Source organism: Mesorhizobium sp. M0239, from assembly GCF_040321815.1.
In the GTDB taxonomy this organism is placed as follows: Bacteria; Pseudomonadota; Alphaproteobacteria; order Rhizobiales; family Rhizobiaceae; genus Mesorhizobium.
Map to the genome: position 1 here is coordinate 1 of NZ_JAMYSG010000027.1, position 93,730 is coordinate 93,730.

The 93,730-nt window shown below is 63.2% G+C and carries 82 protein-coding genes; 37 read left to right on the plus strand and 45 right to left on the minus strand.

What is annotated here, in order from left to right; translation table 11 throughout:
• Positions 1-82 precede the first annotated feature (82 nt).
• The 6 genes from NKI99_RS25185 to NKI99_RS25210 form a co-directional block, all read right to left on the minus strand.
• Positions 83-622 carry a hypothetical protein gene (locus NKI99_RS25185; protein ID WP_352612460.1) on the minus strand — a complete coding sequence of 180 codons (540 nt, stop codon included), beginning with the start codon at positions 620-622 and terminating at the stop codon, positions 83-85.
• Positions 615-3,500, minus strand: a complete 2,886-nt coding sequence (locus NKI99_RS25190; protein ID WP_352439778.1) for a sarcosine oxidase subunit alpha family protein — start codon at positions 3,498-3,500, stop codon at positions 615-617. Before NKI99_RS25190 ends, NKI99_RS25185 begins: the two co-directional genes overlap by 8 nt.
• Positions 3,497-3,763 carry a sarcosine oxidase subunit delta gene (locus NKI99_RS25195; RefSeq protein WP_023811548.1) on the minus strand — a complete coding sequence of 89 codons (267 nt, stop codon included), beginning with the start codon at positions 3,761-3,763 and terminating at the stop codon, positions 3,497-3,499. Before NKI99_RS25195 ends, NKI99_RS25190 begins: the two co-directional genes overlap by 4 nt.
• Positions 3,764-3,771: 8 nt before the next feature.
• Positions 3,772-5,025: a sarcosine oxidase subunit beta gene (locus tag NKI99_RS25200; RefSeq protein ID WP_352439777.1), complete on the minus strand. Its 1,254-nt coding sequence runs from the start codon at positions 5,023-5,025 to the stop codon at positions 3,772-3,774.
• Positions 5,026-5,107: 82 nt separating this feature from the next.
• Positions 5,108-7,519, minus strand: a complete 2,412-nt coding sequence (locus tag NKI99_RS25205) for a GcvT family protein (RefSeq protein ID WP_352612462.1) — start codon at positions 7,517-7,519, stop codon at positions 5,108-5,110.
• Positions 7,520-7,733: 214 nt separating this feature from the next.
• Positions 7,734-8,393 (minus strand): TetR/AcrR family transcriptional regulator, encoded by a 660-nt coding sequence (locus NKI99_RS25210; RefSeq protein ID WP_164779967.1) that lies wholly within the window; start codon positions 8,391-8,393, stop codon positions 7,734-7,736.
• Positions 8,394-8,661: 268 nt separating this feature from the next.
• Between NKI99_RS25210 and NKI99_RS25215 the strand changes: the two genes are divergently transcribed.
• The 3 genes from NKI99_RS25215 (at position 8,662) to NKI99_RS25225 (ending at position 11,978) form a co-directional block, all read left to right on the plus strand.
• Positions 8,662-10,101: an aldehyde dehydrogenase family protein gene (locus tag NKI99_RS25215; RefSeq protein ID WP_023811552.1), complete on the plus strand. Its 1,440-nt coding sequence runs from the start codon at positions 8,662-8,664 to the stop codon at positions 10,099-10,101.
• Between the two features lie 91 nt (positions 10,102-10,192).
• Positions 10,193-10,768: a DUF1349 domain-containing protein gene (locus NKI99_RS25220; RefSeq protein ID WP_023811553.1), complete on the plus strand. Its 576-nt coding sequence runs from the start codon at positions 10,193-10,195 to the stop codon at positions 10,766-10,768.
• A gap of 235 nt (positions 10,769-11,003) precedes the next feature.
• Positions 11,004-11,978 carry a hypothetical protein gene (locus NKI99_RS25225; protein WP_352439775.1) on the plus strand — a complete coding sequence of 325 codons (975 nt, stop codon included), beginning with the start codon at positions 11,004-11,006 and terminating at the stop codon, positions 11,976-11,978.
• Positions 11,979-12,078: 100 nt separating this feature from the next.
• On the opposite strand, the gene NKI99_RS25230 is transcribed toward NKI99_RS25225, so the two are convergent.
• From NKI99_RS25230 to NKI99_RS25250, 5 genes are all read right to left on the minus strand, one after another.
• Positions 12,079-13,254 (minus strand): glycosyltransferase family 4 protein, encoded by a 1,176-nt coding sequence (locus NKI99_RS25230; protein WP_352612517.1) that lies wholly within the window; start codon positions 13,252-13,254, stop codon positions 12,079-12,081.
• A gap of 225 nt (positions 13,255-13,479) precedes the next feature.
• The gene (locus NKI99_RS25235; RefSeq protein ID WP_352439773.1) at positions 13,480-15,012 is read right to left on the minus strand and encodes a mercuric reductase; all 1,533 of its coding nucleotides are present in this window, start codon (positions 15,010-15,012) and stop codon (positions 13,480-13,482) included.
• Positions 15,002-16,351, minus strand: coding sequence for a glucoamylase family protein (locus tag NKI99_RS25240; protein ID WP_128302893.1), 1,350 nt, complete (start codon positions 16,349-16,351; stop codon positions 15,002-15,004). The genes NKI99_RS25235 and NKI99_RS25240 overlap by 11 nt, the downstream gene beginning before the upstream one ends.
• A 211-nt stretch (positions 16,352-16,562) precedes the next feature.
• Entirely contained in the window at positions 16,563-17,315 is a 753-nt protein-coding gene (locus NKI99_RS25245; protein WP_352612464.1) for an SDR family NAD(P)-dependent oxidoreductase, read from the minus strand.
• A gap of 134 nt (positions 17,316-17,449) precedes the next feature.
• Positions 17,450-18,259, minus strand: a complete 810-nt coding sequence (locus tag NKI99_RS25250; protein WP_352612466.1) for an IclR family transcriptional regulator — start codon at positions 18,257-18,259, stop codon at positions 17,450-17,452.
• Between the two features lie 184 nt (positions 18,260-18,443).
• Between NKI99_RS25250 and NKI99_RS25255 the strand changes: the two genes are divergently transcribed.
• Genes NKI99_RS25255 through NKI99_RS25275 form a run of 5 tightly spaced genes read left to right on the plus strand, consistent with a single transcriptional unit; the run spans position 18,444 to position 23,718 of the window.
• Complete coding sequence (locus tag NKI99_RS25255; RefSeq protein ID WP_128302838.1) at positions 18,444-19,457, plus strand: ABC transporter permease; 1,014 nt, start codon at positions 18,444-18,446, stop codon at positions 19,455-19,457.
• On the plus strand, positions 19,457-20,299 hold the full coding sequence (locus tag NKI99_RS25260; protein ID WP_502895274.1) for an ABC transporter permease: 843 nt from the start codon (positions 19,457-19,459) through the stop codon (positions 20,297-20,299). Before NKI99_RS25255 ends, NKI99_RS25260 begins: the two co-directional genes overlap by 1 nt.
• A gap of 3 nt (positions 20,300-20,302) precedes the next feature.
• Positions 20,303-21,379, plus strand: coding sequence for an ABC transporter ATP-binding protein (locus tag NKI99_RS25265; RefSeq protein ID WP_352551177.1), 1,077 nt, complete (start codon positions 20,303-20,305; stop codon positions 21,377-21,379).
• Complete coding sequence (locus tag NKI99_RS25270; protein ID WP_352612468.1) at positions 21,376-22,407, plus strand: ABC transporter ATP-binding protein; 1,032 nt, start codon at positions 21,376-21,378, stop codon at positions 22,405-22,407. Before NKI99_RS25265 ends, NKI99_RS25270 begins: the two co-directional genes overlap by 4 nt.
• A gap of 39 nt (positions 22,408-22,446) precedes the next feature.
• A complete protein-coding gene (locus NKI99_RS25275) occupies positions 22,447-23,718 on the plus strand; it encodes a CaiB/BaiF CoA transferase family protein (protein WP_352612470.1) in 1,272 nt (423 codons plus the stop codon).
• A gap of 170 nt (positions 23,719-23,888) precedes the next feature.
• Here the strand turns inward: NKI99_RS25275 and NKI99_RS25280 are convergent, their stop codons facing one another.
• Complete coding sequence (locus NKI99_RS25280; RefSeq protein ID WP_352612519.1) at positions 23,889-24,527, minus strand: class II aldolase/adducin family protein; 639 nt, start codon at positions 24,525-24,527, stop codon at positions 23,889-23,891.
• Positions 24,527-25,903 (minus strand): 3-oxo-tetronate kinase, encoded by a 1,377-nt coding sequence (otnK, locus tag NKI99_RS25285; RefSeq protein WP_352612472.1) that lies wholly within the window; start codon positions 25,901-25,903, stop codon positions 24,527-24,529. The genes NKI99_RS25280 and otnK overlap by 1 nt, the downstream gene beginning before the upstream one ends.
• A gap of 131 nt (positions 25,904-26,034) precedes the next feature.
• Between otnK and NKI99_RS25290 the strand changes: the two genes are divergently transcribed.
• Complete coding sequence (locus NKI99_RS25290) at positions 26,035-26,772, plus strand: GntR family transcriptional regulator (RefSeq protein WP_127289852.1); 738 nt, start codon at positions 26,035-26,037, stop codon at positions 26,770-26,772.
• Between the two features lie 33 nt (positions 26,773-26,805).
• Here NKI99_RS25290 and NKI99_RS25295 read toward each other — a convergent pair whose 3' ends face one another.
• From NKI99_RS25295 to NKI99_RS25305, 3 genes are all read right to left on the minus strand, one after another.
• Complete coding sequence (locus NKI99_RS25295) at positions 26,806-28,035, minus strand: aminotransferase class III-fold pyridoxal phosphate-dependent enzyme (protein WP_352612473.1); 1,230 nt, start codon at positions 28,033-28,035, stop codon at positions 26,806-26,808.
• Between the two features lie 118 nt (positions 28,036-28,153).
• On the minus strand, positions 28,154-29,716 hold the full coding sequence (locus NKI99_RS25300; protein ID WP_164892841.1) for an ABC transporter substrate-binding protein: 1,563 nt from the start codon (positions 29,714-29,716) through the stop codon (positions 28,154-28,156).
• A gap of 84 nt (positions 29,717-29,800) precedes the next feature.
• The gene (locus tag NKI99_RS25305; RefSeq protein ID WP_352612475.1) at positions 29,801-31,975 is read right to left on the minus strand and encodes an alpha-ketoacid dehydrogenase subunit alpha/beta; all 2,175 of its coding nucleotides are present in this window, start codon (positions 31,973-31,975) and stop codon (positions 29,801-29,803) included.
• Between the two features lie 276 nt (positions 31,976-32,251).
• Here NKI99_RS25305 and NKI99_RS25310 point away from each other — a divergent pair, with 276 nt between their 5' ends.
• A complete protein-coding gene (locus NKI99_RS25310; RefSeq protein ID WP_023811572.1) occupies positions 32,252-32,533 on the plus strand; it encodes a type II toxin-antitoxin system ParD family antitoxin in 282 nt (93 codons plus the stop codon).
• 20 nt (positions 32,534-32,553) lie between these two features.
• Positions 32,554-32,829: a type II toxin-antitoxin system RelE/ParE family toxin gene (locus NKI99_RS25315; protein ID WP_348625591.1), complete on the plus strand. Its 276-nt coding sequence runs from the start codon at positions 32,554-32,556 to the stop codon at positions 32,827-32,829.
• Between the two features lie 49 nt (positions 32,830-32,878).
• On the opposite strand, the gene NKI99_RS25320 is transcribed toward NKI99_RS25315, so the two are convergent.
• Positions 32,879-33,655 carry a helix-turn-helix transcriptional regulator gene (locus tag NKI99_RS25320; protein WP_352612477.1) on the minus strand — a complete coding sequence of 259 codons (777 nt, stop codon included), beginning with the start codon at positions 33,653-33,655 and terminating at the stop codon, positions 32,879-32,881.
• Between the two features lie 112 nt (positions 33,656-33,767).
• On the opposite strand from NKI99_RS25320, the gene NKI99_RS25325 reads away from it, so the two are divergent.
• From NKI99_RS25325 to NKI99_RS25345, 5 genes are all read left to right on the plus strand, one after another.
• Positions 33,768-35,927 carry a hydantoinase/oxoprolinase family protein gene (locus NKI99_RS25325; RefSeq protein ID WP_352612479.1) on the plus strand — a complete coding sequence of 720 codons (2,160 nt, stop codon included), beginning with the start codon at positions 33,768-33,770 and terminating at the stop codon, positions 35,925-35,927.
• Positions 35,928-35,940: 13 nt separating this feature from the next.
• Positions 35,941-38,145, plus strand: coding sequence for a hydantoinase B/oxoprolinase family protein (locus tag NKI99_RS25330; protein WP_352612481.1), 2,205 nt, complete (start codon positions 35,941-35,943; stop codon positions 38,143-38,145).
• A complete protein-coding gene (locus NKI99_RS25335) occupies positions 38,142-38,636 on the plus strand; it encodes an acetone carboxylase subunit gamma (RefSeq protein ID WP_352551160.1) in 495 nt (164 codons plus the stop codon). The genes NKI99_RS25330 and NKI99_RS25335 overlap by 4 nt, the downstream gene beginning before the upstream one ends.
• Positions 38,637-38,693: 57 nt before the next feature.
• On the plus strand, positions 38,694-39,521 hold the full coding sequence (locus NKI99_RS25340) for an SDR family NAD(P)-dependent oxidoreductase (RefSeq protein WP_352612483.1): 828 nt from the start codon (positions 38,694-38,696) through the stop codon (positions 39,519-39,521).
• Between the two features lie 201 nt (positions 39,522-39,722).
• Entirely contained in the window at positions 39,723-41,036 is a 1,314-nt protein-coding gene (locus tag NKI99_RS25345; protein WP_352612485.1) for an O-antigen ligase family protein, read from the plus strand.
• A gap of 356 nt (positions 41,037-41,392) precedes the next feature.
• On the opposite strand, the gene NKI99_RS25350 is transcribed toward NKI99_RS25345, so the two are convergent.
• Positions 41,393-42,658 (minus strand): polysaccharide biosynthesis/export family protein, encoded by a 1,266-nt coding sequence (locus tag NKI99_RS25350; protein ID WP_164892842.1) that lies wholly within the window; start codon positions 42,656-42,658, stop codon positions 41,393-41,395.
• A 100-nt stretch (positions 42,659-42,758) separates the two neighbouring features.
• The gene (locus NKI99_RS25355) at positions 42,759-43,436 is read right to left on the minus strand and encodes a sugar transferase (protein ID WP_023811581.1); all 678 of its coding nucleotides are present in this window, start codon (positions 43,434-43,436) and stop codon (positions 42,759-42,761) included.
• Positions 43,437-44,037: 601 nt separating this feature from the next.
• Here NKI99_RS25355 and NKI99_RS25360 point away from each other — a divergent pair.
• Positions 44,038-44,313 carry an exopolysaccharide production repressor protein gene (locus NKI99_RS25360; protein WP_023811582.1) on the plus strand — a complete coding sequence of 92 codons (276 nt, stop codon included), beginning with the start codon at positions 44,038-44,040 and terminating at the stop codon, positions 44,311-44,313.
• Between the two features lie 97 nt (positions 44,314-44,410).
• Here the strand turns inward: NKI99_RS25360 and NKI99_RS25365 are convergent, their stop codons facing one another.
• From NKI99_RS25365 to NKI99_RS25390, 6 genes are all read right to left on the minus strand, one after another.
• Positions 44,411-46,252 carry an ABC transporter ATP-binding protein gene (locus NKI99_RS25365; RefSeq protein WP_352612486.1) on the minus strand — a complete coding sequence of 614 codons (1,842 nt, stop codon included), beginning with the start codon at positions 46,250-46,252 and terminating at the stop codon, positions 44,411-44,413.
• Positions 46,253-46,260: 8 nt separating this feature from the next.
• Positions 46,261-47,247, minus strand: a complete 987-nt coding sequence (locus NKI99_RS25370) for a phosphoenolpyruvate carboxykinase (ATP) (protein ID WP_023811584.1) — start codon at positions 47,245-47,247, stop codon at positions 46,261-46,263.
• Positions 47,244-49,166 (minus strand): lasso peptide isopeptide bond-forming cyclase, encoded by a 1,923-nt coding sequence (locus NKI99_RS25375; protein WP_352612488.1) that lies wholly within the window; start codon positions 49,164-49,166, stop codon positions 47,244-47,246. The genes NKI99_RS25370 and NKI99_RS25375 overlap by 4 nt, the downstream gene beginning before the upstream one ends.
• Positions 49,163-49,756, minus strand: a complete 594-nt coding sequence (locus tag NKI99_RS25380) for a lasso peptide biosynthesis B2 protein (protein ID WP_352612490.1) — start codon at positions 49,754-49,756, stop codon at positions 49,163-49,165. The genes NKI99_RS25375 and NKI99_RS25380 overlap by 4 nt, the downstream gene beginning before the upstream one ends.
• Positions 49,740-50,054, minus strand: coding sequence for a PqqD family protein (locus NKI99_RS25385; RefSeq protein WP_023811587.1), 315 nt, complete (start codon positions 50,052-50,054; stop codon positions 49,740-49,742). The genes NKI99_RS25380 and NKI99_RS25385 overlap by 17 nt, the downstream gene beginning before the upstream one ends.
• A 137-nt stretch (positions 50,055-50,191) precedes the next feature.
• The gene (locus tag NKI99_RS25390) at positions 50,192-50,344 is read right to left on the minus strand and encodes a lasso peptide (RefSeq protein ID WP_013891488.1); all 153 of its coding nucleotides are present in this window, start codon (positions 50,342-50,344) and stop codon (positions 50,192-50,194) included.
• 512 nt (positions 50,345-50,856) lie between these two features.
• On the opposite strand from NKI99_RS25390, the gene NKI99_RS25395 reads away from it, so the two are divergent.
• The 8 genes from NKI99_RS25395 to NKI99_RS25430 all read left to right on the plus strand — a co-directional run bounded on the left by NKI99_RS25395 (position 50,857) and on the right by NKI99_RS25430 (position 59,341).
• Positions 50,857-51,987 (plus strand): nucleotidyltransferase family protein, encoded by a 1,131-nt coding sequence (locus NKI99_RS25395; protein WP_352612492.1) that lies wholly within the window; start codon positions 50,857-50,859, stop codon positions 51,985-51,987.
• Positions 51,988-52,082: 95 nt separating this feature from the next.
• A complete protein-coding gene (locus NKI99_RS25400; RefSeq protein ID WP_023811589.1) occupies positions 52,083-53,105 on the plus strand; it encodes a glycosyltransferase family 2 protein in 1,023 nt (340 codons plus the stop codon).
• A gap of 282 nt (positions 53,106-53,387) precedes the next feature.
• Complete coding sequence (locus NKI99_RS25405) at positions 53,388-53,783, plus strand: single stranded DNA-binding domain-containing protein (protein WP_023811590.1); 396 nt, start codon at positions 53,388-53,390, stop codon at positions 53,781-53,783.
• Between the two features lie 148 nt (positions 53,784-53,931).
• Positions 53,932-54,789, plus strand: coding sequence for an endo-1,3-1,4-beta-glycanase ExoK (gene exoK, locus NKI99_RS25410; RefSeq protein WP_127289886.1), 858 nt, complete (start codon positions 53,932-53,934; stop codon positions 54,787-54,789).
• 67 nt (positions 54,790-54,856) lie between these two features.
• Positions 54,857-56,188, plus strand: coding sequence for a UDP-glucose dehydrogenase family protein (locus tag NKI99_RS25415; RefSeq protein WP_127267657.1), 1,332 nt, complete (start codon positions 54,857-54,859; stop codon positions 56,186-56,188).
• Positions 56,189-56,280: 92 nt separating this feature from the next.
• Complete coding sequence (locus tag NKI99_RS25420) at positions 56,281-57,723, plus strand: GMC oxidoreductase (RefSeq protein WP_352612494.1); 1,443 nt, start codon at positions 56,281-56,283, stop codon at positions 57,721-57,723.
• Positions 57,724-57,736: 13 nt separating this feature from the next.
• On the plus strand, positions 57,737-58,186 hold the full coding sequence (locus NKI99_RS25425; RefSeq protein WP_023811594.1) for a hypothetical protein: 450 nt from the start codon (positions 57,737-57,739) through the stop codon (positions 58,184-58,186).
• Positions 58,187-58,261: 75 nt separating this feature from the next.
• On the plus strand, positions 58,262-59,341 hold the full coding sequence (locus NKI99_RS25430; RefSeq protein ID WP_023811595.1) for a glycosyltransferase: 1,080 nt from the start codon (positions 58,262-58,264) through the stop codon (positions 59,339-59,341).
• A gap of 143 nt (positions 59,342-59,484) precedes the next feature.
• Here the strand turns inward: NKI99_RS25430 and NKI99_RS25435 are convergent, their stop codons facing one another.
• Both NKI99_RS25435 and NKI99_RS25440 read right to left on the minus strand, forming a co-directional pair.
• Positions 59,485-60,507 carry a phosphoribosyltransferase family protein gene (locus tag NKI99_RS25435; RefSeq protein ID WP_023811596.1) on the minus strand — a complete coding sequence of 341 codons (1,023 nt, stop codon included), beginning with the start codon at positions 60,505-60,507 and terminating at the stop codon, positions 59,485-59,487.
• Positions 60,508-60,559: 52 nt separating this feature from the next.
• A complete protein-coding gene (locus NKI99_RS25440) occupies positions 60,560-62,056 on the minus strand; it encodes a lipopolysaccharide biosynthesis protein (protein WP_352612495.1) in 1,497 nt (498 codons plus the stop codon).
• Positions 62,057-62,240: 184 nt separating this feature from the next.
• On the opposite strand from NKI99_RS25440, the gene NKI99_RS25445 reads away from it, so the two are divergent.
• The 6 genes from NKI99_RS25445 to NKI99_RS25470 all read left to right on the plus strand — a co-directional run bounded on the left by NKI99_RS25445 (position 62,241) and on the right by NKI99_RS25470 (position 69,941).
• On the plus strand, positions 62,241-63,413 hold the full coding sequence (locus NKI99_RS25445; RefSeq protein WP_352551141.1) for a glycosyltransferase: 1,173 nt from the start codon (positions 62,241-62,243) through the stop codon (positions 63,411-63,413).
• A 40-nt stretch (positions 63,414-63,453) separates the two neighbouring features.
• A complete protein-coding gene (locus NKI99_RS25450; protein WP_128302867.1) occupies positions 63,454-64,449 on the plus strand; it encodes a glycosyltransferase family 2 protein in 996 nt (331 codons plus the stop codon).
• Positions 64,449-65,399, plus strand: coding sequence for a glycosyltransferase family 2 protein (locus NKI99_RS25455; RefSeq protein ID WP_128302868.1), 951 nt, complete (start codon positions 64,449-64,451; stop codon positions 65,397-65,399). Before NKI99_RS25450 ends, NKI99_RS25455 begins: the two co-directional genes overlap by 1 nt.
• Positions 65,389-66,357 (plus strand): glycosyltransferase family 2 protein, encoded by a 969-nt coding sequence (locus tag NKI99_RS25460; protein WP_128302869.1) that lies wholly within the window; start codon positions 65,389-65,391, stop codon positions 66,355-66,357. Before NKI99_RS25455 ends, NKI99_RS25460 begins: the two co-directional genes overlap by 11 nt.
• A 74-nt stretch (positions 66,358-66,431) precedes the next feature.
• Complete coding sequence (locus tag NKI99_RS25465) at positions 66,432-67,328, plus strand: UTP--glucose-1-phosphate uridylyltransferase (RefSeq protein ID WP_013528099.1); 897 nt, start codon at positions 66,432-66,434, stop codon at positions 67,326-67,328.
• 225 nt (positions 67,329-67,553) lie between these two features.
• Positions 67,554-69,941, plus strand: a complete 2,388-nt coding sequence (locus NKI99_RS25470; RefSeq protein WP_023811602.1) for a polysaccharide biosynthesis tyrosine autokinase — start codon at positions 67,554-67,556, stop codon at positions 69,939-69,941.
• A gap of 74 nt (positions 69,942-70,015) precedes the next feature.
• Here the strand turns inward: NKI99_RS25470 and NKI99_RS25475 are convergent, their stop codons facing one another.
• The 3 genes from NKI99_RS25475 to NKI99_RS25485 form a co-directional block, all read right to left on the minus strand.
• Positions 70,016-70,774 carry a metallophosphoesterase family protein gene (locus tag NKI99_RS25475; RefSeq protein ID WP_023811603.1) on the minus strand — a complete coding sequence of 253 codons (759 nt, stop codon included), beginning with the start codon at positions 70,772-70,774 and terminating at the stop codon, positions 70,016-70,018.
• Between the two features lie 236 nt (positions 70,775-71,010).
• Complete coding sequence (locus tag NKI99_RS25480) at positions 71,011-72,093, minus strand: acyltransferase family protein (protein WP_023811604.1); 1,083 nt, start codon at positions 72,091-72,093, stop codon at positions 71,011-71,013.
• Positions 72,094-72,208: 115 nt separating this feature from the next.
• A complete protein-coding gene (locus NKI99_RS25485; RefSeq protein ID WP_023811605.1) occupies positions 72,209-74,116 on the minus strand; it encodes a propionyl-CoA synthetase in 1,908 nt (635 codons plus the stop codon).
• A gap of 209 nt (positions 74,117-74,325) precedes the next feature.
• Here NKI99_RS25485 and NKI99_RS25490 point away from each other — a divergent pair, with 209 nt between their 5' ends.
• The 4 genes from NKI99_RS25490 to NKI99_RS25505 all read left to right on the plus strand — a co-directional run bounded on the left by NKI99_RS25490 (position 74,326) and on the right by NKI99_RS25505 (position 77,255).
• The gene (locus NKI99_RS25490) at positions 74,326-75,108 is read left to right on the plus strand and encodes a DUF2259 domain-containing protein (RefSeq protein WP_352612497.1); all 783 of its coding nucleotides are present in this window, start codon (positions 74,326-74,328) and stop codon (positions 75,106-75,108) included.
• 244 nt (positions 75,109-75,352) lie between these two features.
• Positions 75,353-75,838: a PqqD family protein gene (locus tag NKI99_RS25495; RefSeq protein WP_352612498.1), complete on the plus strand. Its 486-nt coding sequence runs from the start codon at positions 75,353-75,355 to the stop codon at positions 75,836-75,838.
• Positions 75,838-76,272 (plus strand): lasso peptide biosynthesis B2 protein, encoded by a 435-nt coding sequence (locus NKI99_RS25500; protein WP_023811607.1) that lies wholly within the window; start codon positions 75,838-75,840, stop codon positions 76,270-76,272. The genes NKI99_RS25495 and NKI99_RS25500 overlap by 1 nt, the downstream gene beginning before the upstream one ends.
• Positions 76,269-77,255 carry a phosphoenolpyruvate carboxykinase (ATP) gene (locus tag NKI99_RS25505; RefSeq protein ID WP_352612500.1) on the plus strand — a complete coding sequence of 329 codons (987 nt, stop codon included), beginning with the start codon at positions 76,269-76,271 and terminating at the stop codon, positions 77,253-77,255. Before NKI99_RS25500 ends, NKI99_RS25505 begins: the two co-directional genes overlap by 4 nt.
• 8 nt (positions 77,256-77,263) lie before the next feature.
• On the opposite strand, the gene NKI99_RS25510 is transcribed toward NKI99_RS25505, so the two are convergent.
• The 15 genes from NKI99_RS25510 to NKI99_RS25580 form a co-directional block, all read right to left on the minus strand.
• Positions 77,264-78,283 carry a nucleotidyltransferase family protein gene (locus tag NKI99_RS25510; RefSeq protein WP_352612502.1) on the minus strand — a complete coding sequence of 340 codons (1,020 nt, stop codon included), beginning with the start codon at positions 78,281-78,283 and terminating at the stop codon, positions 77,264-77,266.
• Between the two features lie 63 nt (positions 78,284-78,346).
• Positions 78,347-79,333 carry a dihydroxyacetone kinase subunit DhaK gene (dhaK, locus tag NKI99_RS25515; RefSeq protein ID WP_352612504.1) on the minus strand — a complete coding sequence of 329 codons (987 nt, stop codon included), beginning with the start codon at positions 79,331-79,333 and terminating at the stop codon, positions 78,347-78,349.
• Between the two features lie 146 nt (positions 79,334-79,479).
• On the minus strand, positions 79,480-79,902 hold the full coding sequence (locus tag NKI99_RS25520) for a hypothetical protein (RefSeq protein ID WP_352612506.1): 423 nt from the start codon (positions 79,900-79,902) through the stop codon (positions 79,480-79,482).
• Positions 79,903-79,913: 11 nt separating this feature from the next.
• Positions 79,914-81,500 carry a phosphoenolpyruvate--protein phosphotransferase gene (gene ptsP / locus NKI99_RS25525; RefSeq protein WP_352612507.1) on the minus strand — a complete coding sequence of 529 codons (1,587 nt, stop codon included), beginning with the start codon at positions 81,498-81,500 and terminating at the stop codon, positions 79,914-79,916.
• Positions 81,484-81,786, minus strand: a complete 303-nt coding sequence (locus NKI99_RS25530; RefSeq protein ID WP_023811613.1) for an HPr family phosphocarrier protein — start codon at positions 81,784-81,786, stop codon at positions 81,484-81,486. Before NKI99_RS25530 ends, ptsP begins: the two co-directional genes overlap by 17 nt.
• 21 nt (positions 81,787-81,807) lie before the next feature.
• The gene (gene dhaM / locus NKI99_RS25535; RefSeq protein WP_013528085.1) at positions 81,808-82,197 is read right to left on the minus strand and encodes a dihydroxyacetone kinase phosphoryl donor subunit DhaM; all 390 of its coding nucleotides are present in this window, start codon (positions 82,195-82,197) and stop codon (positions 81,808-81,810) included.
• On the minus strand, positions 82,194-82,796 hold the full coding sequence (gene dhaL / locus NKI99_RS25540) for a dihydroxyacetone kinase subunit DhaL (RefSeq protein WP_023811614.1): 603 nt from the start codon (positions 82,794-82,796) through the stop codon (positions 82,194-82,196). Before dhaL ends, dhaM begins: the two co-directional genes overlap by 4 nt.
• Before the next feature lie 72 nt (positions 82,797-82,868).
• On the minus strand, positions 82,869-84,512 hold the full coding sequence (locus NKI99_RS25545; RefSeq protein WP_352612509.1) for a dihydroxyacetone kinase subunit DhaK: 1,644 nt from the start codon (positions 84,510-84,512) through the stop codon (positions 82,869-82,871).
• 55 nt (positions 84,513-84,567) lie between these two features.
• Positions 84,568-85,581 (minus strand): ABC transporter ATP-binding protein, encoded by a 1,014-nt coding sequence (locus tag NKI99_RS25550; protein WP_352612511.1) that lies wholly within the window; start codon positions 85,579-85,581, stop codon positions 84,568-84,570.
• Positions 85,574-86,686, minus strand: a complete 1,113-nt coding sequence (locus NKI99_RS25555; protein WP_352612513.1) for an ABC transporter ATP-binding protein — start codon at positions 86,684-86,686, stop codon at positions 85,574-85,576. The genes NKI99_RS25550 and NKI99_RS25555 overlap by 8 nt, the downstream gene beginning before the upstream one ends.
• Before the next feature lie 2 nt (positions 86,687-86,688).
• Positions 86,689-86,895: a hypothetical protein gene (locus NKI99_RS25560; RefSeq protein WP_031213400.1), complete on the minus strand. Its 207-nt coding sequence runs from the start codon at positions 86,893-86,895 to the stop codon at positions 86,689-86,691.
• Complete coding sequence (locus tag NKI99_RS25565; protein ID WP_023811619.1) at positions 86,892-87,842, minus strand: carbohydrate ABC transporter permease; 951 nt, start codon at positions 87,840-87,842, stop codon at positions 86,892-86,894. Before NKI99_RS25565 ends, NKI99_RS25560 begins: the two co-directional genes overlap by 4 nt.
• Entirely contained in the window at positions 87,839-88,786 is a 948-nt protein-coding gene (locus NKI99_RS25570) for a carbohydrate ABC transporter permease (protein WP_023811620.1), read from the minus strand. The genes NKI99_RS25565 and NKI99_RS25570 overlap by 4 nt, the downstream gene beginning before the upstream one ends.
• Positions 88,787-88,898: 112 nt before the next feature.
• Entirely contained in the window at positions 88,899-90,230 is a 1,332-nt protein-coding gene (locus NKI99_RS25575; protein ID WP_023811621.1) for an ABC transporter substrate-binding protein, read from the minus strand.
• 277 nt (positions 90,231-90,507) lie between these two features.
• On the minus strand, positions 90,508-91,197 hold the full coding sequence (locus tag NKI99_RS25580) for a PIG-L deacetylase family protein (RefSeq protein WP_023811622.1): 690 nt from the start codon (positions 91,195-91,197) through the stop codon (positions 90,508-90,510).
• A gap of 28 nt (positions 91,198-91,225) precedes the next feature.
• Here NKI99_RS25580 and NKI99_RS25585 point away from each other — a divergent pair, with 28 nt between their 5' ends.
• A complete protein-coding gene (locus NKI99_RS25585) occupies positions 91,226-92,116 on the plus strand; it encodes a DMT family transporter (protein WP_023811623.1) in 891 nt (296 codons plus the stop codon).
• A 47-nt stretch (positions 92,117-92,163) separates the two neighbouring features.
• Positions 92,164-93,730, plus strand: a 1,567-nt coding sequence (gene hrpB, locus NKI99_RS25590; RefSeq protein WP_352612515.1) for an ATP-dependent helicase HrpB, incomplete at its 3' end; no start/stop codon positions are given.

Below are 93,730 nucleotides of genomic sequence, written 5' to 3' on the forward strand. Positions count from 1 at the left end.
CTGGCCTCCAATCCAGCCAGCATCTTGAATCACAAACATCCGGCTTTGGGAATCCTACGATTCTCTCAAAATAGGAATCGCTCTAATCGGCTGATCCGGCGGCGATGTTGCCGACGGCAATTTCCATCCATGCCCAGAGATAGGCGGCAAGACCGCGATCGACATGGATGCGCAGCTTGCCGTCATGGCAATAGACGACGGCGCTGATGCCGGCGAAGGAAAGCGCTGCACTGGCACTTGGCTGGCTAGGATCGAGCGTCGTCCCCCGTGCGATAAAGGCGTCGAGGGCCGTTCCTTCGATTTCGAACACCTGTAAGCCGGCGCTGATCGCCGTCACCGCGAACCCGTCTGCATGCCAGCCCGTGGCGATGACGAAGGGGCTGTTCGACACGACGAGCAACCGGTCGCGCGCCAGCCGCGCCGCATAGCGGTCGCCTTGTGCGGGGCCAAAAGCGCCTACGCCAGTTCCGTCGACACCGGAAGCCCGTGCCCACGCGTCGAGGTTGCCGCTGACCAGCAACTGGTTGAGGCCGAGGGCTGCTCGTATCGCAAGGCCCGGCGTGGCGATAACCGCGCCCTGCCAGTCCGGTGCAACGGACCATTTTTCCGCGAGATCACGCATGCAGCCGGTCTCCTGCCGGGTCGAAGGCGCAAGGGGCGGTAATCGTCGCCTTGCTGATCTTGCCGAGGTGCTGGATGTCGATCGTCTCGCCGTGCCGCGTCGCGCCGCGCTCGATCAGCCCAAGCGCAACCGGGCGGCCGAGCGTTGGGCTGTGGTAGCTCGAGGTGACAAAGCCCTGGCTGCGCAATCTGCCGTCGATCCGTTTGATGCCGTGCGCTCCGGTAGGCAGCGGCGCTTCGCCTTGCGGCACCGCTAGCCCGACAAGCTGCATGCGGTTTCCGCGCGAAGCCTCCTCTGTGAACAGCGAGCGGCGGCCGACGAACTCGGTCTGGCGCTTGGCGCGCGGACCGTCGACGCCGAGATCATGCGGCAACGTGGTGCCGTCAGTGTCCTTGCCAATGACGATAAAGCCTTTCTCTGCCCGCAGGATCATCAGCGCCTCGAGTCCGATGACGACGGCCTCGAGCGCCTGGCCGGCTTGGCGCAGATGCGCCCATAGCGGCTCGGCGCGATCCGCCCGGATCGAGATCTCGTAGCTCCGATCCCCGGTGAAGCTGACTCGGGCGATGCGGACTTCGTCGCCGGCATAGGTGCCATGACCGATTGCCATATGCGGCAGGTCGGCATCGCCGAGCGAAAGACCGAGATCCAGCGCTCCGAGCAGTTTTCGGGCGTTCGGTCCTGAAACTGTCAACGTTGCCATGTCCGATGTGGCGTTGTGAATATAGACCGCGCTACGCCCAAAACGGTCCTGACGCCATTCCTCCAGCCGGGCGTGCACGGCAGCGACATGCGAGGACGAGCCCGAGACGACGAAGCGATGCTCGTCCAGCCGCACCAGAACGCCGTCGTCGAAGACCACGCCGTTCTCCGACAGCATGAAGCCGTAGCGGCAGCGGCCGGGCTTCAGCGTCGACATGGTGTTGTAGTACAGAAAATCCACGAATGCCGCCGCCTGCGGCCCGATCACCTCGATCTTGCCGAGCGTCGAACCATCGAACAGCGCCACGGATTGACGGGCGCGCCGTGCCTCGTCCGCGATCGAACGCTCCGCATCTGCGTAGCCACCATAGTGGGCCGGGCGCAGCCAGCCGCCATATTCCTGAAAGACGGCGCCATTGGCGCGGTGGACATTTTCGAGCGGCAGCCGGCGCACCGGTGCCATCAATTCGCCGACGCGCGTGCCGGCAAAGCTTGCCAGCGGCACCGGGGTGAATGGCGGACGATAGGTGGTGGTGCCGACCTCCGGCACCGTACGCCCGGTGATACCGGCCATCAGCGCCAGGCCGGGCAGGTTGGAGGTCTTGCCCTGGTCGGTCGCCATGCCGAGCGTGGTGTAGCGCTTCAGATGTTCGACCGAGACGAAGTTTTCGCGCGCTGCCAACTCGACGTCCTTCACGGTCACGTCGTTTTGATAGTCGATCCAGATGCGTCCCTTCGAGCCCGGCATCGGCCATGCGGCGACTATGCCGTCCGTCGCCTCCGGTCCGGTGCTCCGCGGTAGGGGAGCCTTCGTCTGGCCGAGCGATGCAACGGCGGTGCTGGCACCAGCAAACACCTCCGACAAGGAAACCGCGCCGGCAGCCGCACCTGCCACCGCGATGTTATCAACCGGATCGCCCGGCAGAAAGGCCGCGCGCGCCTCGCTCCAGGCGAGCTTGCCCTTGGCTTGGCCGAAGAGATGGATGGTCGGCGTCCAGCCGCCCGAGATCAGGACGCAATCGGCATCGAACCTCGTGCCGTCGTCGAGCGTTACGCCGTCGACGCGCAGCCTGCCGCTGGCGGATATGAGAGAACGCCCTTTGGCCAGCCGGACATTGGCCGGCGCGGCAGGCGTGCCGTCGCGCCGGATGTCGACAAGCCTGACTTCGGCGCCGGCCTCGGCAAGCGCCCCCGCCACCTCATAGGCGCTGTCATTGCTGGTGGCGACGACGATGCGGCGGCCGACCAGCACAGCGTGGCGCCGGAGATAGGCGAGCGCCGCATCCGCCGATAGGATGCCCGGCAGGTCGTTGTTGGCGAAGGGCAGCGGCCGCTCGATGGCGCCGGCCGCCAGCACGATCTGGCGCGGCCTGACCCGCCACAGCGTATCCGGCCGGCCGTCGAGATGACGCTGGTTCAGCCCGACCAGATTGTGGTCGTAAATGCCGAAGGCGATGGTCGAAGGCAGGATGAGGTGACCGCCAGCGGCAAGCTCGGCAATCGTCTCCTTGACCCATACGGCCGCCGGCTTGCCGTCGATCTCCGCGGCACGATGGCCGAGCGATCCGCCGGGGCTATGCTGGTCGTCGACCAGTGTGACGGTCAGGCCAGCACCAGACGCCAGCCTTGCCGCCGCCAGCCCTGCGGGTCCCGCGCCTACAACCAGCACATCGCAATGATGGTTGATCTGGTCCGCCGTGCCCGGCGAGATCCAGTCGGCGTCGACTGTGCCCAATCCCGCCATGGCGCGGATGCGCGGCTCGAACCTGTGCCAGTCCGGCCACATGAAAGTCTTGTAGTAGAACGCCGCCGGTATGAAGCGCGCGAAACGGTCGAGAAAGGCGTTGCGGTCGGCCAGCGCGCTGGGCGTGGCGTTGACGCTTTTCGCCACCAGCCCGTCGCGCGCCGGCTCGGTCGTGGCGCGCGTGTTGGGCTTCGCTGGCACGCTGCCGCCGAGATCGACCAGCGCGTTCGGCTCCTCGACGCCGGCACCCCAGATGCCGCGCGGCCGGTGATATTTGAAGCTGCGGCCGACGACCGCGACGTCGCCGGCCAGCAGCGCCGAGGCGATGGTGTCGCCGGCAAAGCCATGCACGGTGGCGCCGTCGAAGCTGAAGCGGATCGGGCGCGAGCGGTCGATGGCGCTGCCGCCGGCGGCAAGACGCGAGGCGGTCACGCGGCATGCTCCCCGTCGAGAGCGGCCGAAGACAGCACCTTGTGGGTGATGGTGTCCCGCCCCATGACGAAGAACTCGCCGCAAATCATGTGAACCCAGATCTCGCGCGCCGTGCCTTTCGGATTGCCGCGCAGATAGAGGTACTCAGCCCAGCGATCGATCGGCACGTCGGCACCGTCAGGCCTGATGTTGCCGGCATCGCCGCCATAGTGGAATTCGGTCTCGTCACGCGGGCCGCAAAATGGGCAAGGGAACAACTGCATGATTGCCTCTAATGCGCGATGCCGGAGCCGGCCGCTTCGTCGATCAGCCGCCCGCTGGCGAAGCGATCGAGGTCGAAGGGGCGGCTGATGTCGTTGTGCTTGCCGGTCGCCAGCAACTGCGCCAGCAGCGTGCCGCCGGCGGGGATAGCCTTGAAGCCGCCCGTGCCCCAGCCGCAATTGAGGAACAGGCCGGGCAGCGGTGATTCGCCTATGATCGGCGAGGAGTCCGGCACGACATCGACGATCCCGGCCCATTGCCGCATCAGCTTGAGCTGGCCGAAGATCGGGAACATTTCCAAAAGACCGGCAATCACCTCCTCCAGCGTCGGCAGATTGCCGCGCTGCGCATAGGAAGGGATGCGGTCAAGGCCGCCGCCGATGACGATCTCGCCCTTGTCCGACTGGCTGACATAGACGCCGCAGCCGGGCGACAGCACCACCGTGTCGAGGATCGGCTTGACCGGCTCGGACACGCAGGCTTGCAGCGCATAGGAATTGATCGGCAGCCGGAAGCCGGCCTTTGCCGCCAGCACCGAAGAATGCCCGGCTACCGCCATGCCGATGCGGTCGGCACGGATCGCGCCACGCGAAGTCTGGACGCCGCGACAGCGGCCGCCTTCGATGATGAAATCAGTGATCTCGCAGTTCTGGATGATATCGACGCCGAGCCGGCTCGCCGCCCGCGCGTAGCCCCAGGCGACGGCGTCATGGCGCGCCGTGCCGGCCTTGCCTTGCCAGATGCCGCCGAACACCGGAAAGCGCGCGTCCGGCGAAAAATTGTAGATCGGCGCCACCCGGCGCACATCCTCGGGAGAAAACAATTCGGCATCGATACCGTTGATCTGCATAGCGTTGACGGTGCGCGCCCCGATCTCCATCTCCGCGGTCGAGTGGCACAGATTGACCATGCCGCGCTGCGACAGCATGACATTGTAGTTCAGGTCCTTGCCCAGCCCTTCGTAAAGGCGGTGCGCCAGCCCGTAGAGCTCAACGCTTTCCGGGTAATAGTAGTTGGAGCGCACCACGGTGGTGTTGCGGCCGGTGTTGCCGCCGCCGATCCAGCCCTTTTCCAGCACAGCGACCCTGGTGATGTTGTGGTTCTTTGCCAGGTAATAGGCCGTCGCCAGCCCATGGCCGCCGCCGCCGATGACGATCGCGTCGTAGGCTGGCTTCGGCTCGGGCGAGCGCCAGGCCGGCTTCCAGCCGGTCTGGCCGGCCAGGCCCTCCTTGAACAGCGACAATGCGGAATAGCGTCTGGTCATGGCGTGCCGGACAGATCTGATTTTCTGAAGGGAACGTGGATCATTGCATGGTCTTTTGCACGGATGCCGCCGGTTCGATCGGTCATGCCCGCATCGCCTTGCCCAGTGGATCGTATGGCGACGAAGCGATGACGCGCGCACCTCTTTCGACGCCGACGATGTGGGTTGTCAACTGCGTATCGATCTCGGCCGCCTCGCGCTCGACCAGCGCCATGGCGAGGCTCTTGCCGACCGTATGGCCATAGCCGCCGGAGGTGACGAAGCCGGCAAGCCTGCCTCTGTTCCAGACCGGCTCGTAGCCACTGGCATCGGCATCCGCCGCGTCGATTTCGAGCGTCACCAGCGTGCGCCTCGATGAAGCCTTCTGCTCTTTCAGGGCCGCCTCCCGCCCGATGAAATCGCCCTTGTCGAAGGCGATCCAGCGGTCCATCCCGGTCTCATCAGGCGTATAGTCCTGCGTGAACTCGCGCGACCAGATGCCAAAGCTCTTTTCGAGGCGCAGCGAATTGACCGCGCCGAAGCCGTATTCGGTGACGCCCAGATCGCTGCCTGCGGCAAGCAGCGCACGGCGCAGGCCCGCGTGCTCATTGGCCTGGCAATGGATCTCGTAGCCGAGCTCGCCGATGACCGACAGCCGACCGACCTTGGCCCGCACCAGGCCGACATCCAATGTCTTGCAGGCGAGGAAGCCGAAAGCCTCGTGCGAGACATCCTGGTGTGTCAGCCGCTCGAGCAGCATTCGCGCATTGGGTCCGGCGAGCGAGAAACCAACAATGGCGTCCGAAATGTCGCGGACGGTGACGCCTTCGCTCATATGCTGCTCGAACCAGCGCATATGCCACTGGCGCAGATAGTAGGATCCCATGATCCACCAGGAGCCATCGCCCCAGTTGAAGACGGTGAGGTCGCCCTTGAGTTTGCCGTTTTCGCCCAGCATCGGCGCGAGCTTGGCGCGTCCCGGCCTGGGCAGCGCACAGGCAAGCAGCCGGTCCAGCCAAGCCTCGGCCCGCGGACCGGTGATCTCGTAGCGCGAGAAAGCTGATATATCGAGCAGGCCGACACCTTCGCGCACTTTGCGGCATTCCTGTGCGACAATGTCGAAGGCGTTGGAGCGCTTCAGCGTCGGTGTCTCGACGAAGCCTTGCGGCGCGAAATAGAGCGGCACTTCCATGCCCCATGAATTGCCCCAGCGCGCGCCGGCGGCATCCATCGCGTCATGCGCGCCGGCTGTCTTCAAGGGCCGTCCCGCCGGCAGCTGTTCGTTGGGATAGCTCATGACGAAGCGGCGCGAATAGAACTGCCCGGTGGTCTGCCTGATGTATTCGCGGTTGGAGGCGAAGTCGCCATAGCGGGCGATGTCCATGCCGTAGACGTCGGCTTCCGGCTCGCCATGGATCATCCATTCGGCCAGCGACTTGCCGACGCCGCCGCCTTGCAGGAAACCGGCCATGACGCCGCACGCCACCCAGTAATTGGGCACGCCGCGCACCGGGCCGACCAGCGGATTGCCGTCCGGTGAGAAGGTGAAGGCGCCGTTTACCCAGCGCTTGATGCCGGCTGTCTCCAGGCAGGGATAACGGCTGAAGCCGAGCGCCAGCTCGTCGGCGATGCGGTCGGTATTTTCCTGGATCAGTTCGATGCCGTAGTCCCAGGGCGCCCCGTCCATGTTCCAGTGTTTGTGGTTGACCTCATAGATCCCAAGCAGAAGGCCTTTCTGCTCCTGGCGCATGTAGGTGAAGCCTTCGAGATCGACGATCAGCGGCAATTCCATGTCCAGCGCCTGGATTTCGGGCAATGCCTCGGTGACGAAATAATGGTGTTCCATCGGCGATACCGGCAGGTCGATGCCGGCCATCCTGCCGACCTGCTTGGCCCACAGTCCGCCGGCATTGACGACGTGCTCGGCAATCACCGTGCCCTTCTCGGTGACCACGTCCCAACCGCCATCGGCGCGGCGGTTCAGTTCCAGCACCCGGTTGTGCTCGATGATGTCGGCGCCGCGCAGCCTGGCTGCCTTGGCATAGGCGTGCACGACGCCTGAGGGATCGATATGGCCCTCGCGCGCGGCAAAGAGGCCTCCCAGCATGCCGTCGGTGTTGAGGATCGGGCAGCGCTGCTTGATCTCATCGACACCGACCAGGTGGACATCCTCGATGCCCATGGTCTGGAAGATGCGGTAGGAGGCCTTGAGCCATTCCCAGCGCTCGGGCGCCGAGGCGACCGAGATGCCGCCGGTCATGTGCATGCCGATGCTCTGGCCCGATTCCTTCTCGACCTCGGAGAGCAGGTCGATCGTATAGGCCTGCAGGGCGGCGATGTTGGGATCGGCGTTCAGCGCATGGAATCCGCCGGCCGCATGCCAGCTCGATCCCGCTGTCAGTACCTCGCGTTCGATAAGCGCGACGTCGCTCCAGCCGAACTTCGCCAGGTGATAGAGCACCGAGGCTCCAACCACGCCGCCGCCGATGACGATCGCCCTGTATTGGGATTTCATCCTGTCGCACTCCACCCAGTCAGTGTGGCGTACCCTATCGGTATTGTACATATGTGTCCAGAGCTTGGCGGAGGACGGAATGAACGGTCCATGATGTCGCTTTGCGCCGATGCGGCAGAGGGGCGCCTCCGCTGCTATCGGCAGCAAACGTGCTTGCTATTTGGGCCGATGCGCGCCCGCGAAGTCGCCAGCCGCGGGGGCCGAACGGGCCGTACTATCGGTTGCGCGAAAGCGTTTTCTCGACATAGCGCGAGAAGTCTTCGACATCCTCCGCCGGAGGCTCCTGGCCGGTGAAGCTGCGCAGATAACCGGCGACGTGAGGCAGGCGGCTGCTCATCGGCTCGTTGAGCTCAAGCGAGTAATAGCCGATCTGCATGAAATACAGCACACGGGCTCGCACGAACGCGTCTTCTTCCTCATAGCCGTGGCGCATGAACATGTCGCGGATGGCGTTGACGCGCTCCTCGTCGGCCTCGTCGAGCGCGCGCCTGATGGCGGGCGAGCGGCGGGCCCAGGCCCTGATCGCGAAATCCAGCTGCGGATCGAACAGTTTTTCGTCCACCCAGCATTCGAAAATGCTCATCACCCCGCGGATGACGGTCGCGGAAGGCCGCCTGGCCCGTTCGACGATGAACCTGGTGTTGGTCTGCCGCCAGTAATCCAGCAATTGATCGAGCAGATCCTGTCGGCTCTTGAAATACCAGTAGAAGCTGGAACGCGACACATCGAGCTTCTGTCCAAGCGTCAGCACGCGGACGCGTTCGACCCCGTCAGAGATCAACGTTTCAAGCGCAAGCTTCAGCCAGTCTTCGCGAGTGGCCTTGATATTGCCGGTGGCGCCGGCGCGCTGAATCGTCGTTTCGAGAGCTGCCATCGACACGACGCATGACACGCTGCCTCAGGCAAATCAAGGCTATGGACATCTGTGTACAGACCAAATCGGCCCCAAGCCGAACGATGCATCGTGGCTGTTGGCTGCATCGAGGCTCGATGGGGCATTGTCGTCGCCCGCCATCCGCGCGGCGCAAGCGGGGATTTTTGTCGCGGCTGCTGGTTCACTGTTTGCTTTCCCGCGAGGCAATTGTCTGGCAAATACCAGTTCAGACAGATGCCCGCGCGGCCAACAAGCAGGAACATACGATATGACGCTGTTTCGAAAGAACCTCATCGATGGCGAGTGGGTCGGCGACGCCGGTTCGCGCAACATCAACCCCTCGGATACCGGTGACATCGTCGGCGATTATGCCTCGGCGGGTGTCGAACAGGCCAAGCAGGCGATCGCCGCGGCCAAGGCAGCGTTCCCGGCTTGGTCCCGCTCCGGTCCGCTGGCGCGTCACGCGGTGCTGAAAAAGGCCTCCGACGAGATTTTGGCGCGCAAGGACGAGATTGGCCGCAACCTGGCGCGTGAGGAAGGCAAGACGCTGGCCGAAGGCATCGGCGAGACCATTCGCGCCGCCCAGATTTTCGATTTCTTTGCCGGCGAAACGTTGCGTTTGACCGGAGAGGTCGTGCCGAGCGTGCGACCGGGCGTCGGCGTCGAGATGACGCGCGAGGCGGTCGGCGTGGTCGGCATCATCACGCCATGGAATTTTCCGATCGCCATTCCGGCCTGGAAGATCGCCCCGGCATTAACCCACGGCAACACCGTCGTCTTCAAGCCGGCGGAGCTGGTTCCCGAGAGCGCCTGGACCATTGTCGACATCCTGCATCGCGCCGGCCTGCCGAAGGGCGTGCTCAATCTCGTCATGGGCAAGGGTTCGGTGGTCGGTCAGGCGATGCTCGACAGTCCCGACGTCAACGCCATCAGCTTCACCGGCTCGGTCGGTACCGGCAAGCGCGTTGCCGCGGCAAGCATCGAACACATGCGCAAGTTCCAGCTTGAAATGGGCGGCAAGAACCCACTGGTCGTGCTCGACGATGCCGATCTTGCGATCGCCGTCGATTGCGCGCTCAATGGCGCCTTCTTCTCGACCGGCCAGCGCTGCACCGCGTCGTCCAGGCTGATCGTGACCGAGGCCATCCATGACCGTTTCGTCGATGCCCTCAAGGATCGCATGAGCAAACTGGTCATCGGCGATGCGCTCGACGCGCAGACCCAGATCGGTCCTGTCGTCGACGCGACGCAGCTGAAGCAGGACGAGGACTATATCGCCATCGGCGTCAGGGAAGGTGCCACGCTCGCCTTCGGCGGCGAGCGGCTCGACCGCAAGACGCCAGGCTTCTATCTGCAGCCGGCATTGCTGACCGAGGCCACCAATGCCATGCGCAGTTCGCGCGAGGAGATTTTCGGACCTGTCGCCAGCGTCATTCGCGTCAAGGACTATGACGAGGCGCTTTCCGTCGCCAACGACACGCCCTTCGGCTTGACCTCCGGCATCTGCACCTCGAGCCTCAAGCATGCCACGCACTTCAAGCGCAATTCGGAGGCCGGAATGGTGATGGTCAACCTGCCGACGGCGGGTGTCGATTTCCATGTTCCCTTCGGCGGCCGCAAGGGTTCGAGCTATGGGCCGCGCGAGCAGGGCCACTATGCGGCGGAGTTCTACACCACGGTGAAGACGGCCTATACGTTCGCAGGCTGATCGGCCGTCGACCGATCAGCCTGACTGATCGGTCACTGCCGATCATGCCGGCAACACCGCCATGCACATCTGGATTGGACGGCGCGAAAGGATGACAGTGCAAGATCTGATCTGGCTTAACCCGCCGCCGCACCATTCTATCGACGGCGACAGCGTTCGTGTGCGCACCGGTAAGGAGACCGATTTCTGGCGCGAGACCTTCTACGGTTTCTGGCGCGACAACGGCCACTTCCTGCACCGGCCGGTCGAAGGCGATTTCAGCGCCGAAGTCACGGTCAAAGGCGACTACGAAGTCCTCTATGATCAGGCCGGGCTGATGGTCCGGCTCAGCGAAACGCACTGGATCAAGGCCGGTATCGAGTACACCGACGGCCTTGCCTATTTCTCCGTTGTCGTCACCAACGACACGTCAGACTGGTCGCTGGTCGCCATTCATGCCGATCCGAACGGCGTCAGGATCCGGTTGACCCGTCACGCCGAGGCGATCCGCGTCCAGTACCTCGATGCTTCCGACGGCCACTGGAAGCCTGTGCGGCTTGCCTATTTCCCGACCTCGAAGACGGTCGATATCGGCATGATGTGCTGTTCGCCGCAACGCGAGGGCTTTGAGGTAACGTTCTCCGATTTCTCCCTCGGTCCGCCGATATCGCGGGAATTGCACGATTGAGATGTGCGGTCTTGCGCTGAACCGCAAGCACTTCGACCTTTGCCGCGATCAAGTCTGTAGACCGCCGCGTGCCTCCGTCCGTGCCGGGAGTTGGTCGCGGCACTGCAGCCGGCGAGATCGTCAGCCAGTTGCGACGCCGCCAGACGGCTCGAAATTTTTAGCCCGGGTTCGGCTCAAGGCGAATATGCCAGGCAGTACGTTGCAACGCTATTGCCATCCGCGCTAGGAGTTGCCGATGGGCAGGTTTCGAAGGGCTGTCAAAAGAGTCGTCTATTCCAGGGCGCTAAGGTTTCTTGACGTTCCGCCCGTGCTGTGGTCGCAGGGCATCGGGCATTTCTGCGATTTCGCCGGGCCGCGCTGGTATCGCAACGCGCCAACTGCATCGACGCAGAGCGAGGCATTTTTCCGCCAACATTACAGCGGCGCGCATGGCATCGTCTGGCTGCGCCTGAGCACCTTGTCCAGGGATGCGCAAACCTGCGACCTCGACACGTTCGTGAGGATCGTGCTGCCGACGATCACGGCACCGTTCACGCTGCTGACGACCGACGGAGATGCTTCGGTGCCGTCGGATCTGGCGAAGGACACCGTCGACCAACTTCTCGCCAACCCTTTCCTGGTCTCTTGGTACAGCCAGAATTGTGACGGCACTCACCCCAGAGTGAAGCCTTTCCCGATCGGGCTCGATCTTCACACGCCTCGGTCCCTTGCCACGCCGGCAGGGCTTGTGAAGCAACTGGAAATCATACGCGCCCGGCAGGATCATGTGGACCGCCGCCCGCCCAGGCTGTTCTCTGATTTCAGCATCAGCAATGGCTCGAGGCAGCGCCGGGAACTGCTTGATGCCCTGGGCGGATGTCCGCATGTCGATTTCCTGACGAAACGGGTCTCCCAGCGCTCGATCTGGCAACTATACTCGCAATACCCGCTCGTGCTGTCCACCGAAGGCAATGGCCTGGACTGCCATAGGACATGGGAGCTGTTTTATCTCGGCTGCATCGTCGTCACCAGGACCTCGCCGCTCGACCCGCTCTACCAGGGCCTGCCTGTCATTATCGTCGACGACTGGCATGAGGTGAGGGACCCCGATGCGCCGAGACGCTGGATAGAGCAGGTCGCGCATCTGACCGACCGGGGCCATGTTTGGGGACGCTTGCATCCGCAAACCTATCTCGGCCCCATTCGGCAAGAGCTTCAGCACGCATCCTGATAGGGCAGACCACGAAATTCCGGCTGGACGTGGTGCGAAGCGGGGCTCCTGCAAGCGATGTGGAACGATGTGGCTCCTCCATATCTGGTGGAGGGACGGATCATGTGCCAGCCTCGTCCAGCCCCAGCCCGCCGCGGACAGCATTGCGGATGGCTTCTGGGCCGAACCTTGCCCAAACCGCTTGATGCGCGCGGATGCGCTGCCGTGCCCTGCGGTCGGCATCCAGGCAGAGTCCGACAGCCATTCCGGCAAGCCCTTCATCGGTATCCGACAGCAGCAGCTCCTCCCCGTCGACCAGATCCAGGCCCTCGGCCGCCAGAGGCGTGGCGATCACCGGCACGCCCCACGCCATCGCCTCCAAAATCTTGATGCGGGTGCCGCCGCCTGCCGCAAGCGGGATGATGGTGAGATGCGCTCTCGAAAGAAGCGGCGCCATGTCTTCGGGGTCTTCGACAAGCTCCACGCCCCGCAATCCTGCCAGCGCTTGCACGGCCGTTGCCGGGTTGCGCCCAGCGAGAATCAATGTCGCGGTCGGCAAGGCCAGTCGGATGCGCGTAAGTATGGAGCCGGCTAATCTCTGGACGGCGTCGACGTTTGGCGGATAGCCGAGATGGCCGACGAACAGGATCACCGGAAAGCTTTCGCCGGATCCGGGCTCGGCGGGCAGCGTTTCGGGGCTGTGCCCGGCGTGCGGAATTCCGTTTGGAACGACGTCGATCGGCAACTTATGCCGGGAAAGCGCCATCAACCGCTCTCGATCCTGGCTCGAGCAGACCCAGACCCGGTCGACAAGGGCAATCGCTTTTCTCTCGAGACGCCGGATGCCAAGGCCCGCGCTGATCGTCGCCACCGCAGGCCGCTTCACATCGACGTGCCGCAACTGCCCCGCCAAGTCGGACTCGACGTTGTGCATGTCGAGGATGAGATGTTTCGTCAATGCCCGCAAAGGCCGCAGCAGCTTGAACAGGCCGATGCCCTCGATCAGCACCGTATCGGGGCGGAAGTCCCGAACCAGTGCCTCCAGCCGCGTCAAGGCGACGCGCGAGATGCGACGCTCCGCCCTTATGCGCCACCACCCGATCGAAGCGGAGCGGGCCTCTCCCTTGATCGACAAGGCTTCGGTGCGGATCGACGGATCGGTTGTTTCCGTCGCCTGCGGCAGCACAGACACCAGGCAGACCGGGCCGAATTGCGCAGCAGACTCAGCATTGCGGTAGTTCCGCAAATCCGCGCCGGAGATCGGCGGAAAGGCCGGATCGTGGGACACAACCAGCACACGTCGCCCGGCTTTCGCCGCGGAGGCAGCGTCGAGCGGTTGTGCGTCCGCGGGTTTCAAAGCGGACGCTCTGGGCTTTGCGCCGGAGGCTTCATTCCAGACGACATGCGCGACGGCCCCAAAACCACAACAATCGGCTTCGACTTGTTCAGCCGAACGCCGCTTTCGTCAAGCGCCGCATCGTCGCTGAATGTCAGATGCACCAGTTGCGCGCCCTGCCGAATGTCACCATCGCCTGGACCACGCCAACCAGCGGCCCGCCAGATGCTTCCATGATGAGGTGAGCCTTGTCCGCCGATAGGCGTCACCGGCCATCTTGATGCCTTGCGCCTGCGTCGGGAATGGATGGATGACGTCGGCCAGCGCCCGCAGTCCCATGTCCGATTTGATCGCCAGCGACACCGCATTGATCATCTCGCCGGCATGGCTGGCGACGACCGTGGCGCCCAGGATGCGGTCGGACCCCTCCCTGACGTGGATTTTGACAAAACCCTCCTCCTCGCCGTCCATCACCGCACGGGCGACATCGTGCATCAGCACCGTATAGGTCTTGACCGGAATGCCGCTCTGGCGCGCCTCCGCCGGATAGAGGCCGACATGGGCGATCTCCGGATCGGTATAGGTGCACCACGGAATGACCAGTTCGCTCAGTTTCCTGCGTCCGAGAAACAGGGCATTGCGCACGACCATGCGGGCTGTCGCCTCGGCGGTGTGGGTGAATTTGTAGGCGAGGCAGACATCGCCCGCCGCATAGATGCGCGGATTTGTGGTGCGGAGACAGTCGTCTACCTTGATACCGTCGGCATCATATGCCACCCCGGCGTTTTCTAGGTCGAGGCCGTCGACATTGGGCGATCGGCCGATGCCGGTGATGATCTCGTCGACGGAAATCGTCGTCGTGACGTCGTCGCACACCAGGTCGGCGAGCTTCTTGCCGCCTTCCGTCCGCACCGCCACCACCTCGGTGTTGAGGCGAACTTCGACACCTTCGCGCGCCAGCGCGTCCGAAAGAATTTGGGCGGCATCGCGTTCCTCACCGGGCAGGAACATCGGTTCGCGCTGCGCCTGGATGACCTTCGCGCCCAGCAGGCAGAAGGCCTGCGCCGCTTCGCAACCGAGTGGTCCGCCGCCGATGACCAGAAGCCGCTTCGGGCACTCCGTGAGATCGAACATGGTCTCGTTGCTGAGATAGCCGGCGTCGGCAAGCCCCGAGATCGTCGGCAGCCTCGGGCGCGCGCCTGTCGCGATCAGCGCCTTTCTGAAACGCAAGGTTTGTCCGGCGACCGTGACAGCGTCCCTTCCGGAAAACCGCGCTTCACCGAAATAAAGGTCGATGCCTTCGGCAATCAGGCTATCGGCGGCATCGGCGCGGCTGATCCGCTGCCGGATCTGCCGCATCCGCGTCATGGCGCGCTGAAAGTTGACGTGAAGACGGTCCGGCATGTCGCCGCCGAAATTCTCGGCGTCGCGCATGTCGGCATAAAGCCTTGCGGTGCGGATGATCGACTTCGACGGGATGCAGCCGACATTGACGCAAGTTCCGCCGATCAGGTTGCGCTCGATGAGCGCGACCTTTGCGCCGAGGCCGGCCGCTTCGTAGGCGGCGGTCAGTCCAGCCGGTCCGGCACCGATGACGACGAGGTTGTAGGGACCGTCCGGCTGCGGGTTCTTCCGGTGCGGCGGATGGGCGCCCTTGATCAGCTCAATGTCGTTGTGATCGACAGGAAAGGCGGCAGCCCTGGTCCGGTCACGCGACATCGCCGCCACCCGACGCCGGGCTTGCCGGCTGAGACAGCCAGCCGCCATTGAATCCGGCCTTGCGCAAGCCGTTGCGGATGTGTTGATTTGACCGCATCAGTCTCCAGATCAACCCTGACCGATGGTTCTCGATCATCATCACCACGATGCCTTGATCCAGCCCATAGTGGCCTTCCGACACCCAGCCGTGCCTCCCGAATTTACGTCGGTTCGCCAATGTCGGATTGAAACCGCTCGGCAGTCGGAAATTGTCGATCACCTCGGGGTAGCGATCACCGAGATGGCGCAACGCCGCCAGGCAGATCTCCGGGGCGAAAGGCAGTGATGCCGGATAGGACCAAGGCGCGATCGTCCCGTCATCGGGACCGAACGGCGCGCCGCGCGCGGCATAGCCGGAAAACCGCCGGCGCTGTCGCTCCACGCTGGTGCGAAAACCGCCTGGCCCGTCGCCCGCCGAAAGACCCCAAAGGTTCTCGTCGTAGCCGCCATAGCCGTAAGGGTTGTGGCGTGCATAGTCGCGATGCAGATAGGTCGAGCGGCGGCTGTTTTCGAAATAGTCCGAGTTCTTCTCGCGCATGAAGGCGTCGCGGATGCCGGCGAAATCGATCCAGGCATGCGAGAACTGGTGCATGAACAGCGGACCGCCATACAGCACGTCGTAGCCGTAAATGTTCTCCCACTGATAGGTCGCCGTCCAGCCCTCGTAGCTGTTGTCCGAAGTCGGGCTGTCGGGCGAGGCCATCGACAGGACGTAGAGGATCGTGGCTTCGTTGTAGCCCTCCCAGCCATAGTGGAGAAAGCCGCTCCTCGGCTTCCAGCCTTGTCGCAAGGTCGGGCTTGAGCCTTGTGCCCACCGCCAGTCGACGCGCCGGTAGAGCGCCTCGGCCAGTTGGCGGATTTCGGCTTCCTCGTCATCATCACCGGAGAAATAGGCGCCCGCCACCAGCATGCCCGATATCAGCAATGCCGTATCCACCATCGACAGTTCGCAGCGCCAGACGCGCAGGCCGGTCCGCATGTCGAGGAAATGGTAGTAGAAACCCTTGTGGCCGGTGACCTCCTCGCCATTGCCTTGCGAGCCGGCCGAGAAGAAACGCAACGCGGCCAGCGTCAGCTTCGCGGCGGCATCGCGCGCCATCCAGCCGCGCTCGACGCCGACCGGATAGCTGGACAGCGCGAAGCCGACGACAGCGATGCTGGCCGGCGAATTCGGCCGCGAGGTGTCGGCGACCAATCCGTTTTCGGGGTTCACGTTCTCGAGGAAATAGTCGAAGGCGGCGCGCTGATAGCGGTCCAGAAGCTCGTCGTCGGACAGCGCGCCAGGCTCGGCCCTAAGCAAAGGAAGCAAGCTCCCGCCGGATGGCTGCAGCGTCCGTCAACCGCCAACCAGTTGCCCCGCGCCGGCAGGTCATCACGCATGCTGAACTGTCATGCCGCGTCATAGCTTTCCCGCATAGCTTTGTTGCGTCAACGTCGATTCGACGTCTGGACTATACGCCCCTACGCTCCAGTTCGTTGCGTCGTCACGCGGAATTGAGATGCGTCCTGCCTCAGTAGGTGGCGCGGCCGCCGGAAACGTCGAACACGGCGGCGGTCGTGAACGAACACTCTTCCGAGGCGATCCAGCAGATCAGCGCCGCCACCTCGTCGACCTCGCCGAAGCGCGCCATCGGTATCTTGGACAGCATGAAGTCGATGTGCTCCTGGCTCATCTGCCTGAAGATCGCGGTGCGCACGGCCGCCGGTGTGACGCAATTGACCGTCACCTTGGTCTTGGCCAACTCCTTACCGAGCGACTTGGTCAGGCCGATCACCGCGGCCTTCGAGGTGCTGTAGGCCGAAGCGTTGGGATTGCCTTCCTTGCCGGCGATCGAAGCGATGTTGACGATGCGGCCATAGTTGCGCTCGAGCATGTGCGGGACAAGCGCCTTGTTGCAATAGAAGACGCCATTGATGTTGATGTCGATGACCTTCTGCCAATCTTCGACCGAGTAATTCCAGGTCGTCATGTTGGGTCCGGTGATCGCCGCACTGGTGACCAGGATGTCGACACCACCAAGCGCTTCGATCGCCGACTGCTTGGCGCGTTCCACACCGGCCGCATTGGCGACGTCGATGGCAACACCGTGGAGGCCGGGAAGGGTAGCCTTGGCCTGTTCGATCTGAGCCGGATCGCGATCCCAGACTGAAACCCGTCCGCCCTCTTCGACAATCCTCTGAGCCACTGCCAGACCGATGCCCGATGCGCCGCCGGTGATCACCGCCGCTCGACCGCTGAACCGTCCTGCAAAATTCATCGGCATCTGATTCTCCCCCCGTCACCTGAACCCGATGGACGCCAACCACGCGCGACCGCCATACCATCGACGGCGACTGTGCGGTCACCATCAGGCAAGTTCAAGCCGGCATGCGAGGCCGATCGTCTGGGCCAATCCCGTTACCCGGCATGTCCCTCGAGCTCTCTGCCCAGCGCCTTCACCATCGCCACCAGCGCCGGTCCGATCTCGGCATGCGCGCGCTCTTCCGTGATGATCTCGCCGATGCCGCCGCAGGTGATGGCAACCAGCGGCGAGCCGTCACTCGGACGGAACGGCACGCCGACTGCATGGATGTAGCTGTGCCAGGCGCCGAACGACGTCACATAGCCCTTGTCGGCATACTGGGCGATCGCATCGTCGATCGCCGCCGCGATCATCGCCGCCCTGTCCGGCTCGGCCTCCTGCAAAGCCCCCACAAGGCTGGCACGCTCCTCGGATGAAAGTGCCGCCGCATAGGCCAGCCCCATCGATGTCTTCCAGATCGGCAGATAGGAGCCCGGGTTGAGGCGCAGCGTGACAAGGCTCTCCGACCGGCAGTTGGCGAGATAGACCATGTTGAGGCTGTCGCGGGTGCCGAGCGCCACCGCCGCCCCCGTCAAATCGGCCAGCGGCTGCATCAGCGGCCGGGCGACGTGGACAACCGCACTGGAACTCAGTGCCGAATAACCCAGCGCCACGGTGGCTGGTCCCAGGCTGTAGCGGCCAAGGTCCTTGTCGTAGAGGAGATAGCCGAGCGCGCTTAGCGTATAGGTGATGCGGGAAACCGTGGCCTTGGGCAGGCCGGTGCGGGCAATGATGTCCTGATTGCCGAGTGAGGCATCGCCCGGGCGGAAAGCGCGCAGGATGCCGAGCCCGCGCACCAGCGACGACGAAAGCTGCGCGCCTTCGACTTCAAGCTCCGTCTCGTCCCTGGTGACTCGCTTGCGCACGCTGAGGTCTTTCTGGCGTCGTCGTCCGCCTGTCGGGCCGGTGTCGCCGGCGCTGTCTCAAAAGTGAAATTAAATTCCATTTATATTGACAGGCGCTTTCACCCACTGTCAATATGCTTCCCTCGATGGCATCTCCAAGCGCCTTGTGCCATCTTACGAAGCCCCTCCTTGTGAAGGTAGCCACGTGTCTCGCTATATTTTGCGCCGGCTTATCGCCATGCCGTTTCTGGTGCTCGGCATCGTCACCATTGCCTTCCTGATCACCACGGTGACCAAGGGCGATCCGCTGACCGCGATTGTCGCCGAACAGCAGATGAGCAACCCCGAAGTGGTGGCCGCCGCCAAGGCGCGCTGGGGTCTCGATCGTCCTTTGCCGGAACGCTATATGATATATCTCAGTAATCTGCTGAGCGGCGATCTTGGCACCTCGTTCATCACCAAGCGCAATGTCGGCACCGACATTCTCTACCGCTTGCCGGCAACGCTCGAACTGGTTTGCGCTGCGATGATCTTCGGCACCACGCTCGGCATTGTGCTTGGTGTGCTAGCCGCCTATTTCCGCAACAGCCTGATTGACCATGGCGCGCGGCTGTTCGCCTTGTTCGGCTCTTCGCTGCCGGTGTTCTGGTCGGGGCTCGGCCTGTTGTTCATCTTCTCCGTCATGCTGAACTGGCTGCCGGGGCCGGGCAGGGTCGATGCCCGCCTGGCATTGCCGCCCGGCATCACGGGCTTCCTGACCATCGATTCGCTTCTGGCTGGCGACTGGACCGTCCTCAAGGACGCGCTCTGGCACCTGCTTCTGCCGGCCTTCGTGCTCGGCTGGACGGTTTCGGGCACCATATCGCGGCTGGTGCGCGCCAACATGCTGGATGTGATGAGCCGCGAGTTCGTGCTCACCGCGCGCGCCAAGGGGGCGAGCGAATTCCGCGTCGTCATTGTCCACGCGCTGCGCAACACCATGGTGCCGACCTTGACCGTCATCGGCTACTCCTTCGCCTATCTGATCACCGGCGCGGTGCTGACCGAGACCATCTTCTCCTGGCCGGGCATGGGTTCCTATGCCGTCGAGGCGGCGCGCGCGCTCGACTTCCCGGCAATCATCGGCGTTACCATCGTTGGCGGCCTCGCCTTCCTGGTCACCAACCTCATCACCGACATACTCTATGTCGTGGCCAATCCGCGGGTGAGATTAAGCTGATGGCAGTCGTCGTCACCAAGTCCCGCTCCTCGACGGTTCCCGAATGGCTGACCGCGCCTTTGGTCATCGGCACGATCGTCATCCTGTTTTGGCTGTTCATGACCGTGTTCGCCAATCTGGTCGTGCAGTTCGATCCGCTCGAAATGGTGGCGCGCCGGCTGCAGCCGCCGAGCTGGGCGCACTGGCTGGGCACCGACGCACTCGGGCGCGATGTGCTGGCCCGCACTCTGCACGGGGCCGCGCATTCGCTGCCTATCGCGGTACTGGTCGTCGTCTCCGCTGTGATCATCGGCTCGCTGCTCGGCGCCATTTCCGGCTTCGTCGGCGGCCTGACCGGCGCGGCGATTATGCGGCTTGTCGACGTCACTCTGTCCTTTCCGCCGATGCTGCTGGCCATGGCCGTCGCGGCGTCGCTCGGCCCCGGCCTCGGCAATGCCGCCATCGCCATGGTGCTGGTCTGGTGGCCGGTCTACGCCCGGCTGATGCGGGCGCAGGTGCTGGAGGTGAAGGAGCGCGAGCATGTCGAGGCGGCGATCGCTGCCGGCGCCAGGCCTCGACGCGTGCTGTTCACGCACATATTGCCGCTTTGCTGGACCCCGGTGCTGATCAGCGCGACCATGGATCTCGGCCAGGTCGTGCTGCTTGCCGCGTCGCTCAGCTTCATCGGGCTCGGCGCCACGCCGCCGACGCCTGAATGGGGGTCGATGATCTCCGATGGCGCCGTCCATTTCTACCAATGGTGGATCGCCTTCGGTCCCGGCGTCGCCATCCTCACCATCGTGCTCGGCTTCAACTTCATCGGCGACGGCTTGCGCGACATTCTCGATCCAAGGTCGGATTAAGCGATGAGCGCACAGATATCTTCAGCGCCACCGGGCGCAGTCGACAAGGCGGGCAGAGGTGAGCCGCTGCTGTCCATACGCGGCCTGCGGGTAGGCTTCCGACGGGCAGGCGATCAGTTCGAAGCGGTGCGCGGCATCGACCTCGACGTCGCCAAGGGCGAAGTGGTCGGCATTGTCGGGGAGTCCGGCTCGGGCAAGTCCGTTGGCATGCTCGCCGCGCTCGGCCTGACGTCGAAGAATGCGGTGGTCACCGGTTCGGTCCGCTTCAACGGCGACGAACTGGTCGGCAAATCGTCACGCGAAATGCGCAAGATCAGGGGCGCGCGGATAGCCATGATTTTTCAGGACCCGCTGTCCTCGCTAAACCCGGTGATGACTGTCGGCGCCCAGATCGCCGAGGCGGTCAGGCTGCATCAGCGCGTCACCCGCAAACAGGCCATGGCGCGCGCGGTGGAATTGCTCAATCTGGTGGCGATCCCGCAGCCGGAGCGCCGGGTGAACCAGTATCCGCATGAATTCTCCGGCGGCATGCGCCAGCGCGCGGTCATAGCCATGGCCGTCGCCAACGATCCCGATTTGCTAATCGCCGACGAACCGACCACGGCGCTCGATGTCACGGTGCAGGCGCAGATCCTGTCGGTGCTGCGTTCGCTGCAGGAGCGGCTCGGCCTTGGCCTGGTGCTGATTACCCATGATCTCGGCGTCGTCGCCGGTCATGCCGACCGCGTCGCGGTCGTCTATTCCGGCCGCGTCGTCGAACAGGCTGGCGTGTCCGAGCTGTTCGCCGACCCGCGCCATCCCTACACGCGCGGCCTCATTGCCTCGATCCCCAACCTCGAGGAAAGCCGCGAGCGGCTGTTCTCGATCGACGGTTCGCCGCCCGCACTTGGCCGCTTGCCGGGCGGCTGCGCCTTCCATCCGCGCTGCATCTATGCCGAGGCACGCTGCCGGACCGAGGATCCGCCTTTGCACGATATTGGCGGCCGGTTCTCGGCCTGCCATTTCGCGACGACCTTGCCGCCCTTCCACAGCGCTGCGCTGGTGGCGGCCAGCCTGGACAATGGAAGCGTGAGCCCATGAGCGCAGCGGAGCAAATTCAAGTCGAAACCAAGCCGGCGGCAGCGCTTTCGGTACGCCATCTCGTCAAGGACTTTCCGGTTCGCGGCGGCCTCGTCTTCGACCGTGCCGTTGCCCATGTCCGTGCGGTCGCTGATGTCTCGTTCGACGTAGCCCCCGGCGAAACGCTGGGCCTCGTCGGTGAATCCGGTTGCGGCAAGTCGACCCTCGGGCGCTGCCTGATGCGGCTGATCGAGCCGACCAGCGGCGAAAGCTGGTTCCGGGGCCAGAACCTGCTCGCGCTCAATCACGAAGACATGCGCCTGATGCGGCGCTACATCCAGCTGGTCTTCCAGGATCCGTACGGGTCGCTGCATCCGCGCATGCGCATCGCCGACAACATCGCCGAGCCGCTGCGCATGAGCGACATGTCGGCGGCCGACCGCCGCGCGCGCGTCGCCGAACTGCTCGAACTCGTCCGGCTCAATCCCGATCACGGCAAGCGCTATCCGCACGAGCTGTCCGGCGGCCAGCGCCAGCGTGTGGTCATCGCCCGCGCGCTGGCCCTCAACCCGCAAGTGGTGATCCTCGACGAACCGGTTTCGGCGCTCGACGTTTCGGTGCAGGCTGGCGTGCTCAATTTGCTTAGGGATATTCAGCAATCCTTCGGCACCTCCTATCTGTTCATCGCCCATGATCTGTCCGTCGTGCGCCACATCTCGCACCAGGTCGCGGTGATGTATCTCGGCAAGATCGTCGAGATCGCGCCCGCGGCCGAGCTCTATTCCAGTGCGCTGCATCCCTACACGCAGGCGCTGCTGTCGGCGGTGCCGCTCGCCAATCCCGAGAAGGAGCGCAGGCGCGAGCGCATCGTGCTGACCGGTGACGTGCCGAGCCCGCTCAACCCGCCGTCAGGCTGCCGCTTCCGCACGCGCTGCTTCAAGGCGCAGGCGATCTGCGCTGCCGTCGAACCGCCGCTCGATCCGCCTGGCGGTTCGCATCGGGTCGCCTGTCATTTCCCGGAGCCGGTCAACACTTTAAAGGCTGTCTGACCGGTCCTCACGATTGCTGTACCCACGAAGGATATTATCGTGACTGAAGCCCAAACTGACGATGCCAGCACGGCGGGCCGTGGGCGCCTGCCGCTCGAAGGCATCAAGGTTCTCGATCTTTCGCGCGTGCTGGCCGGTCCGTGGGCGACGATGAGCTTGGCCGATCTCGGCGCCGAAGTCTGGAAGATCGAGAACATCGACGGCGGCGATGACACCAGGGCGTGGTCGGTGCCGAGCTACAAGGGTGTCTCGACCTACTATCTCTGCGCCAATCGCGGCAAGCAGAGCATCGCGCTCGACATGAAGAGCCCGCAGGGGCTGGCCATCGTGCGCGAGCTGGCGGCGAAGGCCGACATCGTCGTCGAGAATTTCCGCTCCGGCACCGCCGATCGCCTTGGCGTTGGTTTCAAGGAGCTCAGTACCTCAAACCCACGGCTGATCTATTGCTCGATCTCCGGTTACGGCCAGACCGGCCCCGATGCCGGACGGCCCGGCTATGATTTCGTCATGCAGGCCGAAAGCGGCCTGATGGCCATCACTGGCGAGAGCAATGGCGAGCCGATGCGTGTCGGCGTCGCCATCACCGACATCGTCTGCGGCATGGTCGCCACGCAGTCGATCCTGGCAGCGCTTTTCGAGCGAACGACGACCGGCAAGGGGCAGTTCCTCGACCTGTCGCTGATCGACTGCGCGCTCAGCCTGCTGATCAATGTCGGCAGCGGTTATCTCAACACCGGCCGAGAGGTCGCCCGATACGGCAATGCCCATCCGACGGTCGTTCCCTATCAGATATTCCAAGCCTCCGATGGCAGCTTTGCGCTGGCGGTCGGCAATGACCGCCAGTTCGCGGCGCTGTGCGAGAAGGTCGTTGATCTGCCACATCTGGCTGGGGATGCGCGCTTCATCAAGGCAGGGGCGCGCGCCACCAACCGCGAGGCGCTGATCCCGCACCTCACCGCCGTCTTCAAGACCAAGCCGCGTGATCACTGGATGTCGGCCTGTGCCGCCGCCAGCGTGCCGGCCGGCACGGTAAAATCGATACCGGAAGTCTTCGATAGTCCCAATGTGCGCGAACGTGGCCTCGTTCAGACCTTGCCGCATCCGCATCTCGGTTCCGTCGCCATGGTGCGCCCGGCGCAGGGACTTGCCGCGCAGTTGACCGCCGACTTCACCGCGCCACCGATGCTGGGCCAGGACACAGCTGCCGTGCTGGCCGACGTGCTCGGCTACAGCGCCGAGACCATCTACCAGTTGGTCGGCACTGGGGCTGTCAGCGTCTATGCGCCTGCCGCCGAACCGATCCCCGCCTGATCTTTCACGGAGCGTGACAGCCCTCGTCGCATTTGTGGGATCGACTGAGTGGTTCTCTACTTCAAGAGCGCGAAGAGCCGTTCCTTGTTTTGGCGCTATTCCCAAGGGAAAGCGCTATGCGGTTTTCCCGGGAAAACCGCTTCACACTTTTCCTGGAATTGCTCGGCCGGTTATTTCTGCTGGCCGTAGCTCTTGTAGCGCCCGCGAATGGCGGCGAGTTCGCTGCCCTCGATGAGCACCGGCGTGCCGGCGCTGCGCGCCAGCAGATATTGCCGCGCCAAGGTTTCGAGCTTGATGGTGCGGATGAGCGCCATGTCGAGATCGCCGCCGAAAGCGATCATGCCATGATTGGCGAGCAGGCAGGCCGACCTGTCCTTGAGCGCGACGACGGCAACCTTGGCCAGGTCGCTTGACGCGAACAGCGCATAGTCCGAACAGCGCACATCATCGCCACCGAAACCCGCGACCATGTAATGGAACAGCGGCAGTCCCTCGCGCAGGCACGATAGCGCCACGCAATGGTCGGGATGGGCATGGACGACGGCGCCGGCCTCGGGAAAGGCCTTGTAGATCTCGGCGTGCATTTCCCATTCGCTCGATGGCCTGAACGCACCGTCCCAGGCTCCATCGAGCTGCATCGCCACCATCTGCTCCGGCCGCAAGGCGCTCGTGGCTATTCCCGTCGGCGTGATCAGCATGCCGGCTGTCGTGCGCACGCTGATGTTTCCGGTGGTGCCGACATTCATCCCACTAGCGTCCAGCGTCTGCGTCGCGGTGATCAGGCTGGCGCGTGCAGTCTCGGTACCCATCACGATGCCTTTCCTGTGGTTGGCCGCATGACAGGTTTTGCCGGTGGCCATATATCGATCGCCGGCGCGACGGTGGTCGCCCGTGTCATGTCTTGCAGGACGTCGGCGAAAATATCCGGGCCGCCGAGCTTTCCCGATTTCAGCATCAGCGCCAGCGGATCGGATGGCAGGTCGGGGAGGTGGGCGATGGCGCGCGACAGTCCCGGGCCCTCATAGGCGCCCATGGCGATCCGGTCGATGCCGAGCGCCTTGACCACCGAACCGGCTGTCTCGCCGCCGGCGACGACGAGCCGGCGGACGCCGAGTTCACGCACCAGAATCTGTGCAATCCCGGCCAGGATCTCTTCCGCCCTTGCTGCCACCACATCGCGGCCGTGCGCCTGCTGCAGCGCTTCGACCGTCGCTTGCGGCGCTGTCGTGGCAATGGCGATCATCGTGCCGGGCAAATGCCGCTGGGCGAAGGCACGCGCTTCGGCCATGACATCGGCGCCGGCGAAGGCGCTGGCAAGATCGATCGTCAGCATTGGATTGTTCTGCGCAAAACGCTCGAGCTGTTCGATGGTGCGATCGGCGACGCTGCCGGCCAGCACCGCCGCTGGGCCGTTTACGGCCGGCAGGCTGGCGGCAACGAGGTCGCCTGAATTCACCAGCCCATGCGCCAGCCAGGCCGGCGGCAGATGCGCCGCGACCGAGGAATTGCCGGTCATCAGCGGCAGGTCGAAGGCGGCTTCCGCGATCGCCGCCAGGTCGCGCTCGCGGACCGTGTCGGTGACCAGCAGCGTCTCGCCGCGCGCACTGTGCTCTCGTATGGCGTTGCGGATCGCCACGGCGCCGGCATCGACAATGAGATAGGGCACCAGCCCTGCCTTGCCCTTGCTCTGCGTCTGCAGCACGCGAACCAGATTGGAATCGGTCATCGGCGTCAGCGGATCGAATCGCTTGGGCGACTCTGCCAGCAACTGGACGCCACCGAACATATGCCCTTGATAAACGGTGCGGCCGGTTTCGCAGAGCGCCGGGGTGAACAGCGTGACGCCGCCGCCAAGCCGCTCGAGCAGCGCCTCGGCGCAAGGGCCGATATTGCCGGCGGGCGTGGAATCGAAGGTAGCGCAGTATTTGAAGAAGATCTGCCGCGCGCCCGCTGCAACCAGCCGGTCCGCGGCCTCCAGCACCTGGCGCACCGCATCGCTGGCCGCGATGACGCGGGTCTTCAGCAGGATCACGTGGGCAAGATTGCCTGATGGGATCGGCGCACTCAGTCCGACCGTGCATCCTGTTGGAATGCCGCGCGCGACCAGCATCGACGCCAGCTCGGTGCCGCCGGTCAGATCGTCGGCAATGGCGCCGAACAGCAGGGAAGGCATCGACCTGGTCATGCTACCCGTCTCATGTCTGCCGGTTTCGGGGCGGCTTGTCTCATGTCGGTGGTCAGGCCATTCGTGGTATCATATACACAGCCCACGCGACGCAGGCGCCGCCTGCGCGACTGCAAGAACGGAGAGCGGATGTGACTGCTTCTATCGCGCCGATCGCGCGCGACAATCTGACGACGCGTGTCTACGAGGAGCTTCGCCGCGCCATGATGGAAGGCCGTTTCTGGCCGGGCCATCGCTTCAAGATCCGCGACCTCGCCGCCAGCCTTCAGGTGTCTGAGACACCAGTGCGCGAGGCGCTGATGCAGCTGGTGCGCGAAAAAGGCCTGGAGATGGAGGCGGGCCGTTCGATCACCGTCGCCCAGTTGTCGCTGGCCCAGTATCTGGAACTGCGGAGCATCCGGCTGCATCTCGAAGGCATGGCGGGTGCCGCGGCAACGACGCGCATCGAGCCGCGCGAGATCGACCGTCTGGCCGCGGTGCATGACAAGCTGATTGCCAACGAGGACAATGGCCGCTGGTTCGAAGCCGTCCGCGACAATTGGGAATTCCATCACTCGATCTACCAGGCGGCGCAAATGCCGGAGTTGCTGGCCATCATCGAGGGCATCTGGCTGCGCAACGGACCGCTGGTGAACTATCAATACCCGCACGCGAGGCCGACCTATGACGGCCGCCACCGGCATCTCGATATTCTCGACGCGCTGCGCGCCCGTGACGAGAACGGCGTGCGCAAGGGCATTCAGCAGGACATGATCGAAGGCGGCCGCCTGTTGGTCAAGGTGCTCGAGCGGCTGAACGACGGTGCGGTCACGCCCGAGGAACTGCGCCGCGCGGCGCAGAACGGCCGACTGGTGTCGGCCGCCGGTTGAACGAACTTTTTCTCCGAACCGCATCGGCGCCGGTCACGCCACCTGCGCCGCGGCAGCCATGCCCGCATCGGCAGCCTGCAGGGCGAGATCTATGTCTTTTGCGGTGTGCGCGGCGCTCAGGAACATGTTGTGCCGGGGATGGAAATAGGCGCCTTCGCGCAAGGCGGCCGAGCAGAAGGCATTGGCCAGCTTGAACTCGGCATCGTCGTCGAACAGCACCATCGGCATCGACACTGGACCGGTCTGGCGCAACGACAGGCCATGCTTCTTCGCTGCCGCGTCGAGGCCTGAGCGCAGCCTGTCGCCGGCTTCGGTCATGCGGGCAATGGCGTCGGTATCGCGCAGCGTGCTGATGGTGGCGATCGCGGCGGCCATGGCGACGGCGCCGTACCAGAACGAACCCGTCACATAGATCTTGGTCGCGGCCTCGCGAAACCGGTCGGTGCCGGTGATGGCGGCCAGCGGATAACCATTGGCGATAGCCTTCGAGAAGGCGGAAAGGTCCGGCCGTACGCCGAGCGGCTCCCAGCTGCCGGCGAGGTCGATGCGGAAGCCGGCCCTGACATCGTCGACGATCAGTGCCGCGTCGGCGGCGGTAATCAGTTCGCGCGCCCGTCTGGCGAAGGCGGCTGTCGGCAATTCCTGATCTCGGGCGATGTCGTGGCGGAAAGCTGTGACGATGACGGCGGCAAGATCGCTGCCGGCCTGCTCGACGGCTGCCTCAAGGCCGGCAACGTCATTGTAGTCGAAATGGATGAGATGGGCGCGGTCCTCGGCGGTGACGCCGGCGAGCGAAGGCGTGCACCACGGCACGGCGCCGTGATAGGAGCCGCGCGCGACCAGCACCTTGCGCCGGCCGGTGCCGGCACGCGCGATTGTCACGCAGGCCGTGGTGGCGTCGGTGCCGTTCTTCTGCAGCATTGCCCAGTCGGCATGCGCGACGGTCTTGACCAGCAACTCCGCCAGCTCGACCAGAACTTCACCCGGGCCGTTCATCGCATCGCCCAGGCGACGTTGCTTCTCGGCTGCCTGTTCGACGGCCTGGTGATGGTGGCCGAGGATGTTGGGCCCCCAACTGCACATCAGGTCGATGTATTCGCGCCCATCGACGTCCCAGACCCGGCAGCCGTCGGCGCGCTCGAAGAACTGCGGATAGGCGGAGCCGAGATAGCGCGTCGCCATGTGTCCCCACATGCCGCCCGGAATGACCGAGGCCGCACGCTCGCGCAGCAACTGGTCCTTGGAGTTGATCAGGGAAGGCATAGCGAGGTCTCCGTACATTGATATATCATATATTGAGTTTGGCGCTGGAAGAACAGGATTTGCTGATCGTCCAGGATGAGAAAACGGGAGGCGTCAGGCCGCCTCCCGCATCTTTCGCTCAGTGGCTGAGTTCCGCCAGCGGCAGGTTGCAGCAGGCGCTGTAGCGCACGCCCTTGACGTCCGACTTGTAGGCCAGGATCAGGTTCGGGCTGATCAGCGGCAGGATGATCCTGTCCTTGATCATCTCCTCGCCGGCCTGGTGCCACAGCTTGGCAGCCTCGTCGCCGCTCGCCGCGAGGGCTGCCTTGTAGATATCCGCTTCCTTTGGGTTGAGCACCGACGGGTCGCGCTCCGCGCCGGCGCGGCGTGCCCACGGGCTGCCCTTGGTCATGGCGAAATAATCGATGTATTGCGAGGTGCCGTAATAGTCCGGCGCGTAGAACACCGCGGTCATCGGGATGCCGTCGCCATTGACGCGTTCGCGCCAGTTGGCGAAGGGGATCGGCTGCAGATCGAGCTTGATGTTGATCTTGGCCAGATCCTGCTGAACCTTCTGCATCAGAAGCGACAGGTCGACGCCGTAGACGTTCATGCCGGGAAACGCCGCTTCCATCTCGAAGCCGTCGGCGTGTCCGGCCTTGGCCAGAAGTTCCTTTGCCTTGGCGACGTCATAGGGCTGCGCCTCGAAGCCCGAACCGCCGGGGAAGCCGAGCGGGATCGGCGCACTGATCAACTGGCCCTCGGAGCCGATGGTGAAGTCGAGGATGCTCGGACGGTCGAGGCCGAGCGAGATCGCCTCGCGCACTTCGGGCGTCAGCGGAACCTTGTTGGCCTTGGCGCCCGGCGACAGCGCTACATAGATGAAGTTGTAGGACGGCACGGTCTCGATCTTCACGTCGCTGCCCGTCATCGTCTTGGCCGTATCCGGGTCGATCTGCATGGCGATGTCGGCGGTGCCGCTCTGCAGCATCTGCGCCTGCGCCACCGCATCCTTGGTCTGGCGGATGACGACTTCGCTCAGCGCCGGCGCCGTGCGCCAGTATTTGTCGTTGCGTGCCAGCCGCAGCTCCGAATTGGGCTCATAGGATTTCAGCACGAACGGCGCGCTGCCGGCCGAATGCGCCAGGAACCAGGCCTCGGCATTGTCTGTCGTCGAGGCTTCCGCATCGGCCTTGGCGCCGGCTTCGGAAGCAACCTTGCTGTTGACGACCGCTGCGTAGGGCGCCGCCGCGATGTTGAGGAATTCGGAGCTCGGCGCGACCATCTTGACGACCACCGTATGCGCGTCCGGGGTCTCGATCGAGGCGACATTGTCCATCAGGAACGAGGCGCTGCCCTTGAGGTTCTTCAGCCGCTCCCAGGACCATTTGACGTCCTTGGCTTCAACCGGCGAACCGTCCGAGAATTTGGCGGCCGGGTCGAGTGTGAAGGTGAAGCTGCTCTGGTCGGCATTGCCTTCCCACTTCGAGGCGAGCAGTGGGATCAGCTTGTTGTCCTTGTCGAGCGTCAGCAGGGATTCATAGACGCTGGAATTGTAGATCTGGCAGGTGTCGCAGAAGGCGCGGTGCGGGTCGAGCGAGTTGAGGTCGATGTTGCGTGCGATGACCAGCGGCTTGCTGTCCTGCGCGAACGTGGCCGGTGCCCAGAAGGCGCTGGTGGCCAGCAGCACGGCTGCCAGCATCGTCGCTCTGGTCTTGCTTCTCGGTAGGATGGTCATGTCAGTTCTCCCATTTTCTTGTCGGATCTTTGTGGCAATGCGTTCGCTCTATCCGCCCACGCCAGTGAGGGATTGAAGCGCGGCCTTGAGCTTTTCAGCGCCGCCCAGTGCGGCGCGGTTGAGCGGGGCCGATACGACGGGAGCAGAAAGGCTTCCCGTCACATGCAGGATCTCGTGATCGAGATAATCGAACACGCGATCCTGAATCTCCTGTGTCAGTCGTCCGCCAAGCGATAGCCCACGCTGCACCTGCTCGATGACGGCCACTCGGTTGGTCTTGCGGATCGAGGCTTCCACCAGCGGCCAGTCGAGCCCGGTCGGGTCGAGGCTGCGCAGGTCGATGATCTCGGCATCGGCGCCGGTCTCCTCGACCACCTGTCTGGCGACGGCAACCATGCTGGCGCTGGTGAGCAGTGTGCAGGCGCTGCCCGGCCTGACTATCTTCGCCTTGCCGAGCCGCACGCAATAGTCGCGGTCGTCCGCAGGCACAGGGCCTTCGCTCGGGAACAGTTCGACATGCTCGATGACGACGACCGGATCGTCGCATTTCAACGCTGAATTCATCAGGCCGATATAGTCGAAGGGCGTCGTCGGCGCGACGATGCGCCAGCCGGGAAACAGGGCGAACAGGCCGGACGGATCACCCGAATGCTGCGAGCCGTAGCCGGTGTGCGGCGAGACGCGCACCCTGACCACGATGGGCACCGGAAAACCGCCGCCGAACATGTGACGCACCTTGCTGACCGCGTTGAACAGCTGGTCGGCGGCAACCAGGCAGAAGTCGCCGAACATGATCTCGACGATCGGCCGCAAGCCGCAAAGCGCCGCACCCAGCGCCACCCCGACAAAACCGTTCTCGGCGATCGGCATCGCCAGCACGCGCTCCGGCCAGCGTTCCAGCGCACCTTTTGTGGCGCCCGAAACGCCGCCGCGCAGCCGGTGCACGTCCTCGCCCATGATGATGATGCGCGGATCCTGCTCCATGGCGCGAGCGATGACCTCGGACGCGGCAACCATGAATTTGACCGGCTTGGTCTCGGCCGGCGGCACGTCCTCGATCTCGAGGAAGCGCTCGCTCTTCAGTTCGGAAAGATCGCCGCGGATCTGGTTGTCGACGTCGCTTGGGTCCGGCCACAGATGATCAGGAATGCGCAGCGCGTTGCCGCTCATTTCGGTCAGCGAATCGGCAGCGGTGTTGACCACCTCCATGACGCGCTGGTCGAGTGTGCCGAGGTCCGAATCGTTCAGGATGCCCATCGTCTTCAGGCGAGCCGCCATGGTGGCAAGCGGGTCGCGCGCTTTCCAGGCGTCCTCTTCGGCCCGCGTGCGGTAGCCGAATTCGCTGCCCGGGCGGGCGCCGCTCTGATGCAGGAAGCGGTAGCAGAGCGCCTCGACCAGCACCGGGCCGCCGTCTTCCTCGATCGTCCGGCGCGCCTCGCGCATGGCGTGATGGACCGCCACCACATCCATGCCGTCGCATTCGATGCCGCGAAAGCCGAGCATAGGTCCGCGCGAGGCCAGCCGCGTCTCGCGCGTCTGCTCATTGATGTGCGTCGAGACGGCATAGAGATTGTTTTCGGCGAAAAAGATCACCGGCAGCCGGTAGAGCGCGGCAATGTTCATTGCCTCGTAGGCCGGCCCTGCCATCATCGTACCGTCGCCGAAGAAGGCGACCGAGATGTTGCCGGTTCCGAGCAGCTTGTCGGCCAGCGCGTAGCCTGCCGCATGCGGCAGGTTGCCACCGATGATGGCGCTGGTGCCAGGAATCCCTGAGCTATCGTCGCGCATATGCATCGAGCCGCCACGGCCGCCGCAATAGCCTGACTTGAGGCCCATGATCTCGGCCATCAGGCCGCGCACCGAGCCCTGCATGTCCGGGTTGAAAGCGTCATGCAGCGGGTCGAATCCGCCGGGCGTCTGCGCGTTGACAAGCTTGGCCAGCACCTGGTGATGGGCGCGGTGGGTGCCGTTGATGCGGTCACCGGTGCCGAGCACGGACATGGCGCCGACCGCCGTCGCCTCCTGGCCGATGCTGGCATGCGCCGGACCATGCACCAGCCCCGCATTGGCGAGATCGAGCACTTTTTCCTCGAAACGGCGGATGAGCAGCATCTGGTGGTACCAGCGCACCAGGCCCGAAACCTCGGCGTCGTTCCAGTCCGAATCGTCAACCTCTAGCCGCAACCAGGGCGCCGATGGCTGGATCGATGTCTGCTGGACCATGTCTATTTCCGTTCTGGTAGATGATATATCAAATATTGTCTCAGTCGATTAGGCCGTTCATTTTTCCTGGGGCACGATGCTGGCTAGAAGGTTTGCACACAAATGGAATTAAATTTCATTTTTGTGAAGAGGCAGAGACTAAGCCGGGACGGCGCGGTTCCGCAAGAGGAATTTTGAGACTGCTAGCAGGCCCCATGTCGGTTCTTCGCCCGACAGATTTTCTAACGCTATTCGATATTGGTATGATATAATCACACCGACATTATAGGAGAAATCATGGCTGCCACCGAAAAGCGCACCTTCAGCCTGCCAACAGAGCAGGCTGCTTTCATCGACCGTCTCGTTGAATCAGGAACCTATGCGACCAGCAGTGAAGTGATCCGCGCCGGGCTTCGTGCCCTGCAAGAGCGCGACGCGGCCGTAGAGCGTTGGCTGCGCGAGGAAGTCGTGCCGACCTATGACAGATGGAAGGCAGACCCTTCCCGAGTTATCCCAGCCAACCAGGCTTTTGACGACATCCGCGCTCACCACGCCGCCCGCTTTAAGAGGGATGTGTGAAGCGCCGGCATATTGTTCTGTTGCCGGAAGCCCTAGCGGACTTAAGATGGATATACGACACCATCGAGATCGCCGCCGGCAACGTCACGGCCATACGCTATATCGAGCGTATCGAAGCCTACTGCCAGGGTCTCGACTACGCCTCGGAGCGCGGAACACGCCGTGACGATCTGCGGCCGGGGCTTCGGGTTGTCGGTTTTGAGCGCCGTGTAACGGTGACCTTTACAGTGGAATCCGACCAAGTGGTGATTTTCCGTGTGTTCTATGGCGGCGCCAATTGGGAGGATGAGCTCTAACCTGCAACGGGAAAAAGCGTAAACCGCCTAGCTGTCCGAACCCCGGCTGTCAGTCGACCAGATGCTGGAAGAACTGCAAAAACAATTCCCGCTCGGTGGTGATGTCGCGCTTCTCGTAGATACGCCGGCGGTGGTTCTTGACCGTGCCGACGGTGATGCCGAGGCGCTCGGCGATGTTCGCCGTCGGGTGGCCGGCGAGGATCAACTGGACCAGCTCCCGCTCGCGCAGCGACAGCTCCGGCCACAGGCTGGCCGGAATGGTCGGCTCCTGCCGGGGCGAGGCGCCGGGGCTGGTCGGTGCCGATGTGCGGGAGAATTCGGTTCCGCGCGCCTTGATGTCGAGCGCATGCAGCGCCTCGAACACCGGCAGCCGCTCGTCCAGCAGGGCGATCTCGCTGTCCTTGAAAGAAGCGGTCGAGCGATCGAGGAAGATGCCGAGGCACCAGTCACCGCCATCGGCCAGCATGATGCCGACCTCGTCGCAGATCTCCGACTGTGCCAGGAAGCCGGCAATGTACTGGCCGCGCTTGGCCTCGTCGTCGGCGAGCCGCTTCAGCGGCATGATGCCCAGCCTTCGCTCGCGCCGCCACGAGGCATAGAACGGGTCGAAGACGTAGTAGTTGTCGAGATAGCGCCGGACCATTTCATCCGAGAAGCGCCGGTGCTTGACGAATTCCGGCGTCTGCGTCGCCGAATAGCGCGTCACCGTGACGAGGTCGTGCTCGATGTCGGCGCCGATCAGGTCGATCAGGCAGTCGACATGCCTGTCGGTGCCGGTGGCGGCGATCGCTTTGGCGAGCGGCGCCCAGATATTGTCCATGCGCATGCCCTTTTCTCGGCGATGTCAGCCCAGCCGTCATTGTGTCTTTAGGCATATGGCGCGAAGCCGCCTGTCGAATCTAGCCTGGCGTCAACCTAGACCAGATCCCGAGGCGACCGTGACCCAACCCAATCTCACCGCCCCCATCGTCGGCAATCCAATTGTCATCGGCATCGACGCCGGCGGCACCATGACCGACACGATCCTTGTCGATCAGGACGGCCACTTCAAGATCGGCAAGTCGGCGACCACGCCGAAGAACGAAGCCGAGGGCTTCCTCGCGTCTGCTGAGGACGCGGCGGATGCCTGGGGCATCTCGCTGGAATCACTGTTTTCCGGCGTCAATGTCGTGCTCTATTCCGGCACCGGCATGCTCAACACGCTGTTGTCGCGCACCGGCCGCCGGCTCGGCCTGATCACCACCAAGGGCCTCGAGGACATGATCCTGATGGGCCGCGGACTGCAGGCCTGGGCCGACTATTCCTATGCCGACCGGCTGCATGCGGTCACCCATCATCATCCCGATCCGCTGGTGCCGCGCCGCCGCACGCATGGCGTCACCGAGCGCATCGACCAGTTCGGCGACATCGTGCTGCCGCTCTACGAACACGAGGTCTCCATCGCCGCCAAAAAACTGATCGCCGACAAGGTCGAAGCGATCTGCATCATGACCATCTTCTCGCACGTCAATCCCGTGCACGAGAAGCGCATCGCCGAGATTTGCCGCGAAGAGGTGGAGGAGGCCGGCGCTGACATCATCGTCTACACCAGCCACGAGGTTCGTCCGGTCATCCGTGAGCAGTCACGGCTGAACTCGGTGCTGATCGAGGCCTACGCGACTTCGCGTGGCCGCAAGCAACTTAGGGGTATCGAGGACGTCTCGAAGAAATACGGCTTCAAGTATGGCGTGCAGACGCTGCTCTCCTTCGGCGGCCTGACCTCGATCAACCATCCGCGCCTGCATGAAACCATGATCTCCGGCCCGATCGGCGGCATTCTGGGCGCTGCCTATGTCGGCAAGCTGATCGGCAACGACTCACTGATCTGCTCGGATATGGGCGGCACCTCTTTCGACATGGGCGTCATCACGCGCGGCCAGACCCGGATCGAGAACGAGCCGCTGATGGACCGTTTCAAGCTCAACGTGCCGACGTTGCATCTCGACACGATCGGCGCCGGCGCCGGCATGATCCTCAAGGTCGACCCGCTGACCAAGAAAGTTTCGCTCGGGCCTGAAAGTGCGGGCGCCGATCCGGGTCCGATCTGCTTCGCCAGGGGCGGCACCGAGCCGACCATCGCCGACTGCGACGCCATTCTCGGCCGCCTCAACCCACACTATTTCCTGGGCGGGAAGGTCGTGCTGCAGGTCGAAAAGGCCCGCCGCGCCTTCCAGGAGAAATGCTCCGACATCCTTGGCGTCGGGCTGGAGGAAGCCGCCGAAGGCATGATCGACATGCTGGAGTCCGATGCCAACAACGCGCTGCGCCGGGTCATTTCCGGGCAAGGCATCCACCCCTCGGAATTCACACTGCTGTCCTATGGCGGCTCCGGCCCGTTGCATCTGGCCGGCTGCTCCAGGGGCATCGGCTTCAAGGACATCATCACCTTCCAGTTTGCGGCCGCCTTCTCCGCCTTCGGCTGCACCACGGCCGATTTCATGCGGCGTCATTCCGTCTCCACCCAGCACGACATCCCGTCACGTGCCGACGAGGCTACGCTGGCCGCCTTCGGCGCCAAGGTCACCACTGTCTGGGACGACCTGACCAGGGCCGCGGTCGACGAGATGATCGCCGACGGCCATGCCAGGGAGAAGATCAGGACCGTGCCGTTCCTGATGATGCGCTACACCGGCCAGCTCGAGGACGTCGAGGTCATGGCGCCGCTTGCCAAGGTCGATTCGGCCGACGACATGCGTAGGGTTATCGACGAGTTCGAGGCGGTCTATGCCAAGGTCAACCATCGCGTGTCGCGCTATGGCGAGGCCGGCTTCACCATCACCGAACTCGGGCTGATCGCCACCGCCGACAAGGTCAAGCCGGTGCTGTTCAAGCGACCGCTCGGCAAGTCGGATCCGGCAGCCGCCCACAAGGGTGTGCGCGAGGCCTATATTGGCGGGCGCTGGCACAAGGCCAATCTCTACGAGATGGACCTTTTGCAGCCAGGCCACGAAGTCATCGGCCCGGCCATCATCGAACATCCCGCCACCACGCTCGTCGTTCATCCGCAGGACCGCATCCACGTCGATGAATGGACGCTGCTGCACTATACCCACGCTTGAGAGGGCGACCGCCATGTTGGACAAACCTGCCTCGGCCCTGCGCCTTCGCGAAAGACTGCTCGATTCCGAGCGGCTGATGGAGGAAACCGGCTGCTATGACGGCATCACGGAACTCACGCTGCGCAACCAGGATCCGCTGAAATTCGAGACGCTGCACACCAAGCTGCGCGCCTATTGCGTCTCGGCACGCGAAATGGCCCGCCGCATCTCGGCTTCCCCCGGCGTGCGAGAGGTCGGCGAAATGGTGGTCGCCATCTACACGCCCGAGGGCGACGCCATTGCGCTCTCCAACGGCATCATGGTGCATGTCCATACGATGAGCCGCTTCATCAAATGGATGATCAAAAACGGCTACGAGGACAACCCTCGCATCCGCGAAGGCGACATCTTCGCCAACAACGATGCCTTCATAGGCACCGTGCAGGTGCCCGACGTCATGGACGTCGTGCCGATCTTCCATGAAGGCACGCTGGTCGGCTGGGCCGGCGCTGTCTGCCACGAGCTGGAAGCCGGCGGCATCACGCCGGGCGGCGACGTGTGTCTGGCGCAGGAGCGCTTCACCGAGGGTCTGTTCGTCTGCGCCGAGAAGATCGGCGAGAATGACGAGATCCGCCGCGACTACGTCATCCGCTGCGAACGTAATCTGCGCATGCCGATCTACTGGGTGCTGGACGAAAAGGCCAAGGTCGCCTCCTGCATCGACATGCGCGAAAGCGTCAAGCAGCTGATCTCGGAGATCGGCCTAGACTACTGGATGAAGGTCTCGAAGGAGTTCATCGAGGAAGGCCGCCGCGCCCAGCTCGCCCGCACCCGCCAGCTTACCGTGCCCGGCATCTATCGCGGCCACACTTTTTACGGCCATGTCACGGCGGGAAAGCCCGGCTTCCAGCTGCTCGGCGATCCCGACTGGCTCTATAATATCCCGATCGAGATGGAGATCACCACCGACGGCAAGATCACCATGGACTTCGAGGGCACGCAGCCCTGGGGCTACCATTCGATGAACTGCACGCCGGCCGGCATGGATGGCGGCATGTTCGTGACGCTGACCCAGCACATGAATTTCGAAGGGCTGGTCAATGACGGCGCCTGGATGGCAACCGAACTGAAACTGCCGCACGGCACCTGGACCAACCCCGACAACGAGATGGTGGCGACCGCCACCTCGTGGGCGCTGCTGCTGCCAGCCTATGGCGTCTTCCAGCGCCTGCTGTCGCGCGGCTTCATCGCCCGCGGCTTCGTCGAGGAGGCCTTTGTCGGCCAGGTCAACAGTCCTATGATCGAAATGGGTGGCGAGAGCCAGTACGGCACGCCGTTCGGCATGGCCCATTTTGAATGCGCCGCCGCCGGCTCCGGCGCGCTCGCCATCAAGGATGGTCTCGACACCGCCTATGTCGGCTGGAACCCGGAATCCGACATGGGCAACATCGAGGTCTGGGAACAGTCGATGCCGATGGTCTATATCGGCCGCTCGATCGTGCCGAATTCCGGCGGTGCCGGCAAATATCGCGGCGGCTGTTCCTTCGTCTCGACCTGGCTGATCAACAAGACCTCGCATCTGCGGCTCCACACCTCCGAGCACTCCTCGCGTGTGTTCGACAACGCCGGCATGTGCGGCGGCTATCCGGCGCCGACCTGCCAGAAGCATCGCGCGGTGCGCAACTCAGACATTCACGAACTCGCCGCAAAAGGCGAACCGCTGGCGCATGCGCCCGGCATCGATCCGCATGTCTCCGACTACGAGCGGAACATCGGTGGCGACCATGTCGTGGTCGAGGGCCCCTACATCACCTCGCCGCACAAGTCCGGCGACATCTTCAGCCATTCTTACAATGGCGGCGGCGGTTACGGCGACGTTCTGGAGCGCGATCCGATCAAGACGGCCTGGGATGTCGAGAACGGCTTTCTCACCCGGCAAGCGGCGGACCAGGTGTTCGGCATCGTGCTGAAGGACGATGAGGACGGTTATCCCATCGCCGATATCGACGCCACGGTCGAGCGCCGCGCCGCCATGCGCAAGCAGCGTCTGGCGAAAGCAGTACCGGTGGCGGATTGGATCGCCAAGGAGCGCGGCCGCGTCAAAAAGGCCGATTTCGCCCCCGAGGTGAAGAAAATGTACGCCAGCGCGATCAAGCTGTCGCCGCGCTTCACCAGCGAATTCAGCGAGTTCTGGAACGTCGATGCCAGATCGATCTTCATGCCGGGAGCAAAACCATGACCTCGTACAGCAAGGAAGTCCTGGGCGATCTGGCCGCAGGCAAGCTGCCCTGGCCACAGACAAGGCGGATCATGAGTGCCTACAAGGACGATGACCGTTTCTTCAAGATGGTTGCCGTCTATCAGGATCGCGTTGCCTGGAAGGACCCGATCCTGCTGCCGGTCTCGGACCATCTGTTCATCTGCCAGAGCGGCGATGAGCGCATAACCCGCTGCGAATGCGGCCACTCCTTCGGCGACTATCGCAAGAACTGGAAGCTCAAGGCTGCGATCAACGTGCGCAACACCGAGGAGGCGCTGCGCGAAATCTATCCCAACAGTGATCTCCCCGATCCCGAATGGATGGAAATCCGCGAGTTCATCTGTCCTGAGTGCGGCACGCTGCACGAGGTGGAAGCGGCGGCACCTGGTTATCCCATAGTCCACGATTTCGAGCCCGACCTCGAAGGCTTCTATCGCGAATGGCTGGGCAAACCGCTTGCGCCGGTGTGATTGCCAAATCCGGTCAGGCCTGATTGCCTGTCCGGAACGCAGCGGAGACCGTGCGCCATGAAGAACCTTTCCGGCCGCAGTGCCATCGTCACCGGCGGTTTCTCGGGCATGGGCTTTGCCATTGCCACGGCTTTGGCTGAAGCCGGCGCCAATGTCGCCGTCGGCTCCTACATCGCGCCGTCCGGCGCCGACAGGTCCGACGCCGCTTACTATCCCGGCGCGGACGAAATCGAGCGCGTGCATGCGGCCCTTGCCGCCCACGGAACGAGGGTTCACGCCGCTCATCTCGACGTGCGCGACAGCGACGTCACCAATCGGTTCGCGGCTGACGCCGAGGCGGCAATCGGCCCCGCCGACATCCTGGTCAATGCCGCTGGGACGACCGCGGAGCAGCCGGTCTGCGGTCATCCCGATGCGTTATGGGACAAGATCGTCGATACCAACCTGACGGGCGCCTTCCGCGTCACGCGTGCGGTACTGCCGGGCATGATCGAACGCGGCTGGGGCCGCATCGTCAACATCGGCTCAACCGCCGCCTCGGTCGGCTGGAAGGACAACCCAGCCTACTGCGCGTCCAAGGCCGGCCTTCTCGGCCTCACACGCTGCGTGGCGCTGGAAGGGGCAGCGCATGGCGTCACCTGTGTCATGATCAGCCCGACCTGGGTCGAGACCGAACTGATGCGTCGCAATGTGGCGCAGGTCGTCGAGCGCGAAGGCAAGGGGCGCACCACTGAGGAAGCGATGGCCGAGATCGCCAAAGGCAACCCGCAGCAGCGCATGCTGCAGCCGCAGGAGATTGCGGCTCTGGCGGTATTCCTGTGCTCGGATCTCGCCAAGGGCATCACCATGGAGAACATCCAGATCACCGGCGGAGCGCTTTGGTAGCGTCTCGGACGCGCAACCAGCTGATCTCTCCGCAGATGCCTCGCTGTAAGACAAGGTGACCGGATTTGCCATTGAGCGCCGGGCGCAATAGGTTATATTGCACTGCACAATGGAGACGCCGTTTATTGCACGCCCATATTTGCGAAGATTCCGGCCGGCTCATGGCTTGCCGGCCCTGGGTCGTGTCGGCGAGACTCTGAGATGAAGATTCCAAAGTCCCTGCTGATCGATCCCGAGAAGAATTCGGTCTATGGCGCCTTTGCCGTAGTCATCTCGATCTGGGCGTTTTCCTATTCGGTCATTTTCGGCCAGGTGCTGATCCTGGCCTACTATGCGGTCTGGCTTCCGCTCATCCTGGTCGACTACCGGCGGTTTTTGCGACATCTGTCCAGCGCCTGGCTGCCGCTGCTGTTTGCGGCCTATGTCTGCTTCTCGGTTTTCTGGTCGCAGGCTCCCGGCGTCACCGCAAGGACGTCGGTCCAGTATTTTTCCCATATTGCCTGCGCCTACATAGCTGCGCGCACCGTCAGCGTGCGCACGTTGACCATAGGGGCGCTGGTCGGGATATTCGTCGTCCTTCTCTATTCTGTGAAGGTCGGGAATTATTCCGAGGATGTCCTCGACGGCACCGTGAACTTCGTCGGCGCCTTCGCCTCCAAGAATCAGATCGGCTTTGTCGGCTCGCTTGGCATCTATTTCTGCGTTGTCTTCCTTGCGTTCTACAGACGCGGCCGGCTGAGCTTCATACTGGCGGTGCCCGTCGTGCTGCTGTCGGCCTATGTACTGGTCGCCTCGCATTCCGCCACCTCGATGGCCTCGATACCCGCGGTTCTGGCGCTGGTGGCGCTTCTTGCGATGAGCAAACTTCTGTCACGCCGCTATCGCCGGGTCATCTTCCTGATCGGCGCCGGCCTGCTGGTCGTGACGGCCTTCGTCGCCTTGAATCTCGGGCTGATGGACTTCGTCCTCGGCCTCTTCGGCAAGGATTCGACGCTCACCGGGCGAACCTATCTTTGGGAACAAGGCTGGAACACGGTGCAGAAATCGCCGATTCTCGGCGTCGGCTATGCCGCCTATTGGGTGCAGGGCTTCGCTGAAGCCGAGCGGCTGTGGAACGAATTCTACATCACCACCCGCACCGGCTTTCACTTCCACAACACCTACATCGAGGCCCTCGTCGAACTCGGCTTCGTCGGAGCGACGCTGGTGTCGCTGATCATGCTGCGCACGCTCTACGGCCACGTCTCGGCGGTGATCTTCAAGGCATGGCAGGCGGACTCGGTGATCCTTTTCGGCGTGATGGTGCTGCTGCTGATCCGCTCCTTCGTCGAGGTCGAGATTCTCAACCCCTACATCATGGGTTCTTTCCTGATGTATTTCAGCTTCTTCAAGCTGGCGCGGCTGCCCGTTACCCGCAGGCGGCGGTCGCCGCGTCCCGAGCCGGCTGACGCGGCCGGGGGCGAGGCTGACTGGCCTCGGCATGCCCGCCGTCCGGCGGTCGCCGATCAGGCGTGAGCTATCGTCTCGGGACCTGAAGTCGCGTCAATACAAATTCCCCTGATCGAAGGCTCAAGCAGGCCGGGCGCGAGGCGGGAAATCCATGCCTCCGCGAAATAGACTGAAACGCTGGATTGTCAGACTCGCGTGCTCCGAGCGACCAGGACGTCCGGCGCGCAGCTGTTACTGTCCAAAAGCCGTGCTCCAGAAGCGCCAGGGCGTCCGGCCGGCACTTCCAGTTACGGCGCCGCGAAAACCAATCTCAGAACGTGCAAATGCGAATATCCGCGGACCATCCGCTCACAGAAGGCGACGAGCGTATGAAGCGGTTCTGCATTTCTGTAAAATGATGAACCGCTCAGCGCTTAGCAAGTCTACTGGCTGGCCAGCGGCGCCAGCTTGACCTTGATCACATCGCCAGGCAGCACCGGGGTTTCTTCCTTGGCGGCTATCTCGGTGGTCTTGCCATCGAGATTGCGCACCAGTGAATAGAGCAGGGTAGGTTGCTGATCGTTTGTTATAGCGGCCGCCATCGCGGGATCGCTGGCCTGGGCTATCAGGCCTTTCTGCATGTTCACCTTCAACGCGGCCTCGTTCAGGTCGGCTTCGGTCTGCTGCCGGTCAGTGGCGAGACTTGAACTCAAGGTGTTCTGGGCATCGATAGCATCCTGCTTCGCCTTGCTGATCGCCTGCTTGGCGGTGAGGATGGCGGTTTCGTAGTCCAGGATCTTGCCCTGCAGGTCGGCCACGGACTGGCGCGAATCCAGCAGACGGGCATTGGCGATCAGGCCCTTTTGCGCCAGCGGACCGATGCTGGCGAGTTGCTGCTGCGCCAGGTCGACCTGCTGCTGCTGATTGACGATCTTCTTCTGCAGCGATTCGATCTCGGACTCCAAGACACCTTTCAGATCGTCGAGCGCCTCGAGTTTCAGCTTCAGCGCCTTTTGGTCGGCCGTCAGGATCGTCATCTCGTCCGCGACGATGGCTGGCAGCCTTGGATCGCCCTCGACTTCCTTAGGCACGTCGAAACTCGCCTTGCCGGCCATGTCCGCATCGATGCGGGCGCGCCTGACGATCAGTCGAATGCGCTGGTCGTCGGAGATGTCGAACATGCCCTTGGCGGTGACAAGGTCCTTGCCGAGCTGGGGGCCGTAATCGGCGTTGCGCCTGATGCCGCCCGCGACGCTGATCGCCTTCAACACCGTCAGGTCTGGGACATAAGGAAATTGACCTGGGTTCTGGACTTCGCCCGAAATGTAGAATGGCCTGAACTGCGCCATCTCGACCGAGGCTTCCGGTCGGTCTGACAAAGCGAGCTTTTTCTGCAAAGCCTCGCCAATCGCCGCCGCGATTTCGGACGTGGTCTTGCCGGATGCCGGCAACTCGCCGGCGAACGGCACCGACAGCGTACCGGATGGACCGACCGTGTACTCGCCATTCACCGCCGACCAGTCACGAAATGTGCCTTCGACGGTCTGCCATTCGGCGACGCGGATGGTGAGCTTGTCTTGCGAGCCGAGGCGATAGTCGCCGGCGGCGGCGATATGCGGGACGACGAGCGCCATGGCAAGGCATGTGGCCAGCAAACGCGCCCGCCGCAGCCGGCCGGAATCCGGGCCGCTGCGAAAGGCTTCGAACAAATCTGTTTTCAACTCAACGTTCCGATCCGCTATAGCCCCATCGCCCGATGAGCTTGCGTCGAATGGCCGATGCCAATGTTTGGCACTGGCCACCGGCCGGTCAGTAAGAACCGCGCGACATCCAGACGGCCGGGACGGTCTTGATGATGATGCGAACGTCCTCGAACAGCGACCAGTTCTCGACATAGTGGCGATCGAAGGCGACGCGGCTGTCATAGGACACATCGTTGCGGCCGCTGACTTGCCACAGGCCAGTCAGGCCCGGGCGGGATTTCAGATAATAAACGGCGGACGTGCCATAGATCTCCAGCTCGTCGCGCACGACCGGACGAGGGCCGACAAGGCTCATGTCGCCCTGCAGGATGTTGATGATCTGCGGCAGCTCGTCTAGGCTGAGTTTCCTCAGCACTGCTCCGACACGGGTAACGCGCGGATCGTTCTTCAGCTTGCGGGTGGCGATCCATTCCGCGTTGGCGTCCGGGTTGGTGGCGAGATAGGTTGCCAATACCCTGTCGCCGTCCGGAACCATGGTGCGGAACTTCAGGCAAGGAAAAATCCGCCCGCCGCGTCCAATTCGCCTGTGACCGTAGAAAATCGAGCCGCCGTCGGAAAACTTGACCAGCAGCGCTATCATGACAAACAGCGGGCTGAGTGCGATCAATCCAATCAGTGAACCGGCGATATCGAAGCTGCGTTTGAGCAAGCCGCCGATCGGTGGCGGAAAATCGATGTCAGCCTGCGAAAAGCTCGCCGTGGCCGACTTGGCAACGTCCCTCATGCCGTAAACTCCATGCGTTGAACGAATGGTTCAGCGCACGATACCAAAAAAATGTTGCAGCGCAACACACAATTTACCACCCCATTGAAATAGTCACGTCATGAATTGACTAAATAATAAGCTTGTCATGCACAAATTTCGGCGTATTTAGCACATTTGTGACAATAAATGGGCACGGCCGAAAAAATAGGGGCCTTTGTGGGGCCGTTTTTAGGCAGACCTACCTATCTGTCAAGGCAAGCTGCAAACTAGTGCTTTATCCTGCCCTAATGCATGGTGAAAACCGTATAAAATACTACTTAATATTGTCTATCTTACTGAAAATGCCGAGGAGAGCAGATCGGCTTAGCTCCCGTCGCGTGCATTGCAGCATGGCAGAGTCGATCGCAAAAGCTCGATCAAAAATATCCGAAGTTGCCCTTGCCGCCTATTGCTCGCCTTAATAGAATTGCAAATTATACCTGTCACGGTGACGACAGGTGGAAAAGGCCGGAAGCAACCGGTCGAGAGTGGGCGACCTTAACAAGCCCACATGACAAGGGACGGCGCTCGGGTGGGGCAATCGTGATAAATACCCGAGCCGGTTTATGGGCTGTTGGGCATGGCACTTCCAAAATTCATCCTCGGGATGATTTTCGCTCTGGCGATCGTCGTCGGCTGGTCCTGGCTGGGCGGTGCGTCGATAGGCACGATATTGGTGCGCGTCATCATCTGCGCCGTGATCATTCAGGCCGGCTATTTCGTGCTCATCTACACCATGATCGCCAGGAGCGCTCCGACGCCTGCCGACATAGCCCGTGACGCCGAGCGCAAACTGAACGCACCAGAGGTCGCCGAAAGCGAGAAGCTGGGCGGTGCCAGGCGCGGCCTGCATTGATGCAGATTGCTCAAACCTGCCCCCGGTTTGGAGGCATGCTTCGAAACAAGAGACCAGGCGCCGCGTGAATCCGTTTCGGCGCGTCTTGGTCGCCGGCTCACGCGACATCGGCGGGTTCGCTCTCTGACTGTTCCCCCGACAGCATCCTCGACAACCGGCTGCCGGTTTTTTCCTTCAGCCGCTGATATTGGCCGACCTCGACGATACGGCCGTTTTCCATCGCCACCACCCAGTCGGCGAAGGCGATCATCGACGGCCGGTGCGCGATGGTCAGGATCGTCATCGTGCCGCGCAATTCGTCGATCGACCTGACGATCAGCGACTGGTTCTGCCAGTCGAGCGCGCTGGTCGCCTCGTCCAGGATGAGCAGCGACGGCTTGCGCAGCAGCGCGCGTGCGAGCGCGATGCGCTGGCGTTCGCCGCCCGAAAGCCGCACGCCGCGATCGCCGACCACCGTCTCGAGCCTGAGGTCGAGCCGTTCGACAAACTCGCCGGCGTGCGCCTGATGCAGCGCGGCCCACAGGTCGCCATCGCTGGCCCGTGGCGCGGCAAGGCGCAGGTTCGCCGCGATCGTGTCGTGCAGGAGGAACACGTCCTGCGGCACATAGGCCACCTGGTCGCGCCAGCGACGGCGATTGCTGGCATCGATCTCGACGCCGTCGACAAGCATCATGCCGGTGGTAGGCTCCAGCAGGCCAAGCAGCATATCGGCGATCGTGCTCTTGCCCGATCCGGACGGGCCGATCAGGGCGGTGACCTTGCCGGCCGGCAGGCCGAAGGTGATGCCGCTCACCACCATCTTGGCGCCAGCATCTCCGTAGGCGAAGGAGACACCGCGAATATTCAATCCCGTATTGAGGGAGAGTGTCCCGGCGTCGGCGAACTCGGTATGGCCTGGTTCGCGTTCGGCGTCGAAACGTGCCTGCAGGCTGCGCATTGCCGTAAAGGCGGGCAGGTTGATCAGCACTTGCTGGGCTTGCGTCTGCATGTCCATGAAGCGCGGCGCGATGCGCATGAAGACCAGGAGCAGGACGACGATCTCGGCCAGCGACAGGTTGAAGCGGACCAAAGCCACATAGATGAACAGGCTCAGGCCCACCACGCTCGCCACCTGGAATACCGCGGTGCCGATGGTGCTGTTGCGCACATAGTCGATGTTGTCGGCCTTCATCCTTTCAAGCGTCGACCGCAGCTGCGCGAAATAGCTGTCCTCGACATTCAGGCTCTTGGCCACCTTGATGCCGCCGAGAAATTCCGAGACCGTCCGGTACTGATCCTGGCGATTGGCGGTCAGCACACGGCCGAAGGCAGTGGCCCGTGCCCGGAAGGGCCGCAGCGCCACGAACATCAGCATGCCGATGACGACGGCAAACAGCGTCATGACCGGCGAGATGAACATGGAAACCAGGAGATAGCCAGCCAGAAGAACGGCGATCTGCACCAGCATCAGCAGTGAGAACGCCGCGCCCTGGACGCGGTCGATGTCGCCGGTCAGGGCATGATCGAGATCGGAACTGCGCATGTGGGTAAAAACGCCCCAGCGCGCCTTGCCGATGCTTTCGAACAGGTTCATGCGAACGCGGTTGACGAAATCGAACAGCAATTTGGCCATGTAGACCGACTTGAAGCGATTGAACGCCGCCTGCGCTGCAACAAGCCCGACCAGCGCGCAAAGCACGGTCGTCAGCTGCAGCGTGCCGTCAGGCACCAGCCAGCGCACGAAATCATTGTTGGGCAGCCGAACAGCGAAATCCTGGTCGGCGCGTCCGACCAGATGCAGCAGCGGGATGAGCAGCAGGATGGAGATGCCCTCGGTCAGGCTGCCGAGGATGAGGAAGAACAGCGCCGTCCATGTTCGCCGGCCGCCGATCCGGGCAATGGCGGCGCCGAATGCGGCAATTTCTCGAAACAGCGACAGGCGAAGGATTGGCTTCGACATGGTTGTGCTCACGGCCGCCGGCTGCCAGCCGACAGATCCTTTTCGATCAGCTCCACGGCTTCGCCGATCCTGTCCAGGCCCGTCGGGACTTCCAGCCGGTACACGCCGATATGGTTAGCAATCCATGAACATTGCTGAAGATGCGCCGCCGCGAAGTCGTCGGGCAGCGCCGCACGGCCGAAGCGCGTCACATAGGAGAATTTGATGATGGCCGGCAGGGCGGCAATGGCGGGCAAGGGCGTGATGTCAGCCCTTTCGCCGCGCTCGAGGACATAGATCCTGGTCGCCGGCACCTTGTCGCCTGAAAAGTCACCGTTCAGGCGATGCTGCATTTTGTCGATCGCCGGATGCACTTGCGGCCGCACTTCCGCTTCCCCGAGCGAGATCGCCGCAGCGGCGTCGGCCGCCAGCTTGATCTGCGGAAAGCCCGGAACGGTCATTGGCTCACTCGGATTGGCAAGGTCCAGCGCCACCACGTCATCGGTAAGCAGTCGATGCCCGGCCCGGATCATCGCGCTTGCCGTCGTCGACTTGCCGGCTCCCTTGTCACCCATGAAGATGGCGCTCGTGCCGGCGGCGGCGATGGCACTGGCATGCAGGACAAGCAGGCCGCGCCGGTGCAAGAGCAGCGCCATGACCGGACCGAGCAGCGGAAACGCGAGCAGCGCATCGTCGACGCCGGGCGCCGGTTCTATGTCGATACGGCTGAAATCGGTGATCAGGAACGCGCCCACGGCATGCCAAGCCAGATATTGCCGGTCCGGCTCGAAGCGAAAGTCGGCCGCGGCTTCGAGCGCCGGCTTTGGCAGGTCGATCGCGCCGACAGCGATCACGAGATCCGCCGCCCCCGGCGGCGCCGGCTGCAGTTCGGGCAACATCACCTCCGACGCGATGGTCAGACCATAGGCGCGGTAGAAGCGGCGTTTTCGCATGGCCCGGCCATGTGAACAGGCATCATCATTGTATAGAGCGAGCGGCTCGTTGCGCGGCATCACGTGGGGCTCCCGCCGTGCTGGAGTTGCCGCAGCCAGAGCGACAGCGAGGCCGAGCGCCAGACATACTGGACATCCAGGGGGGCTGCCTGATCGGGCTGGCGCAGCAGTCGCGCATAGGCAGCACTCACTTGCGGCAGATTGACATAAGGCGCGATGCGGTTCGCATCCGAGACCAGCAGCTGTTCCAGGAGGTCGCGATGGTTGCGCAGCATGCCGTTGACGAGATTGGCGGTGAAGTCGATCTTGTCGCGCCGCCACTGCACCGCCTCCGGCAATACGCCTTGCATGGCGCGACGCAGCACATAGCGACCAAAGCCGTGGCTCAGCTTCTCCTCGCCCGGCAACGCCAGGCAGAACTCGACCAGCGGCTTATCCCAGAATGGGTATCGCGGCTCGACGCCGAAATTGGCGGCGGCCTTGTCGAGAACCTCGAAAGCATGCGGGACATAGCCGTTCGACAGGATCCAGCGATGGCTCAAGGCGTCGCTGGCCTGAACGCCGGGCGGCATATAGCCGGCCCGGTGAAACCGGTCGACAAGCTCGGTGCGCTTGGCAAGGTCCGGATTGATCAGGTCGCGCCAGCTTCGTGCGCGCTGCACGTGCGCGGGCTTGCGGATCCTGTTCAGGGCACGGTTGGCCAGATGCCTCAGCTTGGCGATGCGCCAGGCCGGCCCGTAGAGGGTCAGGAACTGGAGATAAAGGCCAAGCGTGCTGTCGCCATAGGTATTGGAGGCGCTGCGGACCTCGCGCCACAGATCCATCCATCGGCCGCCATTCGCAAGCTCGTGCAGGTGACCATGGCCTTGGGAAACGACCTCGTCGCCGCCATGGCCGTCCAGCAGCACCTTGATGCCCTTGGCGCCGGCAGTCCGGTAGATACCGCGGGTGAGCGTCAGGCCCGGCGCCAGGAACGTTCCTTCCTGTTCTTCCAGCACGCGTTCGAATTCGGCGAATGGGGCATAGTTGCCGACCGGGATCAGCGTCGCGTCGACCTTCTGCTGGTCGAGAACGGCATCGATGAAGGGCCGCTCGTCCATCGGCGAGCCCCTCTCGAAAATCAGCGAGAAGGTCGGCAGCTTCGGCCTGCGCGCAGCGGCATTCTGCAGGCCGGCGACACAGGCGATAGATGAGGAATCGAGGCCGCCGCTCAGCATTGCGCCGACTGCCGAGGTCCCTCGCATGCGGTTGCGCACCGATTGCGAGAACAGATGGGCGAATTCCTCCGATGCATCCGACCGCAAGGGCCGCGCCGACGGCTCGATCTGCCAGTATCGGCGCAGCACCACCTGTTGCGCGGTGACGGTTACGCTGTGGCGGGCCGGCAGGCTGAATATATCGCTGTAGGGGGTCGACTGCGGGTCGTCGGGAAGCCCGGCCAGGAAGCCGGAGATCTGGCGCTCGCTGACACGTGCGCGGATACCTTCGACCTCCAGGATCGGCCCGATCTCGGACGCAAAGGCAAAACGCTGGTCCGCCGCGTGGTAGTAGAACGGCTTGACGCCAAAATGATCGCGCGCGCAAAACAGCGATTGCCGCTCGTCATCCCAGATGGCGAACGCGAAATCGCCTTGCAGATGCTCCGGACAAGCTTCGCCCCAGCGTAGATAGGCCCGCATCAGCACGATCGCGTCGGCCACCGACTGGTCGCGGATACCGAGCCTGGCCAGCAACTCGTCACGGTTGTCCAGCCGGCAATCGGCGGTGATGGCGAGCCGGCCGCCAGCCATCGTCAAAGGGCCTGGACCGACCTCATCCGATGTGTTGAGCCAGGCGTGGCCAAGGGCGATGCTGGTGTCCAGCCACCATGAACCGCCGTCGGGACCGCGATGGCGCATGCGCGCCAGCATTTGCTGAATGTCTGCCGCCGCGACCGCTGGTGCGTGTGCTCCGCGCAGCAGGATTCCGGCGACGCCGCTCATCGGCTGCCGTGGTCGACGAGATGGGCGAAGCCGTCGATCGATCCGCCAAGCACGATATGGTTGTCGCTGACCAGCCAGGCATGTGCTTTCAACTGCTCGCCCGTACCACGTTCGATGCCGATGCGTATCGTCGATTCATTGCCTTGGCGGGCGAGAATATACTGGCCGGAGAGCGCTTGGGTCAGGCACGTAGCGTAAGGGACGAAACGGGCCGCGGCGGCAACACCCCAGGCGACACGCCGCAGTTCGCCCATCGAGGCGCACTGCCGCGCGTCGAGCCGCGTCACCAGGCTGCGTACACGATTGTAGGACAGCAGGGTCAGCCCCAGCCGAACTGTCGCCACCACCAGCAGGCAATGGCCAAGGAAGATCATTTCCGAGCCGCTCAGGGAGAAAATCCTGACCAGCCCGTGCCGGCTTCCGCCGCGCTTCGACTGCTTGAGGCCTGTTTCCCTCGCGGGTTCCTGCCGTAAAGCCGTTGCCCGCGAAACCAGGGCCCGCGAAACCAGGGCCCGCGAAACCAGGGCCCGCGAAACTATGGCCTGCCAAACCAGCGCCTTGTGCTGGGTCGGCTTAGACAAGTGCCTCATGATGCCGTCTCGCAAGCCCATTTTCGGCCAGGCCCTTCAGCAATGCGTCGACATCGGCCTGGCAGCGCACCGGGTCGACATTATAGCGCGCAAGAACGGCGCTGCGGATGTCCCCGAGCGACCGGGGCTCCTGGATCAAATCCCAGATGAAGGCGCCGACGCCATTCAGGCTGTAGTAGACATTGGATTTGAGATTGAGCAGAGCCAAGCCATCGCCGAACTCGCAAGCCACGGCATCCTTGGTCGCACTCACGCTATCGTGGTCGGCCAGATCATGGTCGGATTGCTTCCAGTTCATCCCCGCACCTCACTGACAAAAACGCTTCGACATCTCCGGTTGGCGCAGGAGAAGTCGGGAGGCTGGCCCCCCGACCCTCTTACGTCTGCTTTTGAATCCAGAGTCCCGAAATGTCACTCTGGAAACGGCTATAAGTCTCAGGAGAACGTCAGGTCGCCGATCGGCGTGTGCGCGGGGAACGATGCGTCGATCGCCGTGTTGCCGCCGCCACCCTGGGTGATGGTCTCAATCGAACCATGAACCGTCAGGCTTGGTGTCTCGTATTCATGCTTTTCAACATTCTGTTCCATTTTACTCTCCGATTTAGGACTGGAAACGGCCTGTCGAGTGCCGTCAGCACTTTTATGCTGCAATGCAATAGCTGCACGGCAGCATTTATGAGTCAAGACTGTTTTACCTTCCGTTAATCAATTACGTTGCTGGCGTCAGGACATGAGCGGCCATGCCTAAAACTTGTCACTTTTTAGCCGATTCCTTGGGCACGATGGCAGCGCCCGCGCTGATTCTTTAAGCATGTGATTTTGCTTGCATAAGTCGTTTGCTTTGTGCCTATTTTTAGGCGTCGCTAATGGAAAGAATTTTCTGTTTGGAAAATTCGGCCGGGGATCGGCAAAAGACCTGACAAGGACATTTCAGCCGCGGTTCTCACTTCTTTCCGACGCGATCTCGATAGGCGCTCGGTTGCAAAAATTCGCACTGCAAAAGGAAAGGCTTTACGGCACCGAGGTTTTTGGTGATGTTTGCTTCGCACATGCAGCATAAGTGTTCGCGCAAACCGCTTTCTTTGGAGATTGTGCGCTAAATGGCATTGCCTGACGGCTCATACGAACGATTGCGCGCCGCCGGCTGTGCCGACGAGGTGGCCTACGTGCAGGCCTGCCTGCGATTCTATTTTGCCGGGCCGCACGCCGGCGCGGGCGACATTTCGATGCGTGATCTGGACGGTGCCAAAATTGCCGACATCGCCAGGCTGAACAAGGTCGCCACCTTTGTCCTCAAGGCCCTTTCGCGCGCACCCGCGCTTGAGAGGCCGCCTGAGCTTTTCCGATGGCTCGACACCTACCGCAGGAGAACGGTTTCGATGAACGCGTCCTGCATCATGGATTCCATGGCGGTCCATGATGTGCTGCGCGCCAGCGAGATCGATTTTGTTTTTCTGAAGGGTCCGTTCCAGCAGCAGCTTCTCTACGACGACCACTTCATGAAGCCGTCCGGCGATGTCGACATTCTGGTTTCGCCGCTCGGATTTGTCAGGGCGCGTGATGCCCTTCGCAAGATCGGTTATGAGGTATCAGGCAAGTCGAACTCCGTCTGGTGGGTCCGCTTCCTCGGCGAACAGCACATGACCCGGGACGACGGGCCGAGGTCGTCCACGGTAGATCTCCACTACCGCCTCCAGCAGCCCGGCTCGCCAAGCCCGCGCGACGCGGACGGGTTCCTGCGGCGCAAACGACAGGTCGAAATCGCCGGTGCGACGGTGCCGTTCACCTCGGTTGCCGATACTTTGCTTTTGTCCTGCATCAGCGTTGCCAAGGCACTTTTCAACCGGGAACCTTGCGCGGGCTACGTCTGTGATATCAGCGCCAGCGCCGGCCGACTCGACGAGGCGGATCAGCAGCGTTTGCTCGATGCCGCAACCGTGCAAGGTTTGGACGACACGCTGCTGCTTGGCCTGCGCGCCGCCGATGTGCTACTCGGCGGTGCTGGCACGCTGCTGTCGCAGCGCGCGACCAGGATCCTGTCGCGCATCGGCAATGAGGATCTGCTCAGCATGGTCATCGCGCCGTGGCTGCCGTCGCTGCGGTGGCCACAGCGGCGAACGGTGCTGTGGGAACTGTGCGGCCGCGCGCCGGTCCGCTATCTGGCCGAAGCCGGCTGGGCGGCGTCCGCCGATATCAGCCGCCGTATCTTCGAGCGGCCGGGGAGTCGCTGAATGAAGGCAAATCGGGTGCTGATGGCAATTCTGTAGGGCATCGAAGGAGTACGGGGCGAGGGCAAATCGATATTACCTGTACGAGAGGCAAATCCATGTCGATGACGAAATCCGAGGTCTGCGTGATCATCGCGGCAAAAAACGCCGCAGCGACAATCGCCGTCGCCATCGCATCCGCGTTGCGCGAACCGGAAGTGGCGGAGGTCGTCGTTGTCGATGATGCCTCCACCGACCACACCGCCGATGTCGCACGATCCGCCGATGATGGCAGCGGGCGGCTCTCCGTGATGCGCCTCGATGTCAATCGCGGCCCCTCCTTTGCCCGCAACGCAGCCATCGCCGGCTCGAAATCGCCGTTCATCAGCATTCTTGATGCCGACGATTTCTTCCTCGAAGGCCGGTTTCGCAACCTGTTTGCCGGCGCCGATTGGGATTTCGCAGCCGACAACATCATGCTGATCAGGGATGATGCGACGGGCGACGCGACGAAAATCGTCGCGCCGCAATTTGCCGCCGATCCGGAATTCCTCGATTTCGAGCGCTTCGTCGAAGGCAACATCTCCAGGCGCCGCGTGCAGAGGGGCGAACTGGGCTTTTTGAAGCCGGTGATCAGCCGTGCCTTCCTCGACCGCCACGGGTTGAGCTACGACGAGAGCCTGCGGCTGGGCGAGGACTATGAACTCTACGCCCGCGCGGTCGCATGCGGGGCACGGTTCAAGGTCATTCGCTCCTGCGGCTACGGCGCCGTCGTCCGCGCCGATTCTCTGAGCGGCCGCCACAAGACCCAGGACCTGAAGCGTTTGGCCGATGCGGATCTGGCGCTGCTGGCGATAGACAGTCTGCCAGAAGGCTCGAAGGCGGTGCTAAGGCGGCATGAACGGCACGTGCGCGACAAATATCGGCTGCGCAATTTCCTTGACGTCAAGGCTGAGCGGGGGTTGGCATCGGCTGCGGCTTACGCTTTCGCCAGCCTGTCCAACCTCGTCCCCATCGTCCAGGGCGTGGCTTCCGACAAGCTCGAGGCGCTGTTTCGTCGCGTCGGCCTTATGTCCAGCCAAAAACATGTCCCGCCGCGGCGTTTTCTGATGGCCGGAACCAGCATGGGCAAGGAACGCTGAGAGCGGACCCCGGTGCTTGCAATTTGTCCTCGCGGCACGTCATCACGGAAACCATTTCGGCCGGATTTATGAGTTTACGAATTGGGTGGTTGCCTCGCGGCTCCGACGATGGCAGTCTATGTTGCGGTGCAGCATAGTGGACGACCAGCCGAACTGGCCCCCGATCGGATTGGTCTGATGTCTCTCCGGAGCAGGACAACGCAACACGAGTTTTTGAGCCCCGGCTGCGGGGATCGGCCAGAAGCCCGGCCCACAAGCCGGCGATGACAGGAACCTGAGTCCATGGCCTCGATATTCGGTTTCAGATCAAGGGATCCGGCCCGCGACCGGCAGGCCGATGTTTCACGTCTTGATCGTCTGGCAAAGCTGTTCGAGCAGATTGCGGCCGAGATCGAGGCCGAGAGAACCGGGCTTGAGAATCGCTACCGGACAACGTCGACCAACGCCGCCTTCCTGGTCGAAGCCATGGAAAACGGCTCAGCTTCCGACAAGCGGTCTTCGGAAGTCAGCGCACTGACACAGTCGATCCTGAATTGCGAACGCCGCATCGCGGCGCTGTCGCGCCAGGACGGCATGATGAAAGAGCTCCGTCATTCGCTGGATATGGTCTTCGACGAGAATGCCGATTCGGCCACCTCGGCGGAATTCGCCTGGCCGGCAGGTGCAGGCAGAGGTTGAACGTGAAGGCTCGGAACTGTTGCAACAGATTTGATGCAGGGCGGGAAGCAATCGAGAGGGTCACAAGGGAGGTCAAGGTTGGCCCGTTCAGGAGCGGTTCGAACGTCGACTTTGGGTTGGGGACACACAGCGCAAAGGTGAGTTTGGTATGAATTCGAATCCGAAACCTACGACAGCAATTGACGCACCGTCTCTCTCATATCGGGCCGGGCAAGCCGCCCGGCGGCGGCTGGGGTCGCTCGGTGCGTTGCTGCTGGCTGCTCTTGGCGCTTTCGTGGCAACCCCTTCCTACGCCCAGGACATTCCGACATCGCCGTCCTTCGTCGATGATTTCAAAAGCTTCGATCGTGCGCGCTGGTATGTTTCCGACGGCTGGAACAACGGCAGCCATCAGAATTGCACCTGGTCGAAAGGCATGGTCGGACTGTCGAATAATGTGCTGTCGCTCGGCTTCGAAAAGCAGACGTTGAAGGATCGCGACTACGTCTGCGGCGAGATCCAGACCAAGCAGCGCTTCGGCTACGGCACCTATGAGGCACGGCTGAAGACCGATACCGGCTCCGGCCTCAACGCGGCGTTCTTCACCTATATCGGTCCCAGCGACAAGCAGCCCTGGGACGAGATCGACTTCGAGGTCCTGACCAAGGACACCTCCAAGGTGCAGGTCAATGCCTATATCGCGGGCAAGGGCAAGAACGAGAAGCTCGTCGACGTGCCGGGCGGCACGGAGAACGCCTTCAACGACTACGCCTTCGTCTGGCAGAAGGACAGCTTGCGATGGTACGTCAACGGCCAGCTGGTGAACACGATTACCGACCCGGCGAAGCTGCCCAGCCATGCACAGAAGATATTCTTCAGTTTTTGGGGCAGCGATACGATGAAGGGTTGGATGGGAGCGTTCGCGGATCCGGGCCGCAAGCTTTCCCTGCAGATCGAGCGGGTTGCCTTCACGGCGCTCGGCGAACCCTGTCAATTTCCGGAATCGCTGGCATGCAGTGTAAAGTAGTTGGGAAAGTCGATTTGAACCGGCGGGACCGAAAACGGTCCGCTGCCTTGCATGGGAATGAAACCGAATGAATTTGACGGTGTTTGGAATTGGCTATGTCGGCCTCGTGCAGGCTGCGGTCCTTGCCGAAGTCGGGCACCAGGTCGTGTGCGTCGACATCGACGCCGCCAAGGTCGAGCGGCTCAACCAGGGCCTGGTTCCCATTTTCGAACCCGGTTTGGAAAACCTCGTTAAGGAAAACCATGCTGCCGGCCGCATCAAGTTCACCACCGATGCCGCCGCCGCGGTCAGGCATGGCGAGATCCAGATGATCGCGGTCGGCACGCCGCCGGGCGAGGACGGCTCGGCCGACCTCAAATATGTGCTGGCCGTCGCCGAGACCATCGGCCGCGAAATGGACAAACCCAAGATCGTCGTCGGCAAGTCTACGGTGCCGGTCGGCACCTGCGAAAAGGTGAAAGCTAGGATCGCCGACACGTTGAAGAAAAGAGGCCGCGAGGACCTGGCTTTCGATGTCGCTTCGAATCCCGAGTTCCTCAAGGAGGGGTCCGCGGTCGCCGACTGCATGAAGCCGGACCGCATCATCGTCGGCACCGACAGCGAGGACACCGAGGCTGTGATGCGCGAACTCTACGCGCCGTTCAACCGCAACCACGAGAAGATGATCGTGATGGACGTGCGCAGCGCCGAATTCACCAAATATGCCGCCAACTGCATGCTGGCGACCAAGATCAGCTTCATGAACGAGATGGCCAATTTGGCCGAACAGCTCGGCGCCGACATCGAGGAGGTCCGCAAGGGCATCGGCAGCGATCCCCGCATCGGCTACCATTTCATCTATCCGGGTCTGGGTTATGGCGGCTCGTGCTTCCCCAAGGACGTGCGGGCGCTGATCAAGACCGCCGAAGGCGTCAAGTTCGACGCCAAGCTGCTGCGCGCCGTCGAGGAGCGCAACAACGCACAGAAATCGGTTCTCTTCGACAAGGTGGACCGCTATTTCAAGGGCAACCTCAAAGGCAAGACCTTTGCGCTCTGGGGCTTGGCCTTCAAGCCCAACACCGACGACATGCGTGAGGCGCCGGCGCGCGTCCTGATGGAAGCGCTCTGGAAGGCCGGCGCCAATGTGCAGGCTTATGATCCCGAGGCGATGCAGGAATGCCAGGCCATCTACGGACTGCGCGACGACCTGCTTCTGTGCGGCACCAAGGAGGCGGCGCTGCGCGGCGCCGATGCGCTGCTGATCGCCACGGAATGGAAGAGCTTCCGTGCGCCCTCCTTCGATGCGGTGAAGGATGCGCTGATTACGCCGGTCATCTTCGACGGCCGCAACCTCTATGACCCCAAGGTCATCGCCCGCCACGGCATCGAATATCACTCGATCGGCAGAATGGCGGCATGAGACCAGGTCCTGGCAGACGGATGCAAGACCGGTCCGCACATGGCCTGCGGGCGCTGGGACTGAGCGCGTATTTCTGTGTGGAGTTGTAGCCGATGGTGCTGGACGTAAAGCCGGGGCAAATCACCAAGGACCATTTCGATCTCGTTGCGATCGGCTCCGGCTTCGGTTCGGCCTTCTTCCTGCATGAGTTCGCCAAGCGCCGAAAGGCGCGCATTCTGGTGCTGGAGTGGGGACGCCACAACACCCATGAATGGCAGCTCGAGCAGAACGTCAACACCGACATCGAAGACGAGACGACCTACAAGACCAATTCCAACAAGCCGTGGAACTACACGATCGGACTGGGTGGCGGGACGAACTGCTGGTTCGCGCAGACGCCAAGATTTCATCCCAATGATTTCCGGCTGAAAAGCACCTACGGCATCGGCAATGACTGGCCGATCAGCTATGACGACGTCGAGCCGTTCTATTGCGACGCGGAAGACATCATGTCGATCTCCGGCGATCCCGACATGGCGGCGATGCTGCCCCGCTCGAAGCCGTTTCCGCAACCGCCGCATCGCATGTCGACACCGGACAGGATGATGAAGGCGGCGCAGCCCGGCCAGCACTTCGTCATGCCAACCGCGCGGGCGCGGCTGCCGACATCGCAACGCACCTCATGCTGTGCCAATCTGCGTTGCTGGCTGTGTCCGGTCGACGCCAAATTCACCGTCAACAACGGCTTGATGCACGTCTTCGAGCATCCCGACGTTTCGGTCTGCCTCGGTGCGGAAGTGCGCCGGCTCGATCACGTCGGCGGCGCTGTCCGTTCGGTCACGTTCAGCCATGACGGCAAGGAATACCAGGTCAGCGGCGATCTCTTCATTCTCGGCGCCAATGCCATCCAGAGCGCGGCGATCATGCTGCGATCCGGCCTGGGCGGCGAATTCGTCGGCAGCGGCCTGCATGAATCCTACGGCTGGAATTTCGAGGTCTATCTAGACGGCGTCGACAATTTCGACGGCAGCACCATCACAACAGGCCTGAATTTCGGTCTCTATGATGGTCCTCACCGATCGGAGCATGCGGCGGCATTGGTCTATTTCGAGAACCGGTGGCAGCATGGGATGCGTGCCGAAAAAGGGCGGCTACGCCAGGCGCTGCCGCTTGTCGTGGTCACCGAGGACTTGCTCGATCCCGAGAACTTCGTCACGCTTGACGAGGATGAGAATGCCTTCGTCAGCTTCAAGGCGCCATCGGACTATGCGGTGAAGGGCATGGCGCGCGCTCTGGAGAAATTGCCGGGCCTTCTGGCGCCGCTGCCGGTCGAAAAGCTCTTCGATCGCGGCATCCGGCCGAGCGAATCGCACGTCCAGGGCACGCTGAGGATGGGTACGGGCCCAGCTGATTCGGTCATCGACAGCGGCATGATCCACCACCAGCTCAGAAATCTGGTCGTCGTCGGCACCAGCACCTATCCGAGCTGCTCCTGCGCCAACCCGAGCCTGACCGCGGCAGCGCTGTCCTTGCGGGCGGCGAGCCGGATCGCGTGAAAGGAGGTATCGCATGATCGAGATTTCCAGACGCTCGGCCCTGGCCGTCATGGCTGGCGGAGTGGTTTCGACAGGGGTCGCCTACGCCGCCGTTTCCTCGTTCTCGGACGAGGATCTGGTGCGCGTCACGCTGGAAAAATACCTTGGCAAGTTGAACATCCGCATCGAGCATCTGCAGCAGTTCGTGCTGGCGTTCCGCGACAGGAATCCATGGAACTTTCCGAGCGAAAAACTGAGTGACGCCGTCACCTTGGTGGAGGAGCTCAAACTGGGGGCCGCGCGCCGCTTGCTGCCCCAGCGGAAGCGGGAAGATCTGCTGCATTTCGACCGCTGGGTCGTCGCCGAATTCCATATGCTGACGGACTACGCCTGGCGCAGTTCGCCCAACGACCCGATCCGATTTACCGGCTGGCAATCCTGTACCAATCCCTTCGCCAATCTGGAGCCGCCGAAACTTGCCTGACGTCGAAAAGAGAGGCGGCGGACTTTGCCTGTTGTCTCCGAGCAAGGAATACGAGATGCGACAAGGAGCCCGATCATGAAAGTTCTCTTTGCAGGCGGCAACGGCTACCCGCCTGAGTTCAGCGGCGGCGTTCAGTCGAGCACGCATCATCTGGCCGAACAGCTGATCGAGCACGGTCATGAAGCCGCTGTGCTCGCCGCCCTGTTCGGTGATGGTGTCTTCGGCTTCAAGGCGCGCGCCAAGATGAAGCTGTTGCGGCAGCCGGCGGTTGTCGACAGCTATCCCGGCTATCCGGTGGTGCGGGCCTGGTTTCCCTGGGAAGCGGCGGGCTATGCCGTCGACAGGCTGAAACCCGATGTCGCCGTGGTCCAGTGTCACAAATCGGTTCCGATCGGCAAGGCGCTGCAGGCGGAGGGCGTGCCTCTGGTCGTTTATCTCCGCAATGTCGAGTTCCATGAATTGGGCGGCGATCTGCGCGAATTGCATTCAGCGCTTTACATCGCCAATTCGGACTTCACCGCACGTACCTACAGACAGGAGTTCGGCATCGAGGCGGTGGTAATCCCGCCCACCATCAACCCGGCGCACTACTCGACGCCAACGACGGGCCAGTTCGTCACGCTGATCAACCCTTATGAGGAAAAGGGGTTTGAACTTGCGGTGCGGATCGCCGGCGCCTGCCGCGAAATCCCATTCCTGTTCGTCGAAAGCTGGAAGCTCGACGACGATCACCGGGCGCGGATCGAACAGACGATCGCTCCCTTGGGCAATGTCGTCCTGGAGAGCCGCACCAGCGACATGAAGACGGTCTATGGCCGCACGAAGATCCTGCTTGCTCCCAGCAAGTGGGAAGAGGCGTGGGGCCGCGTCGCTTCGGAGGCCCATTGCAGCGGAATCCCGGTTGTCGGCTCGCGGCGCGGCGGTCTGCCCGAGGCTGTCGGCTCCGGTGGCGTGGTGCTGGATTACGATGCTCCGCTGGCCGATTGGGTCGCGGCCGTCAGGCGGCTGTGGAACGACAACCAGGAATATGACCGGCTTTCAAGCCTCGCCCGCAGCTTCGCCGGGCGCCCGGAACTCGATCCCGATCGCCAGTTCATCACCTTCTTCTCGATACTGGACAGGGCCATGCAGCAGCGCGCGCGGCAGGCGGCCTAGAGGAGTTCGCCATGTCACGGAAACGGCGAACTCCTCTAACTCTTTGTTTTGACGCGATTCCCAAGGGAAAGCGCTACGCGCTTTTCCCGGGAAAACCGTTCACACTTTTCCTGGAATTGCCCTAACGGCGCCGCCTGAGCAGGTCAGGCCGGGCGTTTGACCCGGCTTTTCAGCGTCTCGTAGCCGCGAGCGCCAAGCAGGGCGCGGGCAATGGTCTTGGCGGCGCTCTTGCGGCCCTCTTGCGACTTGATCTGCCGCAGCCTTGCCGGCAGGTTCCTGGCCGCCTGACCAAGTGCCGGCAGCGACAGCGTGTTGGGAAAGCTGACCATATGCGTTTCGACGCACAGCACCGGCTTGCCTGACAGCTCGGTGATCCTCAGCGCCTGTTCGTGCTCGCTCTCGATGAACAGGATGGCATCGGACTTGCGGTAGAAGTCGGCCTTGAAACTGCCATGCGCGCCGAGCCGCTGCCGTTCCGCCTTGCTCGGCAGATCGAGCATGATCAACTGGTCGTATTTGATCTCATGCTTGGCGAGCCATGCCTCGGTGAGCGCGCGGTATTTCTCCAGCCGGCTGGTGACCAGCCAGCCGATCCTGTGGGTCGCGACATGGAGCGGCCGCGCTTCGCTGAGGAATTTCTCATAGGCCGGGCCGTCGTCATTTTCCGCCTCTGTCGGATCGAGGCACAGCACGCCGTCAATATCGACGCAGCATTGCGCCAGGAATTTATGATGCATGAAGTTCCACTGGAACATGCGCGGATGCGGCACGACTTCGAAGACGAGGTCGGTTTCCTGGTGCTGGGGCTCAAGGCCGAACACGGCGGCAAAGGTGAACTCCGCCTCGATGCCCGAAGCCTGGATGCGGGCGCGTGCGTCGCGCATGGCGTTGCCGCCGGCGACGCTGTCGTCGATCACCAGCACCTTGCGCATCTCGGAAACCTTGCGGTCGAGAGCGGCACGGCGCTTGGTGACGCCAGACGTATAGATCCGACCTGCCAGGAAGCTGTCGAGATCGGTCATCGGGATGTTCGCGGCAAGGCTGACCAGCGTCGCTGCCAAAACGCCGCTTCTCGGCACACCGACCACCAGGTCGATGTCGCGCGGCAGCCGGTGCAGGCCCCTGACGATGGCGTCGTTCATATCGGAGATCGATCGGTAGTGCATGGTTCAGACCTGGTCCTGGAGGAGATGTCCGTAGCAGTCGAAGACGCCCAAATTATTGCGCTTCGCGCGCCGCCGCCGCAGGCAGCCTTGCCGGCAGCATCTTGAGGGCCTCGCGCAAGGCTTCGCGGCCGGAGGCGAATGCCAGTGCGATGACGACGGTAATGAGGTAGGCGAGCACGGCGCCGCTGGCCAGGGCGACGACATGCTGCTGGGGCAGCAGGGGCTTGATGAACCAGATCGCGGCCAGCGCCAGATGGGCGCCAAGCACGAACGGCGTTGCCGCGCGAAGCACATGGTGCGCCTGCAGCGGCCCGCTCTTGCCGACATAAAGCCACAAGAACGGCGTCCGCAGATATTCGCTGATCGCATAGGCGATCGCCACGCCCAGCGCGCCATAGGGCAGGCCGAGCATGAAAGCCAGCACCGACGTCACGGCCGTTATGATGCCCCAGCGCATGAAATCGCCGGAGCGACCCTGGCTGACGAAAAGCCACCCGGCCGGATTGTTGAGCGGCTGCAGCAGCCCGGCAAAGCCGAGCGCCAGGAAAATCGAGGCGCTTGCGCGCCATTGCTCGCCGAGCACGAAGGGGATCAGCACATCCGACATCGCGGTGGCGAAGGCGACGCCGGGAAGCGCCACCAGCAGGATCAGCGGCATGACGCGCAGATAGGCGCTGCGGTAGCGATCCGGCTCGTCCTTAAGCCTGGAAAGCGCCGGAACCATCACCTTCGACAAGGGGTTGGTAATCTGGCTCAGCGGAAACAGAAGCAGCTTGTAGGCGCGGTCATAGAGGCCGAGTTGCGCCTCGCCCCAATATTTGCCGATCAGCACATTGTCGAGGTTGCGGGCAAAGAAATTGGCGAAGTTGAAGCCGGTGATGCCGGCGCCGAAATTGATCAGCTCGCCGATGCCGGCGACCTTGCGCGGCAGGCCCGGACGCCAGCGCGAGCTCGCCCAATAGCAGAGCGTCGGCAACACGGCACCGGTCAGCGTACCGGCAAACAGGGCCCAATAGGAGCGATCGATAAAGGTCCAGGCGATCGACACCGCAAGCCCGGCAATGGCGCTGGCGACGTCGATGACGGCCAGCCGGCCGAACTGCATGCGGCGTGTCAAGAGCGCCAGATGCTGGGCGCCCAGCCCATAGGCCATGATCTGCAGCCCGAACGCAGCCACCAGGCCCGTCACGCGCGGCTCGCCGTAGAAGGCAGCAACCAGCGGCGCCGCACCCGCAAGCACGCAAGCCAGGATAGCGCTGACGGCGACATTGATCCAGAAGAGGTAGTTCACCTCCTCATGCCGGATGCCTGATTTCTGGATCGTCGCCTGGGTCAGGCCGAAATCCTGGAACAGGGCGATAAAGGCAAGCACCGGCGCGCACATCGCCACGACACCGAAATCCTGTGGCGACAATAACCGCGACAGCACGATGACGGACAGGATCTGTGTCGCGACCCGCACCGATTGCGCCATGGCCGTGACAACCGCGCCGCGCCCAACCGACTTGCGCAAGGAGCCTTCTGGCGGATCGAATGCATTGGCTTCCAAATTCAGGATTCCTGATTTTTTACGTGGATTTCCGAGCCCGAAATCCACGACCGCCGCCGACCACAAACTACGGCAATAATTTTGCAGTGCAACAGAAAACGTCGATGCGTGCAGCAAAAATGTTGCGATGCAGCAAGAGCTGTACTAGCATTCCCTCGGGTGGGCCAACAGCGGTCGAGTTTTTATGCTGCATGTCTTGTACCTTGTGCACGACGTTTCCGACCCGGCGGTGCGCCGGCGGATCACGATGCTCAGGGCAGGTGGGGCCCAGGTCACTTTGGCCGGCTTCCGTCGCACCGCGAATCCGATTGCGGATATCGAGGGACTGCGGCCGATCGACCTCGGCGCGACGCGTGACGGGCGATTCGGCCAACGCCTCGCGGCCGTCGCCAAAGCAGCCGTTTCGATAGGCTCGAAGCTTGGCGGCATGCCAAAACCGGATCTCATCATCGCGCGCAACCTGGAAATGCTGGCGCTTGCCCGCCGCGCCAGGTCAGCCTTCGGTGCATCGGTCCCGATCGTATACGAGTGCCTCGACATTCATCGGCTTGTGCTGCGCAACGATGTCCTGGGCAAGGCGCTGCGCGCCACCGAACGCTTTCTGGCCAGGGATGTGAAGCTGCTGGTGACCAGTTCTCCTGCCTTTATCGCCAATTATTTCAAGCCGTTCGGCCAGGTCGCGGCACCCATCGAGCTGGTCGAAAACAAATATTTCGAGGCCGCGACGATCTTGCCCGGCGCTCCGGAGGCTGAAGAGAGCCCGGCCGGTCCGCCATGGCGGATCGGCTGGTTCGGTGCGCTGCGCTGCCGCCGCTCGCTCGAGCTGCTGGCCGATTTCTCCCGCCGCATGGAGGGCCGCTTTGAAATCGTGCTGCGCGGACGTCCGGCTTTGTCGGAATTCCCTGACTTTCACGGCTTTGTCGAAGCCGAGCCGTGGCTGTCGTTTCTCGGGCCCTACCGCAATCCGGAAGACATGGCGGCGATCTACAACGATGTCCATTTTTCCTGGGCGATCGATTTCTTCGAAGCGGGGCAGAACTCCGAATGGCTTCTGCCCAACCGGCTCTACGAAGGCTGCCGTTTCGGAGCGGTGCCGATCTCGATGGGCAACACCGAGACCGGGCGGTTCCTTAAACAGCAGGATATCGGCGTGCTGTTGCCGCAGGCGTCGCCCGAAGCGCTCGAAGCCGTGCTCGGCAAGATGGAAGAGCATCGCTTCGCCAGGCTGAAAGGGCGTGTTCTGGCACGCAATCCGAGGACCTGGAGCTACGATCGCAGCGATTGCCGGGCGCTTGTCGAGCGGCTGCGCAGCCTGACGGCCGTGCCCGGCTCCTTTGCCGCCGAGGCATTGGCATAGGATGGCCAAGGATGGACAGAGGCAAGATGGACAGAGGTTGATGACGCCGACGGAAAAACCCTCATCCAGCCTGATCGTTATCCCGTGCCTGAACGAAGCCGCCCATATCGGTGCGCTGCTCGATCAATTGCGGCCCGCGGCCGCCCGGCTTGGCGCCCGGATCATCGTCGCCGACGGCGGCAGCACCGACGGCACGCTTTCCATCGTCGAGGACGTGATTGCCAAGGACCCGCGGGTCATCCTGCTCCACAACAAGCGGCGCATCCAGAGCGCGGCGATCAATCTCGCCGTCGGTACCTTCGGCGATGGTGCCGACTATCTCATCCGCATCGATGCGCATGGCGGTTATCCCGACGATTATTGCGACCGGCTGGTCGAGGAAGCCCTGGCTACATCAGCGGATTCGGTCGTCGTTTCGATGCTGACCAGCGGCAGCGGTGCCGTGCAGAAGGCGGCCGCCGCGGCGCAGAACTCCAAGCTCGGCACCGGCGGCTCGAAGCATCGGCATCTTTCGCAGGGACAGTGGATCGATCACGGCCATCATGCACTGATGCGGATATCGGCGTTCGGCGCCGTCGGCGGCTACGACGAAGCGTTCAGCCATAACGAGGACGCCGAGCTCGATTACCGCCTGCGCAAGGCCGGCTACAAGATCTGGATGAGCGGCAAGACGCAGATGGTCTACTATCCGCGCGCCTCGCTCTCAGGCCTCTATTTCCAGTATCTCGGCTACGGTCGCGGGCGTGCCAAGAATGTGCTGAAGCATCGCGTCATCCCGAAGGTAAGGCAGATGGTGCCGCTGCTGGTGTTCCCGGTGGTGCTGCTGGCGGCCTTCTCCTGCGTGCACTGGCTGGCGGCGGTGCCGCTGCTGCTGTGGGCGTCGGTGTGCCTGGGCTACGGACTGGTGACGGCTATCCGCCAGCGCAAGGCTGACGTTGCGCTGGCCGGTGTCTCGGCCATGGTCATGCATCTTGGCTGGTCGGTTGGCTTCTGGCTGCAGCTTCTCGGCCTCGGCTCGCGACGCGGAGTGGCCTGATGGCAGTGTCGACAAAGAACCGCAGCATCGACATCGGCGTCTGCACGTTCCGCCGGCCGGAGCTGGCTGACACGCTGCGCTCGCTCGACGCCATGGAGATGCCGGCGGGATTCGATATCCGCATTATCGTCGCCGACAATGACGACACCCCGACGGCCCGTGACCTGGTGGCGGCGCTGTCGCGGGAATTGACGGTGCCGATCCACTATCGGCATGCCCCGGCGCGCAACATCTCGATCGCCCGCAATGCCTGCCTCGATGCGAGCACAGCGGATTTCGTCGCCTTCATCGATGACGACGAGACGGCCACGCATCAATGGCTCGCCGAACTGGTCGTGATGGCGCAGCAAAGCGGTGTCGCCGTCGTGCTCGGCCCGGTCAGGGCGCGCTATCGCCCAGATGCGCCGGACTGGATGCGGCGCGGCGATTTCCATTCGACCTTGCCCGTCTGGGTGCGCGGCGAGATCCGCACCGGCTACACCTGCAATGTTCTGCTGCGGATGGGCTCGGATAGCCTGCGCGGCCGCCGCTTCAGCCTGGCGCGTGGCCAGACCGGCGGCGAGGACACCGAATTCTTCGATCAGATGCACAAGGCGGGCGGCCGCATCGCGTTCTCGCCCGAGGCCTGGGTCGACGAAGTGGTGCCGCGCTCCAGGGCGGCATTCGACTGGCTCGGCCGCCGCCGCTTCCGCGTCGGCCAGACGCATGGCCATCTCCTGGGCAGCAGCGCCAGCGGCATCGGCCTGGTCAAGCAGGTCGGCCTGGCCTCGGCAAAGGCCATCTATTGCTTCGCCTCGGCACTTCCGGTCGTCGTCAGTCCGGTCCGCAGGAACCGCAGCGTGCTGCGCGGCATTATGCATGTCGGTGTCGTCAGCGGCCTCGTCGGCATCCGCGAAATCCGCCTCTATGGCCAGCCGTCGCCACAGGAGGGAGGCAAGCGTGCAGTCTGACGTCAGCTCTGTCCCCGATGTTTCCTTCGTCATTGCCGCCTACAACGCCGAGGCGACCCTTGATCGGGCGATTGCCAGCGCCATCGCCCAGAAGGGTGTCAGCGTCGAAATCATCGTCGTCGACGACAAGTCGCGCGATGCTACGCTCGACGTGGCGCGGGCCTATCCAGGGGATATCGTCCGTGTCGTCGCCCTGGCCAGCAACCGCGGCCCCGGCGGCGCCAGGAATGCCGGCCTCGACGCCGCCCGAGGCAGATGGATCGCGGTTCTCGATTCCGACGACGCGGTCTTTCCCGGCCGGCTCGCGGCCATGATCGCTCGTGCCGAAAGCGCGGATGCCCAGATCGCCGTCGACAATCTGCAGGTCGTTCGCGAAGATGGCGTCATCGAGGACGCGATGTTTCCGCGGCAGTATCTGGAAGGCTTGCGCGAGATTTCGCTGGCCACCTACATCGCCGGCAACGTTGTCTTCGAATCCAAGTTCAACCTCGGCTATCTCAAGCCGATCTTCCAGCGCGAGTTCCTGAACGAAAACCGGCTTCGCTACGACGAAAAGCTGAGGATCGGCGAAGACTACGTCCTATTTGCCGAAGCCCTGGCCAGGGGTGGCAAATGCGTGGTCGAGCCTGATATCGGCTATGCCTATCATATCCGCAGCGGCTCCATCTCGCGCGTGCTCGAGCTTCACCACGTCGAAGCGATGAGCCAGGCAGATGCCGAGTTCGCTCAAACCCATGCGATGGATGAGGCTGCGCAAGCCGCGTTTGCCCGGCGCGGCCGCAGCCTGCGCAAGGCGGCATCGTTTCTGTCACTGGTACAGCACATCAAGGCGCGGTCCCCGCTCAAGGCGATCCGGACAGCGCTCAGCGACCCGGCGGCGGTCAGGCATATGGGCATGCCGATCGCCGTGCGGTTGCGAAGAATGGCGGCACAATTTGCCGTTGGGGCGGGGAGGTGAAGATGCAGGCACATGGAGGGATTTTTCGTGGCCTGTGAATGGACTGAAGTCGATCTCCTCAGAAGGAATTTGCGATGAAGAAAATCAGGAAGGCCGTGATACCGGTGGCGGGGCTTGGAACACGGTTCCTGCCGGCGACCAAGTCGATGCCGAAGGAAATGCTTCCCGTGGTCGACAGGCCTGTCGTGCAATATGCGGTGGACGAGGCCTTCGAAGCGGGCATCGAGCACATCGTCTTCGTGACCGGTCGCAACAAGGCGGTGATCGAGGACTATTTCGACCTGCATCCGGAATTGATCGGCACCCTGGAGCAGACCGGCAAGAAGACCCAGCTGGAGGCGCTCGAAAGCATGCTGCCTGTGGCCGGTGCCACCAGCTTCATCCGCCAGCAATCGCCGCAAGGCCTCGGCCATGCCGTCTGGTGCGCGCGCGAGGTTATCGGCAACGAGCCCTTTGCCTTGCTGCTGCCGGACATGGTGTCCTTCGGCGGGCGCGGATGCCTAGCCGAAACCGTCGAGCTTTATGAGCGCACGGGCGGCAACGTGATCGCCGTCGAGCGTTGCGAACCGAGCGAGACCAACAAATACGGCATCGTTGGCCGTGGCGCCGAGATCGGTGGCGGTTTCGAGGTGACGGCCATGGTCGAGAAGCCGGCGCCGGCCAATGCGCCGTCGAACTTCTACATCAACGGCCGCTACATCCTGCAGCCCGAGATTTTCGCTCTTCTGGGCAATCAGCAGCGCGGCGCCGGCAACGAGATCCAGTTGACGGATGCCATGGTTCGTCTGTCGAAGGATCAGCCGTTCTTCGCCCAGCCTTTCCTCGGCCGCATGTTCGACTGTGGTTCCAAGGAAGGGTTCATCCAGGCCAACATCGCCTTCGCGCTGGCGCGCGATGACATGAAGGGTCCGGTTTTCGAGATGCTTCAGGAGTTCGTCCGGTCGCATGAACGCCAGGAAGAAGCCGCATAATGCCCATCTTTCGGGAGCATGGTCAGATGGCTGGCGAAGAGGGGCCGGCAGGTTCTCGCCGTCTGGCACGACGCTTGCTTCGCTTCTGGCGATGCTCCCGATCTTCGAGGCGCCTGCAAGCCAAGGCATGATCCCGGAAAGTGGGTCCCGGTTTCCGGAAAAGATCATGTTGAAACAGTGAGATAGAGCCCATTGCGACGGACCGGCTCTAGAATTGGACCGAAGATGAATTATGCCAATTTTCCTCTCGACAAGAGGATGCCATTGCCGAATTCGGACGCAGGAGACGGCGAAGACTTCATCGATATCGAGCGGCTGCTTGGCATGGCCGCACGGCAGGCCAAGGTGGTTGCCGTGTGTGCCGTCATCGGCCTCTTCCTGGGCCTGTTCTATTTGCAGACAACGCCGCCCAAATATCAGTCGGTCGCGAGCGTGCTGATCGACGAAGGCTTGAACAAGATTGTCGACGATATCTCGGCGGCGTCGACAACCATGCAGACCGATTCCGCCATCCTGAGCCAGATCGAGATCCTGACCTCGACGCGGCTTGCCGCCGTGGTCGTCGACAAGCTGAAGCTCGACCAGAACGACACGTTCATGAATCCGCCCCAGTCGGCGCTTGCCCAAGGCATAGGCCTCATCCGCAGCGTGATCCAGTATGTCCGCCCCAGCCCTTCCCTTCCGGGTGGCGCCGACTTCAGCAAGCTCGACCCCGCCGCCCGCGATGCGCTGATCGCCACGTCGCGCCGCGACTACGCTATCCTCAAGCTGCAGAACGAGATCCGGGCGGAACGCGTCGGCCGAAGCTACGTCATCGCGCTCGGCTATCAGGCGACGGATCCGGCCTTGGCAAACGCCATCACCAAGGCCTATGCCGATGCCTATCTCGCCGATCAGCTCGATGCGAGCTTCGATGCCACCGAGCGGGCTGCGGTGTGGCTGCAGGGCCGGTTGACGGAGCTGCGCCAGAGTTCGCAGGCAGCTTCGCTCGCGGTTGAGAAATTCAGGGCCGAACATGGGCTGGCCGCCAACAGCGATGGCCAGCTGATGAGCGACAAGCAGCTTTCCGACCTCAACGCCCAGCTTATCGTGGCGCAGGCCGACACCGCACGCGCCAGCGCCCGCTACCAGCAGTACAAGGCCATTGTCGACAGCGGCTCCGAAAACGCCTTCAAAGATGCCGCCATATCGAGCGACCAGCCAAGCAGTTCGGTCATATCGGCGCTCAAGACCCGCTACCTCACAGTGGCCAAGCGGCTGCAGGACGTCGAGGCGAATTTCGGCCCCGAGCACCCGCAGGCGGTGGCTCTCTCCAAGGAGAAGGCCGACATATCGACGCAGATTTTCGGCGAGCTGAAGCAGCTGACCGAAAGCTATCGCAACGAATATGAGGTGGCGCAGGCACGCGAGACCGCGCTCAGGGCCAACGTCGCGGCCGCGCAAGGCAAGAGTTCCGTCGACAACCAGACGCAAGTCAAGCTGCGTGAACTCGATCAGCAGGCGACGGCGCTCACCACGCTCTATCAAACATTCCTGGGTCGTTACGAGGAAGCCGCGCAGCAGCAATCCTTCCCGGTCGGCAAAATCCGCATCATCTCGGACGCCTCGATGCCGTTTGCCGCGTCAAGCCCGCGCACCATCGTCGTGCTCGGACTTTCGCTGGTGCTTGGCCTGCTGATGGGCGCCGGCTTTGGTGGGCTGAACGAGTTCAATGAACGCTTCTTCAGGACCGGCGAGGACGTGCGCGACCGCGTCAACCTGAAATTCCTCGGCTATCTGCCGACGATCGGCGGCAAGCTCGGCAAGGAAGAAAAGCCGGGCGATACCCAGGTGGACGCTAAGACCACTCAATCGCTGTCGGCGGCCGAAAGGCGGGCGCGCATGCGGGTCAGCATCGATTCTCCAGCCTCGATGTTCTCCGAAACGCTGCGCAGCGCCAAGATCGCCTTCGACGTCGTGATGGAAGGGCAAGGCAGCCGCGTCATCGGCATTATCTCGGTGCTTCCCGGCGAGGGCAAGTCGACGGTCGCGGCAAATCTCGCGGGCTTGCTTGCCGCCAATGGCGCCAAGACGCTGCTGATCGACGGCGACTTGCGCAATCCCGGCCTCAGCCGGGGCCTTGGCATGGAAGCCGAGCAGGGTTTGATGGAAGCGGTTGTCAGCGGCCAGACTTGGCAGTCTGTCGGCAAGATCGACAGGCAGACGAAGCTGGCGATCATCCCGGCGGTGCTGCGCGGTCACTTCTCGCATACCAGCGAACTTCTCTCCTCGGCCGGCATGCGGCGCTTCATCGAGAACGCCAAGGAGACGTTCGAATACATCGTCGTCGATCTGCCGCCGCTCGGACCGGTGGTCGACGCCAAGGCCTTCGCCCCCTTGGTCGACGGGTTTGTCCTGGTCACCGAGTGGGGGCGCACGCCTCGCGCGATGGTCAGGTCGATGCTGGAATCCGAACCCTATGTCGCCAACAAGATCGTCGGCGCGGTGCTGAACAAGGTCGATTTGAAGAAACTGGCCAAATACGGATCGTTCGGTGGCTCGGAAAAGTTCTTCGATAAATATTCGAGCTACTATCTGGAAAAGTCGGAAGTGCGCGGCAAGGCGCCGGTCTGACATCGGTCATTGCGCGCGTGGGGCCACTTTGAGGTGTATCGATCTTCAGGTCAGCACACCTGAACATCGATGCGTCAGGAGAAGATCAGCCTGCCTTGCTTGTCGGCGATCCTGACGGCGGTCAGGCGTCCGCTCTGGAAGGCGGCTGTGTCGATGCCGAGCCGGCGCCCTTCGAGCTTCGGGACATCCACCGGCGTATGCCCGTGCACCACCCAGCGGTCGAGCAGGTGTGTTGCCTCGAAGAAGTCCGAACGGATGGTAATTAGGTCGTGGTCGGTTTGCGCCGCAAGGTCGACGCCGGGCCTGATGCCGGCGTGGACAAACACGAACTTCCGCGAACGGACCATGATCGGCAGCCCGCGTAGGAAGCTGACGTGATCCTCTGGAATGATCTCCCTTATGCGCCTGTCGATCTGCGCGCTGCTCCCGTAGAGGCTGGTGAGGCGCGCCGGATCGATGCCGTAGGAAAACAGGGTTTGCAGGCCGCCCGTCGCCAGCCAGGGCTCGCGCGACAAATGTCCGTCGAGATAGTTCAGCATGGCCACTTCGTGGTTGCCCGCAAGACAAATGCGCTGAAACCCTTTCGGCGCCGGCGCCAGAAGGTGATCGAGCACCCGCGCCGACTGGAGCCCCCGGTCGATGTAGTCGCCAAGCATGACGATGATCTTGCGGCTCTGGAAGCGCAGCGAATCGAGCAGGATGTTCTGCTCCAGGGCGCGGAGTTCCTTGTAGCAGCCATGCACGTCGCCGATCGCGTAGACAACGGCATCCTGCATGTCGATATCCAGGCGCGGACGCGCCGCGATGCGGGGTTTTCGCTGGAACAGGGTCACGTGCGGCGTCTCGAGGCGAACTCTCATGCGGAAGGCATAAGCGCCTGATATCTTGCCCGAAACGGAGAATTCCGCAATCGTGGAAAATGCAACCACGCCGGGTTGGGACCGCCAATGCATGTCGCCCAAAAATGAGCTCGGTTTTGGAAGAACGGCCTGTGTGGAAACAAAGCCTGAATCCGCTCAGGCGCGACATGCTTTACGTCGGCCGTTGGGCCGGTAATGCCGGATCGTCGTCAGGCTGCCTTGAGCCGATAACGGAAAACGGTGTGGTCGAGCAGCAGCCGGATGCGTGGTTCGGCCTCGATCGCCACCAGCCAGCTTGCCGCGATCATCGTCGCGCCGACGACCGCCATCGAGAACAGATGTGGCAGACCGGCGCGGACCAGGATGCCGAGCAGGGCCGCGCCGACGACATCGTGCAGCAGGTAGAGCGGATAGGTCATCAGGCCGATCCGGCGCCAGCCGCTCCAGGAAAGGTCGAGCCGCAGCGACCATGCCATCAGCGCGATGCCGATGAGGAAGATGAGGATCGGCGGCGCGAACGGCATATCCCGCCCGACCTTCAGGATATGAACGTCGACCGAACTGGCGATCTGCAGCACACCACCGGCCAGGAACAGGGCGCAGAAGGCAAGTCGGGCGCCTGTCACCGCCTTGAAGCGCATCAGCCACAGCATGACGCCGGTGGCGAAGAAAACGCCGTGATGCACCAGAAGCAGGGCGAGCGTGCGTGTTTCGGCAAGATCGGCCCAGCCGAGCGGGTAATACAGGCACCAAAACAGCGTGCTGACCAAGCCGATGGCGACGGCCACAATCTCCATCAGATGGAAGCGGCCAAGGCTGAGTAAGATCCAGACGATAGCATAGAAGGCGATCTCGATGCCCAGCGTCCAGTAGACGCTGTCCACCCAAGGCGCGTACGGAACGAACAGGCCGGTGCGTAGGAGCCTGATAACGGCATCGGTCGGCCAACTGAGGCCGACAAGCAGCAGCACCACCGCCGTGACCGGTGCGCAGATCCAAACCGCCGGCGCCAGCCGTTTCACCCTTGCTTCGAAAAACTGTAGGGGTGTCGACCTTTCGGCGCTGAAGGCGATGACGAAACCGCTGATGACGAAGAAGATCTGGACGCCGACCCAGCCGGATTCGACCCAGGCGCCTATTGCCGGCTGCGGGGGAACGCCGCCCGTCGCGCGCGCCGAAACACCGTCCGGATACGCCCACACCCAGAAGCCATAGTGGTAAACCATGACCATGAGGGCGGCGAGAAAGCGCAGGATGTCGACGCCGCCAAATGTAATCTTCTTTTGAGCCATGCGACCTGTGTCGATGGCCCCCCGCAAGCACTGTAGGGCGCATTGCTGCGTTGCACAATAAAAGATTGCTCGTCGATCCGAAAAGCGGCCTCGACAAGCCAAAGCCTTCAGCCGCTCAAAGGCCGATCCCACGGTCCTTCAGGGCCTTGGTGATCTCCTCGAGGATGATCGGATCGTCGATCGTCGCCGGCATGGTCCATTCTTCCTTGTCGGCGATCTTCTGCATGGTGCCGCGCAGGATCTTGCCCGAACGCGTCTTGGGCAGGCGCTTGATCGTCACCACCGTCTTGAAGGCGGCTACCGGGCCGATGCGTTCGCGCACCAGGCCGACCACCTCGTTCTCGATGGAGCCGACATCGCGGGTTACACCTGCGTTCAACACCACGAAGCCCAGCGGAACCTGGCCCTTCATGGCGTCGGCAATGCCGATGACCGCGCATTCGGCGACATCGGGATGGGCCGAAAGCACCTCTTCCATGGCGCCGGTGGAGAGCCGGTGGCCGGCGACATTGATGATGTCGTCGGTGCGGGCCATGACGTAGAGATAGCCGTCGTCGTCGACCATACCGGCATCCGCCGTCTTGTAGAAGCCGGGGAACTCGTCGAGATAGGCTTGGCGGAACCGTGCGTCGGCATGCCACAGCGTCGGCAGGCAGCCGGCCGGCAGCGGCAGTTTGACCACCACATTGCCCAGTGTGCCGCGAGGCACCTGATGGCCAGCATCGTCGAGCACGCGGATGTCGTAGCCGGGCATCGGCACGCCGGGCGAGCCGTATTTCACCGGCAACAGGCCAAGGCCGGCGGGATTGATCGTCATCGGCGAGCCGGTCTCGGTTTGCCACCAATGGTCGACCACAGGCACACCTAGCTTCTGCTCCGCCCATTTGATGGTTTCCGGGTCGGCGCGCTCGCCGGCAAGAAACAGCGTGCGGAATTTCGAGAGGTCGTGTTTGGCAATGAACTCGCCCTTCGGGTCCTGCCCCTTGATGGCGCGGAATGCGGTCGGCGCGGTGAACAGCGCGACCACGCCATGCTCCGCTATCACCCGCCAGTAGGTGCCGGCATCGGGCGTGCCGACAGGCTTGCCCTCGAACAGGATGCTGGTGCAGCCATGCAGCAGCGGTCCGTAGACGATGTAGGAATGGCCGACCACCCAGCCGACATCGGACGCCGCCCAGAACACCTCGCCCGGCTTGACGCCGAACTCGTTTTCCATCGTCCATTTCAGCGCGACCATGTGGCCGCCATTGTCGCGCACGATGCCCTTGGGCTGGCCGGTCGTGCCCGATGTGTAGATGATGTAGAGCGGATCGGTGGCCAGCACCGGCACGCAATCGACATTGGCGCCCGCTGCCCGTTCGCGGGCGACCGCATCGGCATAGTCGATGTCGAAATGCTCCTTCATCTCGCAGCGCAACTGGTCGCGCTGCAGGATCAGGCAGGCGTCCGGCTTATGGCGGGAGATCTCTATCGCCTTGTCGAGCAACGGCTTGTAGGCAACGACGCGGCCCGGCTCCAGGCCGCAGGATGCCGAAATGATCAGCTTCGGCCTGGCATCGTCGATGCGGGTGGCAAGCTCATGCGAGGCAAAGCCGCCGAAGACCACCGAATGCACCGCGCCGATGCGGGCGCAGGCGAGCATGGCGATGGCCGCCTCGGCCACCATCGGCATGTAGATGATGACGCGGTCGCCCTTGCCGATGCCGCGATTCTTCAGCACAGAGGTGAGTGCAACTACCTCGCGCTTCAGCTCGGCATAGGTGAACTTCCTGACCATTCCTGTGATGGCGCTGTCATGGATCAGCGCGATCTGATCGGCGCGCCCGCCCGCGACATGGCGGTCGATGGCGTTGTAGCAGGTGTTGCAGGTGGCGCCGGTGAACCAGCGGCCATAGACGCCGGCCGCGGCGTCGAACACCTTGTCCCAGGGCGAATACCAGTCGATGCCGCTAGCCGCGTCCGCCCAGAAGCGCTCCGGGTCGCGCTTCCAGCCTTCATAGACCTCGTGATAGCGTGAAGCCATCCGTACCTCCCCGGGAAATGTTTTCTTCCTTCCAGATAGCGCGCTCTAACCTTGGCCGCAAATCCACGCCATTGTGGCGACGGCATCGACCTGGCGCTTGGGGGCAAGCAGCTATGAATTGCGAGACAGGATTGGGGTTGGTGATGTTTGCTGCTGTGCGGTTCATCGGGCGCTTTGCGCAATCATCGGTCACGGGCGCCCTACTTGCTATGTCCACCGGAACCGCTGAAGCCGGCGATGCCGCGGCACGGCACATCATCGGCTTTTCGCCGGATGGCGCTTATTTCGCCTTCGAGCAATACGGAACGCTCGACCCCGGCGCCTCGGACTCCGGCTGGTCGCAGATCGATATCATCGATACCCGTACGGATCAGGTGGTTGGCGGCAAGCCGATCCTCGTCGTCGACGAGACGGAGGAAGCGACACTGACCCTGGAGCAGGCGAGGGCGCAGGCCGCCGCTCAGGCAGCGCCCGTTCTCGCCCAATATGCGATCACATCTGTGGCCGAGCAGGCCGCTTCCGACAAGTTCACCTTCCCGGGCGAAATGGTTGCCTACAACGACATCTCCCGCCTCGAACAGGCGTCGCGGAAATGGCTGTCGCCGCTCCACGGCGAAACAGGCATTTCGACCATCCAGCTCGACGAAATTCTGGCGGCCAGCGCGACCGATTGTTCGGCGAGTTTCGATGCGAAGCAGCAAGGCGACCAGGCACTTCAAGGTGAAAAGCCACTTCAAGGTGAGAAGGCAGGCAAGGCGCTCGGCTTCCGGCTGACGCTGCAAGGCCAGGATGGCAAGCCGATCAAGATCCTGCACGAGGACAGGACCGTGCCGGGCTCAAGAAACTGCCCGACCTCCTACAGCCTGTCGGAATCCTACCAATTCACCCCGGCCGGCAAGCCGGCGGTGATCGTCGTGCTGGTCCAGCGTTTCAGCCAGGGTTTCGAGGGGCGCGATCGTCGCTTCCTCGCGGTGACCGGGCAGCCACGCTGAGAGGTTGCGCCCAGGCGCCGGCAGCCGCTGTGTCTGAAGGTTGTTTCTAGATCGGCAGGGCCACAAGCATGAAGCCAATGCCGCCAGCGATCAAAATGGCTGTAGCCAGCGCTTTTCTGTGACGTTCGAAGCTCGTCGGAGCTCGCTCCCAATTGTAACGCATACGCTATCTCCCCAATACCCGGACAGGTTTTACCTTACTTAGGGGAAGAAATGCAACGTCCGCTGCCGGCAGGCCCGCTGCTTGTCACGTTTCATCGATGACTATTTCTGGGACGAATGCGGCCGGGAAGGCGCAACCGAGCAGGTTCTAACGCGACTGGGGCGGAGAATCTGTCAGCAAAGCCGTTGGTCCCGTCCACTGGGCTCCCATGATCGGCTGATAGACAGCGCTCCACCTCCGCGCTATCTGATTTCCGGGATGAACATGGCTTGGAGGGGCGTGGTGGAAATAGTCTCTGGAACCGTTCTGCGGCTAGCCGAGGATGCCTCCGTGCAGCATGTGGGCGATGGCGCAGTCGTGCTTTTGGCGCGCAGCGGCCAGCTTTATACATGCAACGGCACGACCGAAGCCTTTCTCGACAAGGTGGACGGCGCGCGCAACCTCGACCAGATCGTCGACCTGCTTTGCGAGGAGTTCGAGGTTGACAAGGGGACGCTCGATCAGGACATGGCGGCACTTGCCACGGATCTGATCTCTGAAGGTATCCTCGCCGCGCCAGGTGCTTGATGGCTGACGGCCCGCTCCTGCGCGCTCTGTTTCGCTGCCATCTCTGGGCAAGCGCGCGGCTGATGCCGGTCCTTGTCACCAACCGGAGCTTCGAGGAGGTGCTCAAATGGGCGCCGCTCGCCTCGTCGACGCCCTATCGCGGTCTGCCGTCCGCCTACATCGTCGCGAGTGTCAACCGCGCCGTCCGCCATCCCTGGCTGATGCGTGACCGCAGGTGCCTGAGGGAGGGTCTGCTAGGTCATCGTTTCCTGCGCCTAGCCGGTTTCGATCCGGACCTGCGCTTCGGCGTCGATCCGCAGTCGATGCAAGCGCAGCGCCTGGCAGCGCATTGCTGGGTCTGCCTCGATGGCAGGCCGGTGGTCAGCGACAAGCTTCCCGGCATGGTCGAAATCTATCGTCATCATGCCGATGCCGTAAAGGCGCGCCCCGCTTGACCAGACCTTCAGCCTGCTATGGCCTCAACGGCCTGATCCTTGGCATATCGGCCGAGCGCCCCGAGCTGTGGCAGGATTTCGACCGGATGCTGGGCAGCCTGCGTATCGCGGAACCCGTCGAGCCGGACTTTCGTCTCGAGATCGCCGAGACAGTCACCTTGGACGAGGCACCCAACGGATCCCTCGTCTTCGATGGCGAGGTGCCGGAGGATGGTCACTGCCGGATGATCGAGGATGGTGGTATCATCCATCTGGTCTTTCCCGAGCGTCAGACCGTTGCCATCAATGGCGTGGCGGGCTGGGCCGAACTCCGGATCCGCCCTGGCGCGAAAGCCGCGTGGACACCGGCAATGCTGGTGCTCGACGCCGCGCTCGACGCCGGCGGCCAGCATATGCTGCACACTGCCGGCTTGACGTTGCCGGACAGCGATGCGGTGGTGCTGATCCATGCTCCGAGCGGCACCGGCAAGACCACGACGTCGCTCGCGCTGGCAACACAGGGCTTTGGCCTCTGCTCCGACGACGCCATGATCCTGAATGTCGCTTCTGGCAAGGTCGTCGCCTGGGGCTTGCCGCGCGCCGTAAAAATCCACCAGAAGACTGCCGAAATGATCCCGCAGGTGGCGCGATGCCTTGGCCAGACGTGGGATCGCAACAGCGAACAGCCCGTCCCGCTTGAAAGGCTGAGTGGGATCGTTCGGGTCGAAAACGCGACCGCCCGGCCGGTGGCGGCCCTCCTGCACCTGGCGCGTTCCGCCGACAGCCAGACCCGGCTCGTCGCTATGGCCGGGACCGACGCAATGGTGGCGCTGGCAGTGGACAATGTCCGCACGGGCATGACCGGGCTGCTGCCCATGCAGAAGCGCCGGCTGGCAACCATCGGCGGGCTGGTCAATGCGGTGCCGACCTTCCGGCTGGAGGTGGGCGCGCGCCCGGCTGACGCTGCGGCGCTGATCAGCGCTGCTCTGACGACGCGGGACTGAACAGCCGATCAAGCAGCGTGCGGTCTGGCCCTGGCCAGCCGTTGGATCCAGCGGAAGGCGTCGCGGCGTAGGCGCGAACCAAGCTTGTCCCTGGAATTGACGCCGAGCAGCGTATTCGTGGTGATCAACCGCCTGGCCAGCCGTATGGAGAGATCGGGTTTGATGCGGCCGGCGAGTTCGAGCGCGCGGCTCTCGTCGAACAACTGGCCGGTCACATCGAGCACGATTGCCAACTCGAGCTCGATGCCGGTGATACGGGCAGCGTCGAAGAGGCGTGCTTCCGCTTCGGGTGATTGCAGCGCCCGCACGCCTTGCAGCACGTCGACGCAAAGCTGCAGCCGGTGGAATTTGTGGCCGCCGGCGGCGTGAACGATGGCGATCGTCAGAAGAGCCGCCGGCGTGTCGGTCGCCTCGCCGTCGATGGCGCGCAATTCAGGCAAACCCAGCGACAGGCGCCGCCGCATGCCGGTGTCATGCACGAGGTCGCCATGCAGTTCGACCAGCAGGCTGGAATTCTCCTTTTCGAGCCATTTGAATTCCTGCAATTCGTAGGATTCGGCCTCGTTGCTGCCAAGCTCGAAGCCGCATGCCGCGATCACCCGGTTTGCCCTGGCCAGATTGGCGGGTTCGACGAGGATGTCGATATCGGTGAACGGCCTGTCGGCGACGTTGCGGTAGAGCTTTCGCGCGAAGACCGGCCCCTTGACGATCCGCGCCGGAACATTGTCCGCCGCCAGTCCCTTCATGATGCGGTCGCCATGATACTTCAACAGCATCGACTGGCCGGTGGCGATCGTCGCTTTCTGGCGCAGGTCCTCCAGTTTGTCTCCCAGCTCCTGATCCGATGGCAGTTGCGCGTCGCCGCTGAGCTTGCGCAGCATGATCGGCAGGACGCCATGGAATTCGGCGTTGTCGAGCAGCGACATCAGCGTCGTTGCCGACAAATTATCGACGTCGACAGTCGGCGCTTCCGGATCTGCGTAGCGCAGCAGCAGCTTTTCTTCGGCAGGGGTAAGCGGTGGCAGCATCAACCCGGACAATGTTGCGATTGAAGGGAAAGATGTTGCAGAAAAGCAGGGTGGAAGCCAGCTTTACATACCCCAGCGCAGCGCTGCCGTGTGTACCGGCGCATCCCAAAATCCGGTCGTTTCGTCGTCGAGCATGGTCAGCGTGATCGAGCAGCCGGCCATGTCGAGCGAAGTGACGTAGGAGCCGACCAGCGAACGGGCCACCGTCACGCCATGCGTCTCGAAGATCAGCCGTGCGCTGTTGTACATCAGATAGAGTTCCATCAGCGGCGTGCCGCCGAAGCCGTTGACGAACAGCAGCGCCGGACCCTTCGCCCTGTCCCCGAGATCGCCCAGGATCGCGGCACAGATCTCCTGCGCGATCGCATCGGCGCTTTTCAACGTGTCGCGCCGGCGGCCGGGCTCGCCATGGATGCCGACGCCGAACTCCATCTCGCCATCGCCGATATCGAAAGTCGGCTTGCCCGCCGCCGGCACGGTGCAACTTGTCAGCGCCACGCCCATCGAGCGGGTGGCCGTGTTGACGCGGTCGCCCAGCGCCTTCAACGGCGCCAGCGCCAAGCCATGTTCGGCCGCCGCGCCGACGATCTTTTCCACCACCAGCGTGCCGGCGACGCCACGCCGGCCGGTCGTATAAGAAGAATTCTCGACAGCGACATCGTCATTGGTCACGATCTGCTGGACGCCTTCCGACATCTCGGCCGCCATGTCGAAGTTCATCACGTCGCCCTCATAGTTCTTGACGATGAACAGGCAGCCGGCGCCGGTGTCGACGGCTTGCGCCGCCGCCAGCATCTGGTCCGGTGTCGGCGAGGTGAACACCTGGCCGGGGCAGGCGGCGTCCAGCATGCCGTGACCGACAAAGCCGCCATGCAGCGGCTCGTGGCCGGAGCCGCCGCCCGAGATCAGCGCCACCTTGCCCGGCCGCAAGGTCTTGCGCCGGATGAATCTGTGCGCGTCGCCAAGCACCAGGATGTCGGCATGGGCGGCCACGAATCCGTCGAGGCTCTCGGTCAGCACCGTGTCCACCGAGTTCATGAACTTCTTCACGATCGTCTCCTCCCGAAATAGGCCTTCCAAAGCAATTCCAGGAAAAGTGTGTCGCGGTTTTCCGTTCGGAATTGCGTAAAACAAAGCAATTCCAGGAAAAGTGCGTCGCGGTTTTCTGTCCGGAATTGCGTAAACAAAGAGTTCGATCAGCTACCTTTGCCGGTGATGCTGGTGATCTTCTGGATAAAATCGTTCACCGCCCTGTCGAGCGCGGCATTCTGCTTGTCGTCTCCGAAATCCGGCACGATCAGCGAAACATGCCGGGTCTTGCGCATGCCTGATGCGATCGACATCTTGCCTGGATGCGCCTGGTGATAGGCGGCGAGAAACTGGTCGCGCTCGGCCGGGCTGAAATGGCAGACGGAAAAGATAGCTGGCAAATGTTTTGACGGAATCGGGATCGAATAGGCTGGACTGGAGATCTGCGTGACGAAGCTGCGGTGCTTGCCAAGCGCATCGGCCAGGCGCTGGCGCATGCCGGATGGGCGCTGGTCGATGACGTGCGACAGGATCGTCTTGTAGGCGCGGATCGCCTCCTCGGAGCCAGGTTCGGGTTTGATGTCGACCATGCCAGCCGCGCCTAGACAGAAACGTCCGCGATGGCTGCCTTGGCCATGGCGAGTTGCGCCGGAGCGACGGAAAGATCGCGCAGGCCGGCCTCGAGCAGTGACGGTATCGAGGCGGGATCGCCGCCGGCATCGCCGCACAGGCTGACCGGTATTTTTTCTCGTTCGCCAAACGCGGTCACGGCAGCGATCAGCCGCAGCACGGCTGGATGACGGACCGAATTGAGATGCGCCACGGCAGCGTTGTCGCGGGCGGCCGCCATGACATACTGGGTGAGGTCATTGGAGCCGATCGAGAAGAAGGCGGCATCAGTAAAGGCTTCCGGCACGATCGCCACCGAAGGCACCTCGACCATGATGCCAAGCGGCGGCATCTTGTGCGCGATGCCGCGCGCGGCAAGTGCGGCCTGCTCCTCGGCGAACATCGCCGCTGCCTGTCGGTATTCCTCCAAAATGGCGACCATCGGAAACATCACTTTCAGATTGCCGTGCACCGCGGCGCGCAGCAGTGCCCGGATCTGTACACGAAATACCTCCGGCCTTGCCAGCGACAGCCTGATTCCGCGCAGGCCGAGGAACGGATTGCTCTCCTCGACGGTGAAGCCGGGCACCGGCTTGTCGCCGCCGGCATCGACGGTGCGGATCGTCACCGGTTTTTCACAGGCCCATTCCAGCACCTTGCGATAGGCGCGATACTGCGTCTCCTCATCCGGCAGCGACTTGCCGAACAGGAATTCGGTGCGCATCAGGCCGACACCGTCGCAGGTGGCGATGTCGATGCCGTCGACTTCGGACGGGTCGGCGATGTTGACCTGCACGCGTACCGGCGTGCCGGTCCTGGTCGCCGCCGGCCGCGCCAGGAAAGTCCCGGCTTGGTCGCGGCGCACCGTGAACGACGAAGACAATTGGCGGAAGGCGTCGATTTCAGCCTTGGACGGCAACAGCACGATGCCGCCATGTTCGGCATCGAGCAGTGCAATGCCGGCAAAGTGAGCCGGCAAAGCACCAAGCCCGACTATCATGGGCACGCCGCGCGAGCGCGCCAGCATGGCGACGTGGCTGGCTGTGCTGCCCGCCTTCAGCGCGATGCCGCCGCCGCTGCTCCAGTCGGATTCGAGAAAGCGCGTCGGCGCGATGTCCTCGCCGTAGAGAATGGCGCCGGCTGGAACCTGGACGTCACCAGCCTCGGTCAGTGCCCGCAGCACCTGATCCCTGATGTCGCGTATGTCGGCGGCACGTGCGCGAAAGTAATCCTGGTCGGAAGCATCGTAGCCGGCGATTTCGGCGTCGAGCGCCTGCCGCCATGCCTGATCGGCCGGCTGGCCGGCGTGGATAGCGGCAAAGGCCGGGCTGCTCAGCGCATCATCTTCCAGCATGGCGATCTGGAACTCGAGGATGTCGGCGGCGTCGCCTTCAGCCGCGTCTATCAATGCGGTGAGGCGGCCCGCCGCGATGGCGATTGCGGTTTCGAGCGCCGCCTTCTCGTCGTCGGCCGTTTCTTTGCCGACATAGGAGCCGACAGTCTGGTCGAGATCGAACAGCGGCCCTTCGGCATAGCCGGCCGAGGCCGAAATGCCTTGCAGCCTAAGCGGTTCGGACATGGTCCGTGCCTTCGTCGAAATCGCGGCGCACCAGCTCGACCAGCGCATCGACGGCATCATCGGCGCCGTCGCCGCTGGCCCTGATATGCAGCAGCGTGCCTTTCGGCGCCTTGGCCGCCATCACCTTGACGATGCTCTTGGCGTCGAACCATGGCCCGTTGGCGGCCAGCGCTATTTCCACCTCGGCGGCGAAAGTCTTGGCCAGCTTGGTGAACTTCACCGAAGGACGCGCGTGCAGGCCCACCTCGTGGGTGACGACAACGGTCGCTTCGGCGGATGCGGACATGTCTTCAAGCTTCCCGTTCACTCACGACGGCGACAATTCGTGCGCCGTCGCCACCACTTCCCTGAGCGAGGCGCCGCCTGAGGCCTCGGTCGCCGCCATCACCGCGCCTTCGACGATCGGGGCGTTGCAGACGATGATCTTGTGCGAGCGTGGCTCGCCGATCATCTCCACCGCCATTTCCGAGTTGGTCTCGGCACCGCCGAGATCGACCAGAATGGCGACACCGGCTTCCGACCAGGCCTTGTCGATGGCGCCCATGATCGCCTCGACATTGGTGCCGAGCCCGCCATGGCCGTTTCCGCCGCACCATGCAAGCGGCACTTCGTCGCCCACCATCTGGCGCACCATGTCGGCCGTGCCCTCGGCAACCAGCGGCGAATGCGAAACGATGACGATGCCGACATTGCTCATGGCTGACCTTCCAACGTTTCGACGATCGTGCGCACCAGAAGCGCGGTCGAACGTGCACCGGCATCCATGTGGCCGATCGAGCGGTCGCCAAGGAACGAGGCGCGGCCACGCAAGGCTTTCATAGGCACGGTCGCCTCGGCCGCCGCGTCGGCGATATCGGCGATTTCAAGAGCTGTCTTTCCCTGCAGCAGCGCGTCATGCACCGGCTGCAGCACGTCGAGCAGGGTTTTTTGTCCGATCTGCGATTTGCCCCGCGCGGCCACCGCTTCGATCGCCTTGCCGAACGCTGCCGTCAGATTGGCGCGATTAGGCGCCGCTGAAATCTCCTTGCCGAGCGCCAGGAACAGGGTGCCGAATAGCGGGCCGGAGGCGCCGCCGACCGTCATCACCAGCTTGGTGCCGATCGCCTTCAGGGCATCGGGCAGCGGTTTGGCCGAAAATGCTTCGGCTTCGGCGCGCACGGCCTCGAAGCCGCGCTTCATGTTCAGCCCGTGGTCGCCGTCGCCGATCGCCTGGTCGAGCGCCGTCAACTCCTCGGCGTGAGCGGCAATGGTATCCGCAGCGGCCGCGATCAGCCGGGCAAGGTTCAATGCCGCCATGTCACCCGCATTCCCGGTTTCCATGCCGCCCGCAGTATCGAAAGAACGCTCATTCGACAACTGGAGCATGAATCAAGCCGCTTCATGGAGCGCGGCCGCCGCCGCGAAAACCTCGGCCACTGCATAGGCGCCGGGGTCGGCCACGCCTTGCAGCTTGCTGCCGACATAGGCGGACCGCCCGGATTTTGCCCTGTCCATGGCAGCGGTGGCCTCGGCACCATGGCGAGCCGCGATAGCCGCTTCGTCCAGGCTCTTGGCATCGAGCGCTCTGAGGGCAGGCTCCAGGGCATCGACCATTGTACGATCCCCCATCCTTGCGCCGCCATAAAAGGTCATCCGCTCAAGGCCGGCAAGCAGCGCCTTGGCCAAGCTCGCGCCGCTATCCAGAGCCTGCGCCGCCGCCGTGAAGAAGATCGACAGCAGCACGCCGCTGGAGCCGCCCATCGAGGCGCTCAGAATGTCGCCCATCGCGCCAAGGGTCGCCGCCGGCTCGGCAAGCGGCAGCGCATCAAGCCGCTTGAGGATGCTGCGCGCGCCGGTCGCCACCGTCGAGCCCGTGTCGCCGTCGCCCGCCTTGGCGTCGAGCCCGTTCAACGTGGTTTCCAGCGCGATCAGTCGTTCGCAGATGGTGACGAGAAGAGAGCGGGTCCGTGCATCCTGGCTGGGCTTGCGTGCCGCGCTCTGTCCGGCCGCTTTCGCCATCGGCACCACGGCAGGCGGCACAACCGGCTTTGCCGGCATCCAGGCGTGCGGACCGACCGGCGCCTGCAAGGCCGTCTCGCGCGCGGGGTCGAGCCGGATCAGCGACAGCGAGAAGCCGTTCATGTTGAGCGCCGTCATCAGCGGGCCCGGGCCGATCGCCAGCTTGATGGTTTTGGCCAGCGGCGAGGCAAGCACTGCGTTGGCGATAACGGACATTTCGAGCGGCGGCACCGAACCGAGATTATTGATCAGCAAGGCGTGGCCGGCCTTGGGATCAAGCCGTGCCGCTAGGCGCGCCGCCATGATCGCCACCAGCCTGTCGGCGCTCTGCACCGCAATCCGCTCGACGCCCGGCTCGCCATGGATGCCGAGGCCGAGCTCGCCATCGTTCTCGCCGAACCTGTCTTCGTGCGGCTGGCCCGGAATCGAGCAGGACGACAGCGACATGCCGAGCGAAACAACGTCCTTCGCTGCCGCTCGCGCGACAGCCGCTATATCGGCAAGATCGTGCCCGGTCTCCGACAGGTGGCCTGATATCTTGTGGACGAACAAGGTGCCGGCAACGCCGCGCGGCTGGGCAATGTCGGGCAGCGCGATGTCGTCGGCGACGATCACCATCTCGACGGCAAAACCCTCGGCGCGCGCCTTCTCTGCCGCGAGGCCGAAATTGAGACGGTCGCCGGTGTAGTTCTTGACGATCAGCAGGCAGCCGGCCGAACCGGTGACCGCGCGAATCGCTGCCAGCACCGCCTCGACGCTTGGCGAGGCAAAGATCTCGCCCGAAACCGCCGCCGTCAGCATGCCCTTGCCGACGAAGCCGGCATGGGACGGTTCGTGCCCGGCCCCGCCGCCGGAGACGACGCTGACTTTCGTCCTGTCCCAGTCGGTGCGCAGGATGACCTTGATCTCGGGATAGCCGTCGAGGCGCGCGAGATCGCCGGAGCCAATGGTCCGTAACAGGCCGTCGAGCGCCTCGGTGACGATCGTTTCCCTGCGATTGAAAAAGTGCTTCATCGAATTCGTCCCGTACTGGCAAAGTCAAAACCGGTGCTGAATCACCGAAAACCGCTCACATCAATCGCTGTCCATCGGCGTCGAAATACAGCGGCGCCCGGTAGCGGATCACCACTCTGTCGCCCTGCGCCAGATCCGTGTCGGGATCGGTCAGCGTCACCAGTTTCTTGGTCCCTACCGTCACATGCAAATGGTTCTGATCACCGAGATGCTCCACCCAGTCGACAACGCCGTCGGCGTGACCATTCGCGGCCTTCGCGATCGAAAGATGTTCGGTGCGCGCGCCGATCGTCTTGGTCCCGGCCGGTGCGCCGCCGTCAGGCAGCAGTCCGGTTGGCAGAAGATTGATCGCCGGCTGGCCGAGCCTTGCCGCGACATGCAGGTTTGCCGGCTCGGAATAGATGGTGCGCGGCGAACCGATCTGCACCAGCACGCCATCGGCAAGGATGCCGATACGGTCGGCCATGGTCATCGCCTCGATCTGATCATGCGTGACATAAAGCATGGTGGCGCCGAGTTCGGTCTGGATGCGCTTCAGCTCGAGCCTGAGATCGCCGCGCAGCTTGGCATCGAGCGACGACAGCGGCTCGTCCATCAGGTAGATCGAAGGCTTGCGCACCAGCGCCCGGCCGATGGCAACGCGCTGCATTTCGCCGCCCGAAAGCTTGGTCGAGCGATTGGCGAGCTTGTGATGGATGCGCACCATCCTGGCCACCTCCTCGACCCGGCGGCGGATCTGGTCTTCCGGCATTTTCCGCGCCGGCGAGCGCAGCGGGAAGGCGAGATTGTCGAACACCGAGAGGTGGGGATAGAGCGAATATTGCTGGAAAACGAAGGCCGTGTCGCGCTCGGCCGGCGACAGTGTCGTGGCATTGTGGCCCCCAATCTCGATCATGCCGGAATCCGGCCGTTCCAAACCGGCGATGAGCCGCAGCGTCGTCGTCTTGCCTGCCCCCGTCGGCCCGAGCAGCACGACGAACTCGCCATCTGATATATGCAGATCGAGGCCGTTGACGGCGGCATGATCGCCGAAACTCTTGGTCACGTTCTTGATGTGCACCTCAGCCATGCTGGGTCCTCCGCTCCGAGGCGACATCATGGATTGCGGTTCTCACCGCGCGGCCCGATCCCTTCTCGAACAGCGATAGCCGCGCGCTGCTCAGCGTCAGGCCGACATGGTCGCCGGTGGAGAGCCGGATTTCGGCCGGCACGCGTGCCTTGATGATACCGTCCGCCGTTTCGACTGCGACGATCTGCGTGGTGCCGAGATATTCGGTGCCATAGATGGCGCCGCGCAGCTTGGAGGCGTCGTCGAAGCGTATGTGCTCCGGGCGGATGCCAAGGGCCATGTCGCTGGGTGCGATGTCCTCTCGCACCTCCGGCACCGCGACCTTCGCACCTTGCACGATGATCTCCCTGGCGCCTTTGGCCAGCCCGCCGCCAAAACCCAGAAAATTCATCGGCGGCGAGCCGATGAAGTCGGCGACGAACATGGTCGCCGGGCGGTCGTAGATTTCGCGTGGGCTTCCGAATTGTTCGATGACACCATGGTTCATCACCGCGATCTTGTCGGCCATCGACATCGCTTCCATCTGGTCGTGCGTGACATAGACCGTCGTGGCGTGGATGCGGTTGTGCAGCTCGCGCAGCTCGCGGACCATCAGATCGCGGAATTCGGTGTCGAGCGTGCCGAGCGGCTCATCCATCAGGAAGCATTTTGGCCGCCGCACGATGGCGCGGCCGAGCGCGACGCGCTGGCGGTCGCCGCCGGCCAGGCCGGAGACGGATTTGTTGAGCAGATGGTCGATGCGCAGCAGCTTCGCCGTCTCCTCGACACGGGTGCGGATTTCGGCCGAAGGCATGCCTTGCGCCAGGAGCGGGAAGCCGATGTTCTTGCGCACATTCATGTGCGGATAGAGCGCGAAGAGCTGGAAGACGAAGGCGATGTCGCGCTCGCGGGCCCGCAGCATGGTGACGTCGTCGCCGCCGAGCAGGATCTGGCCGCCGGTCGGCAATTCGAGCCCCGCGATCATGCGCAAGGTCGTCGTTTTGCCGCAGCCCGACGGGCCGAGCATGACGAAGAACTCGCCATCCTCGACGACGAAGTTGGAATCCTGCACGGCGACGAAATCGCCGAAGGCCTTTCTCAGGTGCTGGACGCGAATTTCGGCCATGATTATTCCGGGAATTTCGAGACGATGATGAACATCACGGTGCCGGCGAGCATGGTGATGAAGGAATAGGTGTAGAGCGACAGCGCGAAGGGCTGGAACAGCATCAGGAAGCCGATGGCGATTAGTGCCGTCGCGATGTTTTCCATCAGCCCGCGCCTCGCCCAGACCGGCCAGCGCGATTTGCTTTTCTGTGGCTTGGTCATGCTCATTTGCGCACCGCACCGAAGGTGATGCCGCGCAGCAATTGCTTGCGAAGCAGAATGGTGAAGACCAGGATCGGCACCAGGAAGATCGTCGTGCCTGCCGCCACCGCCGGCCAGTCCTGGCCGCCTTCGCCGATGATGGTCGGGATGAAGGGCGGCGCAGTCTGCGCGGTGCCGGAAGTCAGGAGTGCCGCGAACGCATACTCGTTCCAGGCGAAGATCAGGCAGAAGATGGCGGTCGCGGCAATGCCGGTCGTCGCCTGCGGCAGCACTGTGCGCCAGAAGGCCTGCAGCCGCGTATAGCCGTCGATCATCGCCGCCTCCTCATATTCGCGCGGGATCTCATCGATGAAGCCTTTCAGCAGCCATACAGCCAGCGACACATTGACTGCCGTGTAGAGCAGGATCATGCCGAGCGCCGTGTCCGACAAGCCAAGCTCGCGGTACATCAGGTAGATCGGAATGGCGACAGCGATCGGCGGCATGAAGCGCGTCGACAGGATGAAGAACAAAAGGTCGTCGGCGAGCGGCACCTTGAAGCGCGAGAAGCCATAGGCAGACAGCGTGCCGAGGAACACGGCGCAGAAGGTCGAACCGAAGGCGATGATCAGCGAATTGACGAAGCGCGGCAGGAAGTTGGACGGGCCGGCGATCACCATGTTGCGCTTGCGCGTGGTCTCGTCGCAGAAGCCCGTCGCGGGACCCAGCGAGTTGATGTATTCCGGCGTCTGCCGCGTCCGCGTCGTGAACAGATTGCAGTAGCCTTCGAGGCTGGGCTGGAACAGGATCTTGGGCGGATAGGCGATCGAATCCGGCGGCGTCTTGAAGCTGGTGGCGAAGATCCACAGCAGCGGCACGATCGAGATCAGCGCGTAGAGCACGATGATCGTGCCGGCGATGCGCTTCGAATTCGTGGACGGTGCGACGACCGAGTGGGCAGTGGTCAGGCTCATCTCTGCTTCACCTTGTTGAGCGCCTTGACGTAGATGTTGGCCAGCCCGAACACCGCGACGAACAGGATGATGGCGAAGGCCGAGGAGTAGCCGGTGCGCCAGCTCTCAAAAGCCTGCCGCTTCAGCGTGATCGAGGCGACCTCGGTGGTCGAGCCCGGCCCACCGCCGGTCAAGAGGTTGACCATGTCGAACATCTTGAAGTTCTCGATGCCGCGAAACAGCACCGCCAGCATGATGAAGGGCAGCGCCATCGGCAGCGTGATCGACCAGAACTGCCGCCAGTTGGAGGCGCGGTCGACCTCGGCCGCCTCGTAGATGTATTCGGGGATCGAGCGTAAGCCGGCGAGGCAGATCAGCATCACGTAGGGCGTCCACATCCACGTGTCGACGATGATGATAGACCACGGCGCCAGCGACACGTTGGAGAGCATCTGGATATCGGTTGGCGGGATCCTCGTGACGAAGGAGATGGCGTAGGCGAACAGGCCGATCTGTGGCTCGTAGAGGAAGCGCCAGAAATTGCCGACCACCGCCGGCGACAGCATCATCGGCACCAGGATCAGCGTCGTCCAGAAGGCATGGCCGCGAAACTTCCTGTCGATCAGCCAGGCCAGCGTGAAGCCGATCAGCGTCTGCAACAGGATGGTCCAGAACACGAAATGCGCCGTCGTCTGCATGGCGATCCAGATATCCTTGTCGCCGAGGATGCGCTGGTAGTTGGCGAAGCCGAGATTCTTCACCACCTCGTTCGGCCGGTTGGCCCGGTAGTTGGTGAACGACAGATAGATCGCCCAGAACAGCGGAAAGATGTTGATGGCCAGCAGCAACAGGATCGTCGGCGAGATGAACAGCCAGGCGAGGCCCTTGTCGCTGATGCCCCGGACCTTGCCGGCCAACGGTTCCGGGGTCGCCCGGGCAACGTTCTCCGCAGTCCGATTGAGCATGGTGAGTCCTGCTTCGGTCACTTGGTCGTCTCTGTCATGGAATTTATCTGAACTGCGTCCCGTGCCAAGGGCGGCACGGGACGCTAGGGCCCTAGCTCGGGAGGAGCCGGGGTTACATCTTGCCGTCGTCCTGGAAGACCTGCGTCCAGTCCTTGACCAGGCCGTCGAGCGCATCCTTGGCCGAGCCCTGGCCGGCCACGACATAGTCATGGAAGCGTTTCTGCGAAGCCTGCAGCAGCGGTGCGTAGCTCGGCTCGGCCCAGAAGTCCTTCACGATGGCCATCGAGTCGAGGAAGGTCTGCGCGTAGGGCTGGCTGGCCGGGAACTTCGGATCCTTGACCACCGCGTTGAGGCAGGAATAGCCGCCGAGGGACCACCATTTGGCCTGCACGTCCTTGTTGGCGAACCACTTGATGTATTTCAGCGCCGCCTCCTGCTTGTCGGAATAGGACACTACCGAGATGCCCTGGCCGCCGAGCTGGGCGAACTGCTCACCGTCGGGACCCTTCGGGTTGACGAAGTAGCCGATCTTGTCGCCGCCGACATTCTCGTCCTTCTGCAGGCCCGGCCATGTGAAGGCGAAGTTCATGTGCATCGCCACCTGGCCGGATTTGAAGGCATCGACGCCTTCGCCCATGTAGCTGTTCGACGCGCCCGGAGGGGTACAGCAATCATAAAGCGCCTTGTAGAATTCCAGGCCCTTCACCGACTTGTCGGAGTTGACGAAGCCTTCCATCTCGTAGGGCTTCTTCGGGTTTTCGTACTGGAAGCCGTAGCTGTAGAGCACGTCCATGGCGCCCATGGTGATGCCTTCCGAGCCGCGCTCGGTATAGATCGAGGCGCCGTAGACGGTCTTGCCGTCAATCTCGCGCTTCTGGAAGAACTCGGCGACCTGCTTCAACTGGTCGAAGGTGGTCGGCGGACCGAGATCCCAGCCGTACTTCTCCTTGAATTCCTTCTGCAGCTCCGGCTTGGAGAACCAGTCCTTGCGATAGGTCCAGCCGACGACGTCGCCCATGGCTGGCAGCGCCCAGTAGTTCGGCGTGTTCTTCGGCCATTCCGAATAGCCGACGACGGTTGCCGGCACGAAGTCGTCCATGCTGATCTTCTCCTTGTCGAAGAAGTCGTTCAGCTTGACGTAGTGGCCGTTCTCGGCCGAACCGCCGATCCACTGGCTGTCGCCGATGATCAGGTCGCACAATTTGCCGTGCGAATTCAGCTCGTTGAGGAAACGGTCTGCATAATTGGTCCACGGCACGAACTCGAATTTCATGCCGATGCCGGTTTCCTTGGTAAAATCCTTGGACAGTTCGACAAGCGCGTTGGCCGGGTCCCAAGCGGCCCAGCACAGCGTCAGGTCTTCAGCGTGCGCGACATTCGAGACGGCTGTCGACGCTGTGATCGCCGAGGTCAGTCCCAACGCCAGTTTCAAGCTCGATTTCATGACTTCCTCCCATTTGCGAAACGCGCCCGGATGACGGTTTCAAAAAGCCCTCAACCCCTCTCCTCAGGGGCCCAAACATGGCGGCGCGGTCACGCTGCGGATGTTTAGTAATTTGTTTAGTGATGCAATTTTTACTAAACAAGGCAAGCGAATTCGTTGCTGCGCCGCAGCATGCTTATGGCGATGTCTGAAAACCTTGGGAAAAGCGCGGGTCGCTGGTCGGCCTACCGAAGCTCTTCAGGCCGATTCTGACCAGGACGTGGGGCAGCCTCGGTTTTCAATCCACCCTTCTGGTGCTCACCATCACCTTGCGGATTGGCGGCGCCGGCGGCAGCAGCGCGCGGATATCGGCGAACGGGAACGACGGTTCGAAACGGAACGCTTCGGCCGATGAGCCTTGCGCGCTGTTGCACTGGCCGGCGCGAAAGGCGTTCTGTGTCCGCGCGATGTCGACGAAGCGGTCGGGATCCTGCGACTGATGCATTCGGATCGCCTCAGCTTTGACGTCGGCATACCCGGAAATGTCGACGTAGTGCGTCGGCGAAAAACCGGTGCCGCCCATCGTGTCGGCATGCAGCACCGGGACGGCGAAAGACGCCGCGATGCGCACGCCGTCCGACAGCGCGCGATGGTCGGCGTGATAGTCGTTGGGCGCATGCGTGATCACCAGATCCGGGCCGGTTTGACCAATCAGTGCTTTCAGAGCTCCGATCAGCGCTGCATCGGCCACCAACTCGCCGTCCGGGAAGTCGAGGAAGCGTGGCATTGCGCCTACCAGCGCAGCCGCGGCCGTTGCTTCATCGCGACGGACACGAGCGAGAACAGCGGGATCACTCGTGCCGCCCCTGGCACCATCCGTGGCCATGGCAAAAGTGAGCTCTGCGCCTTGCGCGGCATAGGCGGCCATCGTACCGAACATGAAGATCTCGATGTCGTCCGGATGCGCACCGAGCGCTAGGATTTTCAAATCACTCTCTCCCCGGAACTGGAACAACGTGACGAACGGAATCCTGCTCGCCCTGATCGCCTACGCAAGCTATTCGGGCAGCGATGCCGTTGTCAAAAGCCTGGGCGGTCAGCTCACGATCTTCGAGATCGGCTTTTTCATAACCTTGTTCGCGGGCTTCTTCCTATTCTTCACGCGACCTGCGGGCGAACGCTGGCGCGATTTCTGGCGCACCAAAAGGCCATGGGCGGTGCAGGCGCGCGCCTGGGCGGGTATCGCTTCCGGCGTGCTCAGCGTCTACGCCTTCACCACCATTCCGCTGGCCGAGTCCTATGCGCTGATCTTCCTGGCGCCGCTCTGCGTCACCATCCTCTCCACGGTGATCCTCAAGGAGAAGGTCGGCCCCTGGCGCTGGCTGGCGGTGGTCGCCGGTTTTGCCGGTGTCATGCTGGTGGTGCGGCCTGGCTTTCGCGAGCTCAATCTCGGCCATCTTGCCGCCTTCGGCGTTGCCTTCCTCGCCGCCATCAGCGTCATCCTGATGCGCTCGCTGGCGCAGCAGGAAAAGCGCACCACCATGCTCGGCGTGCTGGTCGGTTGCGGCCTGCTGTTCAACGGCATCGGTGCCGCCGCCACCGCCTTCACTGTTCCCAGCGGAAAGCAGTTGCTGTGGCTGGCAATGGCCGGAGCCTTCACCGCAGGTGGACAATTCCTTCAACTGCTGGCCATGAAATACGCGCCCGCCAACCGCGTTGCGCCGACGCATTATTCGCAGATCGCCTGGGCGGTGGTCCTCGGCGCGTTGTTCTTCCAGGAATATCCGGACGGGCTGTCGCTGGTTGGTCTGGCGGTCGTTGGCGGCGCCGGCCTGTTGACCATGGTGCGGGAGGAAGCGCGGCTGGGCACCGTGCGCTGGAACCCGTTTTCGCGCACCCGGCTTTGAACCGTCTCTGGTTGCGCCGTGGCCACAACCGCTGATATGCGGGCGCCATGACCACAAAACCCCTGCCGGAGCTTCCTGTATCTGCCGTGCTGCCGGCGCTGAGGGAAGCGCTCGGCCATGGCAACAGCGCCGTGCTGGTGGCGCCGCCGGGCGCCGGCAAGACGACGCTGGTGCCGCTGGCGCTGCTTGACGCGCCTTGGCTCGGCGCCGGCAAGATCATCCTGCTTGAACCGCGCCGCCTCGCCGCCCGCGCCGCCGCCCGCCGGATGGCTGAATTGCTTGGTGAGGAACCTGGCGCCACCGTCGGCTATGCCATGCGCATGGAAAACCGCATTTCGGCAAAGACCAGGATCGTAGTCGTCACCGAAGGCGTGCTGGCGCGCATGATCCTCGACGATCCCGAATTGCCCGGCGTTTCGGCTGTCATTTTCGACGAATTCCACGAGCGTTCGCTCGATGGCGATTTTGGGCTCGCACTGGCGCTCGACGTGCAGGGTGCGCTGCGGCCGGACCTGCGCTTGGCTGTGATGTCGGCAACGCTCGACGGCGCGCGGGTCGCGAAACTGCTGTCGGGTGCGCCGGTGATCGAGAGCGAGGGGCGCGCCTTTCCTGTCGACATCCGCTACGACGAGCGCCCTACCGGCATTGCCATCGAGGACGCGATGGCCAAGGCGATCCGCACAGCCCTTGCCGACGAGATCGGCAGCGTGCTTGCCTTCCTGCCCGGCCAACGCGAGATCGAGCGAACCGCCGAGCGGCTGGCCGGCAAGGTCGGCACTGAAACCGACATCGTGCCGCTCTACGGCATGCTCGACGGCAAGGCGCAGGACGCCGCGATCAAGCCGGCGCCTTCAGGCCGCCGCAAGGTGGTGCTGGCCACCTCGATCGCCGAAACCTCGATCACCATCGACGGTGTGCGCGTCGTCATCGATTCCGGCCTGTCGCGCCTGCCGCGCTATGAGCCGGCCAGCGGCCTCACCCGGCTGGAAACCGTGCGTGTCAGCAAGGCTTCCGCCGACCAGCGCGCCGGCCGTGCCGGGCGCACGCAGGCTGGCGTCGCCATCCGGCTGTGGCGGGCCGAGCAGACGGCTGCACTTCCCGCTTTCACGCCGCCGGAAATCCTCGAGGCCGATCTGTCCGGACTGCTGCTCGATTGCGCTGCCTTTGGCGTTGCCGATCCGGCAGGGCTCGCCTTTCTCGATCCGCCGCCTGTTCCGGCCCTTAGTGAGGCAAGGGCACTGCTGCGCGCGCTGGATGCCGTCGACGAGACGGGCCGCCTGACGGAGGCGGGTGCAGCGATGCGCAAGCTCGCTCTGCCGGTGCGGTTGGCGCACATGGTTGCCGAGGCAGCCGGCAGCGGCCATGCCTTCGAAGCGGCGATGCTTGCGGTGCTGCTCACCGAACGCGGTCTTGGTGGCGACGGCGCCGATCTGGAGCGACGGCTGATGCGCTTTCGTGGGGAAAGATCTCCGCGCGCTACCGCCGCCAAGCAGCTCGCCGAACGGCTGGCGCGGCAGGCCGGCACCTCTTCACCCTCCCCCTTGTGGGGAGGGTCGATACGCGAAGCGGAGCCGGGTGGGGGTAGGCCGAGCGCTGCACACCCACCCCCTCTCC

Bases quoted from the DNA above. Each gene is read 5' to 3' on its own strand.
- NKI99_RS25185 (WP_352612460.1), bottom strand. From the start codon at position 622: ATGCGTGATCTCGCGGAAAAATGGTCCGTTGCACCGGACTGGCAGGGC.
- NKI99_RS25195 (WP_023811548.1), bottom strand. From the start codon at position 3,763: ATGCAGTTGTTCCCTTGCCCATTTTGCGGCCCGCGTGACGAGACCGAA.
- NKI99_RS25200 (WP_352439777.1), bottom strand. From the start codon at position 5,025: ATGACCAGACGCTATTCCGCATTGTCGCTGTTCAAGGAGGGCCTGGCC.
- NKI99_RS25205 (WP_352612462.1), bottom strand. From the start codon at position 7,519: ATGAAATCCCAATACAGGGCGATCGTCATCGGCGGCGGCGTGGTTGGA.
- NKI99_RS25210 (WP_164779967.1), bottom strand. From the start codon at position 8,393: ATGGCAGCTCTCGAAACGACGATTCAGCGCGCCGGCGCCACCGGCAAT.
- NKI99_RS25215 (WP_023811552.1), top strand. From the start codon at position 8,662: ATGACGCTGTTTCGAAAGAACCTCATCGATGGCGAGTGGGTCGGCGAC.
- NKI99_RS25220 (WP_023811553.1), top strand. From the start codon at position 10,193: ATGACAGTGCAAGATCTGATCTGGCTTAACCCGCCGCCGCACCATTCT.
- NKI99_RS25225 (WP_352439775.1), top strand. From the start codon at position 11,004: ATGGGCAGGTTTCGAAGGGCTGTCAAAAGAGTCGTCTATTCCAGGGCG.
- NKI99_RS25235 (WP_352439773.1), bottom strand. From the start codon at position 15,012: ATGTCGCGTGACCGGACCAGGGCTGCCGCCTTTCCTGTCGATCACAAC.
- NKI99_RS25245 (WP_352612464.1), bottom strand. From the start codon at position 17,315: ATGCCGATGAATTTTGCAGGACGGTTCAGCGGTCGAGCGGCGGTGATC.
- NKI99_RS25260 (WP_502895274.1), top strand. From the start codon at position 19,457: ATGGCAGTCGTCGTCACCAAGTCCCGCTCCTCGACGGTTCCCGAATGG.
- NKI99_RS25265 (WP_352551177.1), top strand. From the start codon at position 20,303: ATGAGCGCACAGATATCTTCAGCGCCACCGGGCGCAGTCGACAAGGCG.
- NKI99_RS25270 (WP_352612468.1), top strand. From the start codon at position 21,376: ATGAGCGCAGCGGAGCAAATTCAAGTCGAAACCAAGCCGGCGGCAGCG.
- NKI99_RS25280 (WP_352612519.1), bottom strand. From the start codon at position 24,527: ATGGGTACCGAGACTGCACGCGCCAGCCTGATCACCGCGACGCAGACG.
- otnK (WP_352612472.1), bottom strand. From the start codon at position 25,903: ATGACCAGGTCGATGCCTTCCCTGCTGTTCGGCGCCATTGCCGACGAT.
- NKI99_RS25295 (WP_352612473.1), bottom strand. From the start codon at position 28,035: ATGCCTTCCCTGATCAACTCCAAGGACCAGTTGCTGCGCGAGCGTGCG.
- NKI99_RS25300 (WP_164892841.1), bottom strand. From the start codon at position 29,716: ATGCTGGCAGCCGTGCTGCTGGCCACCAGCGCCTTCTGGGCACCGGCC.
- NKI99_RS25305 (WP_352612475.1), bottom strand. From the start codon at position 31,975: ATGGTCCAGCAGACATCGATCCAGCCATCGGCGCCCTGGTTGCGGCTA.
- NKI99_RS25310 (WP_023811572.1), top strand. From the start codon at position 32,252: ATGGCTGCCACCGAAAAGCGCACCTTCAGCCTGCCAACAGAGCAGGCT.
- NKI99_RS25320 (WP_352612477.1), bottom strand. From the start codon at position 33,655: ATGCGCATGGACAATATCTGGGCGCCGCTCGCCAAAGCGATCGCCGCC.
- NKI99_RS25330 (WP_352612481.1), top strand. From the start codon at position 35,941: ATGTTGGACAAACCTGCCTCGGCCCTGCGCCTTCGCGAAAGACTGCTC.
- NKI99_RS25335 (WP_352551160.1), top strand. From the start codon at position 38,142: ATGACCTCGTACAGCAAGGAAGTCCTGGGCGATCTGGCCGCAGGCAAG.
- NKI99_RS25340 (WP_352612483.1), top strand. From the start codon at position 38,694: ATGAAGAACCTTTCCGGCCGCAGTGCCATCGTCACCGGCGGTTTCTCG.
- NKI99_RS25345 (WP_352612485.1), top strand. From the start codon at position 39,723: ATGAAGATTCCAAAGTCCCTGCTGATCGATCCCGAGAAGAATTCGGTC.
- NKI99_RS25355 (WP_023811581.1), bottom strand. From the start codon at position 43,436: ATGAGGGACGTTGCCAAGTCGGCCACGGCGAGCTTTTCGCAGGCTGAC.
- NKI99_RS25360 (WP_023811582.1), top strand. From the start codon at position 44,038: ATGGCACTTCCAAAATTCATCCTCGGGATGATTTTCGCTCTGGCGATC.
- NKI99_RS25365 (WP_352612486.1), bottom strand. From the start codon at position 46,252: ATGTCGAAGCCAATCCTTCGCCTGTCGCTGTTTCGAGAAATTGCCGCA.
- NKI99_RS25375 (WP_352612488.1), bottom strand. From the start codon at position 49,166: ATGAGCGGCGTCGCCGGAATCCTGCTGCGCGGAGCACACGCACCAGCG.
- NKI99_RS25380 (WP_352612490.1), bottom strand. From the start codon at position 49,756: ATGAGGCACTTGTCTAAGCCGACCCAGCACAAGGCGCTGGTTTGGCAG.
- NKI99_RS25385 (WP_023811587.1), bottom strand. From the start codon at position 50,054: ATGAACTGGAAGCAATCCGACCATGATCTGGCCGACCACGATAGCGTG.
- NKI99_RS25390 (WP_013891488.1), bottom strand. From the start codon at position 50,344: ATGGAACAGAATGTTGAAAAGCATGAATACGAGACACCAAGCCTGACG.
- NKI99_RS25395 (WP_352612492.1), top strand. From the start codon at position 50,857: ATGGCATTGCCTGACGGCTCATACGAACGATTGCGCGCCGCCGGCTGT.
- NKI99_RS25400 (WP_023811589.1), top strand. From the start codon at position 52,083: ATGTCGATGACGAAATCCGAGGTCTGCGTGATCATCGCGGCAAAAAAC.
- NKI99_RS25405 (WP_023811590.1), top strand. From the start codon at position 53,388: ATGGCCTCGATATTCGGTTTCAGATCAAGGGATCCGGCCCGCGACCGG.
- exoK (WP_127289886.1), top strand. From the start codon at position 53,932: ATGAATTCGAATCCGAAACCTACGACAGCAATTGACGCACCGTCTCTC.
- NKI99_RS25415 (WP_127267657.1), top strand. From the start codon at position 54,857: ATGAATTTGACGGTGTTTGGAATTGGCTATGTCGGCCTCGTGCAGGCT.
- NKI99_RS25420 (WP_352612494.1), top strand. From the start codon at position 56,281: ATGGTGCTGGACGTAAAGCCGGGGCAAATCACCAAGGACCATTTCGAT.
- NKI99_RS25425 (WP_023811594.1), top strand. From the start codon at position 57,737: ATGATCGAGATTTCCAGACGCTCGGCCCTGGCCGTCATGGCTGGCGGA.
- NKI99_RS25430 (WP_023811595.1), top strand. From the start codon at position 58,262: ATGAAAGTTCTCTTTGCAGGCGGCAACGGCTACCCGCCTGAGTTCAGC.
- NKI99_RS25435 (WP_023811596.1), bottom strand. From the start codon at position 60,507: ATGCACTACCGATCGATCTCCGATATGAACGACGCCATCGTCAGGGGC.
- NKI99_RS25445 (WP_352551141.1), top strand. From the start codon at position 62,241: ATGCTGCATGTCTTGTACCTTGTGCACGACGTTTCCGACCCGGCGGTG.
- NKI99_RS25450 (WP_128302867.1), top strand. From the start codon at position 63,454: ATGACGCCGACGGAAAAACCCTCATCCAGCCTGATCGTTATCCCGTGC.
- NKI99_RS25455 (WP_128302868.1), top strand. From the start codon at position 64,449: ATGGCAGTGTCGACAAAGAACCGCAGCATCGACATCGGCGTCTGCACG.
- NKI99_RS25465 (WP_013528099.1), top strand. From the start codon at position 66,432: ATGAAGAAAATCAGGAAGGCCGTGATACCGGTGGCGGGGCTTGGAACA.
- NKI99_RS25470 (WP_023811602.1), top strand. From the start codon at position 67,554: ATGAATTATGCCAATTTTCCTCTCGACAAGAGGATGCCATTGCCGAAT.
- NKI99_RS25480 (WP_023811604.1), bottom strand. From the start codon at position 72,093: ATGGCTCAAAAGAAGATTACATTTGGCGGCGTCGACATCCTGCGCTTT.
- NKI99_RS25485 (WP_023811605.1), bottom strand. From the start codon at position 74,116: ATGGCTTCACGCTATCACGAGGTCTATGAAGGCTGGAAGCGCGACCCG.
- NKI99_RS25490 (WP_352612497.1), top strand. From the start codon at position 74,326: ATGTCCACCGGAACCGCTGAAGCCGGCGATGCCGCGGCACGGCACATC.
- NKI99_RS25500 (WP_023811607.1), top strand. From the start codon at position 75,838: ATGGCTGACGGCCCGCTCCTGCGCGCTCTGTTTCGCTGCCATCTCTGG.
- NKI99_RS25510 (WP_352612502.1), bottom strand. From the start codon at position 78,283: ATGCTGCCACCGCTTACCCCTGCCGAAGAAAAGCTGCTGCTGCGCTAC.
- NKI99_RS25520 (WP_352612506.1), bottom strand. From the start codon at position 79,902: ATGGTCGACATCAAACCCGAACCTGGCTCCGAGGAGGCGATCCGCGCC.
- ptsP (WP_352612507.1), bottom strand. From the start codon at position 81,500: ATGTCCGAACCGCTTAGGCTGCAAGGCATTTCGGCCTCGGCCGGCTAT.
- NKI99_RS25530 (WP_023811613.1), bottom strand. From the start codon at position 81,786: ATGTCCGCATCCGCCGAAGCGACCGTTGTCGTCACCCACGAGGTGGGC.
- dhaM (WP_013528085.1), bottom strand. From the start codon at position 82,197: ATGAGCAATGTCGGCATCGTCATCGTTTCGCATTCGCCGCTGGTTGCC.
- dhaL (WP_023811614.1), bottom strand. From the start codon at position 82,796: ATGGCGGCATTGAACCTTGCCCGGCTGATCGCGGCCGCTGCGGATACC.
- NKI99_RS25545 (WP_352612509.1), bottom strand. From the start codon at position 84,512: ATGAAGCACTTTTTCAATCGCAGGGAAACGATCGTCACCGAGGCGCTC.
- NKI99_RS25550 (WP_352612511.1), bottom strand. From the start codon at position 85,581: ATGGCTGAGGTGCACATCAAGAACGTGACCAAGAGTTTCGGCGATCAT.
- NKI99_RS25555 (WP_352612513.1), bottom strand. From the start codon at position 86,686: ATGGCCGAAATTCGCGTCCAGCACCTGAGAAAGGCCTTCGGCGATTTC.
- NKI99_RS25560 (WP_031213400.1), bottom strand. From the start codon at position 86,895: ATGAGCATGACCAAGCCACAGAAAAGCAAATCGCGCTGGCCGGTCTGG.
- NKI99_RS25565 (WP_023811619.1), bottom strand. From the start codon at position 87,842: ATGAGCCTGACCACTGCCCACTCGGTCGTCGCACCGTCCACGAATTCG.
- NKI99_RS25570 (WP_023811620.1), bottom strand. From the start codon at position 88,786: ATGCTCAATCGGACTGCGGAGAACGTTGCCCGGGCGACCCCGGAACCG.
- NKI99_RS25575 (WP_023811621.1), bottom strand. From the start codon at position 90,230: ATGAAATCGAGCTTGAAACTGGCGTTGGGACTGACCTCGGCGATCACA.